Here is a 113,191-nt window from a genome sequence, read left to right as displayed (position 1 = left end):
TCGCCTCGGGTCTCATCTATCTCCTGCTGACCGGCGCGATCAGCGTCATCCAGCTCGCGCTGGAATGGCTGCTCGATCTCGACCGCACGGCCAAACAACGCAAGCTGGCGGACTACCTGCCATGGCGCCGCGTCGATCCGGCGGCAAAGCTGGACCTTGCGAAGACCGCACCTACCGTCGAGGCGGCTCCGCCGGAGCCCGCCGAACTGAAAGAAACGCCGCCCCTCGCCCTGTCGATCGAGGATCGCGCCAGGCGCGCCGCGACCATCGCCCGCAACAACGTCGCGGTCGAGGTCAAGGAGCTGCGCAAGGCCTATGACGGCAACAGAGTGCTGGACGGGCTCGATCTCACGGTGCGCATCGGCGAGGTGATCGCGCTGCTCGGCCCCTCCGGCTCCGGCAAGAGCACCTTGCTCCGCTGCATCAATCATCTGGAGAACTGGGATGCAGGCGAGATTCGCGTCGGCGGCCGCAAGCTTGGCTTCGACGAGCAGGGGCGCAGGCTGACGCCGCGCGCGGTCGCCAACGAGCGCGCCAATGTCGGCGTCGGCATGGTGTTCCAGCAGTTCAACCTGTTTGGGCATCTCACGGCGAAGGAGAACGTCGCAGGTCCCCTGCGCTGGGTGCACGGCCTCGGCCGGTTCGAGGCCGACCGCCGCGCGGCCGAGTTGCTCGACCGCGTCGGCCTGTCGCATCGCGCCGATGCGCTGCCGCGGCATCTCTCCGGCGGCCAGCAGCAGCGCGTCGCCATCGCCCGCGCGCTGGCGCCGAACCCGAGCGTGCTGCTGTTGGACGAGCCGACCTCCGCGCTCGATCCCGAGTTGGTCAACGAGGTGCTGGAGGTGATCAGCCGCCTCGCCGTCGACGACGGTCTGACCATGATCATCTCGACGCATCAGGTCCGCTTCGCCGACGAGGTCGCCGACCGGGTCGCCTTCCTCAATGGTGGCGTCATCCTCGAAGACGGACCGGCCCATGAGGTGCTGACCAACCCGCGCCACCCGCTGACCGCGCGCTTCCTCTCGGTGATGGAGGCAGAGCGGCCGAAGGATGCGGTCGCATGAGTTCATCCTTCACGTCAACATCAACGATCTCGCGTCCGATCTTTCATGAGGCCCTTGCATGAAGCACCATCTGCTGCCGGTGTCCCCCAAGACCATCCATTGGGGGTATTTTTCCAAGGTGGTGACACCGGCTCTCACCTTGCGCTCCGGCGACCGCGCCACGATCGAGACGCTGACGCATCACGCCAATGACGACTATGAGCGCATGATCAAGGACGATCCCGGCGCCGAGAGCGTGTTCAAGTGGACCAGAGAGCACAAGGCGGTGGCGCGGCGCGGCTCGGGGCCGACCGAAGGGCCGTTCATCCGCGGCTCCGGCGAGGGCGTCGGCGTGCATCTGCTGACCGGCCCGGTTGCGATCGAGGGGGCCGAGCCAGGCGACGTTCTGGAGGTGCGCATCCTCGACATCAAGCCGCGGCCGAGCCGGTGCGGCTGCCATGCCGGCAAGTGCTTCGGCTCCAACGCCGCCGCCAATTGGGGCTTCCACTATCACGACCTGATCGAGGAACCGAAGCCGCGCGAGGTCATCACCATCTTCGAGCTCGACACATCGGGCGAGCCGTTCGCCAAGGCGGTCTACAACTACGTCTGGACGCCGCAGACCGATCCCGACGGCATCGTGCATCCGACCATCGACTATCCCGGCGTGCCGGTCGACCACAGCACGATCAGGAAGCGCGAGAACATTTTGCCGAACATCAAGGTGCCGGCGCGGCTGCATTTCGGCACCATGGGGCTGGCGCCGTCGGAGGCCGACTACGTCTCCTCGATTCCGCCGAGCTACACCGGCGGTAACATCGACGACTGGCGCATCGGCAAGGGCGCGCGGATGTATTATCCGGTCGCCGTGCCCGGCGCGTATTTCTCGGTCGGCGATCCCCATGCCGCGCAAGGCGATAGCGAGCTCGGCGGCACCGCGATCGAGACCTCGCTGACCGGCGACTTCGAGTTCATCCTCCACAAGAAGAGCGACCTTGGCGGCACCCAGCTCGAAGGCCTCACGCATCCGCTGCTGGAGACCGACCAGGCGTGGTCGGTGTACGGCTTCACCTATCCGAACTATCTCGCCGAGCTCGGCGCCAACGCGCAGACCGAGATCGCCAGCCACTCCAGCCTCGACCGCGCGATGCGCGACGCCTTCCGCAAGCTCCGCCGCTTCTTGATGACGGTGCATCATCTCAGCGAGGACGAGGCGATCTCGCTGATGTCGGTCGGTGCCGACTTTGGCGTTACCCAGGTGGTGGATGCCAATTGGGGCGTCCACGGCACGATCCGGAAGAACGTGTTCCGGTGTGATTGATTCGACGTTGGTCATAAAAGCCGTCGCGCAGTGCGCACCCTCCCCCCTTGCGGGGGAAGGTTGGGGTGGGGGGTGCCCCGGGCGACACTGCCGATGTGGACCCCCACCCCCAACCCCTCCCCGCAAGGGGGAGGGGAGCGCACTCAGCGCGCGGCGACAGCGTTGGCTTCAATGAAACCGGGACGAAAGCACTGGCCAGCGCCGACATGCCGCTACAGAGACGACAGACCATGAAACTCATCTGGCACGGGGGTTGCTTCGAATTCCCGGACCCGGGTCGTGCCATGAGTTTTCGTCCGTTCACCAGTGAATCCTACGCGCGGGACGAGCGTCCTGAGGCGTGGCGTGATGTCCTGAACGCGGTCGGGTTGCAGCCGGCTGCCAAGGCGCCGTTCTATGACGGCCATGCGACCGCCTCGCATCGCAGCGCGCCGGGCATCGCGCTGTCGCGGCTGGCGGCGGGCTCGCAGGTCATCACCGCGGTTCCGCAAACCCATGAGGACCTGCCGATTGCGTTGCTCGCGATCGACGACGGCGCCGTGCTCCGCAGCGGCGACAGCCATCGCATCGTCCCCGCGGGACATCTGATGCTATTGCCGCGCATCGGCGACTGGAACATCGCGTTCCAGCGCGATCTGCGCGCCATCGGGCTATCGGTGACATCAGACGCCCTGCATGGCCGCATCAGCGGCAAGCTGAAATTGGCCGCCCCACAGGTGATCGCGCCAAGCGGCCTTGCCGACGTAATCTGCCGCACCATCGAGGCCACCGCGCGGGCGCTCGAAACGCTCAGCGACGCCGAATGGAGCACGGTCGCGCAGAGCCTGGTCGATCTGCTGCTGACGCTCGCGCATCAGCAGGCGGTGCCAGCAACGGAGGCCGGCAGCAGCGCGACGCAGGCCGCGATCTTGCACCGGATCTGCCAGACCATCGAGCGGCGGCTCGACGATGCCGAGCTGACGCCGGCGCGGGTGGCGCAGGCCGAAGGCATCTCAGAGCGCTATCTGCAAAGACTATTCGAAGGTGCCGGCGACAATTTCAGTCACTACGTGAGGGAACGGCGGCTGCAGAGGGCCTGGACCGACCTGTCCAATCCAGCCGAAGCCAACCACTCGATCTCCGAGATCGCCTATCGCTACGGCTTCGCCGATTCGGCGCATTTCAGCCGCAGCTTCCGCACCCGCTTCGGCCTGTCGCCGCGCGAGTTCCGGCAGCAGAAGGCCGAGCAGGCGATCACGTCGGCGACCCCGCGCGGTCAGCGCGGCTGGCCGCAGGATGCGCTGGCACAGCAGCGCGTCTGCGAGAGGCCGGCGGCGGCCAGGAGCGATATCGCCCTGCCCGCGCCGGCCAACGACCAGGACGCGCGGCGGCATCACCATCATCTGGCGGTGTCGGCCGAGCGCGTGCATTGGGGCTATTTCAGCCGCTCGCTGCCGCCGCAGATCGAAATCGCATCCGGCGACACGATCACGGTGGAGACGCTGACCCAGCATGCCTCCGATGATCCGGAGCTGATGATCTCAGGCGATGCCGCTGCGCTCAGCGTGTTCGGCTGGACCAAGGCGAAGAAGAACGTCGACCGCCGTGGCGCCGGCCCGATGGACGCCAGCGTGTTCGGCCGCGGCGCCGGCGAAGGCTTTGGCGTCCACATCTGCACCGGCCCGGTCGCGATCAAGGACGCGCAGCCCGGCGATGTACTCGAAGTACGGATCCTCGACATCGTGCCGCGGCGAAGCCGCAGCCGCGGGTATGAAGGCCGCGTGTTCGGCTCCAGCGTGGCGGCATGGTGGGGCTATCACTACAATGAGCTGATCGCTCCGCCCGCGCCGCGCGAAGCCGTCACGATCTACGAGATCTTTGCCGACGATTCCGAGCCGCATGCGCGCGCGCTCTATTCCTATCGTTGGGAGCCGCAGACCGATCCGGCCGGCGTGGTGCACGCGACCTACGACTATCCCGGCGTGCCGGTGGCGCCCGGCAGCATCAAGCGCCGCCACGGCGTGCTCGACAACATCCGCATTCCGCTGCGGCCGCATTTCGGCGTGATCGCGGTGGCGCCACGCGAGGCCGACTTCGTCGATTCGATTCCGCCGTCCTATTTCGGCGGCAATCTCGACAATTGGCGGCTCGGCAAGGGCGCGACCGTGTATCTCCCCGTCTCCGTTCCCGGCGCGCTGCTGTCGGTCGGCGATCCCCACGCTACCCAGGGCGACGGCGAGCTCGGCGGCACCGCGATCGAATGCTCGATGACCGGCACCTTCCAGGTCATCCTCCACAAGAAGTCGCAGCTCGCCGGACAACCTTTTGCCGATCTCACCTACCCCCTGATCGAAACCGAGACCGACTGGGTGCTGACCGGCTTCAGCCACCCGAACTATCTCGCCGAGTTCGGCGCGCAGGGCCAGAGCGAGGTCTACGCGACCTCCTCGCTCGACCTCGCGATGAAGGATGCCTTCCGCAAGATGCGCCGCTTCCTGATGCACATCAAAGGCCTGAGAGAGGACGAGGCGGTCGCGCTGATGTCGGCGGCGGTGGATTTCGGCATCACCCAGGTCGTCGACGGCAATTGGGGCGTGCACGCGATCCTCAGCAAGCGGCTGTTCGAGGATGCGGGCTGAGTTCATGCTAAGTCGTAGGGTGGGCAAAGGCGCGCCCGCGAACCTGCGACATCGATCATGATGTACGTCGCGCCGTGCCCACCGCGGCGCATCCGCTGATGATAATGGGCACGCGTCGCCTGCGGCGCCGTTTTGCCCACCCTACACATTCACTCGCAGAGGAATCCGACCATGCAGTTCCACATGATCTCCGGCGCGACGAAACCCGTGGCGCCGTTCAGTCACGCGGTCGAGACCGACGGCTTCGTGTTCGTCACCGGTCAGATGCCGGATTCACCGGAGGCACCGGGCGTGCTGCCCGACGGCATCGTGGATCAGACGAAGGCGGTGATGCAGAACTTGAAGTACATCCTCCAAGGTCTCAACCTTGGTCTCGAACATATTGTGATGTCTCGGATTTACCTGACCGAGTTCAAGCGCGATTACACGGCAATGAATGAAACCTACCGTTCATTCTTCCCGCCGGACCGGCTGCCGGCCCGCACCTGCATCGGCGTCACCGGTCTCGCCTATGACGCGCTGATCGAGATCGATCTGGTCTGCCGAAGACCATAATACCCATTGGTAAACATCTCCTCAACGCAGGCAACCGTCATTCGATCCGGGCTGGGGAGCGTCCCGCTGTTGCCGATTGTGTGCCGAGGCTTGGCGGTGTCAATTCGCCGGACAATCAGGCGGGATCGGGGGAGTGCCATGCCGTACCAGTTTTCCAATCGTCAGCAGATCCGCAAGCCGGCGGTGACCAGCAAGGGAGGCATCGTCGCGGCACAGTCACGGCGCGCCGCCGAGGTCGGTGCCGAGGTGCTGGCCGCGGGCGGCGACTGCGTCGATGCCGTGGTGGCGACCGGCTTTGCGCTCGGCGTGCTCGAGCCGTGGATGAGCGGCCTCGGCGGCGGCGGCGCCATGCTGCTGTACCGCGCCAGGGACAACCACGTCGAGGTGATCGACTACGGCATGCGCGCCCCTGACAGCCTTGACGTCGCGGACTATCCGCTGGCCAACGACGGCAGCGTCGCAGCCGACATCTTCCCCTGGCCCCGCGTCAAGGACGACCGCAATCTGCACGGCCCCGGCGCGATCGCAGTGCCCGGCGTCGTCGCGGGCATGGAGGCGGCGCATCGCCGCTACGCGCGGCTGCCGTGGCAGGATCTCGTCACGCCGAGCGTGAAGCTCGCCGCCGAGGGCCTGCTGGTGGACTGGTGGACCACCGTGATGATCTCGAGCTGCGCCGCCGACCTGCGCCGCTATCCCGGCAGCGCCGCGGCCTATCTGAAGGATGGTTTGCCGCCGAATCCGCAATGGGGCGCCAAGGCGGTGACGCGGCTGCCGCAGGAGCAGTTGAAGGCGACGCTGGCACATCTTGCCAGCGCCGGCGCGCGCGACTTCTACCGGGGCGACATTGCGCGCTCGCTCAGCCGCGACATCCAGGCCGCCGGTGGCGCGCTTTCGGTGGATGACCTCGCCGCGTTCGAGGCACATCACCGCGAGCCGCTGCGCATTCCCTATCGCGGCGGCACGGTGTTCGCGACGCCGGAGCTGACGGCCGGCCCGACGCTCGCACACGCCTTGCGGCTGATGCAGGCGAGCGTGAAGGCATCAGGAAAGACACCTGATGCGAGCGCCTTCATCGCCTATGCCGAAGCGATGCAGTCGGCCTATCGCGAACGGCTCAACGACATGGGCGATGCGCCCGGCAAGCGCGCGCTCGGCGCCGAATATCTGGCACCGGCCTGCACCACGCACTACTCGGTGGTGGACCACGACGGCAACATGGCCGCGGTGACGCAGACCCTGCTGTCCGGCTTCGGCTCGAAATTCCAAGCGCCGCAGAGCGGCATCATGATGAACAACGGCATCATGTGGTTCGACCCGACGCCCGGCACGACGAACTCGCTGGCGCCGGGCAAGCGCTGCCTCACCAACTACACGCCGGTGGTGGCGCAGGCCGCCGACGGCCGCCGCCTCGCGCTGGGCGCCTCCGGCGGCCGGCGCATCCTGCCCGCCGTGGCGCAGATGCTCTCCTTCGTAATGGACTTCGGCATGGATCTCGACACGGCGATCCACCAGCCTCGCATCGACGCCAGCGAGGGTGACGTGGTCGGCGCGGATACGCGCCTGCCGGAGGAGGTGATGGACGCCCTCACGGCGAAGTTCGAAACCGTCCCAGCGTCCGTGCAGACCATGCCGATGAAGTTCGCCTGCCCCAGCGTCGTGATGCGCGAGGGCGACGTGAACAGCGGCGCCACGGAGATCTTCCATGCGTGGGGAGATGCGGTGGCGGAGAGCTGACGCGATCGTCGCCGGATTCGAGATATCGCCACGATGACGATGAGCTCCCCTCCCCCTTGCGGGGAGGGGTCGGGGGTGGGGGTCCACGAGTCACGCTCGATGTGAGGAGCGCTGAAGCTCCGCGGCTCCGCGGAGACCATCACCATCGTTGACGCAGGACGCGCTTCCGGCACGTCGCAAGCGGATATCCTGATCCGCGCTTCAAATGGACTCGCATCCTGGGAAATATCGACAGCGCACGTAGTCAAGTTCAGCGCCCTGACCGACCGGGTTGATCCCTGACATTTTGGACCGGGCTGATCCCTGACACTATTCGATCACTGCTGTGTTGTCTCCGCCGTTTCCTGCGCGACGCGGAGCCGCGCACGCGGCGGAGCAAAGCGCAGGAAACGGCGGTCGCGGTCGATCAGCCCGAGGTCTCGGCCCCAGAAGCGGACGATGTGGCCGCCGGTATCGTGCTTGGCGAGGCCGATGAGTTCGCCGGCGAGCGCTTCGCCAACGAAGACGTGCTCGCCTTGCCATTTGATGTCCCCGGTGGGACGCACGCGGCGGACCTCGTGATCGGCGTCGTACCAGGGATCATCGAGACGGTCTGGCATGAAGCGCACCGGCCTGCGCCAGAGCTTGACGGGGGCCACCTGGTCGAGCGCCTCGTGCGGCCGCTCCTCGTTGAAGTGGCGGCGAAAGGCGTCGAAGCGTCGCTGCTGCTCGGCGGCCGTGTCTGCCGGTGGCTTCGACGTCTCGGCCTTCAGCGTGCGGTGCATGCGCTCGTGCCGGCCGTTGTCCTGCGGGCTCGCTGGTGGGATGTAGCGTGGCTCGATGCCGAGCTTGAGCCACCACACCGAGAGCGCCGAAAGGCCGCCAGCTCCCGTCGATCCGAACGGTACTCCATTGTCGGAGCGGATCGCGTCGGGAAGGCCGATATCCTTGAAAACGCGCTCCAGAGCGCCCTTCACGCCAGCCCAGGTCGGATCGACAATGCGCACCTCGATGAGATAGCGGCTCGCCGCATCGGTGATGGTGAGCGGATCGCAGCGCGTGCCATCGCCAGTGCGGAACCAGCCTTTGAAGTCGATCGCCCACTCGTCATTGGGGCCCTCCGCCGGCGTGATCAGCTCGCCTTGCGCGATCGCCCGACGTCGGCGTGGCCGCGCTTCGACCAGGCCTTCACGCTTCAGGAGGTCGCCGATCGTCGAGGCCGCCGGCCAGTCGACCTCCGTTCGCTCGCGCGCGAGCCAGGCCTTGATCTTCTTGGGGCCAAAATGCGGAAACCGTCGTCGTGTTGCGATGATGCGCCGTGCCAGCCGGTCCGCTGTGGCGTGCGGGCAGTTCTGCACGGCGTGGCTCTTCTCCTCGAACCACTGCGGATCCCCGCTCGCGCGGCGGCGCTCCCAAACGTAGAACGTCTCCCGGCTGATGCCGTGCCGCGCGCACAGCTCCGTCACCGAAAAAGCTCCCGTGTCGTACTCCCGAAACAACCCGATACGCTGCTCCACAGGACTGCTCTCCCTGAAAGGCATCGACCGATCCTCCTTCGAATCGGACGAAGCTTGCCTGTCAGGAATCAACCCGGTCTGAATTGTCAGGACTCAGCCCGGTTCATACCCCCGAGGACCCCCACCCCCACCCCCTCCCCGCAAGGGAGAGGGGAGATGAGGTCGCTGCGCCGTCACCGCAGAACGCATGCACGGAGCACGGGGCGAGCGCTGCAATCGACGCTACTTGAGACTACCCCACCAGCGCCTGCACCAGCCCACTCTCCGGATCCGCCAGCTCGTCGATCACGTCGAAATGGTGCCGGTCCGGCGCCTCGACATAGGCAGTGGAGGCCCCGAGCCCGGTCCAGATGTTGGCGAGCAGCTGGGCCTGGCGGCGGAATTCGTTGCGCTCCGCGCCGCCGACCCAGGCGGTGACACGCGCAGCATCGACCGGCACCAGCAGCGCCGGGCTCTCGCGCGGCGCGGTGGCGTCATCGATATGAAGCGTGTCGTTCATCGCGGTCCGCTGCAGCGGGCGCAGATCGTGCAGGCCGGAGAGCGAAACAACGTTGCTGATCCGTGCCTGCCGCTCCGGCGGCAGCGGCGCGCCGCGGCAAATCATGCGGCTGACGAGATGGCCGCCGGCGGAATGCCCGGTCAGCGCCACCGGCCCCGCGACCTCGTCCATCGCCCGCGCGATCGCCTGCGCCACGTCGGCCGAAATATCGGCGATGCCGACCTCGGGACAGAGCCGGTAGGACGGCATCGCCACGGCATGGCCGCGCGCGATGGAGCCTTGCGCGAGATGCGACCAGAAGCTCTTGTCGAGCCGCATCCAGTAGCCGCCATGCACGAACACGACGAGGCCCTTCGGCTTGCCCTCGGGCAGGAACAGATCGAGGCGCTGCCGGTCATGCGCGCCATAGGCGATGTCGAGCCTGGCGCGGCCTTGCCCCGCCATTTCGGTACGATACGCCTCCGCCGGCGCGACCCACAGGCCGGGCCAGCGCTCGCCACCGGCGATGTTAGGGCCGTTGGCGTAGGCATTGTCCCAGTCCTTGACGGCATAGAGCATGAGTATCTCCTGATCGAATGATGAGCGCGAGGCTCACAGCCCGGTGCGCAGCTGCCAGAGCTCGGGGAACAGCACGATCTCCAGCATCTTGCGCAGATAATTGACGCCGCTGGTGCCGCCGGTGCCGGTCTTGAAGCCGATGATGCGCTCCACCGTGGTGACGTGGTTGAAGCGCCAGCGGCGGAAATAATCCTCGAAATCGACCAGCTTCTCGGCGAGCTCATACAATTCCCAATGCCGCTGCGGATCGCGATAGACGCTGGTCCAGGCGGCCGCCACCTCCGCGCTCTCGCTGCGCGTGCCGCGCCAGTCGCTGCGCTGCCCGTCGGCGCCGATGAAGAAGCCGCGCCGCGCTAACAGCCGCAGCGCTTCGTCGTAGAGGCTCGGCTTCGCCAGGATCGCTTCCAGCTCGGCGGTCAGCTCGGGGTGATGCGCATGCGGACGCAGCATCGCGAGATTGCGGTTGCCGAGCAGGAATTCGATCGAACGATACTGGAACGACTGGAAGCCCGAGGACTCGCCGAGCTTGTCGCGGAACAGCGTGTATTCGCTCGGGGTCATCGTGCGCAGCACGTCCCACGCACCGTTGAGCTGCTCGAAGATGCGCGACACCCGCGTCAGCATCTTGAACGCCGGCTGCACGTCGTCTTTGGCGATCGCGGCCATTGCCGCCTTGATCTCGTGGATGGCGAGCTTCATCCATAGCTCGGAGGTCTGGTGCTGGATGATGAACAAGAGCTCGTCATGGGCCGAGGACAGCGGCGCCTGGGCGTCGAGCAGGCGATCCAGCATCAGATAGTCGCCATAGGACATCCGTCCCTTGAAATTCATCCGCGCACCTTCGGTGGCGGGATCGTAGGGACCGTTGCTCACGTCACGAGCTCCTTCTGGCGATATTCGGGTCTGTCCCACAGTTTGTTGTCAAGGACCTCCGCGAGGAGGTCGACCGCGCCGCGCACCTCGGCCTCGCTGAGATAGAGCGGCGTGAAGCCGAAGCGCAGGGCATCCGGCGCGCGGAAGTCGCCGATCACGCCGCGCGCGATCAGCGCCCGCATGATCGCATAGCCGTCGGGATGCCGGAACGACACCTGGCTGCCGCGCCGCGAAGGATCACGCGGCGACGCCAAGGTCAGCGACGGACAGCGTTTCTCGACCTCGGCGATGAACAATTCCGACAGCGCGATCGAGGCCGCGCGCACGTCCTGCATCGACACGCCGTCCCAGGCATCGAGCGCGGCATCGAGCGCGGCGAGCGCAATGATCGGCGGCGTGCCGATGCGCATGCGTTCGATGCCGCCGCCGGGGCGGTAGTCGAGATCGAAGGCGAACGGCGCCTCGTGCCCCATCCAGCCGGACAACGCCGGCGGCGCGATGTCTGCGTAACGCGGCGCGACATAGATGAAGGCCGGCGCGCCGGGCCCGCCATTGAGATATTTGTAGGTGCAGCCGACCGCGAAGTCGGCGCCCGCGCCGGCGAGATCGACCGGCACGGCGCCGGCGGAATGCGCGAGGTCCCACACCGCGAGCGCACCGGCGTCATGCGCCTTTGTCGTCAGCGCCGTCATGTCGTGCATGCGGCCGGTGCGATAATCCACCTCGGTCAGCATCAGCACGGCGACGCTGTCGTCGATCGCGTCCTCGACCTGCTCGGGCGCGACCACCTTGAGCGTCGCGCGGTCGCCGAGCATGCGGACCAGGCCCTGCGCCATATAGAGATCGGACGGGAAGTTGCCGCTGTCGGACAGGATCACGCGGCGGCCCGGATTGAGCGACAGCGCCGCGGCGAGCGCCTGATACACCTTGATCGAGAGCGTATCGCCCATCACGACCGTGCCGGGCGCGGCCCCGATCAGCCGGGCGATGCGGTCGCCGACGCGGCGCGGCTGCACCATCCATCCCGCACTATTCCAGCCGCGGATGAGCTCCCGTCCCCACTCCGCCTCGATCATGCTGTTGACGCGCGCCGGCACCGCTGACGGCAGCGCGCCGAGCGAGTTGCCGTCGAGATAGATGACGCCTTCAGGGATCGTGAAGAGCGATCGGGTCCTGGAAAAATCGGTCATGCTGCCCCTGTGTGGTTCGCCGCCCTGCATGCATGATTCGCGCCGGGTCGGACCAGATCAAGCCGGTCCCATCGCGACCGGCACCGCGTCGGCCGCATGGCTCGCGAAGACGTGACGATGTCGACACAATCCAGCCGGTCGATCGCCGCCGGTCGGCGACATTGACGCGCCACGGCAGGCTTGTCACGGGCGGCGCGTGGCGCATGATAGATCGATCCGAACCGCCGATGGAGGACACGACATGCGCATTCTGGTGCCGCTCGTCCTGCTGCTGGCGCTGCTGGTCCGCCCCGTCGCCGCGGCCGACGCCAGCGCGGCGCAGAGCGTGATTCGCACCCAAGAGCAGGCCCTGGCGCGCGACGACGGCGCGACCGCCTATGCCCAGGCCGCGCCGGAGATCCAGGCGCTGTTTCCGAGCGTCGAGATCTTCATGAGCATGGTCAAAAGCGGCTATCCGCCGGTCTATCGCCATCGCAGCTTCGAATTCGGCGCCGCGCAGGTCGAGGACGGCAGCATCGCGCAGCGCGTCCACATCGTCGATGCCGAAGGCGAGGCGTGGGAGGCGCTCTACACGCTGCAGACCCAGCCCGACGGCAGCCTCAAGATCACCGGCTGCTCGCTGTTGAAGACGGGCCAGTCGGTCTAGCGCGGTGCGGCTACGTCACGCCGAACCGCTTCTTGAACTGCTCGACATTGATGAGGCCGCGGCCGTGGCGGCCGTCGCCGATCTTCACCTCGCCATGATAGGCCTCGACCGAGAAGCGGATGGCGCGGCGCTCGACCTCGATCACCTCGGCGACCGTGCGAATGGTGGCGCCGACCGGCGACGCCGCGAGATGGCGGACGTTGACCTCGGTGCCGACCGTGACCCAGCCCGGCGGCAGCGCCGGGTTGATGGCATCGCCCGACGTCATCTCCATCTCCAGGATCATCATCGGCGTCGCATAGACCATGGGCATGTGCGGCACGAAATGCCCGACGGTGCGCTCCGGCGGCACGACGAGCAAACGCTCGGCGCGCATGCCCGGCTTGATGAACTCACGTGCGTCCATGGCTGCTCCGAACTGTGCTGTCGTCCCGGACAAGCGCGCGGCACGCGCGCGCCGATCCGGGATCCATACGCCGTGGCGGTCGTGATGGGCAAAGGGCCAATGACCAGCGTGCCTCGAACCGCTCCCTGGGGGTATGGGTCCCGGCGTTCGCCGGGACGACGGCGGTGATCGTCGAGACAGATGTCATAGCCTCGCTTTCGCCAGGACGACGGCCAACTACTTCTTCTGCTCGGCCAGGCGTTCGACGAAGGTCTTGCCGCCCTTCATCTTGTGCGTCAGCGGCGCCTCGTTGATCTGGATCACCACCGCTTCCGGATCGACGCCAAGATGCGTCACCAGGGCCTTGGTGATGTCGCGCATCATGTTGGCCTTCTGCTCGTCGGTGCGGCCGGCGGCCATGCTCACGGTGATCTCTGGCATTCGTTGCTCCCTGTTAGTTATCTCAGCCGCGTCATTGCCGGGCTTGCCCCGGCAATCCATCTCTTGAAATCTGCGGCCATCGTTTGAAGGATGGATACGCGGGTCAAGCCCGCGTATGACGAATCCCTACGCCCAGCTCACGTCATGACGCGCGAGCACCTCGCGCACGCCGGCGACCAGTTCGTCCTCCTTGCAGGAGAACTGCGCCGGACGGCTCTCGCGCCATTCCTGGTTGGAGGCGATCGCGGCAGCAGCTTTCGCGCCCTCGATCAGGTCCTTGATCTGCACCTCGCCGCGCGCCTTCTCGTCACTGCCCTGGATGATGACGCAGGGCGCGTTGCGGCGGTCGGCATATTTGAGCTGGTTGCCCATGTTCTTCGGGTTGCCGAGATAGAGCTCGGCGCGGATGCCGTGATTGCGCAAGGTCGACACCATCTTCTGATAGTCGGCGACGCGGTCGCGATCGAACACGGTGACGACCACGGGGCCGAAGGCGGGGCGCGTATCGAGCTTGCCGAGCAAGGTCAGCGCCGCCTGCAGGCGCGACACGCCGATCGAGAATCCGGTCGCCGGCACCGGCTCGCCGCGGAAGCGCGAGACGAGACCGTCATAGCGCCCGCCGCCGCCGACCGAGCCGAACACCACCGGCTGGCCCTTCTCGTTGGGAATCTCGGCGAGCAACTGCGCCTCGAACACCGGCCCCGTGTAGTATTCGAGCCCGCGCACTACCGACGGATCGACCGTGATCTGGCTCTGATAGCCGGCCGCATCAACCAGGCGCGCAATCTCGACGAGCTCGTTCAAGCCATCGATCGCCAATTTCCAGTCGGCAAAGGTCTCGCGCAGCATGTCGGCGATACGGCGAGCGATGTCATACTCGCTCTCTTTCCGGTCGGGATCCCCGGCCAGCCGCCGCTCGACATCCTTGTCGCCGGCATAGGCGAGCAGCGGCGGCGCGACCAGCGCACGCGCATTGACGAAGGTCTCGATCTTCTTGATCTGCGCCTCGTCGAGACCAGCACCCTTGGTGAAATCACCGCTGTCGTCCTTGCGGCCCGGTCCAAGCAGCTCACGGACGCCGCGCTCGCCGAGCCGGTCGAGCTTGTCGATGGCGCGCAGCACCGTCAGGCGGCGGCCGAAATTCTCGTCACCGCCGAGGCCGATCGACTCCATCACGCCGTCGAGCACCTTGCGATTGTTGACCTTGATCGCGTAGTCCCCGCGCGCAATGCCCAGCGCCTCCATCGTATCCGCCGCCATCATGCACATCTCGGCGTCCGCCGCGGGCGATGCGGAGCCGACGGTGTCGGCGTCGAACTGCATGAACTGGCGGAAGCGGCCCGGGCCGGGCTTCTCGTTGCGGAAGACGTAGCCCGAGCGGTAGCTGCGATAGGGCAGCACCAGGCCATCGGTGCCGTAGCGTTCACCGACGTAGCGCGCCAGCGGCGCGGTCAGATCATAGCGCAGCGAGATCCACTGCTCGTCATCGTCCTGGAACGAGAACACGCCCTCGTTCGGACGGTCCTGGTCGGGCAGGAACTTGCCGAGCGCATCGGTGTATTCGAACGCCGGCGTCTCCACCGGCTCGAAGCCGTAACGCTCGTAGACGGCGCGGATCTTCTCGACCATCTCGCGCGTCGCCGCGATCGCGGCCGGGCCGCGATCCTCGAGCCCGCGCGGCAGCCGCGCCTTCAGCTTCTGGGGTTTCTTCGGTTTGTCGGACATGGGGACCGGAACGTAGGGTGGGCCAAGCGCAGCGGGCCCACCGTGGCTGATAAACGCCGAAGTGGTGGGCACGGTCCGCTACGCGGTCCTTTGCCCACCCTACGGGATGGAATGCGTTGCTTGGTTGGTAGCAGCCGGGGCGCGGTGCGGCAACCCGCGGGCCGGTCAGGTGCTGGCGCATGGCACTGGCTCAGCATTCTCAGTGAGAGCCACGCTTCCGCCACGCATGCGGTGCGCCCCCTCCCCCGCGTGCGGGGGAGGGTTGGGGTGGGGGCGTCCCAACGGTGGTCTTTACGGGGCTTCCCCCTCCCCAGCCCTCCCCCGCAAGCGGGGGAGGGAGCAAACCGTCATCGCTGCTAGACTGTGCCCAGAACCTGCAAGCGCTAGGGAGGCATGCCCCTACTTCACGTCCCGAATCCACTGATGCGGATCCGGGCTGCGGCCGTACTGGATGTCGACGAGCTGCTTGCGCAGGCCCATGGCGACTGGGCCGGCCTCGCCGCCGTTGATCAAGACGTCGCCGCTCGCCGAGCACACCTTGCCGATCGGCGAGATGACGGCAGCGGTGCCGCAGGCGAACGCCTCCTTCAGACGACCGCTCTTGGCGTCCGTCCGCCACTGGTCGATCGAATACGCCTCCTCGCGCACCTCGCGGCCGGCATCGCGCGCCAGCTTGATGATGGAATCGCGGGTGATGCCGGGCAGGATGGTGCCGAGCGGCGGCGTCGACAGCGAGCCGTCGTCGAACACGAAGAACACGTTCATGCCGCCGAGCTCCTCGACATAGCGGCGCTCGATCGCATCAAGGAACACGACCTGGTCGCAGCCATGCTGGATCGCCTCGGCCTGCGCCTTGAGGCTCGCGGCATAATTGCCGCCGCATTTGACGCCGCCGGTGCCGCCGACCGCAGCCCGCGTGTAGTTCTCCGAGACCCAGATCGAGACCGGCGCCGGCCCGCCCTTGAAATAGGAGCCGACCGGCGAGGCGATGACCGCGAAGATGTATTCCGCCGAAGGCTTCACCCCTAGGAACACCTCGTTGGCGATCATGAACGGGCGCAGATAGAGGCTGCCCTCGCCGCCCGGGATCCAGGCGCGATCGATGCGGACGAGCTGCTCGACCGCCTCGATGAAGACCTCCGGCGGCAGTTGCGCCATCGCCATGCGCTCGGCCGAATTCCCGAAGCGCTTGGCATTGGCGTCGGGGCGGAACAGGTTCACGCCGCCATCGTCGCGCTTGTAGGCCTTCAGGCCCTCGAAGATCTCCTGCGCGTAATGCAGGACGGCCGCGGCCGGATCGAGCGGGAAGTTGGCGCGGGATTCGACCCGCGCGCTGTGCCAGCCCTTGTCCTGGCTGTACTGGACCACGGCCATGTGATCGGTGAACACCCGGCCGAAGCCCGGGTTGGCGAGCTTGGCAGCACGCTCCTGGTCGGAGGTCGGGTTCGTCGTCGGCTTGATGTCGAATGTCAAAGTCATGTCCTTGCTTCCCCCGCTTGATCGCCATTCGCGAGTTCTGGCGCCGACCCGCCCGATCGGGCCAGTCGGCTTTTTGAATTTCGGACCTGCCGCGACCGGCTTTTGAGCCGGTCACCGGGCAAGCATGCCACCACAGGACATGCTTTTGCGCCCGGCGGAAGTCCAGTATGGTTTGCCGAAATGCCGCTCGACATCACACGGTTGTTCGATACGTCGCCCAGGGATGCCCGTCGGGGTTGCCTACGGCCCGTTCAGACACGCCTGGAGACCCATCGCCCGCCGATGAAACGATCTAAAATTTCGTAGCGGACGATTGTTTTGTAACATTGAACCGCAGAAACGTCAATATGGCTGACATAAATTTCTCGTCTCCGACGTTGAGCCCCGAGCTGCGCGCGGCTGAGCCCTCCGCGGCCGCCGGCGGCGAGCCGCTGCGCTGGGACATCATCGAGCTCTTGTTCTTCGCCTACCGCGACTTCGTCGGCGATGCCGACCATGAGCTGGAGGCGTTCGGCTTCGGCCGCGCGCATCACCGCGTGATGCATTTCGTCACACGCTATCCCGGCCTGAAGGTCGCCGACCTGCTCGACGTGCTGCGCATCACCAAGCAGTCGCTCGGACGCGTGCTCAAGCAGCTGCTCGACGAAGGCTACATCGTGCAGAAGACCGGCAACAACGATCGGCGCCAGCGCCTTCTTTTCGCCACGCCGAAGGGCGAGGCGCTGGTCGCCAAGCTGGCCGGGCTGCAGACGCGGCGCATCGATCGCGCGCTGGAGCAGATCGGACCGGCCGGCGCCGAGAAGGTCCGGCAGTTCCTGCGCGCGATGATCGATCGCGACGATCCGGACAAGGTGCTGGAAGCCATCTTCAAGACGCCTGTCGCCGCTGCCAAGGAGTGACCGTGACGATCGCCGCCATCGCCCCGCATCCGCCGCAAACGCCCGCCGACGACGCGCCGCATCTCCTGCTCGTCGACGACGACCGCCGCATCCGCGACCTGCTATCGCGCTTCCTGCGCGGCGAAGGCTATCGCGTCACCACCGCGGCGAGCGCGAGCGATGCCCGCGCCAAGCTGACGGGACTGCATTTCGATCTCCTGATCCTCGACGTGATGATGCCCGGCGAAAGCGGCTTCGACCTCGCCCGCTTCATCCGCACGCAATCCTCGGTACCGATCGTGATGCTGACCGCACGGGCCGAGCCGGAGAGCCGCATCGAGGGCCTGCAGCTCGGCGCCGACGACTACGTCGCCAAGCCTTTTGAGCCAAGAGAGCTCGCGCTGCGCATCGGCAACATCCTCAAGCGCGCCGCGCCGCCGCCGGCCGAGGAGGTCGTCGAGCAGATCGCGTTCGGGCCGTTCGTCTATCATCTGGCGCGCGGCGAGCTGAAGCAGGGCGAGGAGATCGTCCACCTCACCGACCGCGAGCGCGAGATGCTGCGCATCCTCGCCAATGCCCGCGGCGAGACCGTGCCGCGCGGCGCGCTGACCGGCAACGGCACCGTCAACGAGCGCGCCGTCGACGTCCAGATCAACCGCCTGCGCCGCAAGCTCGAAAGCGATCCGGCCAACCCGCTGTTCCTGCAGGCCGTGCGCGGCATCGGCTACCGGCTGATGACGTCGGGTTGAGATGAGCGGTTGATATGCCGGGCCATTCCGATCACGTTGCCTTGAAAGCATCTGAGCTAGCTTCCTCACCGCAAGACCTGAAACGACCTGGCATCTCCGCGTCATTGCGAGCGAAGCGAAGCAATCCAGAGTCCCGCGAAGAGTCTGGATTGCTTCGTCGCGGAGCCTGCCCTCGAGCTCGCCGCGGGCGAGACCCGGGGGCTCCTCGCAATGACGGAAACGGCGCGCGTTAGGATTATCATGAGCACGCTCGACACCGGCCTCACCCTGATCCGCACCGCCTCGCGGCGGGTGTCGCGCGCCAACAGCCTGGTCGGCAACGCGTTCAAGGGCTGGATGCCGACCGGCCTCTATGCCCGCGCGCTGCTGATCATGATCGTGCCGATGGTGATCCTGCAGACGGTGGTCGCGGGCGTGTTCATGGAGCGGCACTGGAACACGGTGACGCGACGCCTCTCCGCCGCCGTTGTGCAGGACGTCGCCGCGCTGATCGACATCTACAAGGGCTATCCGCAGGACAAGGACCGCACCATGCTGCGCCGGATCGCGCAACAGCGGCTCAACCTGGTGGTCGACTTCCTGCCCGCCGGCGACATGCCGCCGCCGGGGCCAAAACCGTTCTTCAACCTGCTCGACCAGTCGCTGTCGAGCCAGATCGGCCGCCAGATCAGCCGGCCGTTCTGGATCGACACCGTCGGCCGCTCCAATCTGGTGGAGATCCGCGTCGCGCTCGATGACGCCGTGATGCGCGTGTTCGCGCAGCGTGGCGCTGCCTATGCGTCGAACACCGACATCTTCCTGTTCTGGATGGTCGGCACGTCGTCGATCCTGCTGATCGTCTCGGTGCTGTTCCTGCGCAACCAGATCAAGCCGATCCTGCGCCTCGCAGATGCCGCCGAGAGCTTCGGCAAGGGCCGCGAGGTGCCGAACTTCCGGCCGCGCGGCGCGCGCGAGGTGCGGCGTGCGGCACACGCCTTCCTGGAGATGAAGGCGCGCATCGAGCGCACCCTGGAGCAGCGCACCGCGATGCTGGCCGGTGTCAGCCACGATCTGCGCACCATCCTGACGCGCTTCAAGCTGGAGCTGGCGCTGCTCGGCGACAGTCCCGAGATCGACGCCATGCGCAAGGACGTCGACGAGATGTCGCACATGCTGGAGGATTATCTGGCGTTCGCACGCGGCGACAATGGCGAGATCGCGCAGCCGACCGACATCTCCAACGCGCTCGAGGAGCTGCGCGGCGACGCCGAGCGCAACGGCCATTCCGCCACGGTCTCGTTCCACGGCCTGCCTGTGGTCACCGTGAAGCCGCAGGCGCTGAAGCGCTGCCTCGGCAATCTCGTCTCCAACGCCGCCCGCCATGCCGATGCGATCGCCATCACCGGCCATCGCGACCACCGCTACCTCACCATCACCGTCGACGATGACGGCCCGGGCATCCCGGCCGACATGCGCGAGGAGGTGTTCAAGCCGTTCCTGCGCCTCGACGACGCGCGCAACCAGGACGAGGGCGGCACGGGCCTGGGCCTCGCCATCGCCCGCGACATCGCGCGGTCCCATGGCGGCGACATCACCCTCGGCGACAGCCCGATGGGCGGGTTGCGGGCGAGCGTGCGGATTCCGGTGTAGCGCGCTGCTTAGCTCACTCCTGCGCGACCACGGCGTCGAGCCACGCGCAGTTCAGTGCCGGAACGCGAGGATCCGGCACGCGAACGCCGCGTGCAGCCGCGGACAGCCGCATATCGCGCAGGCGCTTGCGCTGCTCATCCGGCAGGTACAATCGCTCGTGCCCCCACAGCGACGGGCCGTCAAAGGTCTCATGCGGCTGCCAGGTCGCGGGATCGATCACCCGGCCGCCCCAGCCATATTCGATGAAGAAGCCGGAGGGCGTGTTGACGTAGAACGAGGTCATGTGGTCGTTGGTGTGACGGCCCAGCGTGTAGGCCACGCGCCCGTCGTCGAGCTGTGCCAGGTCGTAGCCCTGGCCGACGTCGTCGAGACTACCTAGTTCCACCATGAAGTGATGCAGTGTGCGGCGACCGGAGCCGACCATCGCGAAGCTGTGGTGGCGGCCGTTGACGTGGAAGAAATAGAGCTTGTACGGCGTCAGGCCGAAGTCGGACACCTTGAAGCCGAGCAGGTCGCGATAGAACCGCAGCAGCGGCTCGACGTCCTCGACGTTGAGCACGACGTGTCCCATGCCGAGCGGCCCGGTGCGAAAGCCGGAGATCGGACGTCCCGGCCTGAAGGGATCCGAGGCGACAGCTGCCCCCCAGAACACCTCGATCGTGTTGCCGGCGGGATCCTGAAAGCAGATCAGCTCGGTGACATGACGCTCGTCGGCCAGTGCCTGCGAACCGCGGGCCACCTTCACGCCGTTGTCGTCTAGACGGCTCGCGAGGCGCGCGAGCGCAGCGGCGTCGCCGACCTCCCAGCCCATGACAGCGAGCCCGCCATCGCCGCTGCCATCGACGATCAGCCGCTGCTTGCGATCATCCATCCGATAGGCCTGCACGCTGGCCGCGCGATCCACGCGCTGCATCCCGAGGAGCTCGGTCGCCATGCGTCCCCACTGCTCCGCTTGGGACGACTTGATGCCGATGTAACCGAGCGCCGTTATTTCCATCTTGTTTTCTCCCGAAAGGTGCGGGCGGAATTTCGTATCAGCTCCGCGCGGTCCTGCAGTAGACTGCCGCCCCTGCATCCGGCTCGCGTTCTCAAGACGGTATCGGCGGACGGAAACGAAGAACAGGGAGGATTTTCCAAGTGTCCAAGCAACGGACGCGATCTCCGCAAGCCCGTCCTGCGGAGGGTGTCCGCGCCTTCAAGCGGGGGCTCGACGTGCTGCGCGCGGTCAATCGGTCCGGGGGCATTCGCGCCGGCGACGTGGCGCGCCAGCTCGATCTGCCGCGGCCCACGGTCTATCGGTTGCTCGAAACACTCGAGGAACTCGGCTATGTCGCGCGCAGCGCCAGCGACGACCGCTTCCGGGTGACGCGCCACGCGTTGAGCCTCGGCGACGGCTATGATCCCGGCATCTTCATCTGCCAGGTCGCCGCGCCCTATCTCGCCGAGCTCAGCCGCAGCCTGATCTGGCCGGTCGATCTGTCGACTTATGAGAACGGCGCGATGGTCATCCAGGAGACCACGCATGCGCGCAGCCCGCTCTCGATCGATCGCAGCATGATCGGCAAGCGCCTGCCGATGCTGCAGACCTCGGCCGGCCGGGCCTATCTGGCCGCTTGCCCGCCCGCAGAGCGGGACATCATCATCAACCACCTGCGACGCATCGAGAATGCGGAGGACGTTTCCTTCCTGGCGCCCGAGCGGCTGCAGCGCATGGTGACGGAAACGGCTCAGCGCGGCTATGCAATCCGCAACGAGGGCGAATTCAATCCGAAGACGTCGTCGATCGCAGTGCCGATCGTTCGTGGCGACGTCGTCTTCGGCTGCATTTCGATCATCTGGATCCGCTCCGCCATGACCCTCGAGGAGGCTGTCGCTCAATACGCGGCCCCATTGCGCGACGCCGCAGCCGCGATCCCCGTCCAGGCCTGAGCGTCCGCTGCGCGGACAGTTTGCGACCGCGCCTTGAAGGTGCGAGGCGGTTGCGGAACAGATGCGGCCATGAGCAACATGGCTGCACATTCCGGAAGCTTCGACGTCGTCATCGTCGGTCGCGGGCCCGTGGGTTCGACGCTCGCCAATCTGCTCGGCCTGTGCGGCATCCGCACCCTGATCCTGGAGCGCGAAGCCAAGGCCTATCATTTGCCGCGCGCGGTGCATTTCGACGACGAATGCATGCGCGTGTTCCAGACCATCGGCCTTGCCGACGCCATCCTGCCCCACCTTACATTGAGTCCCGGCATGCGCTTCGTCGATGCCGAGGGACGGCTGCTGCTCGACTGGCCGCGCACCCGCGAGCCGACCTCGATGGGCTGGAATCTGAGCTACCGATTCCACCAGCCCGATCTCGAAAACGTGCTCAACAAGGGACTCGCGCGCTGGCCTCATGTCGAGCTGCGCACGCGCTGTGACGTCTTCGCGCTCGAGCAGGACCACAACGGTGCGCGCGTTCGCTATGAAGACCTCGGTACCGGCCGGCTCGTCGACATCTCCTGCGCCTATGTCATCGGCTGCGACGGTGCACGTTCGCTGGTGCGCCGCTTCATCGGCTCGGCGCTGGACGATCTCGGCTTTCACGAGCGCTGGCTCGTCTGCGACGTGCTGCTGAGGCAGGAGCGGCCCGATCTCGGCGACTTCAGCGTCCAGCACTGCAACCCGCAGCGTCCCGCAACCTATATTCGCGGCACCGGCAGCCGGCGCCGGTGGGAGATCACGGTTCGTCCTGACGAGGACGCGGTCGAGATCACCCAACCGGCTCGCGTGTGGGAGCTGCTCTCACCCTGGCTCCGGCCAGCAGAGGCCGAGATCGAACGCGCCGCCGTCTACACATTCCACTCCGCGGTCGCCAAGCAATGGCGTGCCGGACGGCTCTTGCTCGCAGGTGATTCCGCGCACCAGACCCCGCCTTTCCTCGGTCAGGGCATGTGTGCCGGCATTCGCGACGCGGCCAACCTCGCATGGAAGCTGGCCCATGTGATTGCCCGCAAGGCAAGGCCTGATCTCCTCGACACCTATCAGAGCGAGCGCGCGCCCCACGTGCGCGAATTCATCGAGCTCGCGATACGGCTGGGCGGACTCATCAACACCAGGGCGGTCGAGGCGGCGCTCGCGACCGGCACGGCACAGGGCGACGGCCAGCTGAAACTCGACGTGCAGAAGCCAGTGCTCGGCCCGGGCCTCGCCGGCGGCGATCGAAGCATGACGGGAAAGCTGGCGCCGCAATTCCGCACCCGCGATCTCGGCCGCAGCGACGACCGCGTCGGCTATCGCTTCGCGCTGCTGTGCCGGTCTGGACTCGGTGCCGCGGTGATCGAGCAGCATCATGCCGGCTTGGCGGCGGCTGACGTCGCCATCATTTCCGGCGAGGAGGCTAGCGGCCTCGACGGTTGGCTCGATGAGCACGGCTTCGCCGCCGTGCTGATGCGCCCGGACCGCTACATCCTGGGTGCCGTGCAGAAGAGTGAAGATCTCGCCGCGCTGTTGTCCGGCCTCGCCGTCCTCGCGCCGCGGCCGAGCGCCGCCTGATCGTTTCCGTTTTGCTGAGAGGGTTCACGTATGAAGCTGGTTTCCTTTGTCATTGACGGGCGTCCCGGATACGGCGCCGTGAAGGGAGACGGTGTGGTCGACCTCGGCCGGCGCCTGCCGTCGAAGAGCCTGCGCGCGCTGATCGAGGCGGATGCGCTCGGTCACGCCGCCGAACTGCTCGCCCGCGAACAGACCGACTATCCGCTCGATGCAATCACCTTCGCGCCCGTCATCCCTGATCCCGGCAAGATCATCTGCGTTGGCCTGAACTATCGCGACCACGTCGCCGAGACCGGGCGGACCGTCACCGCGAAACCTGCGCTGTTTGCGCGCTTTCCCACCAGCCAAGTCGGCCATCTGCAGCCGGTCATTCGCCCTGGTGTCTCCGATCATTTCGACTACGAGGGCGAGCTTGCGCTCGTGATCGGGAAAGCCGGCCGGCACATCCGGCGCCAGGACGCGCTCGCGCACATCGCCGGCTATTCCTGCTACAATGAAGGCAGCATCCGCGACTGGCAGCGCCATACATCGCAATTCCTGTCGGGCAAGACCTTCGACCGGTCTGGCGCGTTCGGCCCCTGGCTGGTCACGGCTGATGAAATTCCCGACCCGTCGAAACTGACGCTGCAGACCCGCCTCAATGGCGAGACCGTGCAGCGGACGACCACGGATCTCCTCATCACCGATGTCCCCGATCTGATCGTCTATTGCTCGACGATCATGACCTTGCTGCCGGGGGACGTGATCGTCACCGGCACGCCGGGAGGCGTCGGCTTCAAGCGCACCCCGCCTCTGTTCATGAAGCCCGGCGATACGGTCGAGGTCGACATCTCGGGCATCGGCGTGCTGCGCAATCCCGTGGCTGCCGAACCGGCAGCCTGACGTCTCCGCCTCGCGGAGAACCGCGAGGCGCACCAATCAAACACGACAAAAAACCAAATCTTCAAGTCCGGGGAGGATCATCATGTCGCGCTGTCTCAGATCCAGCATCGCTGGCCTGCTGCTGCTTGCAGGCTCATCCGCGCAGGCCGAAATCAAGGGGAGTGCCATCCGTATCGGTGTGCTCACCGACATGACGGGCATTTTCGCGACCGCGATGGGGCCCGGCTCGGTGGACGCGGCACGGATGGCTGCAGAGGAATTTGGCGGCAAGATCAACGGCAGGCCGATCGAAATCATTCAGGCCGACCATCAGAACAAGCCGGATATCGCGGTCGCGATCGCCCGGCGCTGGTTCGAGCAGGACGGTGTGCAGGCGATCGCCGACGGCGGCAGCTCCGGCGCGGCCCTTGGCGTCCAGGAGCTGGTGCGTAGCAACGGCAAGATCTTCCTCATCTCGGGAGCCGGCGCCAACCAGCTGACCGACGAAGCTTGCGCCCCGACCTCGGTGCAATGGACGCACGACGCCTATTCGACCGCGACCGCAGTCGTCTCGGGCATCATGCAGACCAGCAAGGAGCCGTGGTTCTTCATCACCGGCGACTACGCGTTCGGCCATTCGGTCGAGGCGACCGCGCGCGCCCGCATCGCCGAGCTCGGCGGCAAGGTCGCCGGCAGCGTCAAGGCGCAGCTCGGTACGCCGGACTACGGATCCTTCCTGCTGCAGGCCCAGGCCTCCGGCGCCAAGATCCTGGCGCTCAACGTCGCCGGCGACAATGCCACAGCCATCAAGCAGGCCGAGGAGTTCGGGCTTGCGGCCCAGGGCATGAAGATCGTGCCGATGTCGTTCCAGAACGTGGACATTGAAGCCATCGGCCTCAAGGCGACGCAGGGCGATCTCATCGTCACCAGCTTCTTCGAGGATGCCTCCCCCGCCGCGCGCCGCTTCTCCGACGCGTTCTACGCGCGCCGGAAGGCGATGCCGTCACAGATACAGGCCGGGGTCTATTCGGCCGTGCGGCACTATCTGCAGGCGGTGAAGGATGCCGACAGCGACGACGGCGCAACGGTGATGGCCCGGATGAAAGCCACGCCAGTCTCGGACGCCTATGCGGACCACGGCCAGATCCGCGACGACCAGCGCATGGTGCACGACCTGTATCTGGTCCAGGTCAAGACCCCCGCCGAATCGAAGGGCCCCTGGGACTTCGTCAAGCTGGTGACGAAGATCGCCCCCGATCAGGCGTTTCGCCCGCTCGACCGCAGCAAGTGCAGCCTGGTCGGTAAGTGAGCACATGAGCGACCAAGCATGATTCCGGACGATCAGCGCGCCGTCATCATCACCGCCGCGGGCGGCCCGGAGGTCCTGTCGGAGCGACAGGACTGGCCGGTCCCGCGCCTTGGACCAGACGATGTGCTGATCGAGGTCGCAGCCGCCGGCATCAACCGTCATGACTGCAACCAGCGCGCTGCCGGGCCGTCGCGGGAGCCCAATCCCGTGCCGGGGTTGGAAGCCTCGGGGCGCATCGTGGCCTGCGGCACCAACGTTCCCCGGGAACGGCTGGGTAAAGCGGTGATCGCACTGACCGACGGCGGCTCATACGCGCAATACGTCGCCACCGATCAGCATCTTGCCCTGGACTTGCCGAGCGGCCTCGACTGGATCCAAGGCGCCGCCCTGCCCGAGGCGCTGTTCACGACCTGGTTCAATTTCTTCGAGCTGATGCGCATGATGCCCGGCGAGACGGCCCTGATTCATGGCGGCAGCAGCGGCGTCGGCACGATCGCGATCCAGCTCCTGCGCGCGCTGGGTCATCCCGTCATCGCCACCGCCGGCACCGCAGAGAAGCGCGCCGCGGCGCTCAGGCTCGGCTGCAGCGCCGTGTTCGACTACGCCGATCCTGATCTCGCCGAGCAGATCCGCGTGGCGACGGGGATGCGTGGTGTCGACTGCATCCTCGACACCTCCGCCGGCGCTCACATCGCGCAGGACCTTGTGGCGCTCGCAACGGGCGGACGGATCGCCCTGCTCTCAGCCGGACATGGGAACGAGTTGGCGGTGCCGCTGCGCGGCCTGATGGCGCGCCGGGCCAGCATCACCGGCGCGTTCCTGCGTTCGACGGCACTGGACCTCAAACGACGCATCGCGGCCAACCTGCGGCAATGCGTCGGGCCCCTTCTCGGGACGGCCATTCGGCCGCACATCGACAGCATCTATCGCTTGTCCGAGGCGGCCGATGCGCACACCCGCATGGAGACGAGCCGACATATCGGGAAGATCGTGCTTTGCGTCCGCGAATGAGCGACGATCCATGTCTCTGCGCTCGTGCCGCCAAACGCAACGGCCGCCCGCCTACTGCTTGGCACCCGGAATGAGGTTCTTCAGCTTGTTCATGTCCTTGATGTTCATCTTCATGCCACCGGGCATGACGATGTCGCCGGGCTTCTGGTCGGGCTTGCAGGCGCCGAGCCACTTCGCCTCGATGGTCATCGCGGTTTCCTTGGCGGCGCCGGCGGCACCGCCCTGGATGCGCGAGGTGGTCTTCACCGTGTAGGCCGAGTTGAAGTCACCGGTGATGTCGGCATGCGAGGTCGTGTTCATGCCGCCGAAGCTGCAGACGGCATCACTGACATAGCCGGTTGCGGTCTTCTGGATGTCCTGCTTGGAGCAGACCTGCTGCGCCATCGGCGAGGCCATGTTGTTCATGTCCCTGTCGGTGGTCTCGTCGGTGCAGTGCTGCATGGTCATTTCCGGCAGCTGGCCGCCGGACCTGACCATCTTCAATTCCCACAGGCCCGCCTTGCGCACCGGCAGGTCCACGGCACGGGCCTCGTGACTCGCGGTCACGCTGAGGAGACAGCAGGCCAGAAGGCCGATGGCAGTGCGTGTGCAGGTCATGTGTTCCGTTCCGGCTCGTTGCGCGATGTCGGAGCGAATGCCGCCAAAAGATGGCAATTAGGAGAACGTTAGTACAGCGTCCGCAGCGGCCGTTGCGCCGAGCCATAGGGCACCCAGCGGCAGGCGAACGAGACGTAGCCGCCATAGCGCGCATCGACGGCGCGGAACTTCGCGACCTTGCCGTAGGAGGCGCAATGATCGACCGCGAGCTGGCGCGCATCCGTGCGCTGGGCCAGCTGATAGGCGATGATGCCGCCGGTGTCGTTGCCCTTGAAGGGCGGCACCACGTCGGCCAGAGCCGGCGCGGCGGCCAGCAGCATCCCGACGGCCGCGAGGCCTGCAGTCTTCACGAGTCCGGCCTTCAGCGTCCGCATTGCATTCTCCTTGAGCTGGCGTGCCATCCTAAAGGTCCTGTGCGGTCAAGAAAAGAACACCAGCCTCGCGTTAACAGGACTAATCGTGGAGTGTTGCCGCGTTGCACTTGACCTCCTGTGGCCGCCGCGGCACGGTCCACGCTCCCGGATCAGCCTTGCGGACGGCCCATGCGCGACTTCAGCTCACCTTTCAAGATGTTCGGCGCTCCCTGTGGCGCGCTGCTTGCCGCCATCGTCGCCACCGCCCCGGCTCAGGCCGCCAATCCGCTCGAGATGAACTTCTGGCTGTCCGGCCCGAAGTACGAAGGCCGGGTTGCCCCCTGCGAGGCGGCCATTCCGACCATCGTGTCGCGATTCCAGGACAAGGAGAGCACCTTCTGGAATTCCTCGCTGACGATCACCGGCGTCGCCAACGTCCATGAGATCGCCTTCCGCCCCTGGCAGTCCGACAATATTCCGCGCCGCTTCTGCACCGGCAGCGTGATGATCAGCGACGGCAAGGCGCGCACCGTCAACTTCTCGATCATCGAGGATGGCGGCTTCGCCGGCTATGACCAGGGCGTCGAGTTCTGCGTCGTCGGCCTCGATCGCAACTGGGCCTTCAATCCGGCCTGCCGCGCCGCCAAGCCCTGATTCGACTTTGTCGGACCATCGGCCGCTCGCGCGGGCGGCCGGCTGACGAATGGCTGCCTCGGGGCAGCCATTTTGTTCTTGAAATGTTCCAACGCGCTGCTAGGCTCCTGGCATTGTCCGGGGAGTTCGCCATGTTCGATTGCCTGCGCCGACCTGCGGTCCTGTTGTCCATAACGATCGCCTGCTTTGCCCTCTTGGTGGGTGTGCTCGCGGCTGGCTCCGCCGAGGCGCAGGACCGTCGCCAGAACGCGCCGGGCGCGTTCGACTTCTACGTTCTCTCGCTATCCTGGTCGCCCTCGTACTGTGCCGAAGCCGACGAGCGAGGCGGCCGCGGCAGCCGGTCCCAGCAGTGCGGCGGCCGGCCCTACTCGTTCGTCGTGCACGGGCTGTGGCCGCAATACGAGAACGGCTACCCCGAATATTGCGAGCAGCCGGCGCCGCGCCTGCCGCGCAACATCATGACCTCGATGCTCGACCTGATGCCGGCGCCGGGCCTGATCTACAACGAGTGGGACAAGCACGGCACCTGCGCCGGCCTGTCCGCGAAGGCCTACTTCGAAATCATCCGCAAGGCCCGCGCCGCCATCAAGATCCCGCCGGAATTCCTCGATCTTACGGAGGCCAAGACGGTGGCGCCGGGGGCGGTCGAGGAGGCCTTCATCAAGGCCAACCCCAAGCTCACGACATCGGGCATTGCCGTCACCTGCAATCGCACCAGGCTGAGCGAGGTCCGGATCTGTCTGTCGAAGGATCTGGAGTTTCGCAACTGCGACGAGATCGACCGCCAGGCCTGCCGGCGCGACGAGGTCAACATGCCGCCGGTGCGCAGCGGCTAGCGGGGCGACCGCAGTGGGTCGGCCTGCGGCGCCTCTCGCCGCGGCGCTGATCCGATGCTCTCTGGATCCATCCGGCGCATCGACGGGGTACCCTTTTGACGCGGAACGGCGTAACTCGTGCCGCATGAACTACCGACACGCCTTTCACGCCGGCGGCTTTGCCGACGTCATCAAGCACATCGTGCTGACGCGCATCCTGGTCTACCTCCAGGAGAAGCCCGCTGCGTTCCGGGTGATCGACACCCATGCCGGCGCAGGCCTGTACGATCTCACCGGCGACGAGGCCATCCGCAGTGGCGAGTTCCTCACCGGCATCGCTCGCGTGCTGCAGGCGCGCTTCTCCGAGCAGGCCTATGCACTCTTGTCGCCCTATCTCGACATCATCAGATCGTTCAATCCGAAGGCCGAGCTCGTCGCCTATCCCGGCTCGCCGCTGATCGCGCGCGCGCTGCTGCGGCCGCAGGACCGCATGACCCTGTGCGAGCTCGCGCCGATCCCCCGCAAGCAGCTGATCGATCAGTTGCGCCGCGACACCCAGGCCCGCGTCGTCGATCTCGACGGCTGGGTCGCCCTGCCCGCCTTCGTGCCGCCGAACGAGCGCCGGGGCGTGGTGCTGATTGATCCGGCGTTCGAGGCGAAGGATGAGTTCGAGCGGCTCGCGGACCGCTTTGCTGCGGCCTTCGCAAAGTGGACCACCGGTATCTACGTGCTCTGGTATCCCGCCAAGAACCGGCGTGCGACGGAAGAGCTGACCGATCGCGTCGCGGCGCTCGCGGCCGCGGCCAAGCCGCCGGGCAAGGTGCTGCGGATCGAGTTCAGTGTTGCGCCGCAGATCGAAGGCGAGGCGCTGACCTCGACCGGGCTGCTGATCGTCAACCCGCCCTGGACATTGCATGACGAGTTGAAGCTCATCCTGCAGGAACTGCAGAAGCCGCTCGGCCAGGGCGGCGCGGCGCGCTTCCGGATCGAATTCCCCAAAGCTTGAAACGGCGACTGGTCGAAAAGCCGTAGTCAATCGGCGCGGAACCGTATTATTGTGTCTGATTGTAAGACTGGCTTTACGTTCCGCTTCCGCGAATGGTTGCGGCGGGGTGATCAAGGCCTAACAAGATCCAGACGATCCGGCGTGGCGAGCGCTGGGCGTTAAGGTGGCCAACGCTTTCCGATCAAAGTGATGTCCGGTCGGACGCTGCGCAGAGCGCGCAGTGGAGGAAGCATTGCGGGGGAGGAGTTTCCCGATGGCCATGACTGGGACGGTCAAGTTCTTCAATGGTGAGCGCGGCTACGGCTTCATCAAGCCGGACGACGGTGGACGCGACGTGTTCGTGCACATCACGGCGGTGGAGCGCGCGGGCCTGAAGGATCTGACCGAGGGACAACGGATCAGCTTCGAGGTCGAGCCGGACAAGAAGGGCAAGGGCCCGAAGGCGGTGAACCTGGTCCTGTCGTCTTAGGGCGAGCCCACCAGGCGACGGTTCACGCACCAGCGTGAGACTGCAGCCGCGGGCGCCTCGACGGCACCTCATTCGTTCGTTTGGAAGCTGCCGGCAGCGCCGCCGGCTCGCGTGCACAGCATTGCCGGCTCGTACGTGCAGGCCGCGCGCGATGCTGCATACCTCCAGATTGCACGGAGCACTACGACAAAAGGGACTCCGACAAAAAAATCCCGGCCGCGCGAGCGGCCGGGAGGTTGTCGTTGGACGTTTCTTCTTCCTATTCCCTCGTTGCCATCAGAAGTGGAAGTTGATGCCTGCGCGCACAATTCCAAACCGATAGTCGTTCTTCGCCCCCGTGATCACGAAATTGCTGCTGTCGAGATCGACGTAGAGATACTCGATCTTGGCGGTCCAGTTCTGCGCCAGGCCGAACTCGGTGCCGGCACCGAGCGTCCAGCCCACCGTGGTGTGCGATTCCGAAAGACCGAAGGTCTCGGCGCGCAGGCCGCCAAAGGCGAGGCCGCCGGTGCCGTAGAACAGGATGTTGTTGAAGGCGTAGCCGGCGCGGCCGCGCAATGTGCCGAACCACGGGTTCGAGAACTTCCACGGCGCGAAGGTGTCGTTGGCGCCGGTCAGGTTGATGTCGCCCTCGGCGCCGAACACCCACGGGCCGTTCTGCCAATTGTATCCCGCGGTCAGGCCGCCGGTGAGACCGGACGGCTTGGTCGGGTTGTTGCCGACGGTGCCCCATTCGTAGCCCAGCGTGCCGCCGAGATAGGGGCCGGCCCAGCTATAGGCGTTGAGGGGCTGGTTCACGGTATAGGGCGCGCCGCGCCCATAGCCGAGATCGGCCGCCTGCGCCGAGACCGATCCGAGAGCCGCCGCGGCGGCAGCACCGACCAAGAACCTGTTCATCGCTCACTCCACGCAACTCGCCGTCACCACCCGGAGCGTGCGCCGCGCGACTGTGCTGCGCGGGCCGACGTGGTTACGGAACTCTCGCTTCTTTCGTGAGCTTTTATCGAGAGTTTTAGGTTAAGCCGTTGTTAAGCCGGGTTACCCGGCCATTAACGTGCTTAACGAAGCGTTACCGCCCTGCCCTGTGCATGGCGCCATCGCAAGCTGGCGAGGCGGCGCGGCAGCGCTTAATTTGTTGGACATGACCACCCACAGCTCCGACCCATCCAAGGCGCCGACGCCCCCGAGCCGGCGTGGCGCCTCTGCCGACCTGCCCCCCGAGGCCATCGACACGCCCGATCTCGATCCCGCCGCCTCGGCTGCGGACGAGGACGATGACGGCCGGCTGCCGGAGCTGGCTGAGGAGAGCCTGGAGGCGGTCGGCGAGGGCCCGCTGGCGATCGGCCATGCCGCGATCGAGAACGCGGTGCGGCTGGCGCCGACCTCGCCCGGCGTCTACCGCATGCTCAACGCAGCCCATGACGTGCTCTATGTCGGCAAGGCCAAGAACGTCAAAAAGCGGCTGTCGTCCTACGCCCGCGCCAACGCGCCGCTGCCGGCGCGCATCCTGCGCATGATCGCTGCCACCGTGACTGTCGAGATCGTCTCCACCACCACGGAGACCGAGGCGCTGCTGCTCGAAGCCAACCTGATCAAGCAGCTCAAGCCGCGCTTCAACGTGCAGCTGCGCGACGACAAGTCGTTCCCCTACATTCTGATCACCGGCGACCATTGGGCGCCGCAGATCCTCAAGCACCGCGGCGCGCAGTCCAGGCCGGGGCGCTATTTCGGTCCGTTCGCCTCGGCCGGTGCCGTCAACCGCACCATCACGGCGCTGCAGCGCGCCTTCCTGATCCGCTCCTGCACCGATTCGTTCTTCGAGAGCCGCACCCGCCCCTGCCTGTTGCATCAGATCCGCCGCTGCGCGGGTCCCTGCACCCAGGAGATCGACTTCCCCGGCTACACCGAGCTCGTGCGCGAGGCGACCGACTTCCTGTCCGGACGCAGTCAGGCCGTGAAGGCGCTGCTGGCGACCGAAATGGAGAAGGCGTCTGGCGAACTCGAATTCGAGACTGCCGCTGTCTATCGCGACCGTCTCGCGGCGCTGTCGGCGATCTCCTCGCAGCAGGGCATCAACCCGCGCACCGTCGAGGAAGCCGACGTGTTCGCCATCCACCAGGAAGGCGGCTATTCCTGCGTCGAGGTGTTCTTCTTCCGCACCGGCCAGAACTGGGGCAACCGCGCCTACTTCCCGCGCGCGGAGAAGAGCTATCTGCCGGAGGAGGTGCTGTCGGCGTTCATCACGCAGTTCTACGACGACAAGCCGCCGCCGAAGCTGATCCTGCTGTCGCATGAGATCGAGGAGGCCGAGCTGCTCGCCGAGGCACTGTGCGTCAAGGCTGGCCACAAGGTCGAGGTGTCCTGCCCGAAGCGCGGCGAGAAGAAGGACCTCGTCACCCACGCGCTGACCAATGCGCGCGAGGCGCTGGGCCGCAAGCTCGCCGACACCGCAACGCAAAGCCGGCTGCTGGAGGCGATGACCACGACGCTCGGCCTGCCGCAGGTCCCGAAGCGCATCGAGGTCTACGACAACAGCCACATCCAGGGCACCAACGCGGTCGGCGCGATGATCGTCGCCGGCCCCGACGGCTTCATGAAGAACCAGTACCGCAAGTTCAACATCAAGTCGGAAGGTCTCACGCCCGGCGACGACTACGCCATGATGAAGGAGGTGCTGCAGCGCCGCTTCAAGCGGCTGGTCGCGCCGTCCGAGAAGGACGTCGCGCGCGCGGCGAAGGAAGACGACGTGCCGCAATGGCCCGACCTCGTCATCATCGACGGCGGCCGCGGCCAGCTCAATGCCGTCCGCGAGATCTTCACCGAGCTTGGCGTCACCAACGTCGCGCTGATGTCGGTCGCCAAGGGCCCTGATCGCGACGCCGGCCGCGAGACGCTGTTCATCCCGGAGCGGGAGGCGATCAAGCTCGAGCCGCGCGACCCCGTGCTGTATTTCATCCAGCGGCTGCGCGACGAGGCACATCGCTTCGTCATCGGCTCACATCGCAAGCTGCGCAAGAAGGACATCCGCGAGGCCGGCCTGCAGGAGATCCCCGGCATCGGCCCGTCGCGCAAGCGCGCGCTGCTGCACCATTTCGGCACGCTGAAGGAGATCGAGCGCGCCTCGATCGCCGACCTCGGCAAGGTGCCCGGCGTGAGCGCCGAGAGCGCGCGGAAGATTTTTGAATATTTTCACAGCAACGCGGGTTGAGGCTGCGACCTCCCGATCCGGCGCAAGCCCGGCTCTCTCCGCCCGTTCATTTCGGGGGAGCCCCCCGCGAGCCCGGAATCCATACTCACATGGGGACGGGACCCGTTGTGGCGCTCTTCCCCGCATCATCCAGACAATCGTGGTTATGGATTCCGGGCTCGCGCTACGCGCGCCCCGGAATGACGGAGCGGCCGGGCCCGCCGCCTCCCGACGGCGCTGCCAGCACGCAGAAAGCATTTTACCCGGATAGAAATATCCGATATACGCCCGGGTGATAATCAGGAGCCCGTCATGACCCCCGACCAGCGCAAGGTGGCCGTCGCCGCCTACAAGGAACGCAAGAGCCCTACCGGCATCTTTGCCGTCACCTGCGCCGCCACCGGCGAGCGCTGGATCGGCTGCGCGCCGGATCTCGACAAGATCCAGAACCGGCTGTGGTTCACCCTGCGCCAGGGCGGCCACCGCCGCGGCGGGCTGCAGGCGGCGTGGACCGCCCACGGCCCTGACGCGTTCAGTCTTGAGGTGATCGAGACGTTCGATGAGGAGACGCTGGCCTATGTCCGCGACCGCGTGTTCGCGGAACGCCAGGCGCATTGGTGCGCGGTGCATGGCGCGGAGGCCATCTGAGGCTTCCGCTCAAGCATTCGCCCGGCTGTCACCGCACTGCAATAAGGTCGCGGCCACGCGTCGCGGCCGCCGATCTGCGCACTGGCGCGACCGCGTCCGGTTGCTTAATGAAGCGTTGCGGCTCGCGTTGCCTCGCGCGCGAGAGTTCCTATCTCCGCAAGGCTTTGTTGCGATTTGCGTCATATCTGCGTCATCCTGTCCGGGCGGCTCGGCTCGAAGGTTGACGTTCGCACGGCATCAGTATTGGTACACGGGATGAATATTGCGACCACACGCGTGCCCAGCAAGACGTCGACGTCCCTGCCGAACATCCTGACCTATGCGCGCATCGCCGCGATACCGGTCGTGGTCGGCTGCATCTACGCGCAGTCGGTCTGGATGTATCCTTTGTGGCTCCGCTGGGTCGCCGTCGCGGTGTTTATTGCGGCTGGGATCACCGACTATCTCGACGGTCATTTCGCGCGGATCTGGAACCAGCAATCGGCATTCGGCCGTATGCTCGACCCGATCGCCGACAAGCTTCTGGTCGCCTCCTGCCTGCTGATGCTGGCCGCCGACAGCACCATCCAGAACTGGTCGCTGTGGGCGGCCATTGTGATCCTGTGCCGCGAGATCCTGGTGTCGGGCCTGCGCGAATATCTCGCCGCGCTGCGCGTCTCCGTGCCGGTGACCAAGGTCGCCAAATGGAAGACCACGATGCAATTGGTGGCAATCGGCTTCCTGCTCGCGGGCGAGGCGGGCGATGCCGCGGTCGCCCAGATCTCGACGGCCGTTGGCCCGATCGTGAGCGGGATCGGAATTTGGCTGCTCGGCTTGTCGGCGGTCTTCACCATCTACACCGGCTACGACTATTTCCGCGCCGGCATCCACCACCTCATCGAGGCAGACTAGCGATGAAGGTGAAGTATTTCGCCTGGGTGCGCGAGCGCATCGGCAAGGCCGAGGAGACCATCGAGCCGCCGGCGGATGTCCGCACGGTCAGCGAGCTGATCGCCTGGCTCAGCGCGCAGGGCGAGGACTACGCCTATGCGTTCGAAAAGCCCAAGGTGATCCGCACCGCCATCGACCAGACCCATGTGCAGCCGGATGCGGCCATCGCCGGCGCCCGCGAGATCGCGTTCTTCCCGCCGATGACCGGCGGCTGAGGCCGAGCGCCGGACCGGCAGACCAGGACACGGCATCATGACCGCGATCGTCACCGTCCGCGTGCAGCACGAGGATTTCGACACCGCCGCCGAGATCGCGGCGCTCAGCCATGGCCGCACCGACATCGGCGCCGTCGTCACCTTCTCCGGCCTGTGCCGCGGCAACGACCATGACACGCCGATCAGCGCGCTCACGCTCGAGCACTATCCCGGGATGGCGGAAGCGGAGATCATGCGCCATGCCGAACAGGCGATGACGCGCTGGCCGCTGCAGGGGCTGACCGTGATTCACCGCTTCGGCCGGATCCGGCCGGGCGAGAACATCGTGCTGGTGGTGACCGCGTCGAGCCACCGCCAGGCGGCGTTCGAGGCCGCGGAGTTCCTGATGGATTATCTCAAGACCAACGCGCCATTCTGGAAACGCGAGGAAACCGAGGACGGCGGCAGCTGGGTCGAGGCCAGGAGCCACGATGACGCCGCCGCAGCGCGCTGGACAAGGTGATGGCGAAGACGGTCAAGACGGCAGCGCCGCGCAAGGCGGCGGCACTGAGGCTGCCGAAGGTCAATGCGGGCGAGCTGGTGAGCCTGCTCGACTACCTGCGCTACGCCGTGAGCTGCTTCCAGAACGCCGATCTGGTGTTCGCGCACGGCACCACCGATCCGGTGTCCGAGGCCGCCTTCCTGATCGGCGAGGCGCTGCATCTGCGCCCCGATCAGTTCGAGACCTTCGTCACGGCCCGGGTCACCGCCGCCGAAGGCAAGACGATCCTCGACCTGATCTCGGCCCGAATCACCACGCGCAAGCCGGCGGCGTATCTGGTCAACAAGGTCTATATGCGCGGCCTGCCGTTCTATGTCGACGAGCGCGTCATCGTGCCGCGCTCGTTCATCGGCGAGCTGCTGGAGACGCATTTCGGTGGCGCCGAGGGCGACGGCACCTCGCTGATCGACGATCCCCTGGCGGTCGACAGCGTGCTCGACCTCTGCACCGGCTCCGGCTGCCTCGCCATCCTCGCGAGCCGCCACTTCCCGAATGCAGTCATCGACGCGGTCGACATCTCCAAGGATGCGCTCGCCGTCGCGGCGAAGAACGTCGCCGCCTACGATCTCTCCGGGCGCGTCTCGCTGCACCGCGGCGACCTGTTCGCCCCCCTCAGCCAGCGCCGCTACGATCTGATCATCACCAACCCGCCCTATGTTGATGCCGAGGGCATGGCCGGCTTGCCGCGGGAATGCCGCGCCGAGCCGGCGCTGGCCTTCGATGGCGGCGCTGATGGCCTCGACATCATCCATCGCATCCTCGGCCAGGCGCGCGACCACCTGACCGCCGAAGGCGGGCTGTTGTGCGAGGTCGGCCGCGACCGTCCGCAGATCGAGGCGGCGTATCCCGACCTGCCGCTGCTCTGGCTCGACACTGAGGACTCCGAGGGCGAGGTGTTCTGGATCACCGCGCGCGATCTCGTCTGAGACGCGGCTGCCTGAGGCACACCCGCGCGGTTGGCGCGAAATGACGCGGCGACTTCCAATATGCGGCACAATCTGCTGCTGCTGTGCAGAATCCGCTCACCAGGGCAGCAGGAACGCCGGACCTTTGACATTTCCGTCTGCGCGCGAAGCTGATAACTTGCAGCCGGCCCGGATCAGCGGCTGACAACGTCGGCGCACCCATTCAGGCCCATCAAGCACGATCCGTTTCGGCAAGCTTTTCTGGCACCGGTTCGCCACCTTTCCGGATCATGCTGCCGCCGTCGCACAACCGTCCGAGAGGTCCCCATGCTGGACAAGAGCCCCCGCCCCGCCGTCACCGTTCCGAATGATCTTGCCGCGCATTGGATGCCGTTCACCGCGAACCGCGCCTTCAAGAAGAACCCGCGCCTGCTCGCCGGTGCCAAGGACATGCACTACATCACCGTCGATGGTCGCAAGATCATCGACGCTGCCGCCGGCATGTGGTGCTGCAATGCCGGCCACGGCCGCAGCCAGATCGCCGAGGCGATCGGCAAGCAGGCCGCGGCGCTCGACTACGCGCCGCCGTTCCAGTTCGGCATTCCCCAGGCCTTCGAGCTGGCGAACCGCATCGCCGACCTCGCGCCCGCCGGCCTCGATCACGTGTTCTTCTGCAACTCCGGCTCGGAGGCGGCCGACACCGCGCTGAAGATGGCGCTGGCCTACCACCAGATCAACGGCCAGGGCAGCCGCACCCGCCTGATCGGCCGCGTCCGCGGCTATCACGGCGTCGGCTTCGGCGGCACCTCGGTCGGCGGCATCGTCAACAACCGCAAGCTGTTCGGCACCTTGCTGACCGGCGTCGACCACATCCCCGCCACCTATGACCGCGAGAAGCAGGCCTTCACCAAGGGCGAGCCGGAATACGGCGCGCACTTCGCCGATGAGCTGGAAAACCTCGTCAACCTGCACGGCGCCAACACCATCGCCGCCGTGATCGTCGAGCCGATGGCCGGCTCGACCGGCGTGATCCCGGCGCCGAAGGGCTATCTCAAGCGGCTGCGCGAGATCACCCAGAAGCACGGCATCCTCTTGATCTTCGACGAGGTCATCACCGGCTTCGGCCGCCTCGGCTACGCCTTCGCCGCCGAGCGCTATGGCGTGACGCCTGACCTTCTCACCTTCGCCAAGGGCGTCACCAATGGCGCGGCACCGATGGGCGGCGTGCTGGTGCGCGACACCATCCACGACGCCTTCATGAGCGGCCCGGAGCACATGGTAGAGTTCACCCACGGCTACACCTACTCGGCGCATCCGATCGCCTGCGCGGCCGGCCTCGCCACGCTCGACATCTATCGCGACGACAAGCTGTTCGAGCACGCCCGCGCGATCGAGCCGAAATTCGCCGACGCGGTGATGTCGCTGAAGGGCCTGCCCAACGTGCTCGACATCCGCACCGTGGGTCTCACCGCGGGCATCGATCTCGCCTCGCTGCCGGACGCGGCCGGCAAGCGCGGCTACTCGGCGATGGAGACCGCCTTCCACGACAACGACCTGATGCTGCGCATCGCCGGCGACACGCTGGCGCTGACCCCGCCGCTGGTCGTCAGCGAGGATCAGGTCGGCGAGATCATCGAGAAGGTCGGCAAGGTCATCAAGGCCGTGGCATAAGCCGCGCGCGGACACATCGTCAGCCAACAAGAATGGCGGCCCCGGTGGCCGCCATTTCCTTATCTGGACTGCTTCCCAGCAGCGGTCATTCCAGGGCAATCGTCAACGCGGCCGCGCGTTGGCGATCGAACCCGGAATCTCGCTTGCCCTGCAAGGATTGCCGCAGAACGGCATGCCTGATTGCCGGGAACCTTCGCAAATCCTCCACGTTCATGTCGCGAGCCGGCGGTTTGCGCGGCGAACGGATTGTCGGAGGTCGCGCATGCTTGCACCGCCAGGAGAGCTGTTGCGCTTGGGACTCGAGCAGAGGCTCAACCGCGTCAAGCGCGCGACCCAGTCCTACATACGTGATCGCGCGCGACAGGCCACCGGCACCGTGACGTCCTACGCCGTCGCGGCCGGGATGCTCGCCACTGCGGGCGTCTTCCTGATCGCCGCCTGCATTGTCGGGCTGACGGCGCTGTTCCGCTGGGTGGAAATGACCTACGGCCTGTTCACCGCGTTCGCGGTGGTCGGCGGCATCTTGGTCGCGCTGTCGGTGATCTGCGCGATCATCGCCGCGGTGAAGCTCCGCAGCCCGTCGCCGCACCGCCGCGGTGAAGCTCCGCAGCCCGTCGCCGCATTATCCTTCACTCTCCAGCCGGCTGCGCGTGGCGATCGCCGCGCCGGTGGCCCAGGAACCCGATGCGGACGAGATCGATCCCGACACCATCCCCTTGGCGCCGTCATCGACGTCGCCGAATCACGCGAGCGGAGTTGCGGGCGCACTCGGACGGGTCAACGTGCCCGTCGGTGTCGCCGTTGCGGCACTGCTGCTCGGCGTGGCCGCCCTGCGCAGGCGTCACCGCAGCAAGTGAGCCTGCCCGGACAGCGACAGGCGCGGTTCGACGGACATCGAAGCACAACCGGCTCAGTTGAGCTGATCCGCGTCGGGATCGCTGCCGCTCCTGGAGCGCCTACATGCGCCGATTAGGCGAAGGGCGTCGCGAGCATGTCTGAAGATGTCTGGAATCCGCACGGCGCGTACTCCGGCGTTCTACGGACCCGCGACACTACGATGACACTCCGCTTGCCGAGCTGAACTTGCGTAAATGACACGCAGACGAGAAATCATCGGCGTCTCCCGGTATTTGAATCCCGCCCACTATCCTTGCGAATCAACAGAAGTGCTAAGGTTGCGTTCGGTTGGGAGCGCCGCGCAGCATGATCCGTATCTCCACGATTTTCATTGCCGTTTGTATGGTTCTGGTCGCGGCCTCGCTCGGCCTGATCCTGTATTCGGTGGCCGGTATCAGTGGCTCGGAATCGGCGATCGTCGCGCTCACCGCACTGACCTTCCTGATTCTCTACAACGCCGTGTCGATGCGACTGCGCGACCGCACCGATGTCGGCAGCCAGATCGCCGATCTGTCACGCGGCACCGCCGACCTCGCGCGCCAGGTCGCCGAGTTCGGCCGGCGGCTGTCGGCGGTCGAGGGACGCATCGTGTCGTCGAGTTCGGTCAGCGCTGATCGCCTGCAGGGTGTGATCGGCGAGATCAATGAGCTCGGCGGACTGATGAAGCAGCTCGCCGTCACCGTGGCCCAGCACGAGGACCTGATCGCGGCCATCCCGCCGGCAACACCACCGGGAGCTGGGGCCAGCACGGTTCGCGACGCCGATCGTCCGCTCCCGGCGACCGCTTCCTCCAGCGGCGCGCTCGAGATGAACGCGCTGCCGTCGAGCGGCTTCGAGCAGAAGGTGGCCGAGACCTCCAAACCGCAGGCCCCGGCGGTCGCTGCCGTGCCAGCAGCCTCCAAGATCACGACGCCAGCTCCGTCGGCGCCGGTTGCCCCCGCCGTGCCGCGCAGCCAGCCGCAGATCCTCGCTGCCGTCAAAGGCGCGATCGAGGACAACCGTCTCGACATCTATCTGCAGCCACTGGTAACGCTGCCGCAGCGCAAGGTGCGCTTCTACGAGGCCGTAACCAGGCTACGCGACGAGCGCGATCAGGTGGTCGCGGCCGAGGACTTCATCGGCATCGCGGAGGCCGCCGGCCTGGTCGGGCGCATCGACCACATGGTCCTGCTTCGCTGCGTCCAGGTGCTTCGCCGCCTGATGGTTCGCAACAAGGACGTCGGCATCTTCTGCAACATCTCCTCGGCCACCCTGAGCAGCCCTGCAAACTTTTCACAATGCCTCGATTTCCTCGAAGCCAATCGCGCTCTGGCGCCGTCCTTCGTGCTCGAATTCAAGCAGTCGACCTTTCGCAGCCTGGGCCCGACCGAGACCGAGCACCTCGCGGCCCTGGCGCAGCGCGGCTACCGCTTCTCGATCGACCACGTCACCGACCTCCGGTTCGAGCCGCGCGAGCTCGCTGATCGCGGTGTCCGCTTCATCAAGGTTCCGGCCGTGCTGCTGCTCGACCCCAAGCAGAGCTCGGCCTCGGACATTCATCCAACCGATCTCTCCGATCTGCTGGGCCGCTTCGGCATCGACCTGATCGCCGAGCGGATCGAAGGCGAGAACAGCGTCGTCGATCTGCTCGACTACGACGTCCGCTTCGGCCAGGGCTTCCTGTTCGCGCCGCCCCGCCCATTGCGACCGGAGGGCGCATCTGCTACCGGCGATGCCGCCGCCGGCCCATCGGGCGGGCAGGACATCAAGATTCAGGACCCCAATGCCGCCGGCACCACCTCTCTCGACGTGTCACACACCAACGCTCCGACGCGCAGCGGCAATGCCGCTCTCGCCCGCCGTGTCGCCGGCACCATCTGAGATCAGCCGCCTGCCATGACCGTTCTCCGCTTCGAAGAGCGGCTGCGCGATCTCGTCGGCCGCAAGCAGGTTTTGCTGAGCGACATCTGGGGCGTGGTCCATAACGGGCTGGAGTCCTTCCCCGACGCCTGCGACGCGCTGCACCACTTTCGCCGCCAGGGCGGTACGGTGATCCTGATCACCAACGCACCGCGTCCGGCCGATTCGGTCCAGCGCCAGTTGCGCAAGCTCGGCGTCGCCGACGAGGTCTACAGCGCCATCGTCTCCTCCGGCGATTTGACCCGCCACTACGTGGCCGATCATCCCGGCGGCAAGGTGTTCTGGCTCGGCCCCGAGCGCGACAACTCCATCCATCGCGGTCTCGACCTGGCGCTGTCGCCGCTGGAGGAAGCCTCCTACATCATCTGCACCGGCCTCTACGACGACGAGACCGAGACCGCCGAGGACTACCGGCCGATGCTGCTGCGCGCCCGCGAGCGCAGGCTGCCGCTGATCTGCGCCAATCCGGACATCGTGGTCGAGCGCGGCGACCGGCTGATCTATTGCGCCGGCGCCATCGCCGAGCTCTACCGCGAGCTCGGCGGCGAGGTGATCTTCTACGGCAAGCCGCATCGGCCGATCTACGAGCGCGCCATGATGCTGGCCGAGCAGCACGCCGGCCGGCCGGTGGCGCGCGAGGAGGTGCTCGCGATCGGCGATTCCGTGCGCACCGATCTCGCCGGCGCGCACGGCTTCGGCATCGACTGCCTGTTCGTGACCCGCGGCATCCATTCCGAGGAGTTCGCCGGCGTCGAGCAGCTCGACCCGGCCTCGGTCAAGGAGCTGTTCGGCCACCCGCCCCGCGCGCTGATGCGCGAATTGAAGTGGTGAACGGATCCTGAAACGAAAAACGCCCGGCCGAGTGCCGGGCGTCTGTCCTGTGGGAGTGGATCAGGCGGGCTTCAGGCCGTCGCCATGTCCGGGAACACCGCCTCGATCTTGGTCTTCAGCGTCGCGGCATTGAACGGCTTGACGATATAGTTGTTCACGCCGGCCTTCTTGGCCGCGATCACGTTCTCGGTCTTGGATTCCGCCGTGATCATGATGAACGGCGTGGTCGCCAGGTTCGGATCGGCACGGACCTCGCGGAGCAGGTCGTAGCCGGTCATCGGCTCCATGTTCCAGTCCGAGATCACGAGGCCGTATTTCTTGGCGCGCATCTTGTTCAGCGCCATCGAGCCGTCGCTGGCATCGTCGATGTCCTCGAACCCGATCTGCTTGAGAAGATTCCTGATGATACGGATCATGGTGCTGTAATCGTCGACGACGAGCACCGGCATCGTCAAATCAACCGCCATCTTGACTCCCCCAGACGCGAACACAACGCGCAGACTGTTACAAAAACGCTGTTGCGGCACGGGTCGTAACCGACCCCGCCATCCGCTCCGAGCAGTAGCATCAGCCGTTAAACAGCGCGTTAACTGCGCTGCGTCTGCATGTCGCTATTGCTGCGCTGCATGAGCGGAGGAACCCCTTCGGCTTGACTTCGCGGGGCCGGCCGCCCACGGTCGAGGGCAACGCCGCCAGACGGCGGCCCACCGAAATCCGCGAGATATTTCCGTCACATGCCCGATTTCAAGATCATCCGCGATTCCACCCCGCCGTCGGACATCCTCAGGGGCGCGGTGGTGGCGATGGGCAATTTCGACGGCGTCCATCTCGGTCACCGGGCCGTGATCGAGGCGGCGATCGACATGGGCAAGGCCAAGGGGCGGCCGGCGCTGGCGCTGACCTTCGAGCCGCATCCGCGGCGCTTCTTCAGCCCCAATACCCCGCAGTTCCGCCTGACCGACGAGACCGCCAAGCTGCGGCTCCTGGCCGGAACCGGCCTTGCCGGCGCCGTGGTCATGGCCTTCGACAAGGGCCGCGCCCAGACCTCGGCGCAGGATTTCATTCACCATGACCTGATCGGGCGGCTGGGGATCGCCGGAATCGCGGTCGGCTACGACTTTCATTTCGGCAAGGGCCGCGTCGGCTCGCCCAGCCTGCTCGCCAACGAGGCCCCCAAGCTCGGCATCGAGGTCGACATCCAGGCCCATGTGGACATCGACGAGCGGCCAGTGTCCTCGACCGCGATCCGCGAGGCGCTGGCGGAGGGCCAGGTCAGCGAGGCGACCGCGATGCTCGGCGGCCCCTGGTTCGTGAGCTCCGAGGTGATCCACGGCGAGAAGCGCGGCCGCGACCTCGGCTACCCCACCGCCAACATGCGGCTCGACCGTGATTGCGGGCTTCGCCACGGCATCTACGCCGTCCGGGTCGGCCGCGGCCGCGGCGCGAGCCGGGTGCTGATCGACGGCGTCGCCAATTTCGGCCGCCGGCCGACCTTCGACAATGGCGCACCGCTGCTCGAGACCTTCCTGTTCGACTTCCATGGCAGCCTCTATGGCGAGGTCCTGGACGTCGCCTTCATCGGCTTCATCCGCGAGGAGGCCAAATTCGGCTCCATCGAGGCCCTGATCCGGCAGATGGACGACGACAGCGCCAAGGCCCGCGCCCTGCTGGCGGCCCATCCTGGTCTCTTCCCGCGGCTTGGCGAGATCGGCTGATCCTCCTGCTCCATCGGTGACGTCATTCCGGGGCAGCCCGCCAGGGCTGAACCCGGAATCTCGAGATTCCGGGTTCGATGCTGGCGCATCGCCCCGGAATGACGCTGAACAACGGTCCCGCAGCGTTGCTGCCGCAGGATCGCTTTGCGATTTCGCAGGCCCCCTGCTATGAGGGAGCCCCATGTTGATACGGCGCATCATCGGCATTAGCGGCCCGGCTTCCGCCTGAGCTTTGAGCTCGGCGCAAGACCGGGATGTCTCTGCTCGTTCCGCCGCCCGCGATCGAAATCGCGTCTCAGCGCCTCATCTCTCAGCCAGCCAGATCACGATGTCCGAAAAGCCGCAAAAGCCCGACGCCCAAAAATCCGACGCCAAGGACTATTCCAAGACCCTGTATCTGCCGCAGACGGACTTCCCGATGCGCGCCGGCCTGCCGCAGCGCGAGCCGGAGATCCTGAAATACTGGAACGAGATCGACCTCTACGGCAAGCTGCGCGAGACCGCCAAGAACAGGCCGAAATTCGTCCTGCATGACGGCCCGCCCTACGCCAACGGCAACATCCATATCGGGCATTCGCTCAACAAGATCCTCAAGGACGTCGTGACCAAGAGCCAGCAGATGCTCGGCCACGATTCCAACTACGTGCCGGGCTGGGACTGCCACGGCCTGCCGATCGAGTGGAAGATCGAGGAGGAGAACTACCGCAAGAAGGGCAAGACCAAGCCCGACTTCCGCGACTCCGCCGCGATGGTCGCGTTCCGCAGGGAGTGCCGCGCCTATGCCGATCATTGGCTCAACGTGCAGCGCGAGGAGTTCAAGCGTCTCGGCGTCATCGGCGACTGGGACCATCCCTATGCCACCATGACCTATCCGGCCGAGGCCCAGATCGCCCGCGAGCTGATGAAGTTCGCCGCCAACGGCACGCTGTATCGCGGCTCCAAGCCGGTGATGTGGAGCGTGGTCGAGAAGACCGCGCTCGCCGAGGCCGAGGTGGAGTATGAGGACTATCAGTCCGACACGGTGTGGGTGAAGTTTCCGGTGACCTCGCCGGCGCATGGCGCGCTCGCCAGCGCCTCGGTGGTGATCTGGACCACCACGCCCTGGACCCTGCCCGGCAACCGCGCCATCTCGTTCTCGCCGAAGATCGCCTACGGTCTCTACAAGGTCACGGATGCGCCCGCCGACAATTGGGCCAAGACCGGCGATCTCCTGATCCTCGCCGATGCGCTTGCCGATGGCGTGTTCAAGCAGGCGCGCGTCACGTCGTATGAAAAGGTGCGCGACATCCCCGGCGATACGCTCGATGCCGTCGAATGCGCGCATCCGCTGAAGGGCCTTGCCGGCGGCTACGGCTTCACCGTGCCGCTCCTGCCCGGCGACCACGTCACCGACGACACCGGCACCGGCTTCGTGCACACCGCGCCCGGCCACGGTCGCGAGGACTTCGACGTCTGGACGGCCAATGCCCGCGAGCTCGACGGCCGCGGCATCGCCACCACCATCCCCTACACCGTCGACGAGAACGGCGCGCTGACCGACCATGCCCCCGGCTTCACCGGCAAGCGCGTCATCAACGACAAGGGCGAGAAGGGCGACGCCAACGAGGCGGTCATGAAGGCGCTGACGGACGCGGGCATGCTGCTCGCGCGCGGCCGGCTCAAGCATCAGTATCCGCATTCCTGGCGCTCCAAGAAGCCGGTGATCTTCCGCAACACGCCGCAATGGTTCATCGCGATGGACAAGGACATTGCCGATGACGGCAAGGCCAAGTCCGGCGACACGTTGCGCGCCCGAGCCCTGCGCGCGATCAGCGTCACGCAATGGGTGCCGGCCGCCGGCCAGAACCGCATCAACGGCATGATCGCCAACCGTCCGGACTGGGTGATCTCGCGCCAGCGCGCCTGGGGCGTGCCGATCGCGGTGTTCGTGCGCGAGAAAGGCGACGGCTCGGCCGAGATCCTGCAGGACGAGACAGTCAACACCCGCATCGCGGACGCCTTTGAGAAAGAAGGTGCCGACGCCTGGTACGCCGACGGCGCGCGCGAGCGCTTCCTGGGCTCGCGCGCCAATGAGGACTGGAAGAAGGTCGACGACATCTGCGACGTCTGGTTCGATTCCGGCTCGACCCATGCCTTCGTGCTGGAGGACCCCATGCACTTCCCGGGCCTCGCCGGCATCAAACGCAAGGTCGATGGCGGCCAGGACACAGTGATGTATCTGGAAGGCTCGGACCAGCATCGCGGCTGGTTCCACTCGTCGCTGCTGGAGAGCTGCGGCACCCGCGGTCGGGCTCCTTACGACGTCGTGCTGACGCACGGCTTCACGCTCGACGAGAACGGCCGCAAGATGTCGAAGTCGCTCGGCAACACCGTCGAGCCGCAGAAGGTGATGAAGGATTCCGGCGCCGACATCCTGCGGCTCTGGGTCTGCGCCACCGACTACGCCGACGACCAGCGCATCGGCCCGGAGATCCTGAAGAACACCATCGAGACCTACCGCAAGCTGCGCAACACCATGCGCTGGATGCTCGGCACCCTGCATCACTACGAGCGCAGCGACGCGGTCGCGTTCGCCGACATGCCGGAGCTGGAGCGGCTGATGCTGCATCAGCTGTCGCAGCAGGCGGAGACGATCAGCCGCGCCTATGCCGCGTTCGACTACAAGACCGTGGTCGCGTCGCTGGCCGCTTTCATGAACACCGAGCTGTCGGCGTTCTATTTCGACGTCCGCAAGGACACGCTGTATTGCGATCCGCCATCCTCGGTGGCGCGCAAGGCGGCGCTGACCGCGATCGACCTGATCTGCGATTCCATCCTGAAATGGCTGGCGCCGGTGCTGTCGTTCACCACCGACGAGGCGTGGCGAATGTATCGGCCCGACGCCGAGCCGTCGGTGCATCTGACGCTGTTCCCGGATGCGATGGACGGTTATCGCGACGACGCGCTCGCCGCGAAATGGGAGACCATCCGCAACGTCCGGCGCGTCGTCACCGGCGCGCTGGAGCTCGCGCGCGCCGCCAAGACCATCGGATCGTCGCTCGAGGCCTCGCCGATCATCTATGTGGCCGATCGCTCGCTGCTCGGCACCTTGTTCGATACCGACCTCGCCGAGGTCTGCATCACCTCGAACTACGAGGTCCGCGAAGGCGACGCACCGGCCGATGCGTTCCGGCTCGATGCCGTGCCAGGGGTAGCGGTCGTCGTCGAGAAGGCCGTGGGCAAGAAGTGCGCCCGCTCCTGGAAGATCCTGGAGAGCGTCGGCGACGACAAGGAGTACCCCGACGTCTCCCCGCGCGACGCGCAGGCGCTGCGCGAGTGGAAGGCGCTCGGGGTCGGCGTGTGAGGCTCGCTGGTACGACACCCACAACTGTCGTCCCCGCGAACGCCGGGACCCATAGCCACCGGCGCCCTTTGTAGACAAAGACAGATGACCCAGAGCCTTTTTCAACAATTGGCCATCCGCGGTATGGGTCCCGGCTTTCGCCGGGACGACAGCGGTGTTTGCCGCGAGTGGCCCGGCATGATCGCCATCACGCAATGACCTCCCGCCTCCGCCTCGGCCTCATCGCCGGTTTCGCCACCCTGGTCATCGACCAGGCCTCCAAGCTGTGGCTGCTGTACGTGTTCGACCTGCCCAACCGCGGCACGGTCAGGATCACCCCGTTCTTCGACCTCTACCTCGCCTGGAACATCGGCATCAGCTTCGGCTGGCTGCAGAGCGAGAGCGCGCTGGCGCAATATGGACTGATGGCGGTGAAGGCCGTCGCGGTGGTCGCCCTCGCCATCTGGATGGCGCGCGCGGAAAGCAAGCTGGCGACGGCGGCGCTCGGCCTGATCATCGGCGGCGCCATCGGCAACGGCATCGACCGGCTGGCCTATGGCGCGGTGGTCGATTTCGCGTTGTTCCACGTCCAGATCGGCGGCACGGTTTACAACTGGTACATCTTCAACATGGCCGACGTGGCCATCGTTGCCGGGGTGGCGGGCCTGCTGTATGACTCCTTCTTCGGGGCTCCCGCCGCAAAAGCGCCCTGATCCGGGTCGATACCGGCCGGTGCCGATCCAGGGTCAAGAGCCTGATGATCTTCACGTTTTCGAGATCGGCGCGATGCCTGGACGGCCCCCGTCGAATCGAGGATCGCAATCGGTGGGTTCGCGGCCGGTTCGTCGGAGCACGAGCACTGGACAAGCGAGGACAGGGAAAGCCATGCGCAAGACCGAAGTCAGCGGCCGGATCATGACCCACGCGGCCTTTCGCGCTCTGCGCCTGTCGGCGGCTGCGCTTTGCATCGGCGTCATCATGGCCGCGGGCGTCGCCCGTGCCCAGGAGGACGAGGAAGACGACAAGACCTTCGAAGAGAAGATCGTCGACAACCTGATGCGCGGCCTCGGCGGCACCAACATGGAGACGCCGACCATCAATTATCGCGAGCGCTCGCCGCTCGTCGTGCCGCCCAAGCTCGATCTGCCGCCGCCGGCTGCCGCGACCCAGGCCAATGCCCCGAACTGGCCGAAGGACCCCGACGAGCAGCAGCGCCGTGCCGCGGCCGCCGCGCGCAAGAAGGACAACAAGGATCCGGTCAATGCGGCCCGCCCGCTGACCCCGGCCGAGATGAAGATGGGGCGGACGGCCGCCGCCAAGCCGACCGAGCCGATCCAGCCCGGCGTCAGCAACAACCCGATGATGAGCCCGTCTCAGCTCGGCTTCAAAGGCGGCCTGTTCGGCATGTTCAAGGGCAGCGACAGCGAAACCAAGCCGTTCACCAGCGAGCCGCAGCGCGAGAGCCTGACCCAGCCGCCGCCCGGCTATCAGACGCCGTCGTCGAGCTATGCCTATGGCACCGGCAAGCAGGAGCCGATCGCCGGCAAGCAGATGGACATCATGACCGGCAAGGAACGGTGAGGGCGGCTGCTCGCCGGAGCCCCCCGGACTTGCCGCGTTTGCCGGCATTAGTGAAATTTAATGTCTCGCGGCGGCACCATGCCATCGCCGCTTTGTGACGTCGGGCTCCGTCCGGCGCGATGTAGCATGCTGCGCTCAAACCCGATCGCCCCTCCCCGCGGGCCTTCAGAAGGATCATGATGTCCTCGCACCGGTTCATTCCCGTCGCCGCCGCGCTCGTCTCCATCATTGCGTTCACGGCCGGCGCTTCGGCGCAAACGACGTTCGCCTCCGAGCCCCCTGCCAGCTTCACCCTCCCCAACGGCCTGCAGGTCGTCGTGATCCAGGATCACCGCACCCCCGTGGTGACGCAGATGATCTGGTACAAGGTCGGCTCCGCCGACGAGACGCCCGGTAAATCAGGCCTCGCCCATTTCCTCGAGCATCTGATGTTCAAGGGCACCGAGAAGCATCCGGCCGGCGAGTTCTCCAAGACCGTGCTCAAGATCGGCGGCAACGAGAACGCCTTCACCTCGGTCGACTACACCGGCTACTTCCAGCGCGTGCCGCGCGACCAACTGCCCAAGATGATGGAGTTCGAGGCCGACCGCATGACCGGCCTGGTGCTGAAGGACGAGAACGTGCTGCCCGAGCGCGACGTCGTGCTCGAAGAATACAACATGCGCGTCGCCAACTCTCCGGAAGCCCGGCTCAACGAGCAGGTCATGGCGGCGCTCTACGTCAATCATCCCTATGGCCGCCCGGTGATCGGCTGGAAGCCGGAGATCGAAAAGCTCAGCCGCGAGGATGCGCTGGCATTCTATCGCCGCTTCTACGCGCCCAACAATGCGATCCTCATCATCGCCGGCGACACCGACGCCAAGGAAGTGCGTCCGCTGGTCGAGCAGACCTTCGCCAAGATCCCCGCGCAGGGCGACATTCCCGCGCACCGGCTCCGGCCGCAGGAGCCGCAGCCGGTGGCGCCGCGCACGGTCACGCTGGCCGACCCGCATGTCGAGCAGCCCTCGATGCGCCGCTTCTACCTGGTGCCGTCGGCGACGACGGCCGCGCCCGGTGAATCCGCTGCGCTCGACGTGCTGGCCCAGCTGATGGGCAACGGCAGCAACTCCTATCTCTACCGCGCGCTCGTCATCGACAAGTCGCTCGCGATCAGCGCCAGCGCGTCCTATCAGGGCACCTCGCTGGATCCGAGCCAGTTCTCGGTCGCGGCCGCGCCAAGACCCGGCGTGGAGTTCGCCCAGGTCGAGGCGGTGGTCGACAGCGTGATCGCCGAGCTGGCGCAGAACCCGGTTCGCGCCGAGGATCTCGAACGGGTCAAGACGCAGCTGATCGCGGAGGCGATCTACGCCCAGGACAACCAGGCCACGATGGCACGCTGGTATGGCGGCGGCCTCACCACGGGACTGAGCATCGAGGACATCCGGAGCTGGCCCGATCGCATTCGCGCCGTGACCGCCGAGCAGGTGCGCACAGCGGCGCAGAAGTGGCTCGACAAGAAGCGCTCCGTGACCGGCTATCTGATCAAGGACAATGCGGCCAAGCGCGAGGAGAAGCGGTCGTGATGAACACAATGACCTTCGCGCGCCGCTTCGCCTGCACGCTCGCCGTCGCTGCCGCAGCGCTCGCCGTCACGTCGGCTGCACAGGCCGCAACCAAGATCCAGCGCCTGGTCTCGCCCGGCGGCATCGAAGCCTGGTTCGTGCAGGACGCGACCGTGCCACTGATCGCGATGGAATACGCCTTCCAGGGCGGCGCCTCACAGGATCCGATTGGCAAGCCCGGCGTCGGCAATCTCGTCGCCGACCTGCTCGACGAAGGCTCCGGCGATCTCGACTCCAAGACCTTCCACGAGCGGCTCGACCGCCGCGCCATCGAGCTCAGCTTCCAGGTATCGCGCGATCAATTCCGCGGCTCGCTGCGCATGCTGCGCGACAACAAGGACGAGGCGTTCGAGCTGCTGCGCACCGCGCTGACCTCGCCGCATTTCGACAGCGCCGATATCGAGCGCATCCGCTCGCAGGTGATCTCCGGCCTGCGCCGCGAGACCACCAACCCGAGCTCGCTGGCAGGCCGCAAGTTCCTCGAGCTCGCCTTCCCCAACCACCCCTACGGCCGTCCGTCCAACGGCACGCTGGACAGCGTGCCGACGATCACCGTCGAAGATCTCAAGGACTACACCGGCCGCGTTCTCGCCAAGGACACGCTGAAGGTCGCCGTCGTCGGCGACGTCGATCCGGCGACGCTCGGCAAGCTGCTGGACCAGACCTTCGGCGCGCTGCCGGCGAAAGCGACCCTGACGCCAGTGCCTGACGTCATCGCCACCAAGCCGCCGCAGCGCGTCCTCGTCTCGCTCGATGTGCCGCAGACCGTCATCACCTTCGGCGGGCCCGGCATCCGCCGCCACGACCCGAACTTCATGGCGGCCTATGTGGTCAACCACATCCTCGGCGGCGGCGGCCTGTCGTCGCGGCTCTACAAGGAGGTGCGCGAGAAGCGCGGCCTCGCCTACTCGGTCTATGACGCGCTGCTGTGGATGGATCACTCCGCGCTGTTCATCGGCAACACCGCCACCCGCTTCGACCGCGCCAGCGAGACCATCGCCGCAGTCGAGGGCGAGATCCGCCGCATGGCCGAGGAAGGCCCGACCCAGCAGGAGCTCGACGAGGCCAAGTCCTACATCAACGGCTCGCAGATGCTGGCGCTCGACACCTCCTCCAAGCTCGCCCAGGCGATGCTGCAATATCAACTCGACAAGATGCCGATCGACTACATCGAGAAGCGCAGCGAGATCGTCAAGGCCGTGACGCTCGATGACGCCAAGAAGGCGGCGAAGCAGCTCTGGAGCCAGGGCCTGCTGACGGCGGTCGTCGGCCGCACGCCGCAGGCCGCCGCCGAGCCGGTGCAAGCACCGGCCACGGCGCCGATGACCAAGACGAACTGAGCGGGCGGGGCGCTCTCGTCGCGCGACGCTTCGATGTCGCTGACCATCGCTGCCTCCACAAAAATGGTGTCGTCCCGGCCTTGAGCCGGGACCCATACTCCAGGGAGATGTTTGAGGCAGGCAGGTCATTGACACCTCCCGCCTCACGTCGGCTGCGGCGTATGGGTCCCGGGTCGGCGCCGTCAGCCACGCTTCGCGTCGCTGACGGCTTGCCCGGGACGACAGCGGAGGACCGCGCGTCGACTTCCGATAATAATAATTATCTTGCTATTTTTCGGAAATCATGTTCTTCTCCGCCATCCCGCCTCACTGCGGAGGGGCGTTGCGCGCGATCGTCACGACACGCGAGGCGGGGATGCGGTGGCCGCGAGAGGTCGCAGCGTCTTCTTGCGAGGACGCGGACGAACGATCGCTTGCGGACGTGAAGTCGCAGGGTCCTGACACCCCGACGCTGGTGTCACGTTCGCGACGGCGCTAACGCGCCGCGTGGATCATGGTGGCCAACAAGCCCGGCGCACCAGGGAGACTGCGTATAAGCGTGAAGACCACCGCGCGGGGAATGCCGGGATGTCTCGGCTGAACCTGTGGTACCTGCCGCCTGCATTTTTTTCGCAGGCGGGCCATGGGTGCGGCCAGCGCCCGGCATTCCCCGCGCCCTCTGCACTTTCAAGAGGGACGAACTGATCGCAGACCTCGGGCATGAGATGCCGCGAGAACGCAGCGTCATGGCTGAGCTGATCGACACCTGCTGTTTGAGCCGTGAATCCGCCACCCCCACCGCTGTCGTCCCGGACAAGCGGCGACGCGCGCCAGCGCGGCGCTGCGCCGATCCGGGACCCACACTCCGCGGCGTGATGCGGGAGGTGTCAACGACCAGCCTGCCTCAAACTTCTCCCTGGGGTTATGGATCCCGGCGTTCGCCGGGATGACAGTGGAGGGTTTCGCACCGGCCCCTGGCCAACCCGCGACGCAATGGTGTGAACCCGCGCACACCGGCCCTAAACCCGCTATGGTGCGCGCGAAAGCCTCGATTCCACCTGGTGCCCCATGCTGCGGATCTCCCGCGACCTTGCCATCGACGAGAACGACATCGAGATCTCGTTCGTCCGCGCCTCCGGGCCCGGCGGCCAGAACGTCAACAAGCTGTCGACCTCGGCGCAGCTGCGCTTCGACACGACCCGGATCACGCTGCCCGAGGATGCCGCGGCACGGCTGGCGCGGCTGGCCGGCCAGCGCATGACCAAGAACGGCGTCATCGTGATCCAGGCCGAGCGCTTTCGGACTCAGGAGCGCAACAAGGCCGACGCGATCGACCGCCTGCTGGCGCTGTTGAAGGAGGCGATGATCAGGCCGAAGGTGCGGCGCCCGACCAAGCCGACCTTCGGCTCCAAGCAGCGCCGGCTCGAAGGCAAAAAGATCCGCAGCGACGTCAAGGCGGGACGCGGCGGGCGTCGCTTCGACGATTAGTCCGCAACGCTGACACATCCTGCGGGCGGACGCGTCCTGCGCACGCTTTGTTCCTGCTGAAACAGCCCGCTACTACCACGGTGCTTTCACTGCGACCTAGTCTCATCAAAAATGATGAGAGAGGATCGATGTCGGGACAGCGTGCAGCGCAAACTGCTTTTCTTCGCGTTGGACTTGGATGTTGCGGCGCGATGCTGGGCGCGGCCGCCGCGCTCGCGCAGATGGCGCTGCCCTCGCCGAAGCCCGTCGACGGCGCGACTCTCTTCAAGCAGCAATGCGGTGTCTGCCATACGCTGAGCAGCGGCGAACCGATGCGACAGGGACCGCCGCTATCGAAGATCGTCGGCCGCCGCGCCGGATCGATCGACGGCTTCCGCTACTCGGCCGGCTTCGCCAGGGCCGACTTCAGTTGGGACGAAGCCAAGCTCGACGCCTGGCTGACCAACCCGCAAGAGCTGATCCCCGGCGCCGTGATGGCGTATCGCCAGGCCAAGCCCGACGTGCGCGCCGCGATCATCAACTACCTGAAGGACAATTGAGATGGCCAAACCCGTGCATTCCATGATCCGCGTGCTCGACGAGGCCAAGGCGCTCGACTTCTACACGCGCGCCTTTGGCTTGGAGATCGCCGATAGTCTGCGCTTCGACGGCTTCGCGCTGATCTATCTGCGCCACCCGTCGTCGCCGTTCGAGGTCGAGCTGACCGTCAATTTCGACCGCAAGGAGCCCTATACGCTCGGCGACGGCTACGGCCATCTCGCTGTCGTGGTCGACGATCTCGATGCCGAGCATGCCCGCTTCGAGCGCGAGAACCTGGCGCCAGGCCCCTTGCGCGATTTCAAGCACAATGGTGCGACGCTCGCGCGCTTCTTCTTCGTCACCGATCCCGACGGCTACAAGATCGAGGTGATCCAGCGCGGCGGCCGCTTCGGCTGAGCCGCTGAACTACGACCATACATCAACAAAATCACACGGAGGATACCCATGAGAGAAGTCGATCGCCGCAACAAATATGACCGCCGCGTCTTTCTCAAGGGCGCGGCCGCGACCGTGCCGGCCGCGGCCGTCGCCTCCGCGACGGGCCTCGGCGTCACCGACGCCTGGGCCGAGGACGCCAAGGCGCTGACGCCGGCGACCCTGAAGACGCTGGTGAAGGTCGCGCGCGACATCTATCCGCACGACTTCCTCGCCGACCGCTACTACATCACCGCGGTCAAGCCGTGGGACGGCAAGGCGGCGGAGGACGCCGCCGTGAAGGCGATGATCAATGACGGCGTCGCCCGGCTCGACCAAGACGCGCGCGACCGCCACAAGGTGCCGTATGCGCAGGTGCCGTGGGAGGTCGATCGCGTCGCGCTGCTGCAAGGGATCGAGCAGACGACGTTCTTCAAGACCATCCGCGGCGACCTCGTGGTCTCGCTCTACAATCAGAAAGAGCTCTGGCCGAAGTTCGGCTACGAGGGCTCCTCCGCCGAGCATGGCGGCTACATCAACCGTGGCTTCTCCGACATCGACTGGCTGCCGAAAGCCTGACGCCGGCCAGCACCAAGACAAGAAACACGGAGGAAACCACCATGGCAAGATTCGATCAGAACGATTCGAGCGTCGTCGTCATCATCGGCTCGGGCGCCGGCGGCGGCACGCTCGGCAACGAGCTCGCACAGAAGGGCATCAAGGTCGTCATTCTCGAAGCCGGCAATCGCTACGAGATTCCCGACTTCATCAACGACGAATGGGAGAGCTTCACCCAGCTCGCCTGGACCGACATGCGCACCACGTCCGGCACCTGGCGCGTAGCCAAGGACTTCGCCAATCTGCCGGCCTGGATCGTGAAGGCGGTCGGCGGCTCCACCGTGCACTGGGCCGGCGCCTCGCTGCGCTTCGACGAGCACGAGTTCAAGGCGCGCACCACCTATGGCGGCGTGCCCGGCACGAGCCTCTTGGACTGGCCAGTGACCTTGGCCGAGATGGAGCCGTGGTACGCCAAGGCCGAGTTCAAGATGGGCGTGACCCGCACCAACGACATTCCCGGCCTGCCCGGCAACAACAATTTCAAGGTGCTCGAGGCCGGCGCCCGGAAGCTCGGCTACAAGACCGTGCACACCGGCAACATGGCGATCAACTCGCAGCCGCGCGACGGCCGCGGCGCCTGCCAGCAGATCGGCTTCTGCTTCCAGGGCTGCAAGTCCGGTGCGAAATGGTCGACCTTGTACACCGAGATCCCGAAGGGCGAGGCCACCGGCAATCTCGAGGTGCGGCCGGGCAGCATGGCGATCAAGGTCGAGCATGACGCCTCGGGCAAGGTCACCGGCGTGGTCTATGCCGACAGCCAGGGCAAGATGCAGCTGCAGAAGGCCCGTATCGTCGCCGTCGCCGGCAACTCGATCGAGAGCCCGCGGCTGCTGCTCAACAGCGCCTCGAACATGTTCCCGGACGGCCTTGCCAACTCCTCCGGCCAGGTCGGGCGCAACTACATGCGGCACATGACCGGCAGCGTCTATGCGACGTTCGAGAACCCGGTGCACATGTATCGCGGCACCACGATGGCCGGCATCGTCCGCGACGAGGCGGCATTCAATCCGAAGCGCGGCTTCGTCGGCGGCTACGAGATGGAGACCTTGTCGCTCGGCCTGCCGTTCATGGCGGCGTTCCTCAATCCCGGCGCCTGGGGCCGCAGCTTCACGGCGGCGATGGAGACCTATCCGCGCATGGCCGGCATGTGGCTGGTCGGCGAGGACATGCCGCAGGAGACCAACCGCATCACGCTCGATCCCGTGGCGAAGGACAAGTTCGGCATGCCGGTGGCGTCAGTGCATTTCGACGATCATCCCAACGACGTCGCGATGCGCGCCCACGCCTACAAGCAGGGCTCGGCGATCTACGAGGCGGTCGGCGCCACCGTGACCTATCCGACCACGCCCTACCCCTCGACGCACAATCTCGGCACCAACCGGATGAGCGAGAAGGCCAAGGACGGCGTCGTCAACAAGTTCGGCCAGACGCACGACATCAAGAACCTGTTCGTCTCCGACGGCAGCCAGTTCACCACGGGCGCGGCGTGCAATCCCACGCTGACGATCGTCGCGCTGGCGATCCGGCAGGCCGACTACATTGCGGGAGCGATGCAGAAGAAGGAGATCTGAGGGACAAGGTCGTGCGATGGGGCACGCTTGGCGCTCCACACTCGGTCAGCGCCTCCCCCGCTTGCGGGGGAGGTCGGATCGCATCGGAGATGCGATCCGGGTGGGGGAACGCTCCGGAAAGACTGCCGTTGCGGCGCCCCCACCCCGCCCTCCCCCGCAAGCGGGGGAGGGAGACGAGGCAGCGGATTTTTGGCTACTCCGCCGCGTCCATGATCGCGGCCGCGGGAAAATCCGGCAGCGTGGCGGTCGCCTTGGCCCGGTAGATCAGACAGGAGCACCTCAACAGCGACGCAAAATTCTTCACCTCGCCGTGATGATCGAGCACCTCGGCGTACAGCGTGGTCACGAACTTGGCGAGGCTCATGCCCTCCTTGGCGGCGATCTCCTCGAGCGTGTCCCAGAACGCCATTTCGAGCCGGATCGAGGTGCTATGGCCGCCGATCCGCAACGAGCGGGTCTGCGATGCATAGTCGCGCTGAGGCTGGTGTGCGAACAGATGGCACATGGGCTTCCTCCGGCTGATCGTTATTTTTGCGAAACGATATACTGGCCCCGCCCGCCTCACAATCCCGTTGGAGAACGCCGCATTCGTCTGCCGCACTGCGTGAAAAACGCTATTCTCCCGGCAACACAAGTGGCGCCGCGACAGCGGCGTCGCATCAACGCTCCGAGCCGCACCATGCCCGTCCGCCAGCTTCCCGAACAGATCGTCAACCGCATCGCCGCCGGCGAGGTGGTCGAGCGGCCGGCGAGCGTGGTCAAGGAGCTGGTCGAGAATGCGATCGATGCCGGCGCGAGCCGCATCGACATCTTCACCGATGGCGGCGGCCGGCGAAAGATCGCGATCACCGACGACGGTGGCGGTATGACGGCGGCCGATCTTGCGCTCGCGGTCGAGCGCCACGCGACCTCGAAGCTCGACGACGAGGACCTGCTGCAGATCCGCACCCTCGGGTTCCGCGGCGAGGCGCTGCCCTCGATCGGCTCGGTGGCACGGCTGTCGATCACGACGCGGCACAAGAGCGAGCCGCATGCCTGGGCGCTCGCGGTCGACTGCGGCGACAAGTCTCCGATCGTGCCGGCCGCGCTCAACCAGGGCACCCGCGTCGAGGTCGCCGATCTGTTCCACGCCACGCCGGCCCGGCTGAAGTTCCTCAAGACCGACCGCACCGAGGCCGAGGCGATCCGCGAGGTGGTGCGGCGGCTGGCGATGGCGCGGCCCGATATTGCGTTTACGCTGGCCGGCGAGGAGCGCGCGCCGGTGACCTGGGCGGCCGCGCTGCCCGGCGCGCCGGGCCAGCTGACGCGGCTTGGCGACATTCTCGGCGCCGACTTCCGTAGCCATGCGATCGCCGTGCGCAGCGAGCGCGATCATGTGATGATCGAGGGCTTCGCCGCGGCGCCGGCGCTGACGCGGGCCAATGCGCTCGGGCAGTATCTGTTCGTCAACGGCCGGCCGGTACGCGACAAGCTGATCCTCGGCGCGGTGCGTGCTGCCTATGCCGACTATCTGCCGCGCGACCGCCATCCCGTCGTAGCGCTGTTCGTGACGCTCGACCCGCGCGAGGTCGACGCCAACGTGCATCCGGCCAAGACCGAGGTGCGCTTCCGCAATGCCGGCCTCGTGCGCGCGCTGATCATTCACGCGCTGAAGGAAGGCCTCGCCCGCGAGGGCCGCCGCACCGCGGCCAATGACGGTGGCGCGACCATCGCCGCGTTCCGCCCGGCGTTCACGCCGCAGCCGCGGCCTGCCAATTGGGATTGGCAACGCTCGCCGTCGGCGCCCGTGATGCCGCACTTCGGCGGCTCGTTCCCATCAGCCGCGCCCTCGCCCGCTGCCACATCATTTGGTCTCGCCGAGTCGACGCAGTCCGCATTCGACGTCGGCACGCCGCGCGCCGATCTGCGGCTGCACGAGCAGCCGGCCGCGCCCGACCTGCTCGACCGCCCGCTCGGCGCCGCGCGTACCCAGATCCACGATACCTACATCGTGGCGCAGACCCGCGACGGCCTCGTCATCGTCGACCAGCACGCCGCGCATGAGCGCATCGTCTATGAGCGATTGAAGGCCTCGCTCGCCGCGCACGGCGTGCAGCGGCAGATCCTGCTGATCCCCGACATCGTCGAGCTGGATGAGGCGACCGTCGAGGCGCTGCTCGCGCGCTCCGACGAGCTCGCCTCATTCGGGCTCGCGATTGAATCCTTCGGCCCCGGCGCCGTTGCCGTGCGCGAGACCCCGTCGCTGCTCGGCAAGATCAACGCATCCGCGCTGCTGCGCGATCTCGCCGAGCATATGGAGGAATGGGGTGAGGCGCTGCCGCTCGAGCGCCGCCTGATGCACGTCGCCGCCACCATGGCCTGCCACGGCTCCGTCCGCGCCGGCCGCCGCCTCAAGCCGGAGGAAATGAACGCGCTGCTCCGCGAGATGGAGGACACGCCCAACTCCGGCCAATGCAACCACGGCCGCCCGACCTACGTCGAGCTCAAGCTCGCCGACGTCGAGAAGCTGTTCGGGAGGAGATAGCGGCCACGAATTGGAGCACGACGAGAGCGACAAACTGGCTGTCGTCCCGGGCAAGCCACCGGCAACGCGCAGCGTTGTCCGGCGGCGCCGACCCGAGACCTATACGCCGCAGCAGAAGTGATGGGCGAGTACGCCGTCGCGAGCGTCGCGCGTCCCAACCCGATCCTGTGGTTATGGGCCCCTGCGTTCGCAGGGGCGACAGTGAGCAAGGATCACGCGCTGCGCAAAAATACGAACTCGGTGTCGTCATAGGCGCGGCGTTCGAGTTCGGTGAAGCCTTCAGGCACCTTGAACGCGGCGGCCTTGGACTCCTCGACGACCAGAAGCGCCGATGGCACCAGCCAGCCGCCGTCGCGCAACGCGGCCAGCGCCTTCTCCGCCAGGCCCTTGCCATAGGGCGGGTCGAGGAACACCAGCGAGAACGGCTCGACCGGATGCGCAGGACCGAGATCGGTGGCATCGCGGCGGTAGACCTTGGTGACACCGCCGAGGCCGAGCGCCTCGACATTGTTGCGCAGCAGCGCCCTTGCCTCGGCGCCGTTGTCGACGAACAGCGTGAACGCCGCACCGCGCGAGACAGCCTCGATGCCGAGCGCGCCGGTGCCGGCAAACAGGTCGAGCACGCGCGCGCCGGCGATCGGATCGTCGTAGGCGTGGACGAGGATGTTGAACAGCGCCTCGCGCAGCCGATCCTGCGTCGGCCGAATCTCGCGCGACGCAGGCGAAGCGATGTTGCGGCCTCTCAGCCGTCCACCGACGACACGCATCGCAACGCCCTACTCGTCCTGCGGCGTGATATCGCGCTTGCCGTGATAGCCGCGCTTCGGCCGCCGTGGCGGGCCAGAAAAGCGCGCCTCGGCCTCGTGGCGCTCGCGCGCCTCGTCGCTGCCGGTACGCTGGACCAGCACGCGGCGGCCCTTGCGATCGGCGACCACCTCGCGCTTCGGCTTGGGCTTCGGATCCGGCAACGGCTCGCGATTGCCCTTGCCGGCCGGACCGAGATCGGCGCCCGATTGCGCGATGACCTTCTCGCCGAGCTGCTCGCGCAGAACTCGCGTCTTGACCTCCTGCACCTCGCCCTCGGGCAGCTCCAAAAGCTGGAATGGGCCGTAGGAGACGCGGATCAGGCGGTTCACCTCGAGGCCGAGATGAGCGAGCACGTTGCGCACCTCGCGGTTCTTGCCCTCGCGGATCGCAACCACGAGCCAGACGTTCGCACCCTGGTCGCGTTCGAGCGTGGCTTCGATCGGTCCGTATTTGACGCCGTCGACCTCGACGCCTGCGGCGAGCTGATCGAGCTGCGCCTGCGTGATCTCGCCATGGGCGCGAACGCGATAGCGCCGCGTCCAGCCGGTGTCCGGCAATTCGAGCACGCGCGCGAGCCCGCCGTCATTCGTGAGCAGCAGCAGGCCCTCGGTGTTGAAGTCGAGCCGGCCGATCGAGATCAGCCGCGGCAGGCCCTCGGGCAGATTGTCGAATACCGTCGGTCGCCCCTCCGGGTCGCTGTGCGTCGTCATCAGCCCGCGCGGCTTGTGATAGAGGAACAGCCGGGTGCGCTCGCGCTCCGGCAGCGGCGCGCCGTCGACCTGGATGACGTCGTTCTCGGTGACGTCGAGCGCCGGCGAGTTGATGATGCGGCCATTCACCGTCACGCGGCCCTGCGTGACCATCTCCTCGGCGTCGCGCCGCGAGGCCAGCCCTGCGCGCGCCAGCACCTTGGCGATGCGCTCGCCCGCCTTCTTCGGCGCGGCCGGCTCGGCCGCGACGCGGGGGCTGCGCTTGTCCGTCTCCGGCTTGCGCTCGCGATAGGCGCCGCGGCCGCCGAACGCCGGGCGCTTGGCGAAGACCTTGCTGTCGTCCTCGTTGTCGCGGCGCGGCCGCTCGGAGAAGCCTTCGCCGCCGCGGCGCTCGCTGCGCGGATGCTCCTGCCAATCGGTGCGGCCCTCAGGACGGCGACGCGGCTTGTCGAAGCCGCGGTCGTCGCCGCGATCACGCGGACGATCGAATTTCGGCCTGTCGAACTTCGGCTTGTCGAACTTGGGACGATCCTCACGGCTGCGCTCGGTGCGCGGCCGGTCAAAGCTGCGCCCGCCTTCTCGCGGCGGACGCGCACTGCGCTCCGGACGATCTCCCTCCGCGCCGCGCTTCTGCCACGGCTTGCTCTCGCCACGGGCCGGACGATCGCCAAACTCCTTGCGCGGACCACGCGGTCCGGCCCCGAACTTGCGTTCGCCACGATCGCCATCAGCACCGCGGGAAAACTTCCTTTCGCCGCCGAACTTGCGCTCCGGCCGATCGCCGCTGCGCGGCGGACGGTCGCCAAAGCTGCGCTCCGCCCGAGGCCGGTCGCTGCGATCGCGGGCGCCTTCGCCGCGCGGCGTATAGGGCCGCTTGTCACCGTCACGCTCGCGCGCAGCGTAGGGTTTGCGCTCGCCGAACTTGCGCTCGGACGATCGCCCGGCAGGACGAGCCTCGTCGCGACCAGTGCGCGGCGTATAGGGACGCTTCTCGCCGCCCCGCTCGTCCCGATCGAATTTGGGCCGGTCACCCCGCGGCTTGAAGGCGCGCTTCTCGCCATCGCCGTCCCGCGCCGGGCGCGCGGCATAGGGCCGATCGCCACGCGGCCGCTCATCGCGGTTGAACCGTGGCTTGTCGCCAAAGGATTTGCGCGGCGCATCGCCCTCGTCGCGGCGGCGCGGCGCGCGGCCCTCGTCGAAGGCGCGCTTGCCCCGGCCACCCGCTTCCTTGTCGCCGAAGCCGCGCTTGGCGAACTTCTTCTCCGGCCCGCGTGCGGCGCCCGAGCGTCCCTTGCCGCCCTCGGACCGCCCCCGCGGGGCGCCGCCGCGGCGGCCGCGGGAATCGTTGTCTTTGTCGGTGGTGCGGGGCATGAAGGTCTCACTTCGAGGTGCAGGACGAGGCGTGAACCGCGCGCTTCTGAAGCAGCGCATGTCACGCAGGAAATCGGGGTCCGGTTGTGCTGAAGGGCGATCCAGTAGCAGACTTGGGCGGGCGTGACGAGCCATGAACGGCCCTTCTTTCATGGATTTGGCGCTGAAAGCGGCCGAATCGGCCGCACTTTCCGGCGAGGTGCCGATCGGCTGCGTCGTGGTGCGGAACAACGCGGTGATCGCCACCGCCGCCAACCGCACTTTGACCGACCGCGACCCGACCGCGCATGCCGAGATCCTGGCACTGCGGCAGGCGGCCCAGGTCGTCGGCAGCGAGCGGCTGGTCGAGTGCGACCTCTACGTCACGCTCGAGCCGTGCACGATGTGCGCCGGCGCGATCTCCTTCGCGCGCATCCGACGGCTGTATTACGGGGCCGCCGATCCGAAGGGCGGCGCAGTTGAGTCGGGCGTGCGCTTCTTCGCTGCGCCGACCTGCCATCACGCGCCGGAGGTCTATTCGGCCGTGGGCGAGCAACAGGCGGCGCAGATGCTCAAGGAGTTCTTCAAGGCGCGGCGATGAGGCTCGGTCAGCCTATGCAGCCGCCTCCTTGCGCAGCGCGCGAAAGCTCATGCGAACAGGGAGGCTGGAGACGCCGCTCATGAAGGGCGACCGCACCCGGCGCACCCGCCCGGCCAGTTCGATCCGCTCGGTCCGGCGCAGCAGCTCCGCAAATAGGGCCCGCATCTGCATCCTCGCCAGCTGCAGTCCCATGCAGATGTGCGGGCCACGGCCGAAGGCGATGTGCGGGTTCGGACTGCGATCGATCCGGAACGCGCCGGCATCCTCGAACACGGCCTCGTCGCGATTGGCGGAATGGAAGAACAAGGCCAGCGCATCGCCTTCGCGAATGCGTTGCCCCGCGACCTCGGTGTCGCAGACCGCGGTGCGCATGAAGTGCCGCACCGGCGAGGTCCAGCGCAGCATTTCCTCGATCGCCGGATCGAGCAGCTCCGGCTCGGCCCGCAGCCGCGCCATCTGCTCGGGCACTGCAAGCAGCGCCGCCAGGCCGCCGGCCAATGCGAGCGCCGTCGTATCGTGGCCCGCCGTGACCAGCAGGATGAAGTAGGAGATCAGCTCGTAATGCGGCATCGCTGCGCCATGCGGCGCGGCATGCGCAATCAGGCTGGCGAGATCGTCGCGCGGCTGGGCGCGCCGATCGGCCACGACGGCTTCGAAATAATCGCGCAGCGCCAGCATGGCCGTCCGCATCGTATCGCCCGGCGACTCGGCCAGACGGCGCTTCGGATCCTCGGCGCCCACGAAGGCCTGGGCCAGCCGCGCAAGCCGGGCATCGTCGGCCTCCGGCGTGCCCAGCATGCGGCCGATCACCCGGAAGGTGAAGGGCAGCGCCACGTCAACAGCGAAATCGCATGCGTCCCCGTGCGCGGCAACCCGGTCGACGATCTCGGCTGCCCATTGTGCCAGCCAGGTTTCCATCGCGCGCAAGGCCGGCGGCGCGAAGGCGCCCTGGATGATGCCGCGATAAACGCCATGATCCGGCGGATCCATCTCGGTCAGGCCGCGCACGAGTTGCGGCTTGCCGGTGACACGCTGCAGCACGGCCTCGGCGGTCTCGCTGGCAAGATAAGTGCGTGGGCCCGCGGCAAACTCATTGCTCCGTGTCTCGATCGAAACGATGTCGGCGTAGCGCGTGACAGCCCAGAACGGACGCACGCCGGGGCGTTCGACCCAATGCAGCGGCGCGCGCTGGCGCAGCAGCGCGCAGGCGCGTTCCAGCCGCGTTGGATCAGCGTGACCTCGCGAGGAGATCAGCACGTCCACAGCGCGCTCGATGGCGGCGCTGCGGCGATCTGTCTGCGAGGATAGCGACGGAACAGCCGACATCAGTGCGAGGGCCCCGCTTGCGACGGCGCGGCATGAGGCAAGCGGCGCACCAGGAGCGTGAACTCCTTCATGCCGTAGTTGCCGATGACCTCGACGGCCGCCGCAAACTCCTGCTCGCAGTGGGTGGCCCAAACGTCCGGCGTCGTGCGATACAGGCGCGCCTTGGCAGGATCGCCTTCCTGCTCCTCGTCCGCGGCAGCTCGCATGAAATTGACGGCAAAGCCGCGCCGGCTGGTCGCGAACATGCGCTGCAACATGGCCTTGATGTAGCCTTCCCAGGCGTCGCGCGAATAGCCGACATTGACATTCATGATGCCGGAGGCGACCGAATAGTCGGCGATGCGCGGGCTCTCCGAAGCGACGACGAAGCGCCGCAAGGGGGCGGCGAAGCGGCGCCGCGCCCGGCTGATCATGGCGCGGGACAGGTCGATGCCGAGATAGTCAATCTCACAGGACGCAAATCGCGATTCAAGAAACGGCACCAGCGCGCCATAACCGCAGCCGATGTCATTGAGGCTGAACGGCGCCGACACATCGCACAGCTTCATCAATTGCACGAAGCGCAGGCCCTGCGTCGCCTCGCAGGACCAGTCCACTCCGCGCGGCGTCGCGCCATGACGCGCGACGCATGCGGTGTAGTAGGCGTCGACGTCGGAGGAGATGTCATCGAGCGACAGATGATCGGCCCCGACGACGCTGCCCGCCCTCACGGTCATTTCTTGCGTTTCTCGACCCGCCTTGTGCGGGCGGTCTCAGCCGCCTGCTTGCGTGCTTCACGACCGGGCGTCGTCGGAATCGAGATGATGACGTGCGTGTCGAGAGAAAAAACGATCGGACGACCTTCGGACACAGTCACCCGCGGATCGTCAGCCGCGGAATGACAGACGATCGAGACGGGGAGCGGCTTTTCGGATTCGAGGTCATCCTTGAACGCCTGGATCACTCGATCATGCCCGTTAACATTGGCGAGGTCCGACGGATAAGTCTTGAGAAACTCGAGAAACTTGTACCAGCGCCGCCGCTCGGACCAATCGGCAGGCACGATTCCGAGCAAAGCAAAGGACTGCTGTAGACCATGCTTCAGCGAGAAGACCCCGAACTCCCGTTGTAGCTCAACCATTTCGGGCAAAGCATCAGCATCGAACCGTTTGTTGAGCTGCACGATAATATCAAGGGTAGTACTGTCTTTAATCATTACCCCCATTGTAACCCCCAAATCTGAAAAAGCTGGAATTCAACGAATCGACAATGCATGCATCATTGCATTGCTTCAAGATGCAATTGCAGTTTCTGAACTAATGAACGCAGACAGAACGCACCGGAGACATTCATCAAATGTCGTATCTGCTCGAGAAGTCCCGCAGCCTGCTCGTTCCTGCCGGCTCCGGCAAGAGCAAGGCCCAGGATGATCGTCGCGTAACACTCCGCGACTCGATCCGTCTTTCGTTTGGCTACAAGGATCGCCTGTTTGCTGGCCTCGATAGCGGCATCGAAGTCCTCACTCCGGTAAAGCAGATCGGCATTTATGGCAGCCATGCGCGCCTCAAGCTCGAGCCCGGTTCTTGCGGCCCGTGCGGCTTCGATCGCGCCAACCATCTCATTCGTCGCATCGGCGAATCGACCAGTCAAAGCCTGTTCGAGGCTTGCACAGAGCAAGGTGAGCACGCGGATGTAGGGAATGCCGGATGTTTCAGCGAGATCGGAAACTCGCCTTGCGTGCTCGCGCGCAAGACCCTGGTCTCCGACGATCCATGCTAGCTCCACCAGGTTGAAGTGCGGAACGAACTGAAGCACCGGTGCGACCTCGGATGAAGGCTGCTGCACCAGTTCGAGAAGCTCGCTGCGAGCATCCTCGATTTGGCCGAGATGAGCCATTGCGCGCGCCCTGATGCATCTCACCCAATAGCTGACGTCGAAGCCGAGAATCTGGTTCGGGTTCAAACCAAGCGTGACGTGACTGTCGAAGCCGGCTTGGCTTGCCATCGCAGCGATAGCCGTATTGGCCGCCGAGAGCGCCTCGTTCATCCGTCCCGAATGTGTGTATGCCTGCGCCAGCATGGCGTTGACGGTCGCGTAGCGGCCGACATCCCCCTCGCCCGAGGTCAGCTTGATGGCGTTCTGCGCCAGGTCGACGTAGTCATCGGCCGCTCCCGTCGAAGCGAGCACGCGTCCATAAGCGCCGATCAACAATGGCTCATGCGCCTTATCGGAGGAGCGTGCAAATCTCAACGCTTCCTCAGCAAACGGCTTGACTTCTTCGGCCGAGATGCCTTCGCGCCAGCCGAAGTTCAGGATCTGGCCGCTGGCCAGCGCTCGCAGGCGGTCGACGCGCTCCGATTGCGGCAGCGCCTGCAGCAGGGAGCGGATCTTCTTCCACAGCCGCAGCGCCTCCGCCGTGTTGGTGCGGCCGATCCAGCGCGCCGCGCGCTGCAGATGCTCGACGGCCTGCATGGTCTGGCCGGCGAATTCGTAATGCGAGGCGATCAGGGCGGCGAACTCGTCCTGCGTGCCCCAATCCAGCGCCTCGATCGCCTTGGCCACGGCCACGTGCACGCCGCTCAGGCGCGAGCGCAGCTGCATGGCATAGGCCACCTCCTGGATCAGCGGATGGCGGAAGGCGAGCACGCCCATGTCGAACGGCGGCAGATCATAGAGAAGATCGGCATGTCTCAGTTGTGCGAGCGCGTCGAACAGGTCCGCCTCGCTGAGCCCGACGACCGGCTTGAGCACGGCGAGCGCGACCGAGCGGCCGATCACAGCCGCTGTTTCCAGGACGCTCTTGGCGGTCTCGCTCAGACGGTCGATGCGGGCCGCTACCACGGCATGCACCGTCGGCGGCAGCGGAATCGGGCCGATCCCGCCCTTCAGCCGATAGGCGCCGCGCTCACCCTCGAAGCCACCGCTTTCAGATACAGCGCTGGCGAGCTCCTCGAGGAAGAACGGATTGCCCTGAGCGCGCTCGACGATGTCGCGCGCCAGCACCTCCAGCGAAGGATCGTCACCAAACACCCCGCGCAGCAGCTCGCTTGCCTCCTCGGAGGCCAGCGGGACGATGTGCAGTTCGTGAAATGGGACCTGCTGCATGAAGGAGGCGGCGAAACCCGGCCTGTAGTTCACGACCAGCAGCGTCTTGGTGCCGATCGTGGCCTCCGCGAGCGCCTCGACGAACTCCTCGCTGGCCTCGTCGATCCAATGCAGATCCTCGATCATGATCACCATGGCGCCATCAGCCGGCGCGGCGCGGAACAGCGTCTTGAACACGTTCAGGAGACGGGTCTTGAACACGCCGGGATCGAGCCGGAGCGCCGGACGTGACGGATCGGCGAGGTTCATGAAGTCCAAGAGCAGGACCAGCGCCGTGTCGGGCATGGCAATGGCTTCGAGCCGGTCGACCACGCGCTGGCGCGACACCTCCACCGGCTCCTTCGGCCGGATGCCGAAGAAGTCGCGCAGCAATTCGAGCACCGGCTGGAACGGGGTGGCGCGACCATGTGCCAGCACGCGCGCCTCGTAGACGCGAATGCCCTGGCGGCGACAGTGCTCGGCGAACTCGAAGCACAGCCGGCTCTTGCCGATGCCGGCCTCACCCACAATGCCGACGACAGCGCCGCGCGCCGCCAGGACGTCGTCGAGCTCGCGTTCGAGCACAGCGAGCTGAGCGTTGCGCCCGATCAGCGGCAACAGGCGCTGGCCGCTACGGAAGACGTCGCTCGCCGGCGCACTGAGGCGGCCGATCAGCTTGTAGATCGACACCGGCGAGGCAATGCCGCGCAGCGTGTGGGTGCCGAGCGGCTCGGCTTCGACGAACTGCCTGGCGCCGGTGTAGGTTTCCTTGCTGATCAGGATGGTCCCGGGCTCGGCCATGTGCTCCAGACGATTGGCCAGATGGACGTTGGCGCCGGCCGCGTCGTAGGTCTGGTACATGCTGTTCTCGACGACCTGGACGATCACCTCGCCGGTGTGCAGTCCGACCCGGACCTGCAAATGCGGGTCGGCGAGGCGCGCGATGGAGTCCTGCATCGCCAGCGCGCCGAGGCAGCCGCGAACCGCATGATCCTCATGCGGCACCGGCGCTCCGAACAGGGCCATGACGCCGTCGCCCTGCGTCTTGTTGACGACGCCATCATAGCGGTGAACCGCCTCCTTCATGAGGTTGAGCACCGGGTCGAGCCGCTGCATCGCGAGCTCGGGATCGCCGAGGCTATCGATCAGCTGAGTGGAATCGCGGATGTCGGCGAACAGGATGGTGAGACGCTTGCGTTCTCCGCCCTTGCTGCTCAGCGTCCTCAGGACGCGCTGCGCCGCCTGGTCGGGCGGAGCCGGCCGGCCGGGCAACGGCGCACCGCATTGGCCGCAGAAGCGATTCGACGGGCTGTTGGTCTGGTTGCAAGCCTCGCATCTGAGGCCGAGCGGCTCGCCGCACCGGTCGCACGAGGCTCTCCCTGGCTGATTCTGCCTGCCGCACCGCGCGCATTCCATGGCCCCTCCGTTCCACGGCGGAACTGATTCATCCCATCACGGCATGAGTCTATGGAACTGCCACAATTCTCGCGGGAAAAATAGCCTTGTGGGGCCGAAGGCGGCGATCACGATGCTCAGCCCTGAGCGCTTTCCTGCGCCACCGCCTGCCAGGCAATGTCGCGCCGGCAGAAGCCGTCGGTCCATTTGATGCGGTCGACGGCCTGATAGGCCCGCGCCTGAGCCTCGGTGACGCTCTTTCCCGACGCGCAGACGTTGAGGACGCGTCCGCCATTGGCGAGAATGGCGCCGTCCTTCGCCACCGTGCCGGCGTGGAAGATCTCCACGCCCTCGATCCGCGCGGCGTCGTCGAGCCCCTCGATGACACCGCCTTTGGCGTAGTCGCCGGGATAGCCACTCGCGGCCATGACCACGGTGACGGCGGCGTCGGGAAACCAGCGCAGGTCGAAATTCTTCAACTGTCCGTCGCAGGCGGCCAGCATGGCGGGCACGAGATCCGACATCATCCGCAGCATCAGCACCTGACATTCCGGATCGCCGAAGCGCACGTTGTATTCGAACAGCTTCGGCCCCTGGGCGGTCAGCATCAGGCCGGCATAGAGAATGCCCTTGAACGGAGTGCCACGCGCATTCATTCCGGCGATGGTCGGCTGAATGATCTGATTCATGATCCTGTCATGAATCTCCTGCGTGACGAACGGCGTCGGCGAATACGCCCCCATGCCGCCGGTGTTCGGTCCCTGGTCGTGATCGAACACCCGCTTGTGATCCTGGGCGGAGGCCAGCGGAATCGCGGTCTCACCGTCGCACAGCGCGAAGAACGACACCTCCCGTCCTTCGAGAAACTCCTCGATGACGACCTCGGCGCCCGCGACGCCAAAGCCGCCCTCGAACATCATCTTGATGGCGTCCTCGGCCTCGGCAACCGTCTTGGCCACGACGACACCCTTGCCAGCCGCGAGCCCGTCTGCCTTGACGACGATCGGAGCGCCGTGCTCGCGGACATAAGCGAGCGCCTCGGGGGCATTGTCGAAGCGGCAGTAGGCGCCGGTCGGGATGTCGTATTCGGCACAGAGATCCTTGGTGTAGCCCTTGGAGCCCTCGAGCTTGGCGGCGAGCCTGGACGGGCCGAACGCCTTGATGCCGGCAGCCTCGAGATCATCGACGATGCCGGCGGCGAGCGGCGTCTCGGGGCCGACCACCACCAGATCCACCTTGTTCGTCCGGCAGAAGGCGATCACCTCCGCATGATCGGCGACGTCGAGCGCGACACATTCGGCCTCCTTGGCGATCCCGGCATTGCCGGGCGCGCACCACAGCTTGGTGAGCAGCGGCGAGCCGGCAATCTTCCAGGCGAGCGCGTGCTCGCGGCCGCCGGAACCAAGGAGCAGAATGTTCATCGTCGATGCCGTCGCAGGGGTGGGCCAATTTGGACGCCCCAATTGCCCGGCCGTCGCTACAGAGTCAAATCATGGCTCGGACGGCTTGACGGCGGCGCCGGCGATGATCTCCTGCAGGCTGGCGACGTGGCGGGCGAACGCCGCCCGGCCGGCCGCGGTCGCCGTCACCGTGGTCTGCGGCTTCTTGCCGACGAAGGCCTTGTCCACGGCGGCGTAGCCGGCGCGCGCCAGCGTGTCGATATGGGCGCCGAGATTACCGTCGGTGGCGCCGGTCAGCTTCTTCAGCCGGACGAATTCCAGCCCGGCCCCGGCAGGCAGGGCATTCAGCGCCGCCATCATCTTCAGCCGCAGCGGCTGGTGGATGATCTCGTCGAGCTCCGCCAAACCGTCAGCTCCGCCGCATCCACAAGCCGCCGAGAACCAGGCCGCCGCCATTGACGAACGCCATCCACAACGGGAAAGCCGCGCCAATGAAGAGGTAGCCCACCAGGGTCAACGCGGTGACGCACAGGCCGAACACCGTGAAGGCCGCGCCGAACCACAATCCGGCGAGGCCGTAGAACAGCATGAAATAGACCGGCCAGAATGCGCCCATTTCACGCGGTCCGAAACGGCCGATCGCTTCGACGAAGAAGCCGAACGCAAAGAACATGACGAAGGCGAGCAGGGCCCGGAGATCGAAGCTGCGGACGCCGGAACGCGCCTTCTCCGTCGCGCCCAACGCCACCGACCCGGCCAGACCGAGGACATAGACCGAGAGCCAGGCCTTGTCGGCGTAATAAGGTGTGAGATAGGTCACGAGATTGCCGGCAAAGACGAGGACGCCCCAAAGGATCATCATCAGGCTCGACAGCCGATAGATCTGCGACTGCCGCACGCGCTTCGTGACATCCTCGATGTCGCTGAGCGCCCGCGCGGCTTCCAGGCTGTCGATCATGCGGCTTGAACCCCTAGCGCGTCGCCACGTCATCGGCGATCGCGCTCACCGCCTGCGGCGCCGACACGATCTCCATGTGATTGACGCCCGCGATCAGCTTCACGTCAACACCGGGCGCGACGGCCTGCACCGCGCCGGCATATTTGTCGGCGCGCATCAGCTCGTCGTCGGCGCCGGCGATGAGGGTCACCGGGTGCTTGGCCGCAGCGAGATCGGCCTTGTAGCCACGGGTCGCGAAATTGCGGAACAGCCGGTAGCTGTAGGTCGAGGCCACGAACTTCTCCGAGTTCGGCCTGACAGCAAAGGCCAGCGCGGGCAGCGCCTCGCAGCATCTCAGGCCGACGCGATCGAGCACGCCGAGCGCGAGGATGCGCGGAATGTCGGGACTGGCCCAACCGCCCGAGTTCTCCTGGTTGGTGGGCGCGTCATAGCCGAGATAGGGCGACAGCAGCACGGTGCGCGCGAACAGGTCCTGGGTCGGCGCGCTGGCCGCGCGCAGCGCGAAGCCGCCGCCGGCCGAATGGCCGAGCAGCACGATCGGCTGCGACGGCGCGGTCCTCCTGACCTCTGCGACGAGATCGGCCAAATCGTCCTCGAGCTGGCCGAGATAGCCGATGTCGCCGCGGGTGCCTGAGCCGCCATGGCCGCGGATGTCGGGCGCGAACGTGTCGATGCCCCGGGCGGCGAGCCCATCCGCCAGCGCATGCACGGCGACGCTCGAGCCGGAGGAGCCGTGCACGAGGATGGCAACCTTGCCGATCGGCGTCGCCCGCGCCGGATAGTGGCGGTAGGCGAGCTCCGTGCCGTCCCGGGCGCTGAAGCGCTGTAGGGCCGGCATGGTGCTCCGATCGACACGCCCGACGGTCTCCGAGATCGATTTCAGCTCGGGCGGGCGCACCAATGGCGTCGCGATCATCCCGCCCAGAAGAAGGGCAAGGGCCCCGGCGAGGCCGAAGCCCCAACCGATGAGCCGACGCACGATCTTGATGCTTGCCCGCATACCCCTCTCCATTTTCTATAGAGAACTCTGTAATACAGAGTTATCGAAAAGGCAACGGCTTGATTGGCGGCGGACGCGGAAAGCCCCTACCTTGGCAACTGCTCCCCGAACCGAATCAAACAGCGATGCCGCCTGCGGAAGCCTTGCCCAACGCGCCCGAATTCACCGTCACCGAGCTGTCCTCGGCGCTGAAGCGCACGGTCGAGGACCAGTTCGGCCATGTCCGGGTGCGCGGCGAGATCACCGGCTTTCGCGGGCCGCATTCCTCGGGGCATTGCTATTTCGCGCTCAAGGACGAGAGCGCCAAGATCGAGGCGGTGATCTGGAAGGGCGTGCATGGCCGCATGCGCTTCAAGCCCCAGGACGGGCTCGAGGTGATCGCCACCGGCAAGCTCACCACCTACCCGAATTCGTCGAAGTACCAGATCGTCATCGAGGCGCTGGAGCCGGCCGGGATCGGCGCGCTGATGGCGCTGATGGAGGAGCGCAAGCGGAAGCTCGGCGCCGAAGGACTATTCGACCCCGCACGCAAGCAACTGCTGCCGTGGCTGCCCGAGGTGATCGGCGTCGTCACCTCGCCGACCGGGGCAGTCATCCGCGACATCCTGCACCGGCTCGAGGACCGCTTTCCTCGCCGCGTGCTGGTCTGGCCCGTGAAGGTGCAGGGCGAAGGCTCGGCCGAGCAGGTTGCCGCCGCGATCCGCGGCTTCAACGATTTGCCGCAGGATGGCCCGATCCCGCGGCCCGACGTGCTGATCGTCGCGCGCGGCGGCGGCTCGCTGGAGGACCTGTGGTCGTTCAACGAGGAGATCGTGGTCCGCGCCGCGGCCGAGAGCATGATCCCCCTGATCTCGGCGGTCGGCCACGAGACCGACGTGACCTTGATCGATTTCGCCGCCGACAAACGTGCGCCGACGCCGACAGCAGCCGCGGAAATGGCGGTGCCGGTGCGCAGCGAGCTGATGCAGGAGGTCGCAAGCCTCGCGCGCCGTGTCAGCGTCTGCTGGCAGCGCGGCCAGGAGAGCCGCCGCAACGAGCTGCGCGCCGCCGCGCGCGCTTTGCCCGGCGCCGGCGATCTGCTCGCCATTCCCAGGCAGCGGCTGGATACGGCGGCCGCCAGCCTGCCGCGCGCGCTCAAGACCAACACGCATGTGCACTTTCGCCAGTTCGCAGCGGCGAGCGCCAAGCTCACTCTGCGCGTGCTGCACGCGCAGATCGCGCAATCGCGCCATCGCCTCATCGCTTCGTCCGAGCGGCTGTCGCTGTCGTCGCGCGGCCAACTGCACCGGCGGCGCGAGCGATTCGAGGCGCTCGACGCCCGCTTCAAGGCCTCGCGCCAGGCCTATGCGCAGGCCAAGCGCCAGGCCATCGGTCGCGAGCGCGACCGAACCGAACGTCTTGCCGAGCGGGCCCGGCGCGCGTTGCAGACTCAGCTCCAGCGCCTGACGGCTCGCGTGGGACAGAACGAAAAGCTCCTCACCGCGCTGTCCTATCGCAGCGTGCTGGCGCGTGGATTTGCACTGGTGCGCGACGAGGCCGGCCATCCGTTGCACCATGCCGCGAGCATCGGTCCGGGCGCCGCACTCTCGATCGAATTTGCGGACGGCAAGGTCGCGGCCACGGCGGGCGCGGACCGCCCGCTTCCAGCCGCGGCGCCAGCATCGCCAAAAGCCCCGCGTGAGGGCAAGCCTTCGGCGCCGAAGCGCACGCCCGATCCCGCCGATCAGGGCAGCCTGTTCTGAGTGGTCCTCAGCGCGCGAGCCAATCGGCCACGAGCTTCTGCGCATCGGCACGCGCCTCGGGATCCGAGCCGACATGGCCGCGCTCGGGCGCCCCGGCGTCCGACCCTGCGACTTGATGCAGCGGCAGGTTCACACGATCGAAATCGTGATAGGCGCCGGGATAGATGACGATGCGGGTCAGCGCGCTGCGGCCGCGCGCGCCATCGATCATCTGTCGGCACGCGGGCGGCGAATAGACGTCGTCCAGGCCGCCGATCAGCACCAATGTCGGTACGCGCGTGCTCCAGCCGAGGCCGGACGAGGCGCGGCAATCCGGATAGAACGCCACCGCGGAGCGGAAATCCGGCGAGACATGCTCGGGCAATTGCGGGCGCACCGCCCACAACAGCGCGCTCGCGCCGCTGGCCCAGCCAACGAGGCTGACACGGTCGGGCATCGCCCAGGCTTGCTCCGCCAGCCATTTCTGCGCGATCACGATGTCAGCGACACGCTCGCGCCGGCCGCTGATACGACGCTCCTTGACGCGGCATTGCGGGCCCAGTCCGCGCGAGCCGTAGCTGTCCGGCAGCAGGACGGCCTTGCCGTCCTTGACCAGTTCCTCGGCCCAGTCGCGATAGCGCGGCAGCACCGGCTCGGAGCGGCCGGAAAGCCCGCCGCAGCCGTGCAGCGCAACCACGACCGGAAATGGGCCGGCCCCCTTCGGCCGGTAGAGCTGGGCGCGCAGAACATAGCTTCCCGAGGGGATCTCGACCGCGACGGGCGCCGGCAATGGCTCAGCCAAGGCTGAAAACGCCGTGGCGCAGAGCATTGAGACGACGATGGCGACGAGGGAGCGCATCAAACCAGCCGGGCGGGACAAGCGGCGGATATTGAAACCTAGCTAGCACGGAGTTTCGAGCAGAAGCATCACAAATCAGTGGGTTTGCGCGGGGGACAGCGTCCCCCATCTATGCTAGGAAATCATCGAAATTCGGCCTGTCGTGTGCGCGTGGCGCCCGCGTAGGGGACTTCACGTCAAGGAATTGGAGATCGCGGACGTGCTCAACAAGTTTGGTCCCTCGGGCCAGGGCGAGGCGCAGGTGCAGTATCTGGATGGCGATTTCCGCGTGATCTCACCGGGAAGCTATGTGCGCTGCGCGGTCACCGATGTGCGGATCCCGCTGGACGAGCTGAAGTATTGGAGCGTCGATCTGCAGGAAGCCTACGCCCTGCCGAGCGCCGTGCTGCAGCGGCACTATCCGGGCGCATTGAAGGCCAGCGGCTGACCGTTCCGCTTCGCTGACAGCCGCTGCACAACCAGCGCGCGCAACGCGGCGAGATCGCCGAACTGCAGTGTCACCGGGAATGCCATGACATCGGGCGCGGCCTCGTGGCCGCGGAACCGCACGAGATCTTTTTCCGTGGTCACCAGGGCAAATCCATCACGCCTGGCTTCGTTGGCAAGGGCTACGACGTCGGCCGTCGTGAATGGGTGGTGATCCGGAAAGGCACGCTCCCGCCTGACGTCGAGACCGGCGCCGCGAAGGGTGCGGAAGAATCGGGCGGGATCGCCGATCCCGGCAAACGCCAACAGCGGCCTGCCCTGCAGCGCCGCGACGATCTGCGCATCGGGTTGCAACGCGGCTGAAAACACCGGCTTGCCGGCCGCCAACACATGTGAGGCGACCGCCTCGCTGGCTCGGCCGCTGCCGATCACGACCAACGCGTCGGTGCGCGCCAGCTGCGGTGGCAGCGGCGCGCGCAACGGGCCCGCGGGAAACACCTCGGAATTGCCGAGGCCGCGCGCACCGTCGATCACGATCAACGCGAGATCCTTGGTGATCGACGGATTCTGAAAGCCATCGTCCATCAGGATGACGGAGGCGCCCTGCGCCTTGACGAGACCGATGCCGTCGGCGCGGTTGCGCGCCACGACGACCGGCACCCGCGCCGCCATCATCAGCGGCTCGTCGCCGACATCGGCAGCCTCATGGACAGCTGGATCGACGACGACGGGCCCGTGCAGCCGGCCGCCATAGCCACGGCTCAGCACCACCGGCTGCTCGCCGAGGTCACGCAGCATATCGGTCAGCGCCAGCACGGTCGGCGTCTTGCCGGCTCCGCCGACATGGAAATTGCCCACGCAGATCACCGGCAGGCCGGCATCGATGCCGGCTTGCGCCATGCGGCGTGCGGCAACGGCGCCGTAGAGTGTCGAGAGCGGGAACAGCAGACGCGATTGCCAGGACGGCGGCCGATGCCAGAAGGCCGGCTCACGCATCGCCGGCTGCCCCCATTTCGAGCCTGACCTGCAATAGATACGGCTCCAGCGCCGACAGCGTCCGCTCCAGCGCGCCACCGAGCTGATCGACCACGCGCGTTCCTGCAGCAACCAGGCTGTTGCCGGCTGCGGGATCAGCGAGCAGCTGCCGGAGTTGGCGGATCAGCGCCTCCTGATCGTGGGCGAGCCTGGCTCCCCCGGCTTTGTCCAGCGACTCATAGACGTCGGTGAAGTTGAACACGTGGGGTCCGTGCACGATGGCCGCGCCGAGCTTGACGGCCTCGATCGGATTCTGGCCGCCATGCTCGACCAGCGACCCGCCCATGAACACGACCGGCGCCAGCCGGTAGAACAGGCCGAGCTCGCCCATCGTGTCGGCGACGTAGATGTCGGTGCCGGCGAGCGGCTGTTCCTCGCGCGAACGCAAGGCGCCCTGCAGGCCGGCGCTTGCGACGAGTTCGGCGACGGCCGGGCCACGATGCGGATGGCGCGGCACGATCACGGTGAGCAGCGACGGATAGGTAGCCGACAAGGCCTTGTGGGCCGCGATCAGGATCTCGTCCTCGCCGGGATGCGTGGAGGCGGCGACGACGACCGGACGGCCGCGCGTCATCGCCGTGAGCCGATCGAGCTTCGCCGGATCGGCGGGCGGCGCCGGTACGTCGAGCTTGAGATTGCCGGTGGTGATGACGGTGCGCGCGCCGAGCGCGGAGAACCGGTCGGCGTCCGCCTGCGACTGCGTCAGGAAGAGATCAAAGCGTCCCAGCAAAGCGGAGATGGTGCCGGACATGCGGCGCCAGCGCGGGAACGAGCGCGGCGACATGCGGCCGTTGATCACCACCATCGGCACCCGCCGCGAGGCGCCGGCGAGGATGAGATTCGGCCAGAGGTCCGACTCGATGAACAGCCCGAGCGAGGGACGCCAATGATCGAGAAAGCGCTCGACGAAGCGCGGCGTGTCATAGGGCACGTATTGGTGGATCACGTCGGGCGGGAAGCGCTTGGCCACGATGGCGGCCGACGTCACGGTGCCGGACGTGATGAGGATGCGGATGTTGAGCTCACGCAGCCGCTCGATCAGCGCCGCCGCCGCCAGCACCTCGCCGACGCTGGCACCGTGAATCCAAACCAGCGGACCCAGCGGGCGCGTGTCGTGGCTCAGGCCGCGCCGCTCGTCGGTCCGCTCGGGATCCTCCTTGCCATGCTTGAGCCGCTGTCTGATCAGTGCCGGCGCAAGCGGCACCGCCGCCGAGGACAACCCGCGGTAGACACGCAGGGCCATCGGCAGCGGCCTAGGCACTTGATGCTCCCGACGCGACCGGCGGAGGACAGGCCTCGGGACGGCCGACGATCTCATAGGCGCGGCGCATGCACTCGTTCAGCGTCGCCTCGAGGTCGAGACGCGCCTCTTCCATCATCGCGGCGTCAGCATCGCGCGGCACGTTGATTTCCTTGATTCCCACCAATGCGCCGCGGCCGAATGGCAAATTGATGGTGGTGCTGTCCCAGTTCTTCAGGCGGATGAAGCGGCTCGTGACCATTGCGAACGGCATGATCGGACGTCCTGATTCGCGCGCGAGCATGATGATGCCCAGCCCCGCAATCCGCGCACGCTTCGGCACATCGGCGGTCGATGCCACATTATAATTGTCTTCGAGCGCCCGCACCATCTCCTTGAACGCCCCCACCCCGCCTTTCCGGTGGAAGGAGGAGCCATGATCGCCGGAGCCGCGGATGGTTCCGATGCCGAGCCGCTCGGCGGCGATCGCGTTGAACTCGCCGTCGCGATGGCGGGAGATCAGCACCTTGGCGCGATAGCTCGGCTTGTTCTTGATGAAGGGTGTCAGCAGATGCTGGCCGTGCCAGAACGCGAAGATCGCCGGCATCTGCGGCTCGACGATGTCGTAGACCTCGGGCGGCTCATAGGTGAAGCGATTGGTCAGCCACACAAGGCGCAGGTACTCGGCCGCGAGGAACCCGACGGCGCGCTGGAACCAGCCGCTACGCAGCGTATTGCGGATCAGGTGTTTCAAGTCGCGAGCTTTGCGTCTTACTTCGCATCCTGACCGGGATCGAGCAGCCGGTGCAGGTGAACGATGAAATAGCGCATGTGGGCGTTGTCGACCGTCATCTGCGCCTTGGCGCGCCAGGCGGCGTGGGCCGCCGCGTAGTTCGGATAGACGCCAACGATATCGACCTTGTCGAGATCCTTGAATTCGTTCTTGTCGAGATTGATGAGCTCGCCGCCGATCACGAGGTGAAGGAGCTGCTGCGAGGCGCTATCTGTCATCGGTATTGTTTCCTAGTCAACGCCTTGCAGGCGACGTGGAGGGTGCGATCCAGGGGCGTTCAGTCCGGCGGTAACCTGCGATACTGCGCGACGATGTCGGCATGTCGGTCGCGGCCCGCTGCCACCAGCATCCCGTGCACCACCTCCGGACGATTATAGAGGATCGCCTCGCCGGACAACGCGGTCATTTTACCCCCCGCTTCCTGCACGATCAAATGAGCCGCCGCAAGATCCCAATCGCGGCTTTGCCCGCCTGCAAAAGCGGCATCGAGCCCGCCATGCGCGACACGGCACAGGCGCAGCGCCAATGATCCGATTCGCGGATGGAGTTCAATCCGCGCAGAACTCGGAGCCAACCGCTCAACCAACGGTTTTGGACCGGCCACCCGCGCGAAGTCGAGCACGCGTCCGGTCGAGGCCTGAACCGGCTCGTCGTTCAACGTGGTGCCGCTGCCGCGGGCGGCAAAGAAGAACTCCTCGCTGACCGGGACATGCACCGCGGCGAGTATCGGCGCGCCCTGCTCGACCAGCGCGACGCTCACGCACCAATCGTTGCGGCCGCCGAGATAGGACCGCGTGCCATCGATCGGATCGACGATCCAGACCCGCGACCGACCGAGTCTCGCCCGATCATCCGCGCTCTCTTCGGACAGCCAGCCGTAATCGGGCGTTGCCGATCGCAGCCTGAGCTCAAGCAGCGCATTGACCGCCATGTCGGCTTCGGAGACGGGCGACGACGCCCCCTTGGTCCATTTGCGCAACTCCGTTCCGAACATCGAACGTGCGAGCTCGCCGGCTTCGCGCACCGCCTCCTTCAGGAGCCTGGCGTCTGCCGCGAGGCTGGTCTCGTCCGGTTTCTCGATCTCACCGTCCGCCAAGCGTCAATCCTTCGATGCGCACCGTCGGCGCATTGACGCCATAGCGGAATTCCAGATCGCTGGCAGGCGTCATCGACTTGAAGATCTCGAACAGATGCCCGGCGATCGTCACCTCGCTCACGGCATAGCCGATCTCGCCATTCTCGATCCAGAAGCCGGAGGCACCTCGGCTGTAGTCACCGGTGACGCCGTTGACGCCCGAGCCGATCAGGTCCGTGACGTAGAAGCCCTGCTTGATGTCCGAGATCAGCTCCTTGGCTGTCACGACGCCGGCTTCGAGATGCAGATTGAACGGACCGGGCGAAGGCGACGACGACACGCCGCGATGGGCGTGGCCGGTCGTCACCATGCCGAGCTCGCGCGCGGTGCCCGAATCCAGCAGCCACGTCGTCAGCACGCCATCGTCGACCAGCGCGGTCTGCTTCACCTTCACGCCCTCGGCGTCGAACGGCTGCGACCGCAGCCCACGCTTGCGCAGCGGATCATCGATGATGCGGATGCCCTTGCCGAACAGTTGCGCGCCGAGCTTGTCCTTGAGGAAGCTGGTCTTGCGCGCGATCGAGGCGCCATTGATGGCGCCGACCAGATGTCCGACCAGCGAGCCGGACACGCGGGGATCGAACACGACCGGCACCTGGCACGTGGCAACCTTGCGCGGATTGGCGCGCGCCACCGCGCGTTCGCCAGCGCTGCGCCCGACGGCCGCGGGCGCCAGCAGGTCGGCGCCGTGCGGAGCCGCCGTGTAGTCGTAGTCGCGCTCCATCCCGGTGCCTTCGCCGGAAATGGCGGTCGTCGAGATGCTTTGGCTCGAGCGCAGATAGGCGCCGTGAAAACCGTCGCTCGTGACCAGCACCATGCCGCCGATGCCGGTCGAGGCCGACGCACCACCGGACTTCGTCACGCCCTTCACGCCGAGCGCGGCGGCCTCCGCCTCCTGGGCACGGCGCTCCAGCTCTGCGGTCGAGGGAATCTGCGGATCGAGCAGGTCGAGCTCGGGAATGTCGCGCGCCAGCAGCGCCGGATCGGCGAGGCCGACATATTGGTCGTCAGGCGCCACCCGCGCCATCGCCACGGCCCGCTCGGCCAGCCGCGCCACGCCGTCCCCGCTGACGTCGTTGGTCGACACCACGGCCTGGCGCTTGCCGACGAGAACGCGCAGGCCGACATCGTCGCCTTCCGAGCGCTCGGATTCCTCGACCCGCCCGTCACGGACCTCGACGCCTTGCGAGATGCCGCGCACCGCGATGGCGTCGGCGGCATCGGCGCCGGCCTTCCTCGCGGCTTCCACCAGCCGCTCGGCGAGCGTTCGCAGGGCGGACTGGTCGAGCAGATCTGATTGGGCGGATGTCGACGATGAGGCTGGGGAAGAGGTCACGAACACGATCCGATCGATGTCAGGTGGGCGGCGAAGACGGCTCAATCCAAAGGAAATGTGGCCTGTTCACGCCGACTTCAAGCAGGACGGCAGACGGCACATCGGATTGTCGGCAAATCGGCAAGGTCTCGTCAATCATGCGGGGCAAGCGCTTGTCAATCATGACGGTAGGAGGATCACGCGTGAGATCTGATTAACCAGGCTTGTTAAGCCGATACGGGCGATCCGCGTGGCAAGGTCACACGCATCGACCGGGAGCATAATCCCGGCGGGGAGACCAAGCCGTGAGGCGTCAAACAGCAACAGGCGGAAGCCATTCCGCTGGGTCGGGCCGCGCCCTGCGGCTCGACCCTCTTTCCCTGCCCGTCTCGTACAGCGCGCACGATACCCGTGCCGATGGCGGAATCCGGCAGATCGAATTGCACCGGGAGCGCGTGGTCCTGCGTCGTGCCGTCAGCGGCATGCGCATGGCCCTGAACCTCCGCGTCAGCGATTTCCTCGGCATCGGCGTGCGCGAGATCAACGACACACAGGTGATGCTGGTGCTCGTCCACCGCGACCCTTCCCTGACCATCCCGCTCTGCGTCAGCGACGACCAGAACGAGATCGTTGCTGCGTGGGCGATGTGGAGCGAGACCTTCGCGCTGCCCCAGTTGCAGGACACGCGCCGGGAGGCCACGCCGCGCCGCCGCCGCCGCAACGCGATCCGTTCGCGCCGCCCGCGCTTCCTGATGCGACGCCGTGTCGGCTACCAGCTCAATCCAGCCTCGATCCATCGCGGCGAGCGCGAGATCATCGCGCGCAGCTGATCAGGTTGCGCGCAGCACGGCATCGACCAACAGCCCTGCGAACAGCAGCAGTCCGGCATCGCGGTTCGACTTGAACACCCGCAGGCACAGCGCCGGATCGGCGATATCCAGACGCCGGATCTGCCAGCCGAGATGGGCGGCAAAGCACGCCAGCCCGAGCCACGCCGCGACATGCACGTGGGCGGTCGCGAACGCGGCCCCAATCAGGATGACGGCCAGACTGTAGAAGATGACCAGCGCCAGATGCGTGCGGTCGGCAAACAGGCGCGCGGTCGACTTGATGCCGATCAGCGCGTCATCCTCGGCGTCCTGATGCGCGTAGATCGTGTCGTAGGCGATCACCCACGAGATCGACCCGGCGTAGAGCAGCAGCGCGGTGGCATCGATGCGGCCGAACGCGACCGCAAATCCCATCAGCGCGCCCCACGAGAAGGCGAGACCCAGCACGACCTGCGGCCACCAGGTGATGCGCTTCATGAACGGATAGATCGCGACGATCAGCAGCGAGGCGATGCCGGTGGCGATCGCGAACCGGTTGAACTGCAGCAGCACCGCCAAGCCGATCAGGGCCTGCGCCACCAGGAAGGCGAGCGCCTGCTTGACGCCGACCTGGCCGGCGGGAATCGGTCGCGAACGTGTGCGCTCCACCTTGGCGTCGAGATCGCGGTCGGTGATGTCGTTCCAGGTGCAGCCGGCGCCACGCATGACGAACGCGCCGACGAAATAGAGCCCGATCCACGCCGGCAGCATGGATAGGTTCCCGGCGATCCCAGCAGCCAGAGCGGCCGACCACCAGCACGGCATCAGCAGCAGCCACGATCCGATCGGGCGATCGAAGCGGGCGAGACGCAGGTAGGGCCGGCTCCAGACCGGCGCCAGCGTATCGACCCAATTGCCGGTCGCGTCAGCAACGCGGACGGCCGTGTCGCTCATCGGGTGAGAACGTTGCCGGTCATGGTGTCGAAGGCGGATCCGCCCTTCTTGGTCGTGTTGGCCTCAGGCAACGCGGCCGACGAGCCCAGGACGTCGCTCAGGCTCGGAGCGGAGGGCCTTCCGGCCCCCGACTGCATCTGCGCCGCCACGGCACAGACCTTCTTTTCCAGCGCGTCGGTGTTCTTGTGACCGGCCTTCAGCTGATCGGCGATCTGCTGAGGAATGCCGCAGCTCGCCGAATGCGCCTCGACATATTTGATCATCTTCACTTCGGCCTTGCCGAAATTTGCGATCAGCTTGCAGGCCTCGTCAGGCGAGGCCTTGCGGTCGCTCGCGGCCTTGATCAGCTTGCCGCGACGCTCGGCTTCCTCGCGCAGCGGAATGAACTCCTTCATGCAGCTCTCCGGCGGGCCACCCTGCGGCGCGGCTCCCATCGGGGCCGGCTGGAAGCCACCACCGCCGCCGAACGCCGAGGCGCCTGGACTGGGGAACGGACTTGCCGGGGCTGCGGCTCGGGTCGGCGCCGCGCCGTTGATGGGCGGAAACGGCGAGTTGCTGGTCTGGGCCTGGCCAGGCATCGGCGCGGGAAAGGAGCTCTGCGCGAAGAGCTGCCCTGTGGAGAGCACCAGGGCGGCAATGGCGAGCGGCATGAAAGACTGGCGGACGATCAAGGCTGGTTCTCCGGTAAGACCAAGAATCCTCAACACTTCCGGATGAAAGCACGATCCGATCCGGGGCTTTTACGATTCTCGCCCGTCCAGCACAACCGCGGAGTTGATCACAGCCGCGGCGGAGGGACGCAGCCGGGTTCCAACCGGCGCGGAGGCCCAAAACGAGGCCCTTCCCGAACATCGGGGCCCAAAATCCGTTCACTCCGCGCCCTCGCCCACCTGGTCAGGCCGGAGTCGCCAGTTCGGCGGCCGGCGGGACGGTTCACGTCGCCGTGCAGACCTTGCGCATCACGGCCAGGGTGTTTTCGTGATTCGCCTTCAGCTGATCGGTGATCTTGGGCGGGATGCCGCAGAGTGAGGCATGGGCGACCGCGTAGTCGATCATCTTGGTCTGGGCGAGCTCGTAGTCGTGCACCAGCTGGCAAGCCTCGCCGGGCGCGAAACGCCGCTCGGTCGCCGCCTTGAGCAGCTTGGCCCGCCGGGCGGTCTCGTCCCGCAGCGGGGTGAACTCCTTCAGGCAGGTTTCGGGCGGGCGAAAGCCAGCCGCTGCGGCACCAGCCGCCGCGGCACCACCCGGCACCGCGGGAGCCGCTTGCTGGGGCGGAGCAGCGATCGCCTTGTCGTCGGCTCGGGACGGCCCGGCGACCGTCACCACGATGACCGCGGCAAGCGCCCAAGTCGAATGTCTCAAGATCAAGGCCGTTCTCCGCTTCAAGGCTCACGGAATCGTCGGATGTCCGTCCCCAAGGGACGACCGGCGGGATCGAACCGGTAAAATCTGTCGACAGCACGGCCGAAAGGCGCCATCGCCAATACCCGATACAACACCCCGTGACGGCTCCGCCGGCTTTGCGGCCGGCGCGTGGTCTGGTTAAGCAACATCCATCATCGGCACCGCTTCGCTCCATGCCCGCATACGACTTCACCGCTCCGCGCCTGTTCGTCGACGCACCCTTGCACGAGGGAGGCACGGTCGCGCTTGACCGCAATCAGGGCAACTATCTCGGCAACGTCCTGCGTCTCGGCACCGGCGATCACGTCCTGGTCTTCAACGGCCGCGACGGCGAATGGCGGGCCGTGATCGAGGGCCGCAAGCGGCCAGATGGCCTGACGATCCAGCAGCAGAGCCGGCCTCAGGATCACCTGCCGGACATCGCCTACGTCTTCGCACCGCTCAAGCACGCGCGGCTGGACTACATGGTGCAGAAGGCGGTCGAGATGGGCGCCTCGTGCCTGCAGCCGGTCATCACCCGTCACACCCAGGTGTCGCGCGTGAATGGCGAGCGCATGCGCGCCAACGTGGTCGAGGCCGCCGAACAATGCGGCATCCTCAGTCTCGCCGAAGTCAAGGACCCGGTGCCGCTGGAGCGCTTCCTCGCGCAGCGGCAACCTGAGCGGCTGCTGGTGTTCTGCGACGAGGCCGCCGAACTGGCCGATCCGCTGCAGGCACTGCGCGGCGGCAAGGACCCGGCCGGCATCGACCTGCTGATCGGACCGGAGGGCGGTTTTGCCGACGACGAGCGGGCGCTGCTGCTCCGCCAGCCGCACGTGATCAGGCTCGCGCTGGGCCCGCGCATCCTGCGCGCGGATACGGCCGGCGTTGCCGCCCTCGCCGTGATCCAGGCTACGCTCGGGGACTGGACCGGCCCCCGCGGTTAAGGCATCCGGCCAATTGTGGCTTGCCGCGGCCATTCGCAGTCGAAACCGTCAAACGGCCATGCTAAGGGGCAGCCGCGGCCTCCAGAGGCGCTCACTCCACTTTGGAACTCGATCGACATGACCGGACCCGCTCCAACCGGACCCGCCGCGTGGGCGGACATGCTGCTGCAATCCTTCGCCCAGGCCGGCTATGAGCGGGCCGAACCGGCGATCCTGCAGCCGGCCGAGCCATTTCTCGATCTCTCCGGGGAGGACATCCGCAAGAGCCTCTATCTGACCGGCGACGCCGCCGGCGAAGAGCTCTGCCTGCGCCCCGACCTGACCATTCCCGTCGCCCGTGACTACCTCGCCTCGGCCCGCGCCGGGCATCCGGCCGGCTTCAGCTATCTCGGTCCAGTATTTCGTTACCGCGAGGGCCGCCCGAGCGAGTTCCTGCAGGCCGGCATCGAGTCGTTCGGCCGTCAGGATCGGCCCGCCGCGGATGCCGAGATGCTGGCGCTGGCGATCGAGGCGACCGCCACCGCCGGCCTTGCCGCGGTGGATATCCGTACCGGCGACGTCGCGTTGTTCACGGCCTTGATCGACGCCCTCGATCTCTATCCGGTATGGCGGCGGCGGCTGATCAAGGACTTCAACCGCAAGCGCACCCTGGCGCAGGACCTCGAGCGGCTGGCGATCGCCTCGGTGGCCCCGCGCAACGAGTATGAAGGGGTGCTCGCCGCCTTGGCCGGCTCCGACCGCAAGGCGGCGCTCGCCCTGGTCACCGACCTGATGTCGATTGCCGGCGCAACCGCGGTCGGCGGCCGCACGGTGGCGGAGATCGCCGACCGCTTCCTCGAGCAGTCCACCCTCAAGAGCGGCGCGCTGCCGCGTGACGCGCTGGACCGTATCAAGCGCTTCCTCGCCATCAGCGGGAGCCCGACCGAGGCTGTCCAGCAGCTTCGCGCGCTCGCCGCCGACGCCAAGCTCGACATTTCAGCGGCGATCGACACGTTCGAGGCCCGCGCCGGCTTCATGGCCCAGCGCGGCATCGACATCACCAAGGTGCGCTTCGCCACGTCGTTCGGCCGCGGCCTCGACTACTACACCGGTTTCGAGTTCGAGCTGCATCATCCGGGCAATGGCGACGAGCCACTGGTCGCCGGCGGCCGTTATGACGGCCTGCTGAGCCAGCTTGGCGCCGCCGAGTCGATTCCGGCCGTCGGCTTCTCGATCTGGATCGAGCGCCTGGCCCAGAGCAGCGCCGTCGGCAAGTCCCCGCGCGGGAGAGCATCATGAGCGGCCCCCTCGTCCTCGCCGTTCCCTCCAAGGGGCGTCTGCAGGAGAATGCCGAGGCCTTCTTCGGCCGCGCCGGGCTGAACCTGTCCAAGCCCGGCGGCGCGCGCGACTATCGTGGCACCATCGCAGGTCTCGACAATGTCGAGATCGCCTATCTCTCTGCGAGTGAGATCGCCTCGCAACTGGCGCGCGGCACCGTGCATCTCGGCGTCACCGGCGAGGATCTTGTGCGCGAGAGCATCACCGATGCCGACAAGCGCGTGCTGCTGATCGATACGCTCGGCTTCGGCGGCGCCAACGTCGTCGTCGCCGTGCCGCAGGCCTGGATCGACGTCCGCACCATGGCCGATCTCGATGACGTCACCACCGGTTTTCGCGCCCAGCACAATCGCCGCATGCGCGTCGCCACCAAGTACATCAACCTGACGCGCGGCTTCTTCGCCGCCCATGGCATCGTCGATTACCGCATCGTCGAGAGCGCCGGCGCCACCGAGGGCGCGCCGGCGGTGGGCACCGCCGAGCTGATCGTCGACATCACCAGCACCGGCTCGACGCTCGCCGCCAACGGGCTGAAGGTGCTGGACGACGGCGTGATCCTGCGCAGCCAGGCCAATCTGGTCGCCTCCCGCGACGCCGACTGGTCGGAGGGGCCGCGCGAGAGCGCCCGGATCATTCTCGACCACATCCATGCCCGCGCCCGCGCCAGCAAATACCGCGAGGTCCGCACCCGCTTCAAAGGGTGCGACGCAGCAATGCTGACCGAGGCGCACAACCGCTTCGGCGTCGTGGCGCCGTTCGGCGGCCCGACCTCGTCCGGCATGCTCACCCTGCACTGCCCGCCGGCGCAGATCTACGCGCTCGGCAGCTTTCTGCGCGCGCATGGCGCCGAGACCGTCTCGGTCGCCTCGCTCGACTATGTGCTCGACCGCGAAAATCCGCTGTTTGCCCGCCTCGAGGCCTTCCTGCGATCATAAATCGCCGTTCATCGTAGCGACAGGCGAGCGCAGCTACCATATGTTGGTAGCAGAACGAGGACGCTGAGCAATGCTGGGAACTGACGTGTCGGATCTGACCACGACTGCGGCCGACGCCGCGTCGCAGGGATTGTCGATCGTTATCCCCGTCTACAACGAGGGCGCGGGACTGACGGCGCTGCACGAGCGGCTGAATAATCTCGCCCGTACGCTGCGCCAGCGCTTCGGTCTCGCCTGTGAGCTCGTCTATGTCGACGATGGCAGCCGCGACAATACGCTCGCGATTGCGCGCACCTTGCAGGCCGATGCGCTCGACATCCAGGTCGTCTCGCTGTCGCGCAATTTCGGCAAGGAGGCCGCGCTGATGGCCGGCCTCGATCATGCCCGGCGCGGCGCCGTGCTGTTCATGGACGGCGATGGCCAGCATCCGCCGGCCCTGGTCGAGCAGCTCGTCACGCACTGGATCAAGGACGGCTATGACGTCGTCTATACCGCCAAGGCGCATCGCGACAACGAGCCGTTCCTGCGCCGCGTCGCCGTGCACGGCTTCTACGCGCTCATCAACTGGGGCGCGCGGCAGAAGATCCCGGAGGATGCCGGCGACTTCCGGCTGCTCTCGCCGCGCGCGGTGGCGGCGCTGCGGCAATTGCCCGAGCGCAACCGCTTCTTCAAAGGACTCGCGAGCTGGATCGGCTTCCGCCAGATCCGCGTCGACTACGAGCCTGCCGCGCGTGCCCATGGCGTGACGGCCTTCAACCTGACCAGCCTGCTCGGCCTGTCGATCGAAGGCCTGACCTCGTTCTCGGTCGCCCCGCTGCGGTTCGCCAGTCTGCTCGGAATCCTGCTCGCCTCGGCGGCCTTTCTGTTCGGCCTCTCGATCCTGTGGGAGACTTTAGCTACCGGCAAGTCGGTGCCCGGCTATCCCTCGCTGATGGTCGGCCTGATGACGATCGGCGGCGTGCAGCTGATCATGATCGGCATCATGGGCGAGTATATCGGCAAGATCCTGTCCGAGCTAAAAGCGCGTCCGATCTACTTCGTCGCCGAGCACAGCGAGAAGCGTGCAGCGCTCGATGCGCGCAGCGACGGCGCCGAGAGGAACGCCGCCGAATGAGCGCGACGCCGCACCGGCGCATCTGGCTCTGCGCCGATGACTATGGCATCAGCCCCGGGGTTAACAGCGCCATCCGAGACCTGATCGCGCGCGGTCGGTTGAACGCAACCTCGGTGATGACCGTGGGCGCCGCGATCGGGCGCGACGAGGTGACGGAGCTGACCAAGGTCGCGTCCGACAGCCCGCGTTGCGCCATCGGCCTGCACGTCACGCTGACCGCGCCGTTCCGGCCCCTGACGATGCATTTCCGTCCCTCGGAAGGCGGCATGTTCCTGCCCTTCCCGAAGCTGCTGCGCGCCGGACTGACCCGCCGGCTCGATCCCGAGATGATCCGTGCCGAGGTCCTGGTTCAGCTTGCAGCGTTCGGCGATTTGTTCGGTCGCGCCCCCGATTTCGTCGACGGCCACCAGCATGCCCAGCTCTATCCGCAGGTGCGCGAGGGCTTTCTCGCCGCCGTCAAGGAAACTGCGCCCACGGCCTGGGTGCGCCAGGGCGGCCGCAATCTGCCCCTGATGCAGCGGCTGACGGCGCCGAAGGCGCTGCTGCTGGACGTGCTCAGCGCGCAATTCCGCCGTCAGGCCAGGCGGGCCGAGATCGCCTTCAATCCCGGCTTCGCGGGCGCCTACGACTTCACCAAGGCCTCCGACTTCGGAGCTTTGATGGATGGCTTCCTCGACGAGTTGCCCGAGCATGGACTGGTGATGTGCCACCCCGGTTTCGTCGATGACGTCCTCATCGAGCTCGATCCGCTGACGGTGCAGCGCGAGCATGAGCACGCCTATCTTGCCGGCGAGCATTTTCCGGGCCTGTTGGAGCGCCGCAAGGTGACGCTCGGCTGATGGATGTTTCGCGTGCCCCGGCGAACAAAACCCGGCGCGGCGGCGTTCGAAGTGGGAGGGAGGCAGGCATGCCGTCCGCCTTCGGCTTCCGAAACGCCTCGCAAGTGCAAAGACGCTTTGTCGCATACGGAAATTTAATCCGCGCCCCGGCTGGCCGGGCCACAAAGTCCCCCTAAATCTTGGCCGCGCTTGGCCGGAACAAGGCAAGCGGCAGGAGAACGACATGACACCGCAAGAACGCCAACTCATCGACGATCTGTTCGACCGGCTTGCCACGTTGGAGAGTGCACCGCGTGATCCGGAGGCTGCCGCCGCCATCGCCCAGGCGCTGCAGCGGGCTCCCAATGCCGTCTATGCGCTGGTGCAGACGGTGCTGGTGCAGGACGAGGCCCTGAAGCGCGCCAACGCCCGCATCGAGGAGCTGCAGCACGCCCAGGCCCCGCAGGGCCAGTCCGGCGGCTTCCTCGATTCGATGCGCGACAGCATCTTCGGCTCGGGCAGCCGCGGCTCGGTCCCCAACGTGCCGCCGCCGTCGCAGAGCCGCCCGGTCTGGAACAGCGGCCAGGCGATGCCCCCGGGCTACCAGGGCCAGCCCGGCTATCCCGGCCAGCCCAGCTCCTATGACCAGGGCGGCTTCGGCCAGCCGCGCGGCGGCATGTTCGGCGGTGGAGGCGGCTCGTTCCTCGGCACGGCGGCGGCCGCAGCGGCCGGCATGGTCGGCGGCTCGCTGCTGCTCGGCGGCATCCGCTCGATGATGGGCGGCGGATCGCATCAGGCGTTCGGTGACACCACGATCATCGAGGAGCGGGGCGGCGGTGCCAGCCCGTGGAGCGGCGACCAGTCCGGCGGCTCGCTGGCGCGCGACGCCGGTCTCGACGACATCGGCCGCCCGGGCGGCGAAGGCGGCCGGGCCGGCCTGTTCGACCAGGCGAGCCATGACGACAGCGGCAATGACAGCGACGCGGCCGACTTCGATGCCGATGACGGCTATGGCGACGACGACGGCGGCAGCGACTACGCGTGAAGCTCCCGGGTCGCAGCCAACTCAAGAATGCAAAGGCCGCCCCCACGGGCGGCCTTTTTCTGTTGCTGATGTCGCGCAGCGGCGGTCGTCAGAGCACGATGACCCGGGCACCGACGTTCACGCGGCCATAGAGGTCGATGACGTCCTCGTTGCGCATCCGGATACATCCTGACGAGACGTTGGTGCCGATCGTCCATGGCTCGTTCGAACCGTGGATCCGATACAGCGACGAGCCGAGATACATCGCGCGTGCGCCGAGCGGGTTCTGCGGTCCGCCCTCCATGTGCCGCGGCAGGTCGGGCCGGCGCGCGAGCATCTCCGGCGGCGGCGTCCAGTCCGGCCATTCGCGCTTGGCCGAGATCGTCTTCACGCCCGACCAGGTGAAGCCGGGGCGACCGACGCCGATGCCATAGCGGAGCGCCCTGCCCTCGCCCTGGACCAGATAGAGGAACTTGTTCGGCGTATCGATGACGATCGTGCCCGGCCGTTCTTTGCCGTCATAGTCAACGATCTGTTTCTCGTATTTCGGGTCGAGTGGCCGCTGCGTCTGCTCATAGGCCTCCTCATCCGGCAATCCCTGCTGCGGGACCATGCCCGGCGCCAGCCGCTGCGGCTCGTAGTAGGACGGCTGCTGCTGGTACATCGGCTGTCCCGGCGGAGGCGCGCCGCGGCCGCCTTGCGGATCCCCGAACAGGAATTCGATGAAGCCGCCGCCCATGCGCGAGCGTTCGACATAGGCGGTGCGCACCGGCGCGGACTGCTGCGGCGGGCCGCTATAGATCACGGTCGGCTGCTGAAATCCCTGGGCTGCGGCGCGGCCCAGACCTGCATGGAAAACGCATGCGCCGGCCAGCAGCGCTGCGGATACTGATTTGAACATCGACGTACTCTGTACTGTTTCGTCTGAAGACTGTTCATCGCGCGAGGCAAATGCGCCGCCGCGTATCGTCAATAAAGAGCAAAACCCGATCGCTTTGGTAAACGCGGGAGGCGCCGGGATTCACCATCGCTGCATACGTCGGCGGTTTTGATCGCTAGCGTTTATTTTGCGTGAAGGCCGGCGGAGCATGGTTAATCGTTGACGCACGATGCACGCCAGCGTTGCTCAACGGCGGTTCCTGGCGTGAACGCGATGTTAAATAGCCTTTGCGTAGAACTGATCCGAGCAAAAGGTCAGGGATACTATCATGGCTGTTCGCAAGCGTTTCCGTATCGAAGAAGCAATCGTCGGCCATATGCCGGAGCCTGAATTCGTGGGCGGCGAGATCGGCCCCAACCACAAGGAAATCATGGACGAGCTCCGCGCGATCCGCTCCCAGATGGCCAATGCGATCCGCAGCGGCGGCAGCAACACGGCGAACGCCGCCATCGAAGAGTCCGCCGCACGCGAGGTCGCCGAAGCGCGCGCGCTGCTCGAGACCTATCGTGCCCAGATCGAGCAGTGCGAAAAGCTCAAGGTCGAGCTCGACCTGATCCACGACGCGATCAACCGCACCAAGGGCGAGATCGCGACCCTCCATGCCAAGAGCTTCAACGGCGAGGAGATGGCCAAGGTCAACGGCGAGCTCGGCGCGGTCGTCGGCGGCACCGAGCAGGCGACGCAGCAGATCCTCGAAGCCGCGGAGGCGATCGACCAGGCCGCCAGCGCGCTGTCCAAGGTGGACTCGGCCGACCAGCAGAAGATCCTGAGCGAAGAGATCCAGGAGCGGGTGGTCTCGATCTTCGAGGCCTGCAACTTCCAGGACCTGACCGGCCAGCGCATCAACAAGGTCATGACCACGATGAAGTTCATCGAGCACCACATCGTGGTGATGATGGACATCTGGGGCGGCGTCGACGCCATCAAGGCGCATACGCCGCCGATCGTCGACCACCGCGAGGGCGACGCCCGGCTGCTGAACGGCCCGAAGGCGGAAGGCGACGTCGGCCACGCCTCGCAGGACGACATCGACGCAATGTTCAACTGAGCTCATCCTGCCTGACCGGCGGCCACGCCGGCCAGGGACGGCACCGAGCAGCACCAAGCAAAACGCCGGCGCTTTCACCGGCGTTTTTTCGTTTGGCTTTTGGGTGTGGCCGGGGCTTGTCGCGAGGGCTTCGCCCGGATCTCAGGCGCGCGGTCCGCAGCGGACGTAGACCATCGTCTGGTAACGGGTCGCCGCATCCTTGTCGACGAAGCGGGTGATCAGCACACGGCCGTCAAAGGAGACGACCTCGCGGTCCTGCTCGCCGCCGGGCGGTCCGGCCGGGCCGATGTAGTTCTTGCCGCTGGCCGAGCCCTTCAGGCGCAGCTCCTGGGGAGTCGCCTGGTCGGCCAGATGCATCACGACACCGCCGGACGTGCCCGCCCCGATAACATAGGGCTGTTTGCACTGCGCCAACGCCATCTTCTCGGTGCGCGGACGGTCGTTGGGGTTGTTGTAAGCGGCGAGGCCCCATTTGCCGACGAGATCCTCGGGGCGGATCGTCGCCGGAACCTCGGGCTCGACCGGCGCCTCGGTCTGCATGGGGGGCGACGGCGATAGGCTGAAGCCCGTGCACGCTCCCAGAAGCATCGTGAGCGCCGACGCGATCGCGAGATTGGCAACCGGCCGCGCGCACCGTGAACTCGTCATGGCATCCCCTTAGGAACAAGATCGTGGCTGCCCCGTCCGGCAACCAAACCCAAAACGCTCGTCAGAGCAATGACGTCGGATGACGACGCCGCTCCACTAACATGTCTGGCCCGGGACAACATCCCCTAACAGCCTCAAGAACGGCTTAACTGCCGGCCGTTGCTTGACAGGAACAGCCGCAAGCCATATTTCCCCGAGCGGTCTTTAGCACTCGGAGGGCGCGATTGCTAAGGCTGCGAGCCAGTTGGCGCCAAGTGGGCGTCAAATGTGGCCGCATTCAGATTTCCTCCGACAGCAACAACTTATCCAAGCACCCCAAAAGGGATCCGTCATGGCCAAATCGAAGTTTCGTCCCCTGCACGACCGCGTCGTGGTTAAGCGCATCGACGCCGAAGAGAAGACCAAGGGCGGCATCATCATTCCCGACAGCGCCAAGGAAAAGCCCTCGCAGGGCGAAGTCGTCGCCGTCGGCCCGGGCGGCCGTGATGAGAGCGGCAAGCTGATCCCGATCGACGTCAAGGTCGGCGACCGCGTGCTGTTCGGCAAGTGGTCCGGAACCGAGGTCAAGCTGGACGGCGAGGAGCTCCTGATCATGAAGGAGTCCGACATCATGGGCGTCGTCGCCTGATCCCGACCTGCCGGGGGCGGCGATCAGCCGCCCCGGGCGAAAATGCTCTGCAACCTCGTTCCGGCGACAGACGGGCGATCACGCCCCTCGCCGTCGAGGTCTACTCCAGGAGAATTTTGAAATGGCAGCCAAGGACGTCAAATTCGCCGGCGACGCACGCGACCGCATGCTGCGCGGCGTCGACATTCTCGCCAACGCCGTCAAGGTGACGCTCGGCCCGAAGGGCCGCAACGTCGTCATCGAGAAGAGCTTCGGCGCTCCGCGCATCACCAAGGACGGCGTCACCGTCGCCAAGGAGATCGAGCTGGAGGACAAGTTCGAGAACATGGGCGCGCAGATGCTGCGCGAGGTCGCCTCCAAGACCAACGACACCGCCGGTGACGGCACCACCACCGCGACCGTGCTGGCCCAGGCCATCGTGCGCGAGGGCGCCAAGGCGGTTGCCGCCGGCATGAACCCGATGGATCTCAAGCGCGGCATCGACATCGCGGTGGCCGCCGTGATCAAGGACATCGAGAAGCGCGCCAAGCCTGTCGCCTCGTCCTCCGAGGTCGCCCAGGTCGGCACCATCTCCGCCAATGGCGACGCCGCGATCGGCAAGATGATCGCCCAGGCGATGCAGAAGGTCGGCAACGAGGGCGTCATCACGGTCGAGGAGAACAAGTCGCTCGATACCGAGGTCGACATCGTCGAAGGCATGAAGTTCGACCGCGGCTATCTCTCGCCCTACTTCGTCACCAACGCCGAGAAGATGACCGCCGAGCTCGACGACGTCTACGTGCTCTTGCACGAGAAGAAGCTGTCGGGCCTGCAGGCCATGCTGCCGGTGCTCGAAGCCGTGGTGCAGTCGGGCCGCCCGCTGCTGATCATCGCCGAGGACGTCGAGGGCGAGGCGCTGGCAACGCTGGTCGTCAACCGCCTGCGCGGCGGCCTCAAGGTTGCCGCCGTCAAGGCGCCGGGCTTCGGTGATCGCCGCAAGGCGATGCTCGAGGACATCGCGATCCTGACCGGCGGTCAGCTGATCTCGGAAGACCTCGGCATGAAGCTCGAGAACGTCACGATCAAGATGCTTGGCCGCGCCAAGAAGGTCGTGATCGACAAGGAGAACACCACGATCGTCAACGGCGCCGGCAAGAAGGCCGACATCGAGGCGCGCGTCGGCCAGATCAAGGCGCAGATCGAGGAGACCACCTCGGACTACGACCGCGAGAAGCTGCAGGAGCGGCTGGCCAAGCTCGCCGGCGGCGTCGCGGTGATCCGCGTCGGCGGTGCGACCGAGATCGAGGTCAAGGAGAAGAAGGACCGCGTCGAGGACGCCCTCAACGCGACCCGCGCCGCGGTGCAGGAAGGCATCGTCCCCGGCGGCGGCGTGGCGCTGCTGCGCGCCAAGAAGGCGGTCGGCCGCATCACCAACGCCAATTCGGACGTCCAGGCCGGCATCAACATCGTGCTGAAGGCGCTCGAGGCTCCGATCCGCCAGATCTCCGAGAACGCCGGCGTCGAGGGCTCGATCGTGGTCGGCAAGATCCTGGACGAGAAGTCCGAGACCTTCGGCTTCGACGCCCAGACCGAGGACTATGTCGACATGGTCGCCAAGGGCATCATCGACCCGGCCAAGGTGGTCCGCACCGCGCTGCAGGACGCCTCGTCGGTCGCCGGCCTCCTGGTCACCACCGAGGCCATGGTCGCCGAGCTGCCGAAGGACGCAGCTCCCGCGATGCCGGCCGGCGGCGGCATGGGTGGCATGGGCGGGATGGGCTTCTGAGCCCGCGCCCCTCACCAACACTTCAGGAAGGCCGCCTCCGGGCGGCCTTCTTTTTGGCCGAGTGTCCGCGCCCGGGGGTGCAGCGATCGCAAATCGGCGCTACAGCTTAAGGCCGATTCTGCCCCCACAAGGATTTTCAGATGCGCGCGATTTTGCTTGCGCTGGCCGTGATTGCAGCGGCCGCGCCGGAACTCGGTTGGGCCCAGAGCAAGAGCGGGACCAAGGCCCCCGCCAATGAGACGCGGTATTTCACCGCGATCGACGGCCTGATGGACGGCAATGCCGACGTGATCCTGAAGGAGACGCGCCAGGGCAAGACCGTCACCGCCGCCACGCTCGACGTCTGCTATCCCGTCGCAAAGAATTCGGATCGCAAGGACCGCTTCGTGGTCAGCCTCACCGTCAATGGCCAGACCTTGACCGGTGCGACCCAGAGCAACGGCGCCAAGGAGCCGGTCACGGTGAAGCTGAATCGCAAGCCGACCGGCGACACGTTCGAGTTCCGCGGACAGATCGCGATCGGCAAGACCGTCACCGAGGTGGCGTCGACCGACAATTCCGACGTCAGCGAGAAAGAGTTCCAGGAGAGCCAGTCGAGCGACGACGGCATCAGCGCCCAGCCGAAGGACTTCACCGACGTCTCGCCCGAGGCGGTCTCGGTTCGGCTCAAGCTCGACGCGGTGACCGACTTCCTCAAGAGCCTGAAGGGCGAGAACGTCGAAGTTTCGCTGTCGAGCCTCATCGTGAGCTGCGACGCACTGCGCGCGGGCGAGCAGACCATCAGCATGACCGTCGACCCCGAACGAGCCGGCGCACTGATCGCGAAGGCGCGGACCATGAACGGCGTCGTCACCGCCGGCTGGACCGCCGGCACGGTCGAGATGGACCGCACCATCCGCTTTGCGGCGGCCGACTGGCGCGACGGTGACAAGATCAACAAGGACAAGCTGGCGGGCGCCATCTCCGACGTGCTGGCCAAGACCTACAATGCCAGGCCGACGAGTGCGGCGTGGAATCCGGTCAGCGGCAAGCTGAAGCTGACGTTGAAGCGGCCGAGCCAGCTGATGCCGGCGCTCGAGCTGACCGACGTCATCGAGGTCACCGGCCTCGTCTCGGCGGACAAGCCGGGCGGCGCGGACGCGCTGATGCTGTGGATCAGCAGCCCGACGACGACCACCGTCGACGAGACCTCGGCCGCCAAGCTGATCCTGTCGGACGAATCGTCAGGCGACGAGGAAAGCGATACCCGCGACGACGGCGGTGCCATCGACGAGCTGGCGAAGGCCTTCAAGGCCAAGCGCTGGGATGCGGACAACTCCGTCTGGAAGTAAGGCGACGGCAGGCGCCGCGATCTCAGATGCCACCCTCCCCTGGAGGGGGAGGGTCGATCGCACGCGAAGCGGGCGAGCGGGGTGGGGTGACGCCGCGGGCACCGGTGCACGTGGAGAGATCACCCCACCCCGCCTCCCATTCGCTGCGCTCATGAGAGGCGCCCCTCCCCCTCCAGGGGAGGGTGGCAGCGGGGCTGACCTCAAAGCTGCGTGCTCCGGAATCGCGAACGTGCATGAAGCGGGACCAGGTGCCGGACCATGACAGCGAGGTCCACATGCCGATATATCGATGTGACCAAGACTAGGACTTTCGATACGGCCGTCTCGGCTCAATTGGTGTTGAGCCGGAAGCGCAGCGTCTTCGGTCCGATGAAGATGATCAGGTCGCCCTGACGCTTCCAGTTCGTCGCCGCGCTCAGCGCCGCGATCAGCTCGTCATCGGCTTGCGCGCGTGCCGCCGGGCAGTTGCGGTCCTCGATCTTGCTGGCGATGAACACGATGGTGTTGCCGGCGACCGAGAACTGCCCCTTGCCGCCCTTGCACCAGAGCTCCAGCACGGTCTCGCCGTTGTCGCCGATGTCGAGATCCGGCACGCGCTTCGAGCCGGGCATTGGTAACGCATCGAGCGTCATCTCCATTCCGAAGGGAAACTCCTCCGCCGACGCGCCGGCAAGCGGCAGGCCCGACATCGACAACGCCATCATCGCCACGGCGCAGCCACGCTTCAACACTTGCATCGTTCCTCTTCAGACCAATCACACGCAGGGCTGCGCCTTCCAGGCGACGACCGTGATCCCCGCCGCCACGGCTCCCGCACAAATGTGTTCCAAACATAGCAAACCCCGCGCCGTAGCTGCGGCGCGGGGCTTTTGTCGCTGCCGGTGTTGCTACTTCAGCACCATCGCCGTGAACGGATAGACATAGGCCTGCAAGGTGACGAACAGGCCGACCAGACAGGCCAGCACGATCGAATGCAGGAAGACGTAGCGCAGGATCGAGCTCTCGTGGCCGTACCAGTTGGTGGCGGTCGAGGCGACCACGATCGACTGCGCATCGATCATCTTGCCCATGACACCACCGGATGAGTTGGCGGCCGCCATCAGGACAGGCGACAGGCCGAGCTGCTCGGAGGTGATCTTCTGCAGGTTTCCGAACAGCACGTTCGAGGCCGTATCCGATCCCGTCAGCGCCACGCCCAACCAGCCGAGCAAGGTGCCGAAGAACGGATAGAGCACGCCGGTCGCGGCGAAGGCGAGGCCGAGCGTTGCGTCGACGCCGGACAGCCGGGTCAGCGTGCCGATCGCCAGCATCGCCGAGATCGTGATCAGCGAGATCGCGCACAGACGGATGGTACGGCCATATTCCGCGATCAGCTTGCCCGGTCCGACACCCATCAGGAAGCCGGAGATGATCGCGGCGATCAGCATGCCGGTGCCGGTGAAGGTCAGGTAGGTGAACGAGAACACCGCGCCTTCCGGTGTCGGCTTCGCAGCCACCGGCGGCATCTTGTTGATCAGCTTGTCGAGCTCGGGCACCGGATAGTTCCAGGTGAAGATCGAGTTCGCCCAGGCCTTGAAGGCGCCGTTGCCCCAGATCAGCATGATCACGCAGACGATGATCCAGGGCAGCAGCGCGCCCCAGAGCTCGGCTTGCGTCAGCGGCGTGCGGTCCAGCGGCTTCGCCGCCGTCATCGTGGCGGCCGATTCGTCACGCCCGCGCAACGCCGGCGACAGCCACAGCTGCCTCGGCTGCCAGACCTTCAGGAATAGGATCAGCGCGCCCATCGAGATCAGCGAGGCGCCGATGTCGACGATCCACGGATTGATGTAGTTCGAGATCAGGAACTGCGGGACCGCGAACGAGACGGCGGTGACCAGGATCGCCGGCCACACGTCTTTCATGCCCTTCCAGCCCGCGAACGCCCAGATCACCCAGAACGGCACGATCAGCGAGAACACCGGCAGCTGCCGGCCGACCATCGCGCCGAGGATGTAGGGATCGAGACCGGTGACCGAGGCGAGGCCCTGGATCGGCGTGCCCAGCGCGCCATAGGCGACCGGGGCGGTGTTGGCGATCAGCGACAGGCCGGACGCCGCGAGCGGCGAGAAGCCGAGGCCGATCAGCACGGCACCGGTGATCGCCACCGGTGTGCCGAAGCCCGACGCGCCCTCGAAGAACGCGCCAAAGGAGAAGGCGACCAGCAGCAGCTGCAGCCGCCGGTCTTCCGTGACGCCGCCGATGGCGCGCTTGAGCAACTCGAAGCGGCCGGTCGAGACCGTGACCTGGTAGAGGAAGATGACGTTCAGGACGATCCAGCCGATCGGAAAGAAGCCGGTGATGACGCCCAGAAACGTCGCGCGCAGCGACATGTTGGCCGGCATCGTGAACACGAAGATCGTGATCAGGTTGGTCAGGATCACGGCGATGATCGCCGCGATGTGTGCCTTCACCTTGCCGCTGGCGATCAGCACCAGCAGCGTCACCACTGGGACGGCGGCGGCCAGCGTCGACAGCGCCGGGCTCCCCATCGGGTCGTAGATTTGATTCCACATCGTGACTTCTCCCCCCACGTTCTTGTTGTTGGACCCGGTCCGGCGGGACGGATCAGGTCTCCTCGCCCAGGCCCCCAAGCCCGGCAAAGGTCGGAAAAGGAGATCACAAAACCGGCAACGCCCAACTCTGCTCAAATTCTCGCGAAATCTGGCGGCGGTCGCAGTCCCTCTCCCCTGCCCCATGCTACGGTTTGTCACACGCGACCGACAAGCCGGCGGTCACCCGCCACATTACGACTTTAGTCTATACAGGCGGCAATCACTGCGATTTTCTCGTTTTTCGTCAGCCCGTTAAGACCTTTTCTCAGGAGCAGCCCCTCTGTGAACAATCTGCGCTCGACCGTCGCCATCGTCTGGCGGATCGCCATTCCCTACTTCCGCTCCGAGGACAAGGTCGCCGGGCGCGTGTTGCTCGCCGCCGTCATTGCGATCGAACTGTCGCTCGTTGCGATCCAGGTGCTGGTGAACCAGTGGCAGAACAGGTTCTTCAACGCGCTGCAGCAGTATGATTGGAACAGCTTCATCTGGGAAATCGGCGTGTTCGCCGTGCTGGCGACCATCTTCATCATCCTGGCCGTGTACCAGCTCTATCTCAATCAATGGCTGCAGATCCGCTGGCGGCGGTGGATGACCGACGTCTACCTGCGCCGCTGGCTGGACAACGCCACGCACTATCGCATGCAGCTCAAGGGCGACATCGCCGACAACCCGGACCAGCGCATTGCCGACGACGTGCAGCTGTTCGTCGACAAGACGCTGAACATCACCATCGGGCTGCTCAGCTCGATCGTCTCGCTCGCCTCGTTCATGGTGGTGCTCTGGGGGCTGTCGACCGATGCCCCGCTGCAACTGTTCGGCACCGACATCGCGATCCCCGGCTACCTGGTCTGGATCGCGCTGATCTATGCGGTCTTCGGCACCATACTGACGCATTGGATCGGTTCGCCGCTCGTCAATCTCAACTTCGAGCAACAGCGCTACGAGGCCGACTTCCGCTTCAACCTGGTGCGGGTGCGCGAGAGCTCCGAGCAGATCGCGCTGCTGCGCGGGGAAGGCGCCGAGCAGGGTCAGCTCGGAACCCGCTTCGGCCGGGTCGTCCAGAACTGGTACCAGATCATGAGCCGGACCAAGCGGCTGACGGCCTTCACGGCGGGCTATTCACAGGCGGCCGTGATCTTTCCCTATGTGCTCGTTGCGCCTGCCTACTTCGCCAAGTCGATCCAGATGGGCGGCATCATGCAGACGGCGTCCGCCTTCTCGACGGTGCAGGGCGCGCTGTCGTTCTTCGTGACGACTTACCGGACGCTTGCCGACTGGCGCTCGACCGTCGCCCGCCTCGACGGCTTCGACATGTCCATCGAGAGCGCGCACAAGCTCTCGGGCGAGCCGCAGACGATCGATGTCGTCGACCATGCCGGCGACAGCATCGATCTCGCCCAGCTGCTGCTGAAGCTGCCCAATGGCCTGCCGCTGGTCGCGGCCGACGGGTTCAGCATCGGCAACAACGAGCGCACGCTGCTGACCGGCCCCTCCGGCGCCGGCAAGTCGACGCTGTTCCGCGCCATCGCCGGGGTCTGGCCGTTCGGCAGCGGCGCGATCAGCGTGCCCGCGCATGCCAAGCTGATGATGCTGCCGCAGCGGCCCTACTTCCCGATCGGCGCGCTCAAGGCGGCGATCGTCTATCCCGCGGCCGCCGACGCTTTCAGCGTCGAGCAGGTCAGGGAGGCGCTGGTGGCCGTCGGTCTGCCACAACTTGCGGACCGCCTGGACGAGGACTCGCACTGGAATCGGATGCTGTCGCTCGGCGAGCAGCAGCGGCTCGGAATTGCCCGCGCGCTGCTGCATGCGCCGCAATATCTCTTCCTCGATGAGGCCACGGCCTCGCTGGACGAGCCGAGCGAAGCGAGGCTGTATCGGGTCATCGCCGAACGCCTGCCGCAGACCACCGTCGTCTCGATCGGCCACCGCTCGACCCTGCACGAGTTCCATGATCGGAAGGTCGAGCTGATTCGGGATGGCGACCGGTTCGCGCTGCGGCAGACTGAGAAGGCTGCCGACGCGGCCGCGGGTGGCGGCAATTGAAGCGAGCGCCGCGACCTCATGGAATGGAGACGCGGCAAGGGGTCTGAGAGATCCGTGCCGAACCCAGCCCATTGTCCCGAGGGCGCCGCCAAGGATCTCATCGCGCCCCTGCGCCCATGATGAGAAGTCCAATTGCCCCGGCGGCGTCCGAGCCATGGCGTTCCAGAAGATCGCGATCCAGAAGAAGGCGATCCAGAAGGACGGCAAGACGCCCGAGCGACCACGGCGAGCTGCCGTCACCAACGCAGAAGGGCGGCAGATTGCTCTGCCGCCCTCGTCAGGAATTTCGATCCGCCTTGGGACGATTACTTCAGGTTGGTCATCGCCGTCAGGTCGACCGAGAGCTTGGCGATGCCGGTGGCACCGCACCACTTCGAGCCCAGGCCACCCGGGTTGATCGCGGTGACGTTGGTGGTGCCGCTGGCGGTGAAGTCGCCAGTGAAGGCGTTGCAGTTGCCCTTCGACAGGTTGGTGTCGGAGTAGCGCAGATCCAGCGTGAACACCTTGTAGGTGAAGCCGACGCCAACGTTCCAGGTGTTGTAGTCGGCGTAGTGGATGCCGTTCGGGAAGGCCGCGGTGCCGTAGAAGCTGTCGGTGGTACCGAACCACTGGCGACCGAACTCACCCGAGACGTACATGCCGACGCCGCTCGATCCAAACAGGGTGCTCGGAGCGGTATACTTGCCGGTGACCGAGGCGTAGTTGCCCCAGGCGCCGGAGTTCAGGAAGCTCGGGGTATAGAATTCGGTGACGCCGAACGACCAGTTGTCGTTCACCGTATAGGTGCCCTTGCCGTAGACCTCGAAGAAGCTGACGTCCTTCTTCATGGTGTTGAAGTTCGTCAAGGTGTTGGCCTGGCACTCGGCGCTCAGCGCGCGGCCGGCGAAGTCCGTCGTGGCGCCGCCGCCGTAATAGCAGGTGCCGCCCGGATACAGGTAGCCCCAGACGCCGATGTCGAAGGCGAAGGCGCCGAAGGTCGGGCGGATACCGCCGTAGATGTCGATCTCGGCCGCAGCCCGGTTCGGGAAGGAGATGCTCTCGCCAGCAACGCCGACGTAGAACTGCAGGTCCTTGTTGACGTTGAAGCGCGGCTCGAAATAGGCGGCGACCGACGGCTTGTGGTTCGACTGAGTGATGCCGCGGAAGACATAGTCGTTCATGATCGCCGCGCCGAACGCGATATCCCATGGTTCAAACGCGACCGGAGGCGGAGCCTTATAGGCCTTGACCGCCATGTCCGCCGCCGAAGCCGATCCCGAAACCATTGCCAGCGCCGTTGCCAGCAAAGCCCACTTTTTCATGACGATCCCCATCACCCTATTTCGAAAAAAGCCTGCCCCACATTGCCCCCCAGGGCGCAAACAAGACCGGCTGCGTCATCCAGACGCAATTTGTGCCAGGGTCTCGCCGCAGGTGAAGCAAAAAAGCGCGGCATCTGCCGCCTTTTTGGGCGTTTTGACAATTCCACGGCAGGTAGTCAGCGCGTGTTGCATTTGAACAACAAATCTCCGTGTCCTAGAGCCCCCCAGGACGCACATTCGGGTGTGCCGGCACGCTGGACTCGTCGTGCCGCGAGCGAAATGCCGCAGCGCATCGGGATCGGATTCGCCCGGCCATAGATCTGCGGGGGCGACGCTGGCGACGAGCAGATCGACAAAACGGCCAGCCAAAACAGAGCCAACAGACGGTGGCAACAACAAACGAGAAGGCCGCAGCGTTGCCGCCGCGGCCTCCCGATGTGAATTCGTTCGGTGGTGAGAACGATCCGATCCGGAAAGATCAGCTTCCGGAGGCAGTCCCCTCTCCGTCCTCGTGCGCCTCGGGTGCCACGCTCGGCATCGCCCAACTGGTTTCGGCAGCCGATTCGGTTGCGCTCACTTCGGGGGTCTCGACCAGGGGAGCCATCTTGGGGGCCCGCTTCTTGGCGGCCTTCTTCTTCGGCGCAGCGGGAGCCTTCGCGGCCGACGTCTTGGCCTTCTTGGCAGGAGCCTTCTTGGCAGGAGCCTTCTTCGCAGCAGCCTTCTTGGCAGGAGCCTTGGCCGGGCTCTTGGCCGCCTTCTTCGCCGCGGCCTTCACGGTCTTCTTCGCCTTCTTGGCCGGCGCCTTTGCAGCCTTCTTGGAAGCCTTTTTCGCGGACTTCTTGGCAGCCTTCTTGGCGGACTTCTTCGTCGCCTTCTTGGCTGTCTTGGCCTGCGCCATCAGCTTCTTCTTCTCTTTCTTGTCCTTCTTCGCCTTCTTGTCCTTCGCCATCAGAAACCCTCCAGTTGCCGCCGATCGATCAACTCATCCGGCGGGACGGGCCGGCAGTCAGCACGCGCCCGTCCGTCAAATCATTCCTGGTCGCGGACCGCCCGTCGCCCAGTCGAGAAGCTCAACGGTGTGCACGACGGGAACGGTGGTGCCGCTGGCAATCTGCATCATGCAGCCGATATTGCCTGCCGCGATCACATTCGGCTTGACGGTCGCGATGTTGGCGACCTTGCGATCGCGCAGCTTCATCGCGATGTCAGGCTGGAGAATGTTGTAGGTCCCCGCCGAACCGCAACACAAATGACTCTCCGGTATATCTTTCACCACGAATCCGCACTTGGAAAGCAATTCTTTCGGAATGCTCGTGATTTTCTGCCCATGTTGCAGCGAGCAGGCGGAGTGATAGGCCACGACGAGGTCGTCGTGCCGAGATGCGGAGACCAGATCGAGACCTGCGAGATACTCGCTGATGTCCTTCGCCATGGCCGACACGGCCGCAGCGGGCGCTGCATATTGCGGGTCCTCGCGCAGCATGTGTCCGTAGTCCTTGATGACGGTGCCGCAGCCCGAGGTCGTCACCAGGATGGCGTCGAGACCGCCACGCTTTGCCTCGGCAGCCCACACCCCGACATTGGCGCGGGCGCGCGCCAGCGCGTCGGCGTCCTGCCCCATGTGATGGGTCAGCGCACCGCAGCATTGCTCGTCCCTGACCAGCACCACCTCGACGCCGTGCCGCGTCAGGAGGTTGATCGCAGCCTGGTTGATGCGGGGCGCCAGCGCCGCCTGCGCGCAGCCCTGCAGCAGCGCGACGCGGCCGCGACGCTCGCCTTGCGCCGGAAACACGCTGCCGCCCGCGGGCCCCGGCGGCGGCAGCGCCGCGGCCGGCGCCAGGTCGAGCATCGCCCTGACGCGCCGCAGCAGGCTCGGCACAGGTCCCCGCGTCGCGGAGGACGCCGGCAGCAGCGCCTTGAACGGCCGGCCGAGCCGCGCCAGGGTCATCGCGAGCCGAAACTCGCGCGGCCGCGGCAGCACATAGGCGAGCACGGCGCGCAGCAGCCGGTCCATCAGCGGGCGTTGGTAGCTCTGCTCGATTCGCCCCCGCGCCTGGTCGACGAGGTGCATGTAGTGGACGCCGGACGGGCAGGTCGTCATGCAGGACAGGCACGACAGGCAGCGGTCGATATGCTTGACCACGTCGGCGGTCGGAGCCTGATCCTTCTCGAGCATCTGCTTGATCAGGTAGATCCGGCCGCGCGGGCTGTCGAGCTCGTCGCCGAGCAGCACATAGGTCGGGCAGGTCGCCGTGCAGAAGCCGCAATGCACGCAGGCGCGCAGGATCTTGTCGGCGACCGCGATGTCGGGATCGGCGAGCTGCGCCAAGGTGAACTCGGTCTTCATGACGCAACGCTCCGCCTGATACGGCCGCGGTTGAGAATGGTCTTGGGATCGAAGGAGACGCGCACCCGCTCCTCCAGCGCGGCGACACCCGGCGGCTGCGGCTGGAAGACGTCGACCGCCAGACGCATCTCGTCCCACGCCCGGAGCAACGTCGCGTGACCGCCGACGGCCTCGGCCTGCTTGCGCACCAGCCCCGCCGACGCATCGGGCTGCGGCGGCAGCGCCGCCCAGATCAGCCCGCCGCCCCAGTCATAGATCACCTCGCCGCCGGTCTGGCGCGTCAGCGCCTGCCCGATGACGCCGCCGGATACGGGCGGACAGACGATCCGCCAGACCGGCCAGGCCCCGAGCGGGCCATTGGCCGCGAACGGCAGCACGTCGCGCACGGCGCTCCAGACATCGGCGGAGGCGTCGTCCGCGATGATCTCGGCCGCACCGAAGGTCGCGAGCTGCTTGGCGAGCGACGCCGCCCGATGCGCCGCGGACGCCGTGATGCCCTCGAGCCTGATCACCGTGACCGCCTCGCGCGGCGAGCCGATCGGGCTCAGCCCATCGACCTCCGGCCGCAAGGTCGAAGCCGGCAGATGGGCGGCGCCCGACACGTCGAACGGCGACCCCAGCGCCGCGGTCATGGCGCGGTTGGCCTTGAGGTCGTCGAGCCCGCGCAGCACCAGGGTGCGCTCGGATTCCGGCCGCGGCATCACCTTCAGCGTCGCCTCGGTCATGACCGCGAGCGTGCCCCAGGAGCCCGCCAGCAGCTTGCAGAGATCATAGCCGGTGACGTTCTTGACGACCTTGCCGCCGGTCTTGAAGCTCTCGCCGAAGCCGGAGACCGCGTGGGCGCCGAGCAGATGGTCGCGCGCCCCGCCGGCGCGGATGCGCCGCGGACCGGCCAGGCCCGCCGCGATCATGCCGCCGAGTGTGCCGCGGCCGGCCGTGCCGAGCAGCGGTCCCGTGTCCATCGGCTCGAACGCGAATTGCTGGCTCTTCGAATCGATCAGCGACAGCAGGTCGGCCAGCGGCGCCCCGGCCTGCGCGGTGATGATGAGCTCGTTGGGCTCGTAGCCGACGACGGCGCTCAGGGCCGACAGGTCGAGCACGGCGTTGGTGGTCGTGATCTGCCCGATCTGGCGCTTCGAGCCATGGCCGATGACGTCGAGCGGCTGCTCGCTGGCGATCGCGGCGCGAACCACCTCCTCCACGTCGGCTGCGTTGCGTACTTTGAGGGCGTCCACCGCTGCTCGCCTTGCTTGTTGATGATGACAGGCGGTCCAGCGCAACACGCACGGCCACCAGCGTTGGAATCCTTCTAGAGCATGATCTGCGAAAAGGGCAGCCCGGTCCGGCGAAAAGATCGTGCATGGACAAGGAGATGGGAGGGGCGGACGGGCGCAGATGGCGGAACGTTCGGGCGGGTCTCGGCCGAGTGCAGTTCCCTTGTCGTGGAGAGGCCGGTAGGCTTAGCGCCGAAGCGCTCGCATAGCCCCGTAGGAGCGGGTTAGCCGCCGATTTTTTGAGGCCCATGGCGGATGACGCGTTCGGCTATCCGCCCTCATCCCTTGATCGCAACGTCAGCATTTTGTATATACAGAATCCGCATGAAAATTGTTTGGGATGAGCCGAAACGCCTAGCGAACATAGCCAAGCACCGCTTGGATTTCGCCGCATTGACCGAGGACTTCTTTGCGAACGCCCTGGTGCTTTCCGCCAAGAGCGGTCGCTACCGAGCGATCGGAGTGGACGCAAACGGCGTGATCTCTGTCGTATTCGCCGTACTTGGCCTCGAAGGAATTTCGGTGATTTCGATGCGCCCGGCCTCCAAGAAGGAAAGAGAGCTGTTCAATGCCACCAGCTAAGACGAAGCGCGCCTACTCGAAGGCTGACATGAAAGCTGTCTCGGACAATCCGGAATGGACCGAGAAGGATTTCGCCAGGGCCAGGCCATTTTCTGAGGTCTTGCCCGAGATTGCGAAAACAATCGCCCGGCGAGGTCCACAAAAGGAGCCGACAAAGATCCCGGTGAGTATCCGCTTGAGCCCCGTCGTCGTGAAGTATTTCAAATCAAAGGGACCGGGCTGGCAGACAAAAATAGATGACGCCCTGGTTGAGATCGTCACCAAGAAGCCCACGAACAGGCGCAAGGCAGCGAAGAAGTCACCCCGCCAGGCAGCGTGAACAGTCCGTACGACGGGTTCGCGAAGCGTCACCCGCCGACTTTGCGAGACCATGGCGGATGACGCCTTCGGCTCATCCGCCTTACGCCCTCTTATGCGCATCCATCCTTCGTCCGCCATCGAAGGATCGAGTGCAGGAACTGGGGTATCGTTGCCCTTGCAGCACTTCAACGAAAGGACTGATCACGATGACCGGATATGCCATCGAGACGAAAACCGTGAACGAGGCCGTCAGCGGCGGCGGCCTGCTGGTGGTGGCGCAATGGGAGGCCAGGGCCGGCGAAGCCGACCGCGTCGCCGAGATCCTGTCGCGCTTCCTGCCCGAGGCGCAGCGCGAGCCCGGCGCAAAACTGTTCCTGATCTCCCGCGCCAAGGACAACCCGGCGCAGTTCCTGTTCTACGAGCTGTTCCGCGACGAAGCCGCGTTCAAGGCCCACCAGGAGAGCGAGCACTTCAAGACCTATATCGCCGGCCAAGCCCTGCCGCTGCTGGCGCGGCGCGAGCGGATGCAGTACGGGCTGATTTAGCGCCGGGAACCCGTCAAGATCAAAACTGGGTGGAGAGCGGCCTGTCCCTTTCCCGCGATGAAAGGGGTGGGCGCCTTCAGAGGCCGCTTTTTTCAGTGGCAACGCCCGCTGAGCCAATTAATAAAATGCACTGTCACCGCAATTCCCACGGGATCCCGGGCTTGTCTTGCGTCCCTCCCGGGCACGAGCCGGGCCGACACCGTCCATGCCGCACGGCCTCTCTGGACAAAACCGCGACGACGATGAACGGTGCGACGATGCGGATCACGCAAGTGATCGGATGTGATGCGACTGGACGGGATGCAGATGAAGCTTGTGATGGGGATACTGGTCGCCGCGCTCGTCCTGGCCGGCATGGGCGCGGGCCGGGCGACGGTGCGCATTGCCGACGACCCGGGCGGACGGATCGGGACTTATGTCGACAAATTCAAACTCCTGCGAGACTCCGGCGAGCACGTCATCATCGACGGACTCTGCGGGGGCGCCTGCACGATCGTGCTGGGGACCCTTCCACGCGACAGGATCTGCGTCACCCCGAGAGCCGTGTTCACGTTCAGGGAAACTGACGATCTGGGCCCCTTTTTTCGCACTGTCCCGAACCCGGAAGCAACGCGGATGCTATTTGACCTCTACCCGGCGCCGATCAAACGATGGATCACGCGCCATGGCGGCCTGACCGCACATCCGATCTTCCTTCGCGGCAAGGAGCTCCAAGCGCTTTATCGGCCCTGCACGATCAACGTCCCGGCCTCCGGCAGCGGGCGGCGGTAGATGGCTTGTTGAGCTAACTAGGTGCAGCGCCATCGTACCCCCTGATCTCCCGCGCCAAGGACAACCCAGCGCAGTTCCTGTTCTACGAGCTGTTCCGCGACGAAGCCGCGTTCAAGGCCCATCAGGAGAGCGACCACTTCAAGACCTATATCGCGGGCCAGGCCCTGCCGCTGCTGGCCCGGCGCGAGCGGATGCAGTACGGCCTGATTGAAACGCCGCTTTCCTGAAACCGGCCCTCGTGGATGGGGTGAGCTCTCGCCAATCCCAATACGGTCATGCTCCCCCCGCGGGTCTCACCTTCGGCGTGGCGGCGCTGCCTTGGAGCGGCCGTTCTGGGTATCACCTCACGACTTTTCTGTAATCGCTGGTGCGGAGCGCAGTCACGCCGGAGAGGGCGCGGCCGCGTTCAAGGCCTGGGCAATGTCGGCGATCAGGTCGGTGGGATGCTCGATGCCGATCGACAATCGGATCGTCGAATCCAGGATGCCGATCTTCTGCCTGACAGCAGCCGGCACGCCGGAATGGGTCATGCTGGCGGGCAGGCTTGCGAGCGACTCCGTGCCGCCCAGGCTGACGGCCAGCTTGAAGATCTGCAGCGCGTTGAGGAATTTGAAGGCGGCTGCCTGACCGCCTTCGATGTCGAACGAGAAGGTCGAGCCGGCGCCGGTGCACTGGCGCCGGAAGACGCGGCCTGCGGCCGAGGCCTGGTCGAGATGGCCGAGGTAATGAACCTTGGCCGCCTTGGGGTGGTCCCGCAGATAGTCCGCGACGATGAGCGCGTTGGCATCGGCTTTCTCCATCCGGATGCTCAAGGTCTCGAGCGAGCGGCTCAGCATCCAGCAGGAGTGCGGGTCGAGCTGGGTCCCGATGGCGCCGCGCAACGCCTTCACGTCCTTCATGATGGACTTGGCGCCGAGCGCGGCGCCGCCGATCAGGTCGGAATGACCGCCGATATATTTGGTCAGCGAGTAGAGCGAGATGTCCGCGCCGTGCTCGATCGGCCGCTGAAACACCGGGCCGAGCAGCGTGTTGTCGCAGGCGACCAGCGGCGTATGTCCCTGCGCCCTGCCGATTATGTCGGCGACACGGCGCACCATCGCGATGTCGACCAGGCCGTTGGTGGGATTGGCCGGGGTTTCGATGAAGATCATCGCGACCCGCCCCTTGCGCATCGCATCCTGCGCCGCCGCGTCGACCACGGCTTCGTCAACGCCGTCGGCGAAACCGACCGCGCCGATGGACAGGCCAGCCAGCGTCCTGCTGAACAGCGTCTCGGTGCCGCCATAGAGCGGCTGCGAGTGCAGGATCACGTCGCCCGGGCGCACGAAGGCGAGGATCGTGGTCGCGATCGCCGACATGCCGGACGAGAACAGCGCGCATTTGTCGGTGCGTTCGTAGATGGCGAGCCGGTCCTCGACGATCTCGCTGTTGGGGTGGTTGAACCGCGAATAGACCAGACCCGCGCCGCCCTCAGGCGGCTCGCGGCGGCCCGAGACGAAATCGAAGAAATCCTGTCCATCCTCCGCGCTCTTGAACACGAAGGTCGAAGTGAGGAACACCGGCGGCTTGACCGCGCCTTCCGACAGCTGCGGATCGTAGCCGTAGTTCAGCATCAGCGTTTCCGGATGCAGCGCATGGTTGCCGATATGGGTTTTTGACGGAAACGGCTTTGTCATGGTTCACCCCGCTGTACGAATGATCGGACCGCAGCCGCGAACATCGCGCGGCCGCCACCATGTCGTTATTCTATCAGATGATGGGCGGCGCGCGTGCAGCGTCGTCAAGGTTCCGCGAGAGCGAAGCGGACGCGCTTTCACCGTCATTCCGGGGCAATCGTCAATGCGAAGACGCTAACCGGCTGCGGGTTGGGTGATTGAACCACGGTGTGCAATTGCGCACCGTAGTTCAAGGCCTGCGGCCTTGCCCGGAACAAGAGTGACAGCATTTGATATGGCCGAGAAATCGGACAATGCGGTAAGGCAACCGCTCCGCGAGCTACCATAATTAAGTGCAGCGTCACCGAAATCCCAGGATGGTCGGCACGCCCGTGAGGTTTTTGGACCCACGTACCAGGCTCCGGTGTCAGCGGGTTGGATCGCCAGTACGCGGTGACGCGTTGGACGGCTACCGCCCCACTAGGCGGGAAAATGTAGCCATTGCTTGGGATAGGCTCGCCTCTCCCCATAACGCCAAAGATGTACTATCTTTACGAGCATGTCGTCGCAGCTCAACTATAAAAAGTCATTTCTCTGCCTTGCCAACTCCCGCAAACCGGGCGGGCATTGCGTGGCGGGGCGCACCTTCACGAAGGACAGCTACACCGGATGGATCAGGCCGGTGAGCACTCGGAACACTCACGAAATTTCGGATGCAGAGCTCCGCTACGCAGATGGAAGCGGTGCGCAGCTTCTCGACGTGATAGAGGTGACTTTTTCGCAAGCGCAGCCGCTTTATCATCAGACGGAAAACCACGTCATCGCCCCCGTGCAATGGGAGAAGTTGCAAGACACGCAATGGTCTCATGTTACCGCAGCAACAGAGACCGCGAACGGCCCTCTATGGCATGATGGAGAAAGCAGTTACCACGGCACAAATGACAAAGTTCCTGAAGCTATAGCGCACACTTTGACCAACTCTCTCATGCTTATTGAGCCGCAATCGCTGACGCTTGTCGTCGGACAAGAATCCAAATTCATGGGCGGTTATGAGCGCCGTGTCCGCGCTGCGTTCAGATATAACGGCACCCATTATAACTTCGTCGTCACTGATCCCTGGATCGAGCTGAAATACTTTGCGCTGCCGGATGGCAGGTACGATGTCTCATCTTCGCGCCTTTGCTTGAGCTTGCCTGAAATTCTCAATGGCAACGCAACCAAGTTAGTCGCCGCAGTAATAACCCCAGAAAACGTCGCGGAACGTCGGCAATGACTGGCACTGTATTCACCATTGGCCATTCAACGCAGCCGGTGGATCGATTTATCGATCTTCTCCAAAGGCATGGCATAACCGCCATCGCTGACGTACGTTCGAAACCGTACAGCCGAATGAACCCACAGTTCAATCGTGAGAATCTGAAAAAGAGACTTCGCGAGGCGAATATCAAATACGTTTTTCTGGGCCGAGAACTCGGTGCACGCTCAGAAGACCAAAGCTGCTACTGCAATGGTCAAGTTCAATACGACCTCTTGGCCAAGACCGACCTTTTCAAAGCAGGCATTGAGCGAGTTAGAGAAGGCAGCACTGATTATCGGATTGCGCTTATGTGCGCCGAAAAAGAACCGCTTGACTGCCACCGGACAATACTCGTTTCGCGCGAGCTTGCCGAAAACGGCATGCAGGTAGTGCACATTCTCTATAGCGGTCAACTTGAAAAACATGAAGAAGCGATCGGGCGACTCATTCGTATGATGCGAATCCCTAATGCAGATATGTTCCGCGATCGCTCCGCTGTCATCAACGACGCTTACGAGAAGCGCGGCAAGGAAATTGCTTACCGTGAAGAACAACCTACGATGAGTGACGAGGAATAGATTTCGACAAGGCATGCGGAATGAAACTATTTACGATCGGATTCACGAAGACGACCGCCGAAGGATTCTTCGCGCGGCTATCGCGTGCCAACGTTCGTAAGCTTGTAGACGTGCGACTGAACAACGTCTCTCAGCTCGCGGGTTTCGCGAAGAAAGATGATTTGAAGTTTTTCGCAAAATCAATTTGCCACATCGACTACGAGCACTTCCCTGCTCTTGCCCCCACCCAAGATATTTTGGATGAATACAAGAAATCCAAAGGGGCATGGCAGATTTATGCAGAGAAGTTCCTAAGCTTGATGGCCCAGCGCAAAATCGAGAATCTAGACAAAGATGCGCTTGACGGCGGCTGCTTGCTTTGTAGCGAAGATAAACCGCATCACTGCCACAGACGGCTCGTCGCAGAGTACCTGAAAGACAAGTGGCACGATGTTGAGATCATTCATCTCTAGTTATCAGGTTGGTTGGGAGACGGCGAAAGTGCACTACACATGTTCGGGCACTCGACAATCAGGCAACGCGCGCTCCGGGACGCTCACAAATTGAGTGCACCGTCACGGCGCTCCTGGGACTTCATGCACGGTCACGGTAATCGTTCTTGCTGGGGCGCGCATCAATCCGGCAGCCTTGATTCTAAACTGGCCAAGAAAGCTGCGGCTTCTGTCGCTGGCGCGGGGCCAACGAATCTCTCGTTCAGGATTATCCTTCCGCCGTCATTGGCTTGCCGTGACAACTCGCTGCCGTCTACACGCCTTCCAATACGAAACAGTGCCGCTTCAGCGAGTGATAGCGCTAGCTTCGAAAATTTCTCTCGGTATTCGGCGGAATATTTATTCCTAACCTCTCGCGCTTTTTCCTTAGAAGGATATTTGCGTTCGGGATCATAAAAGTCCTTTTCGAAATTCGCTTGGAAATCATTGAGATCGTGCACTGTTGCACGCATTCGCGCTTTTAGGTCTCCGACTGACATATCGGCGAACTCGCCAGTTGGCGGCTGAAAGTATCTTTCACCGCTACCACTTCCGGTGTTGATAGCGATTGTGCCGTCGTCTTTCCGCGTCACGACGACGCCAGGCATATCAATCACCGAACCGCCATCAGCCTTACCGAGCTGAAAAGGTAGGTCATTTGGAATGACTGCCCCAGCGGCGTTTATTTTTGAATCGTTGGTTGCTTCCAGAACAGGGCCGCGCGGTCTTATCGGAGGCTGGATTGAACTCGCGGGAGCCTCAGGGGCAACCGCTGGAGTGCTTTCCGCAGGCTCGATAGGCTTTGCCGGAATGCCTCCGATGACCTTCTCGGCAGAACGATCAGGGTTGTTATACCCTGGGGGGCGCGCTGCAGTTTCTGTCGGCTTTTCTCTGACGGACTTCTTCAAAGATTGCAGATACAAATGGCCGGACCCGCCAATACACAAGGCGCCGATTAGAAACAGGATTGCAGCACTAAAAGGTGGTTTCATTGAAGGGTCCAAGAATTCGCTCAGCAAAAGCACGATGGCACCTGCTACCCCAGCATAGGCGACTAACTTAGGTATCGTCGGGAAAGCCCATTGCAGGAATGGCAACAAGATGGTTGCGCCGAGAGCTAAGTAAAAACCTTCCATTAGAATCGGTCTCCCAAGACACACATATTATCCTAAGGCGGGCAACCGTTGAATGGGGGGCGCTTCGGCTATCAGCCAAACCTTGCGCATGAGGTCGCCGGAAGGACGGCGCGCCACTCTGATACCTTACCTCGCCTTAGGCCAATGTAGGATAGAGGCAAGCTATCCCTGTAACAGATGTGTCTCTAGGCGAGGTATTCCGCTAGTGTTCAGATCAAGATCCTATGACCTCTAGTCTCGGCGAGGACCATCGTCGCTCTGCGCGGAAGAACTTATTTCGTGAGCACTTTCAAGGCGGAACGCCCCACATCCTCCAGTCGACGAAAATTCCATCTTCCGTTTTTCAGAAAATCATGCCATTCTCCGCCCATCCCGCCTCACCGAGAGGGGCGTACGCGCGGTCGTCACGATATGCGAGGTGGGATGCGGTGGCCGTGTCGGGTCGCAGCGTGATTTCGATCATGCCGACGAACGACATCGACGCGGACGTGAAATCGTGTGGTCCTGGTCTCCCGGTGCTGAGACCAAGCCTTGCGATGCTCGGTCACGGGCATGCGGGCGACGGGGGCAACCAAGCCGGTCCCCGGGGAGAGCACGTATAAGCGTTAAGACCAGCGCGCGGGGAATGCCGGTTGATCGGCTGAACCTGTGGTACCTGCCGCCTGCATTTTTT

106 protein-coding genes and 1 pseudogene (1 of these 107 running past the window's edge) are annotated in these 113,191 nt (G+C 65.9%); 63 read left to right on the top strand and 44 right to left on the bottom strand.

All coding sequences use genetic code 11. From position 1 onward, the window contains the following. From QX124_RS02720 to QX124_RS02700, 5 genes are all read left to right on the top strand, one after another. Positions 1-1,064, top strand: the 3' portion of a protein-coding gene (locus QX124_RS02720; protein ID WP_315796141.1) for an amino acid ABC transporter permease/ATP-binding protein. Its footprint begins 562 nt before the window's first position; only the last 1,064 of its 1,626 coding nucleotides appear in the window; the start codon falls outside the window, past its left edge; it ends in the stop codon at positions 1,062-1,064. A gap of 58 nt (positions 1,065-1,122) precedes the next feature. Then, the gene (locus QX124_RS02715) at positions 1,123-2,364 is read left to right on the top strand and encodes an acetamidase/formamidase family protein (RefSeq protein WP_315796139.1); all 1,242 of its coding nucleotides are present in this window, start codon (positions 1,123-1,125) and stop codon (positions 2,362-2,364) included. A gap of 284 nt (positions 2,365-2,648) precedes the next feature. Beyond that, positions 2,649-4,982 carry an acetamidase/formamidase family protein gene (locus tag QX124_RS02710; protein WP_315796138.1) on the top strand — a complete coding sequence of 778 codons (2,334 nt, stop codon included), beginning with the start codon at positions 2,649-2,651 and terminating at the stop codon, positions 4,980-4,982. Between the two features lie 171 nt (positions 4,983-5,153). Continuing rightward, positions 5,154-5,537: a RidA family protein gene (locus QX124_RS02705; protein ID WP_315796136.1), complete on the top strand. Its 384-nt coding sequence runs from the start codon at positions 5,154-5,156 to the stop codon at positions 5,535-5,537. A gap of 138 nt (positions 5,538-5,675) precedes the next feature. Beyond that, complete coding sequence (locus QX124_RS02700; protein ID WP_315796134.1) at positions 5,676-7,271, top strand: gamma-glutamyltransferase; 1,596 nt, start codon at positions 5,676-5,678, stop codon at positions 7,269-7,271. A gap of 317 nt (positions 7,272-7,588) precedes the next feature. Here QX124_RS02700 and QX124_RS02695 read toward each other — a convergent pair whose 3' ends face one another. From QX124_RS02695 to kynU, 4 genes are all read right to left on the bottom strand, one after another. Continuing rightward, a complete protein-coding gene (locus QX124_RS02695; protein WP_315796132.1) occupies positions 7,589-8,791 on the bottom strand; it encodes an integrase core domain-containing protein in 1,203 nt (400 codons plus the stop codon). A 208-nt stretch (positions 8,792-8,999) separates the two neighbouring features. Further along, positions 9,000-9,824 (bottom strand): alpha/beta hydrolase, encoded by an 825-nt coding sequence (locus tag QX124_RS02690; RefSeq protein WP_315796130.1) that lies wholly within the window; start codon positions 9,822-9,824, stop codon positions 9,000-9,002. Between the two features lie 33 nt (positions 9,825-9,857). Then, the gene (gene kynA, locus QX124_RS02685) at positions 9,858-10,697 is read right to left on the bottom strand and encodes a tryptophan 2,3-dioxygenase (RefSeq protein WP_315796128.1); all 840 of its coding nucleotides are present in this window, start codon (positions 10,695-10,697) and stop codon (positions 9,858-9,860) included. Continuing rightward, complete coding sequence (gene kynU / locus QX124_RS02680) at positions 10,694-11,887, bottom strand: kynureninase (protein ID WP_315796127.1); 1,194 nt, start codon at positions 11,885-11,887, stop codon at positions 10,694-10,696. Before kynU ends, kynA begins: the two co-directional genes overlap by 4 nt. A 241-nt stretch (positions 11,888-12,128) precedes the next feature. Between kynU and QX124_RS02675 the strand changes: the two genes are divergently transcribed. Then, entirely contained in the window at positions 12,129-12,533 is a 405-nt protein-coding gene (locus QX124_RS02675; RefSeq protein WP_315796125.1) for a DUF4864 domain-containing protein, read from the top strand. Between the two features lie 10 nt (positions 12,534-12,543). Here QX124_RS02675 and QX124_RS02670 read toward each other — a convergent pair whose 3' ends face one another. The 4 genes from QX124_RS02670 to QX124_RS02655 form a co-directional block, all read right to left on the bottom strand. Continuing rightward, positions 12,544-12,939, bottom strand: a complete 396-nt coding sequence (locus QX124_RS02670) for a thioesterase family protein (protein ID WP_315796123.1) — start codon at positions 12,937-12,939, stop codon at positions 12,544-12,546. Positions 12,940-13,155: 216 nt separating this feature from the next. Beyond that, positions 13,156-13,419, bottom strand: coding sequence for a tautomerase family protein (locus tag QX124_RS02665; RefSeq protein WP_315736622.1), 264 nt, complete (start codon positions 13,417-13,419; stop codon positions 13,156-13,158). Positions 13,420-13,485: 66 nt separating this feature from the next. Beyond that, entirely contained in the window at positions 13,486-15,084 is a 1,599-nt protein-coding gene (gene hisS, locus QX124_RS02660; protein ID WP_315796122.1) for a histidine--tRNA ligase, read from the bottom strand. A gap of 399 nt (positions 15,085-15,483) precedes the next feature. After that, complete coding sequence (locus QX124_RS02655) at positions 15,484-16,563, bottom strand: branched-chain amino acid aminotransferase (RefSeq protein ID WP_315796121.1); 1,080 nt, start codon at positions 16,561-16,563, stop codon at positions 15,484-15,486. Between the two features lie 347 nt (positions 16,564-16,910). On the opposite strand from QX124_RS02655, the gene QX124_RS02650 reads away from it, so the two are divergent. From QX124_RS02650 to QX124_RS02640, 3 genes are all read left to right on the top strand, one after another. Beyond that, positions 16,911-17,462, top strand: a complete 552-nt coding sequence (locus tag QX124_RS02650; RefSeq protein ID WP_315778001.1) for a MarR family winged helix-turn-helix transcriptional regulator — start codon at positions 16,911-16,913, stop codon at positions 17,460-17,462. Then, the gene (locus tag QX124_RS02645; RefSeq protein WP_315796118.1) at positions 17,459-18,190 is read left to right on the top strand and encodes a response regulator transcription factor; all 732 of its coding nucleotides are present in this window, start codon (positions 17,459-17,461) and stop codon (positions 18,188-18,190) included. Before QX124_RS02650 ends, QX124_RS02645 begins: the two co-directional genes overlap by 4 nt. 240 nt (positions 18,191-18,430) lie before the next feature. Continuing rightward, on the top strand, positions 18,431-19,819 hold the full coding sequence (locus tag QX124_RS02640) for an ATP-binding protein (RefSeq protein ID WP_315796116.1): 1,389 nt from the start codon (positions 18,431-18,433) through the stop codon (positions 19,817-19,819). 13 nt (positions 19,820-19,832) lie between these two features. Here the strand turns inward: QX124_RS02640 and QX124_RS02635 are convergent, their stop codons facing one another. Then, entirely contained in the window at positions 19,833-20,816 is a 984-nt protein-coding gene (locus tag QX124_RS02635; RefSeq protein WP_315736616.1) for a VOC family protein, read from the bottom strand. 140 nt (positions 20,817-20,956) lie between these two features. Between QX124_RS02635 and QX124_RS02630 the strand changes: the two genes are divergently transcribed. From QX124_RS02630 to QX124_RS02610, 5 genes are all read left to right on the top strand, one after another. After that, positions 20,957-21,748 (top strand): DNA-binding transcriptional regulator, encoded by a 792-nt coding sequence (locus QX124_RS02630; RefSeq protein ID WP_315736615.1) that lies wholly within the window; start codon positions 20,957-20,959, stop codon positions 21,746-21,748. Between the two features lie 69 nt (positions 21,749-21,817). Continuing rightward, positions 21,818-23,341 (top strand): bifunctional 3-(3-hydroxy-phenyl)propionate/3-hydroxycinnamic acid hydroxylase, encoded by a 1,524-nt coding sequence (locus tag QX124_RS02625; RefSeq protein WP_315796113.1) that lies wholly within the window; start codon positions 21,818-21,820, stop codon positions 23,339-23,341. A 30-nt stretch (positions 23,342-23,371) separates the two neighbouring features. Next, positions 23,372-24,223, top strand: coding sequence for a fumarylacetoacetate hydrolase family protein (locus QX124_RS02620; protein ID WP_315796112.1), 852 nt, complete (start codon positions 23,372-23,374; stop codon positions 24,221-24,223). 82 nt (positions 24,224-24,305) lie between these two features. Next, on the top strand, positions 24,306-25,511 hold the full coding sequence (locus tag QX124_RS02615) for an ABC transporter substrate-binding protein (protein WP_315796111.1): 1,206 nt from the start codon (positions 24,306-24,308) through the stop codon (positions 25,509-25,511). 18 nt (positions 25,512-25,529) lie between these two features. After that, complete coding sequence (locus tag QX124_RS02610) at positions 25,530-26,522, top strand: NAD(P)H-quinone oxidoreductase (protein WP_315796110.1); 993 nt, start codon at positions 25,530-25,532, stop codon at positions 26,520-26,522. Between the two features lie 51 nt (positions 26,523-26,573). Here the strand turns inward: QX124_RS02610 and QX124_RS02605 are convergent, their stop codons facing one another. Together QX124_RS02605 and QX124_RS02600 are read right to left on the bottom strand one after the other, a co-directional pair. Next, positions 26,574-27,119, bottom strand: a complete 546-nt coding sequence (locus QX124_RS02605) for a DUF3617 domain-containing protein (RefSeq protein WP_315736610.1) — start codon at positions 27,117-27,119, stop codon at positions 26,574-26,576. Positions 27,120-27,187: 68 nt separating this feature from the next. Next, the gene (locus tag QX124_RS02600; RefSeq protein WP_315737063.1) at positions 27,188-27,493 is read right to left on the bottom strand and encodes a hypothetical protein; all 306 of its coding nucleotides are present in this window, start codon (positions 27,491-27,493) and stop codon (positions 27,188-27,190) included. Positions 27,494-27,661: 168 nt separating this feature from the next. Between QX124_RS02600 and QX124_RS02595 the strand changes: the two genes are divergently transcribed. The 4 genes from QX124_RS02595 to QX124_RS02580 all read left to right on the top strand — a co-directional run bounded on the left by QX124_RS02595 (position 27,662) and on the right by QX124_RS02580 (position 30,416). Next, on the top strand, positions 27,662-28,126 hold the full coding sequence (locus tag QX124_RS02595) for a hypothetical protein (protein WP_315736609.1): 465 nt from the start codon (positions 27,662-27,664) through the stop codon (positions 28,124-28,126). Between the two features lie 131 nt (positions 28,127-28,257). Beyond that, entirely contained in the window at positions 28,258-28,962 is a 705-nt protein-coding gene (locus QX124_RS02590; protein ID WP_315796108.1) for a ribonuclease T2, read from the top strand. Between the two features lie 124 nt (positions 28,963-29,086). After that, positions 29,087-29,947 (top strand): 23S rRNA (adenine(2030)-N(6))-methyltransferase RlmJ, encoded by an 861-nt coding sequence (locus QX124_RS02585; protein WP_315736607.1) that lies wholly within the window; start codon positions 29,087-29,089, stop codon positions 29,945-29,947. Between the two features lie 253 nt (positions 29,948-30,200). Next, a complete protein-coding gene (locus QX124_RS02580) occupies positions 30,201-30,416 on the top strand; it encodes a cold-shock protein (RefSeq protein WP_006612991.1) in 216 nt (71 codons plus the stop codon). Positions 30,417-30,692: 276 nt separating this feature from the next. Here the strand turns inward: QX124_RS02580 and QX124_RS02575 are convergent, their stop codons facing one another. Further along, positions 30,693-31,313, bottom strand: coding sequence for a porin family protein (locus QX124_RS02575; protein WP_315796106.1), 621 nt, complete (start codon positions 31,311-31,313; stop codon positions 30,693-30,695). 244 nt (positions 31,314-31,557) lie between these two features. Between QX124_RS02575 and uvrC the strand changes: the two genes are divergently transcribed. The 10 genes and pseudogenes from uvrC (at position 31,558) to QX124_RS02525 (ending at position 42,140) form a co-directional block, all read left to right on the top strand. After that, positions 31,558-33,624, top strand: a complete 2,067-nt coding sequence (gene uvrC / locus QX124_RS02570) for an excinuclease ABC subunit UvrC (RefSeq protein ID WP_315796104.1) — start codon at positions 31,558-31,560, stop codon at positions 33,622-33,624. Positions 33,625-33,915: 291 nt separating this feature from the next. Then, positions 33,916-34,251, top strand: coding sequence for a GIY-YIG nuclease family protein (locus QX124_RS02565; protein WP_315796103.1), 336 nt, complete (start codon positions 33,916-33,918; stop codon positions 34,249-34,251). Between the two features lie 255 nt (positions 34,252-34,506). Continuing rightward, complete coding sequence (gene pgsA / locus QX124_RS02560) at positions 34,507-35,142, top strand: CDP-diacylglycerol--glycerol-3-phosphate 3-phosphatidyltransferase (RefSeq protein WP_315796101.1); 636 nt, start codon at positions 34,507-34,509, stop codon at positions 35,140-35,142. A 2-nt stretch (positions 35,143-35,144) separates the two neighbouring features. Continuing rightward, complete coding sequence (gene moaD / locus QX124_RS02555; RefSeq protein WP_315736602.1) at positions 35,145-35,396, top strand: molybdopterin converting factor subunit 1; 252 nt, start codon at positions 35,145-35,147, stop codon at positions 35,394-35,396. A gap of 37 nt (positions 35,397-35,433) precedes the next feature. Beyond that, entirely contained in the window at positions 35,434-35,898 is a 465-nt protein-coding gene (locus QX124_RS02550) for a molybdenum cofactor biosynthesis protein MoaE (protein ID WP_315736601.1), read from the top strand. Next, positions 35,898-36,863, top strand: a complete 966-nt coding sequence (prmB, locus tag QX124_RS02545) for a 50S ribosomal protein L3 N(5)-glutamine methyltransferase (protein WP_315736600.1) — start codon at positions 35,898-35,900, stop codon at positions 36,861-36,863. Before QX124_RS02550 ends, prmB begins: the two co-directional genes overlap by 1 nt. A gap of 306 nt (positions 36,864-37,169) precedes the next feature. Next, the gene (locus QX124_RS02540) at positions 37,170-38,513 is read left to right on the top strand and encodes an aspartate aminotransferase family protein (protein WP_315779014.1); all 1,344 of its coding nucleotides are present in this window, start codon (positions 37,170-37,172) and stop codon (positions 38,511-38,513) included. 262 nt (positions 38,514-38,775) lie between these two features. Then, positions 38,776-39,370 (top strand): annotated as a pseudogene (locus QX124_RS02535) (phage holin family protein). A gap of 346 nt (positions 39,371-39,716) precedes the next feature. After that, positions 39,717-41,270, top strand: a complete 1,554-nt coding sequence (locus tag QX124_RS02530; RefSeq protein ID WP_315779018.1) for an EAL domain-containing protein — start codon at positions 39,717-39,719, stop codon at positions 41,268-41,270. A 15-nt stretch (positions 41,271-41,285) separates the two neighbouring features. Then, positions 41,286-42,140 (top strand): TIGR01459 family HAD-type hydrolase, encoded by an 855-nt coding sequence (locus QX124_RS02525; RefSeq protein ID WP_315736596.1) that lies wholly within the window; start codon positions 41,286-41,288, stop codon positions 42,138-42,140. Between the two features lie 71 nt (positions 42,141-42,211). Here the strand turns inward: QX124_RS02525 and QX124_RS02520 are convergent, their stop codons facing one another. Further along, positions 42,212-42,607 carry a response regulator gene (locus tag QX124_RS02520; protein WP_315736595.1) on the bottom strand — a complete coding sequence of 132 codons (396 nt, stop codon included), beginning with the start codon at positions 42,605-42,607 and terminating at the stop codon, positions 42,212-42,214. A gap of 267 nt (positions 42,608-42,874) precedes the next feature. Here QX124_RS02520 and QX124_RS02515 point away from each other — a divergent pair, with 267 nt between their 5' ends. The 11 genes from QX124_RS02515 to QX124_RS02465 all read left to right on the top strand — a co-directional run bounded on the left by QX124_RS02515 (position 42,875) and on the right by QX124_RS02465 (position 56,309). Next, a complete protein-coding gene (locus QX124_RS02515; protein WP_315796098.1) occupies positions 42,875-43,855 on the top strand; it encodes a bifunctional riboflavin kinase/FAD synthetase in 981 nt (326 codons plus the stop codon). 328 nt (positions 43,856-44,183) lie between these two features. Further along, on the top strand, positions 44,184-47,198 hold the full coding sequence (gene ileS, locus QX124_RS02510) for an isoleucine--tRNA ligase (RefSeq protein ID WP_315796097.1): 3,015 nt from the start codon (positions 44,184-44,186) through the stop codon (positions 47,196-47,198). 194 nt (positions 47,199-47,392) lie between these two features. Then, positions 47,393-47,890 carry a signal peptidase II gene (lspA, locus tag QX124_RS02505; protein WP_315736592.1) on the top strand — a complete coding sequence of 166 codons (498 nt, stop codon included), beginning with the start codon at positions 47,393-47,395 and terminating at the stop codon, positions 47,888-47,890. A gap of 202 nt (positions 47,891-48,092) precedes the next feature. Next, positions 48,093-48,758 (top strand): hypothetical protein, encoded by a 666-nt coding sequence (locus QX124_RS02500; RefSeq protein WP_315779376.1) that lies wholly within the window; start codon positions 48,093-48,095, stop codon positions 48,756-48,758. A 176-nt stretch (positions 48,759-48,934) separates the two neighbouring features. After that, positions 48,935-50,320, top strand: coding sequence for a pitrilysin family protein (locus QX124_RS02495; protein WP_315779026.1), 1,386 nt, complete (start codon positions 48,935-48,937; stop codon positions 50,318-50,320). Continuing rightward, the gene (locus QX124_RS02490) at positions 50,320-51,699 is read left to right on the top strand and encodes a pitrilysin family protein (protein WP_315796095.1); all 1,380 of its coding nucleotides are present in this window, start codon (positions 50,320-50,322) and stop codon (positions 51,697-51,699) included. The genes QX124_RS02495 and QX124_RS02490 overlap by 1 nt, the downstream gene beginning before the upstream one ends. A gap of 1,047 nt (positions 51,700-52,746) precedes the next feature. Next, positions 52,747-53,166, top strand: coding sequence for an alternative ribosome rescue aminoacyl-tRNA hydrolase ArfB (gene arfB, locus QX124_RS02485; protein WP_315777980.1), 420 nt, complete (start codon positions 52,747-52,749; stop codon positions 53,164-53,166). Between the two features lie 221 nt (positions 53,167-53,387). Further along, positions 53,388-53,705, top strand: a complete 318-nt coding sequence (locus QX124_RS02480) for a c-type cytochrome (protein ID WP_315796610.1) — start codon at positions 53,388-53,390, stop codon at positions 53,703-53,705. Position 53,706: 1 nt separating this feature from the next. Further along, the gene (locus tag QX124_RS02475; protein ID WP_315796092.1) at positions 53,707-54,102 is read left to right on the top strand and encodes a VOC family protein; all 396 of its coding nucleotides are present in this window, start codon (positions 53,707-53,709) and stop codon (positions 54,100-54,102) included. 48 nt (positions 54,103-54,150) lie between these two features. Beyond that, on the top strand, positions 54,151-54,699 hold the full coding sequence (locus QX124_RS02470) for a gluconate 2-dehydrogenase subunit 3 family protein (protein WP_315796090.1): 549 nt from the start codon (positions 54,151-54,153) through the stop codon (positions 54,697-54,699). Positions 54,700-54,740: 41 nt separating this feature from the next. Then, a complete protein-coding gene (locus QX124_RS02465; protein ID WP_315777977.1) occupies positions 54,741-56,309 on the top strand; it encodes a GMC family oxidoreductase in 1,569 nt (522 codons plus the stop codon). Between the two features lie 193 nt (positions 56,310-56,502). Here QX124_RS02465 and QX124_RS02460 read toward each other — a convergent pair whose 3' ends face one another. Next, positions 56,503-56,814 carry a ribbon-helix-helix domain-containing protein gene (locus tag QX124_RS02460; protein WP_315779033.1) on the bottom strand — a complete coding sequence of 104 codons (312 nt, stop codon included), beginning with the start codon at positions 56,812-56,814 and terminating at the stop codon, positions 56,503-56,505. A gap of 174 nt (positions 56,815-56,988) precedes the next feature. On the opposite strand from QX124_RS02460, the gene mutL reads away from it, so the two are divergent. Beyond that, complete coding sequence (gene mutL / locus QX124_RS02455) at positions 56,989-58,833, top strand: DNA mismatch repair endonuclease MutL (protein WP_315736584.1); 1,845 nt, start codon at positions 56,989-56,991, stop codon at positions 58,831-58,833. 212 nt (positions 58,834-59,045) lie between these two features. Here the strand turns inward: mutL and rsmD are convergent, their stop codons facing one another. Further along, positions 59,046-59,600: a 16S rRNA (guanine(966)-N(2))-methyltransferase RsmD gene (rsmD, locus tag QX124_RS02450; RefSeq protein ID WP_315777975.1), complete on the bottom strand. Its 555-nt coding sequence runs from the start codon at positions 59,598-59,600 to the stop codon at positions 59,046-59,048. A gap of 9 nt (positions 59,601-59,609) precedes the next feature. Then, the gene (locus QX124_RS02445) at positions 59,610-61,721 is read right to left on the bottom strand and encodes a pseudouridine synthase (protein ID WP_315796086.1); all 2,112 of its coding nucleotides are present in this window, start codon (positions 61,719-61,721) and stop codon (positions 59,610-59,612) included. 133 nt (positions 61,722-61,854) lie between these two features. Between QX124_RS02445 and QX124_RS02440 the strand changes: the two genes are divergently transcribed. Next, positions 61,855-62,301, top strand: coding sequence for a nucleoside deaminase (locus QX124_RS02440; protein ID WP_315796084.1), 447 nt, complete (start codon positions 61,855-61,857; stop codon positions 62,299-62,301). A 12-nt stretch (positions 62,302-62,313) separates the two neighbouring features. Here the strand turns inward: QX124_RS02440 and QX124_RS02435 are convergent, their stop codons facing one another. From QX124_RS02435 to QX124_RS02400, 8 genes are all read right to left on the bottom strand, one after another. Further along, positions 62,314-63,627, bottom strand: coding sequence for a cytochrome P450 (locus QX124_RS02435; RefSeq protein WP_315796083.1), 1,314 nt, complete (start codon positions 63,625-63,627; stop codon positions 62,314-62,316). Beyond that, entirely contained in the window at positions 63,627-64,343 is a 717-nt protein-coding gene (locus QX124_RS02430; RefSeq protein WP_315779044.1) for a class I SAM-dependent methyltransferase, read from the bottom strand. Before QX124_RS02430 ends, QX124_RS02435 begins: the two co-directional genes overlap by 1 nt. Next, positions 64,340-64,789 (bottom strand): hypothetical protein, encoded by a 450-nt coding sequence (locus QX124_RS02425; protein ID WP_315736578.1) that lies wholly within the window; start codon positions 64,787-64,789, stop codon positions 64,340-64,342. The genes QX124_RS02430 and QX124_RS02425 overlap by 4 nt, the downstream gene beginning before the upstream one ends. Positions 64,790-64,884: 95 nt before the next feature. Continuing rightward, complete coding sequence (locus QX124_RS02420) at positions 64,885-68,106, bottom strand: AAA family ATPase (protein ID WP_315771261.1); 3,222 nt, start codon at positions 68,104-68,106, stop codon at positions 64,885-64,887. Between the two features lie 116 nt (positions 68,107-68,222). Next, the gene (gene purD, locus QX124_RS02415; protein ID WP_315796078.1) at positions 68,223-69,506 is read right to left on the bottom strand and encodes a phosphoribosylamine--glycine ligase; all 1,284 of its coding nucleotides are present in this window, start codon (positions 69,504-69,506) and stop codon (positions 68,223-68,225) included. 69 nt (positions 69,507-69,575) lie between these two features. Beyond that, positions 69,576-69,890 carry a transcriptional regulator gene (locus QX124_RS02410; RefSeq protein ID WP_315796076.1) on the bottom strand — a complete coding sequence of 105 codons (315 nt, stop codon included), beginning with the start codon at positions 69,888-69,890 and terminating at the stop codon, positions 69,576-69,578. Between the two features lie 4 nt (positions 69,891-69,894). Then, positions 69,895-70,443, bottom strand: a complete 549-nt coding sequence (locus QX124_RS02405; protein WP_315796074.1) for a hypothetical protein — start codon at positions 70,441-70,443, stop codon at positions 69,895-69,897. 13 nt (positions 70,444-70,456) lie between these two features. After that, positions 70,457-71,443: an alpha/beta hydrolase gene (locus tag QX124_RS02400; RefSeq protein WP_315796072.1), complete on the bottom strand. Its 987-nt coding sequence runs from the start codon at positions 71,441-71,443 to the stop codon at positions 70,457-70,459. Positions 71,444-71,568: 125 nt separating this feature from the next. Between QX124_RS02400 and xseA the strand changes: the two genes are divergently transcribed. Continuing rightward, the gene (gene xseA, locus QX124_RS02395) at positions 71,569-73,185 is read left to right on the top strand and encodes an exodeoxyribonuclease VII large subunit (protein ID WP_315796070.1); all 1,617 of its coding nucleotides are present in this window, start codon (positions 71,569-71,571) and stop codon (positions 73,183-73,185) included. 7 nt (positions 73,186-73,192) lie between these two features. Here xseA and QX124_RS02390 read toward each other — a convergent pair whose 3' ends face one another. Then, positions 73,193-74,023, bottom strand: a complete 831-nt coding sequence (locus QX124_RS02390; RefSeq protein WP_315736571.1) for a dienelactone hydrolase family protein — start codon at positions 74,021-74,023, stop codon at positions 73,193-73,195. Between the two features lie 199 nt (positions 74,024-74,222). Here QX124_RS02390 and QX124_RS02385 point away from each other — a divergent pair, with 199 nt between their 5' ends. Further along, the gene (locus QX124_RS02385; RefSeq protein WP_315736570.1) at positions 74,223-74,450 is read left to right on the top strand and encodes a DUF2093 domain-containing protein; all 228 of its coding nucleotides are present in this window, start codon (positions 74,223-74,225) and stop codon (positions 74,448-74,450) included. Here QX124_RS02385 and lpxK read toward each other — a convergent pair. Genes lpxK through QX124_RS02355 form a run of 6 tightly spaced genes read right to left on the bottom strand, consistent with a single transcriptional unit; the run spans position 74,420 to position 79,988 of the window. Then, the gene (gene lpxK / locus QX124_RS02380; RefSeq protein ID WP_315796067.1) at positions 74,420-75,445 is read right to left on the bottom strand and encodes a tetraacyldisaccharide 4'-kinase; all 1,026 of its coding nucleotides are present in this window, start codon (positions 75,443-75,445) and stop codon (positions 74,420-74,422) included. The genes QX124_RS02385 and lpxK overlap by 31 nt on opposite strands. Next, positions 75,438-76,745, bottom strand: a complete 1,308-nt coding sequence (locus QX124_RS02375) for a 3-deoxy-D-manno-octulosonic acid transferase (RefSeq protein WP_315777963.1) — start codon at positions 76,743-76,745, stop codon at positions 75,438-75,440. Before QX124_RS02375 ends, lpxK begins: the two co-directional genes overlap by 8 nt. Beyond that, positions 76,738-77,478, bottom strand: a complete 741-nt coding sequence (locus QX124_RS02370; RefSeq protein WP_315716682.1) for a lysophospholipid acyltransferase family protein — start codon at positions 77,476-77,478, stop codon at positions 76,738-76,740. The genes QX124_RS02375 and QX124_RS02370 overlap by 8 nt, the downstream gene beginning before the upstream one ends. 17 nt (positions 77,479-77,495) lie before the next feature. Beyond that, complete coding sequence (locus tag QX124_RS02365) at positions 77,496-77,735, bottom strand: DUF4170 domain-containing protein (protein WP_009031572.1); 240 nt, start codon at positions 77,733-77,735, stop codon at positions 77,496-77,498. A gap of 59 nt (positions 77,736-77,794) precedes the next feature. After that, complete coding sequence (locus tag QX124_RS02360) at positions 77,795-78,541, bottom strand: 3'(2'),5'-bisphosphate nucleotidase CysQ (protein ID WP_315796609.1); 747 nt, start codon at positions 78,539-78,541, stop codon at positions 77,795-77,797. Between the two features lie 58 nt (positions 78,542-78,599). Then, positions 78,600-79,988, bottom strand: coding sequence for a TldD/PmbA family protein (locus QX124_RS02355; RefSeq protein WP_409997652.1), 1,389 nt, complete (start codon positions 79,986-79,988; stop codon positions 78,600-78,602). A 284-nt stretch (positions 79,989-80,272) separates the two neighbouring features. Here QX124_RS02355 and QX124_RS02350 point away from each other — a divergent pair, with 284 nt between their 5' ends. Next, the gene (locus QX124_RS02350) at positions 80,273-80,797 is read left to right on the top strand and encodes a DUF6101 family protein (RefSeq protein WP_315796063.1); all 525 of its coding nucleotides are present in this window, start codon (positions 80,273-80,275) and stop codon (positions 80,795-80,797) included. Here the strand turns inward: QX124_RS02350 and ubiA are convergent, their stop codons facing one another. From ubiA to QX124_RS02335, 3 genes are all read right to left on the bottom strand, one after another. Next, positions 80,798-81,730, bottom strand: coding sequence for a 4-hydroxybenzoate octaprenyltransferase (gene ubiA / locus QX124_RS02345; RefSeq protein WP_315796062.1), 933 nt, complete (start codon positions 81,728-81,730; stop codon positions 80,798-80,800). Further along, a complete protein-coding gene (locus QX124_RS02340; RefSeq protein ID WP_315778006.1) occupies positions 81,727-82,380 on the bottom strand; it encodes a hypothetical protein in 654 nt (217 codons plus the stop codon). The genes ubiA and QX124_RS02340 overlap by 4 nt, the downstream gene beginning before the upstream one ends. Positions 82,381-82,663: 283 nt before the next feature. Further along, the gene (locus tag QX124_RS02335) at positions 82,664-83,098 is read right to left on the bottom strand and encodes a hypothetical protein (protein WP_315796061.1); all 435 of its coding nucleotides are present in this window, start codon (positions 83,096-83,098) and stop codon (positions 82,664-82,666) included. Between the two features lie 209 nt (positions 83,099-83,307). Here QX124_RS02335 and QX124_RS02330 point away from each other — a divergent pair, with 209 nt between their 5' ends. The 6 genes from QX124_RS02330 to QX124_RS02305 all read left to right on the top strand — a co-directional run bounded on the left by QX124_RS02330 (position 83,308) and on the right by QX124_RS02305 (position 89,289). Further along, the gene (locus QX124_RS02330) at positions 83,308-84,060 is read left to right on the top strand and encodes a 16S rRNA (uracil(1498)-N(3))-methyltransferase (RefSeq protein ID WP_315796060.1); all 753 of its coding nucleotides are present in this window, start codon (positions 83,308-83,310) and stop codon (positions 84,058-84,060) included. Positions 84,061-84,177: 117 nt separating this feature from the next. Then, the gene (locus tag QX124_RS02325) at positions 84,178-85,338 is read left to right on the top strand and encodes an ATP phosphoribosyltransferase regulatory subunit (protein ID WP_315777957.1); all 1,161 of its coding nucleotides are present in this window, start codon (positions 84,178-84,180) and stop codon (positions 85,336-85,338) included. Next, positions 85,335-86,312 (top strand): ATP phosphoribosyltransferase, encoded by a 978-nt coding sequence (hisG, locus tag QX124_RS02320; RefSeq protein WP_315779061.1) that lies wholly within the window; start codon positions 85,335-85,337, stop codon positions 86,310-86,312. Before QX124_RS02325 ends, hisG begins: the two co-directional genes overlap by 4 nt. 70 nt (positions 86,313-86,382) lie before the next feature. Further along, the gene (locus tag QX124_RS02315; protein ID WP_315736560.1) at positions 86,383-87,426 is read left to right on the top strand and encodes a glycosyltransferase family 2 protein; all 1,044 of its coding nucleotides are present in this window, start codon (positions 86,383-86,385) and stop codon (positions 87,424-87,426) included. Beyond that, positions 87,423-88,265 carry a ChbG/HpnK family deacetylase gene (locus QX124_RS02310; protein ID WP_315779063.1) on the top strand — a complete coding sequence of 281 codons (843 nt, stop codon included), beginning with the start codon at positions 87,423-87,425 and terminating at the stop codon, positions 88,263-88,265. The genes QX124_RS02315 and QX124_RS02310 overlap by 4 nt, the downstream gene beginning before the upstream one ends. A 223-nt stretch (positions 88,266-88,488) precedes the next feature. Then, entirely contained in the window at positions 88,489-89,289 is an 801-nt protein-coding gene (locus QX124_RS02305; RefSeq protein ID WP_315796058.1) for a DUF2076 domain-containing protein, read from the top strand. Positions 89,290-89,377: 88 nt separating this feature from the next. On the opposite strand, the gene QX124_RS02300 is transcribed toward QX124_RS02305, so the two are convergent. After that, a complete protein-coding gene (locus QX124_RS02300; RefSeq protein ID WP_315736557.1) occupies positions 89,378-90,169 on the bottom strand; it encodes a L,D-transpeptidase in 792 nt (263 codons plus the stop codon). Between the two features lie 307 nt (positions 90,170-90,476). Between QX124_RS02300 and QX124_RS02295 the strand changes: the two genes are divergently transcribed. Further along, the gene (locus QX124_RS02295; RefSeq protein ID WP_315716668.1) at positions 90,477-91,256 is read left to right on the top strand and encodes a protein phosphatase CheZ; all 780 of its coding nucleotides are present in this window, start codon (positions 90,477-90,479) and stop codon (positions 91,254-91,256) included. 141 nt (positions 91,257-91,397) lie between these two features. Here QX124_RS02295 and QX124_RS02290 read toward each other — a convergent pair whose 3' ends face one another. Further along, positions 91,398-91,904: a hypothetical protein gene (locus QX124_RS02290; protein WP_315736555.1), complete on the bottom strand. Its 507-nt coding sequence runs from the start codon at positions 91,902-91,904 to the stop codon at positions 91,398-91,400. A 331-nt stretch (positions 91,905-92,235) separates the two neighbouring features. Between QX124_RS02290 and groES the strand changes: the two genes are divergently transcribed. The 3 genes from groES to QX124_RS02275 all read left to right on the top strand — a co-directional run bounded on the left by groES (position 92,236) and on the right by QX124_RS02275 (position 95,628). After that, positions 92,236-92,532, top strand: a complete 297-nt coding sequence (gene groES, locus QX124_RS02285; protein ID WP_008961387.1) for a co-chaperone GroES — start codon at positions 92,236-92,238, stop codon at positions 92,530-92,532. Between the two features lie 121 nt (positions 92,533-92,653). Next, positions 92,654-94,297: a chaperonin GroEL gene (groL, locus tag QX124_RS02280; RefSeq protein WP_315754667.1), complete on the top strand. Its 1,644-nt coding sequence runs from the start codon at positions 92,654-92,656 to the stop codon at positions 94,295-94,297. 140 nt (positions 94,298-94,437) lie between these two features. Continuing rightward, complete coding sequence (locus tag QX124_RS02275) at positions 94,438-95,628, top strand: hypothetical protein (RefSeq protein ID WP_315779067.1); 1,191 nt, start codon at positions 94,438-94,440, stop codon at positions 95,626-95,628. A 329-nt stretch (positions 95,629-95,957) separates the two neighbouring features. Here QX124_RS02275 and QX124_RS02270 read toward each other — a convergent pair whose 3' ends face one another. Continuing rightward, a complete protein-coding gene (locus tag QX124_RS02270) occupies positions 95,958-96,365 on the bottom strand; it encodes an META domain-containing protein (protein ID WP_315736552.1) in 408 nt (135 codons plus the stop codon). Between the two features lie 150 nt (positions 96,366-96,515). After that, entirely contained in the window at positions 96,516-98,180 is a 1,665-nt protein-coding gene (locus QX124_RS02265; protein ID WP_315736551.1) for an L-lactate permease, read from the bottom strand. A gap of 321 nt (positions 98,181-98,501) precedes the next feature. Between QX124_RS02265 and QX124_RS02260 the strand changes: the two genes are divergently transcribed. After that, positions 98,502-100,262 carry an ABC transporter ATP-binding protein/permease gene (locus QX124_RS02260; RefSeq protein WP_315796055.1) on the top strand — a complete coding sequence of 587 codons (1,761 nt, stop codon included), beginning with the start codon at positions 98,502-98,504 and terminating at the stop codon, positions 100,260-100,262. Positions 100,263-100,567: 305 nt separating this feature from the next. Here the strand turns inward: QX124_RS02260 and QX124_RS02255 are convergent, their stop codons facing one another. The 4 genes from QX124_RS02255 to QX124_RS02240 form a co-directional block, all read right to left on the bottom strand. Beyond that, positions 100,568-101,563, bottom strand: coding sequence for a TorF family putative porin (locus QX124_RS02255; RefSeq protein ID WP_315736549.1), 996 nt, complete (start codon positions 101,561-101,563; stop codon positions 100,568-100,570). A gap of 478 nt (positions 101,564-102,041) precedes the next feature. Next, positions 102,042-102,512 carry a hypothetical protein gene (locus tag QX124_RS02250; protein WP_315796052.1) on the bottom strand — a complete coding sequence of 157 codons (471 nt, stop codon included), beginning with the start codon at positions 102,510-102,512 and terminating at the stop codon, positions 102,042-102,044. 75 nt (positions 102,513-102,587) lie between these two features. Next, a complete protein-coding gene (gene glcF, locus QX124_RS02245; protein ID WP_315796050.1) occupies positions 102,588-103,910 on the bottom strand; it encodes a glycolate oxidase subunit GlcF in 1,323 nt (440 codons plus the stop codon). Further along, positions 103,907-105,145: an FAD-binding protein gene (locus QX124_RS02240; RefSeq protein ID WP_315796049.1), complete on the bottom strand. Its 1,239-nt coding sequence runs from the start codon at positions 105,143-105,145 to the stop codon at positions 103,907-103,909. The genes glcF and QX124_RS02240 overlap by 4 nt, the downstream gene beginning before the upstream one ends. A 363-nt stretch (positions 105,146-105,508) precedes the next feature. Between QX124_RS02240 and QX124_RS02235 the strand changes: the two genes are divergently transcribed. From QX124_RS02235 to QX124_RS02215, 5 genes are all read left to right on the top strand, one after another. Next, positions 105,509-105,766 (top strand): BrnT family toxin, encoded by a 258-nt coding sequence (locus QX124_RS02235; RefSeq protein WP_315796047.1) that lies wholly within the window; start codon positions 105,509-105,511, stop codon positions 105,764-105,766. Beyond that, on the top strand, positions 105,753-106,085 hold the full coding sequence (locus tag QX124_RS02230; protein WP_315796045.1) for a BrnA antitoxin family protein: 333 nt from the start codon (positions 105,753-105,755) through the stop codon (positions 106,083-106,085). The genes QX124_RS02235 and QX124_RS02230 overlap by 14 nt, the downstream gene beginning before the upstream one ends. 187 nt (positions 106,086-106,272) lie before the next feature. Continuing rightward, positions 106,273-106,611 carry a putative quinol monooxygenase gene (locus tag QX124_RS02225; RefSeq protein ID WP_315796043.1) on the top strand — a complete coding sequence of 113 codons (339 nt, stop codon included), beginning with the start codon at positions 106,273-106,275 and terminating at the stop codon, positions 106,609-106,611. 300 nt (positions 106,612-106,911) lie between these two features. After that, entirely contained in the window at positions 106,912-107,382 is a 471-nt protein-coding gene (locus tag QX124_RS02220; RefSeq protein ID WP_315796041.1) for a hypothetical protein, read from the top strand. A gap of 41 nt (positions 107,383-107,423) precedes the next feature. Further along, complete coding sequence (locus QX124_RS02215) at positions 107,424-107,609, top strand: putative quinol monooxygenase (protein WP_315796608.1); 186 nt, start codon at positions 107,424-107,426, stop codon at positions 107,607-107,609. A gap of 153 nt (positions 107,610-107,762) precedes the next feature. Here the strand turns inward: QX124_RS02215 and QX124_RS02210 are convergent, their stop codons facing one another. After that, positions 107,763-109,058: a cystathionine gamma-synthase family protein gene (locus QX124_RS02210; protein ID WP_315796038.1), complete on the bottom strand. Its 1,296-nt coding sequence runs from the start codon at positions 109,056-109,058 to the stop codon at positions 107,763-107,765. Between the two features lie 538 nt (positions 109,059-109,596). Here QX124_RS02210 and QX124_RS02205 point away from each other — a divergent pair. From QX124_RS02205 to QX124_RS02195, 3 genes are read left to right on the top strand one after another with little or no spacing between them, the layout of a single operon-like run. After that, a complete protein-coding gene (locus QX124_RS02205; protein ID WP_315796036.1) occupies positions 109,597-110,310 on the top strand; it encodes a dual OB domain-containing protein in 714 nt (237 codons plus the stop codon). Beyond that, complete coding sequence (locus QX124_RS02200; RefSeq protein WP_315796034.1) at positions 110,307-110,912, top strand: DUF488 domain-containing protein; 606 nt, start codon at positions 110,307-110,309, stop codon at positions 110,910-110,912. Before QX124_RS02205 ends, QX124_RS02200 begins: the two co-directional genes overlap by 4 nt. A 20-nt stretch (positions 110,913-110,932) precedes the next feature. Continuing rightward, on the top strand, positions 110,933-111,364 hold the full coding sequence (locus tag QX124_RS02195; RefSeq protein ID WP_315796033.1) for a DUF488 domain-containing protein: 432 nt from the start codon (positions 110,933-110,935) through the stop codon (positions 111,362-111,364). A gap of 161 nt (positions 111,365-111,525) precedes the next feature. Here QX124_RS02195 and QX124_RS02190 read toward each other — a convergent pair whose 3' ends face one another. Continuing rightward, positions 111,526-112,518 (bottom strand): hypothetical protein, encoded by a 993-nt coding sequence (locus QX124_RS02190; RefSeq protein WP_315796031.1) that lies wholly within the window; start codon positions 112,516-112,518, stop codon positions 111,526-111,528. Positions 112,519-113,191 lie beyond the last annotated feature (673 nt).

The sequence above is a fragment of the Bradyrhizobium sp. SZCCHNRI3043 genome (genome assembly GCF_032377735.1).
Classification (GTDB): Bacteria; Pseudomonadota; Alphaproteobacteria; order Rhizobiales; family Xanthobacteraceae; genus Bradyrhizobium.
Note: the sequence above shows the minus strand (reverse complement) of the source record. Positions and strands in the feature narration are given on the sequence as shown.

What these genes read in the sequence shown, in the direction of transcription:
- QX124_RS02525 (WP_315736596.1), top strand. Translation starts at nt 41,286, where the DNA reads ATGACCGTTCTCCGCTTCGAAGAGCGGCTGCGCGATCTCGTCGGCCGC.
- QX124_RS02520 (WP_315736595.1), bottom strand. Translation starts at nt 42,607, where the DNA reads ATGGCGGTTGATTTGACGATGCCGGTGCTCGTCGTCGACGATTACAGC.
- QX124_RS02550 (WP_315736601.1), top strand. Translation starts at nt 35,434, where the DNA reads ATGACCGCGATCGTCACCGTCCGCGTGCAGCACGAGGATTTCGACACC.
- QX124_RS02255 (WP_315736549.1), bottom strand. Translation starts at nt 101,563, where the DNA reads ATGAAAAAGTGGGCTTTGCTGGCAACGGCGCTGGCAATGGTTTCGGGA.
- lspA (WP_315736592.1), top strand. Translation starts at nt 47,393, where the DNA reads ATGACCTCCCGCCTCCGCCTCGGCCTCATCGCCGGTTTCGCCACCCTG.
- QX124_RS02515 (WP_315796098.1), top strand. Translation starts at nt 42,875, where the DNA reads ATGCCCGATTTCAAGATCATCCGCGATTCCACCCCGCCGTCGGACATC.
- QX124_RS02295 (WP_315716668.1), top strand. Translation starts at nt 90,477, where the DNA reads ATGGCTGTTCGCAAGCGTTTCCGTATCGAAGAAGCAATCGTCGGCCAT.
- QX124_RS02420 (WP_315771261.1), bottom strand. Translation starts at nt 68,106, where the DNA reads ATGGAATGCGCGCGGTGCGGCAGGCAGAATCAGCCAGGGAGAGCCTCG.
- QX124_RS02305 (WP_315796058.1), top strand. Translation starts at nt 88,489, where the DNA reads ATGACACCGCAAGAACGCCAACTCATCGACGATCTGTTCGACCGGCTT.
- QX124_RS02540 (WP_315779014.1), top strand. Translation starts at nt 37,170, where the DNA reads ATGCTGGACAAGAGCCCCCGCCCCGCCGTCACCGTTCCGAATGATCTT.
- QX124_RS02435 (WP_315796083.1), bottom strand. Translation starts at nt 63,627, where the DNA reads ATGTCGGCTGTTCCGTCGCTATCCTCGCAGACAGATCGCCGCAGCGCC.
- QX124_RS02665 (WP_315736622.1), bottom strand. Translation starts at nt 13,419, where the DNA reads ATGGATTGCCGGGGCAAGCCCGGCAATGACGCGGCTGAGATAACTAAC.
- QX124_RS02325 (WP_315777957.1), top strand. Translation starts at nt 84,178, where the DNA reads ATGACCGGACCCGCTCCAACCGGACCCGCCGCGTGGGCGGACATGCTG.
- QX124_RS02465 (WP_315777977.1), top strand. Translation starts at nt 54,741, where the DNA reads ATGGCAAGATTCGATCAGAACGATTCGAGCGTCGTCGTCATCATCGGC.
- QX124_RS02290 (WP_315736555.1), bottom strand. Translation starts at nt 91,904, where the DNA reads ATGACGAGTTCACGGTGCGCGCGGCCGGTTGCCAATCTCGCGATCGCG.
- QX124_RS02235 (WP_315796047.1), top strand. Translation starts at nt 105,509, where the DNA reads ATGAAAATTGTTTGGGATGAGCCGAAACGCCTAGCGAACATAGCCAAG.
- QX124_RS02670 (WP_315796123.1), bottom strand. Translation starts at nt 12,939, where the DNA reads ATGGACGCACGTGAGTTCATCAAGCCGGGCATGCGCGCCGAGCGTTTG.
- QX124_RS02495 (WP_315779026.1), top strand. Translation starts at nt 48,935, where the DNA reads ATGATGTCCTCGCACCGGTTCATTCCCGTCGCCGCCGCGCTCGTCTCC.
- QX124_RS02490 (WP_315796095.1), top strand. Translation starts at nt 50,320, where the DNA reads ATGAACACAATGACCTTCGCGCGCCGCTTCGCCTGCACGCTCGCCGTC.
- QX124_RS02700 (WP_315796134.1), top strand. Translation starts at nt 5,676, where the DNA reads ATGCCGTACCAGTTTTCCAATCGTCAGCAGATCCGCAAGCCGGCGGTG.
- QX124_RS02705 (WP_315796136.1), top strand. Translation starts at nt 5,154, where the DNA reads ATGCAGTTCCACATGATCTCCGGCGCGACGAAACCCGTGGCGCCGTTC.
- QX124_RS02615 (WP_315796111.1), top strand. Translation starts at nt 24,306, where the DNA reads ATGTCGCGCTGTCTCAGATCCAGCATCGCTGGCCTGCTGCTGCTTGCA.
- QX124_RS02340 (WP_315778006.1), bottom strand. Translation starts at nt 82,380, where the DNA reads ATGCCGCTCGCCATTGCCGCCCTGGTGCTCTCCACAGGGCAGCTCTTC.
- QX124_RS02250 (WP_315796052.1), bottom strand. Translation starts at nt 102,512, where the DNA reads ATGGCGAAGGACAAGAAGGCGAAGAAGGACAAGAAAGAGAAGAAGAAG.
- QX124_RS02225 (WP_315796043.1), top strand. Translation starts at nt 106,273, where the DNA reads ATGACCGGATATGCCATCGAGACGAAAACCGTGAACGAGGCCGTCAGC.
- QX124_RS02190 (WP_315796031.1), bottom strand. Translation starts at nt 112,518, where the DNA reads ATGGAAGGTTTTTACTTAGCTCTCGGCGCAACCATCTTGTTGCCATTC.
- QX124_RS02650 (WP_315778001.1), top strand. Translation starts at nt 16,911, where the DNA reads ATGGCTGACATAAATTTCTCGTCTCCGACGTTGAGCCCCGAGCTGCGC.
- QX124_RS02275 (WP_315779067.1), top strand. Translation starts at nt 94,438, where the DNA reads ATGCGCGCGATTTTGCTTGCGCTGGCCGTGATTGCAGCGGCCGCGCCG.
- QX124_RS02470 (WP_315796090.1), top strand. Translation starts at nt 54,151, where the DNA reads ATGAGAGAAGTCGATCGCCGCAACAAATATGACCGCCGCGTCTTTCTC.
- QX124_RS02430 (WP_315779044.1), bottom strand. Translation starts at nt 64,343, where the DNA reads ATGACCGTGAGGGCGGGCAGCGTCGTCGGGGCCGATCATCTGTCGCTC.
- groL (WP_315754667.1), top strand. Translation starts at nt 92,654, where the DNA reads ATGGCAGCCAAGGACGTCAAATTCGCCGGCGACGCACGCGACCGCATG.
- QX124_RS02200 (WP_315796034.1), top strand. Translation starts at nt 110,307, where the DNA reads ATGACTGGCACTGTATTCACCATTGGCCATTCAACGCAGCCGGTGGAT.
- prmB (WP_315736600.1), top strand. Translation starts at nt 35,898, where the DNA reads ATGGCGAAGACGGTCAAGACGGCAGCGCCGCGCAAGGCGGCGGCACTG.
- hisG (WP_315779061.1), top strand. Translation starts at nt 85,335, where the DNA reads ATGAGCGGCCCCCTCGTCCTCGCCGTTCCCTCCAAGGGGCGTCTGCAG.
- mutL (WP_315736584.1), top strand. Translation starts at nt 56,989, where the DNA reads ATGCCCGTCCGCCAGCTTCCCGAACAGATCGTCAACCGCATCGCCGCC.
- QX124_RS02475 (WP_315796092.1), top strand. Translation starts at nt 53,707, where the DNA reads ATGGCCAAACCCGTGCATTCCATGATCCGCGTGCTCGACGAGGCCAAG.
- QX124_RS02365 (WP_009031572.1), bottom strand. Translation starts at nt 77,735, where the DNA reads ATGACAGATAGCGCCTCGCAGCAGCTCCTTCACCTCGTGATCGGCGGC.
- QX124_RS02210 (WP_315796038.1), bottom strand. Translation starts at nt 109,058, where the DNA reads ATGACAAAGCCGTTTCCGTCAAAAACCCATATCGGCAACCATGCGCTG.
- glcF (WP_315796050.1), bottom strand. Translation starts at nt 103,910, where the DNA reads ATGAAGACCGAGTTCACCTTGGCGCAGCTCGCCGATCCCGACATCGCG.
- QX124_RS02195 (WP_315796033.1), top strand. Translation starts at nt 110,933, where the DNA reads ATGAAACTATTTACGATCGGATTCACGAAGACGACCGCCGAAGGATTC.
- QX124_RS02610 (WP_315796110.1), top strand. Translation starts at nt 25,530, where the DNA reads ATGATTCCGGACGATCAGCGCGCCGTCATCATCACCGCCGCGGGCGGC.
- QX124_RS02710 (WP_315796138.1), top strand. Translation starts at nt 2,649, where the DNA reads ATGAGTTTTCGTCCGTTCACCAGTGAATCCTACGCGCGGGACGAGCGT.
- QX124_RS02330 (WP_315796060.1), top strand. Translation starts at nt 83,308, where the DNA reads ATGCCCGCATACGACTTCACCGCTCCGCGCCTGTTCGTCGACGCACCC.
- xseA (WP_315796070.1), top strand. Translation starts at nt 71,569, where the DNA reads ATGCCGCCTGCGGAAGCCTTGCCCAACGCGCCCGAATTCACCGTCACC.
- kynU (WP_315796127.1), bottom strand. Translation starts at nt 11,887, where the DNA reads ATGACCGATTTTTCCAGGACCCGATCGCTCTTCACGATCCCTGAAGGC.
- arfB (WP_315777980.1), top strand. Translation starts at nt 52,747, where the DNA reads ATGCTGCGGATCTCCCGCGACCTTGCCATCGACGAGAACGACATCGAG.
- QX124_RS02445 (WP_315796086.1), bottom strand. Translation starts at nt 61,721, where the DNA reads ATGCCCCGCACCACCGACAAAGACAACGATTCCCGCGGCCGCCGCGGC.
- QX124_RS02390 (WP_315736571.1), bottom strand. Translation starts at nt 74,023, where the DNA reads ATGCGCTCCCTCGTCGCCATCGTCGTCTCAATGCTCTGCGCCACGGCG.
- QX124_RS02565 (WP_315796103.1), top strand. Translation starts at nt 33,916, where the DNA reads ATGACCCCCGACCAGCGCAAGGTGGCCGTCGCCGCCTACAAGGAACGC.
- QX124_RS02580 (WP_006612991.1), top strand. Translation starts at nt 30,201, where the DNA reads ATGGCCATGACTGGGACGGTCAAGTTCTTCAATGGTGAGCGCGGCTAC.
- QX124_RS02715 (WP_315796139.1), top strand. Translation starts at nt 1,123, where the DNA reads ATGAAGCACCATCTGCTGCCGGTGTCCCCCAAGACCATCCATTGGGGG.
- QX124_RS02310 (WP_315779063.1), top strand. Translation starts at nt 87,423, where the DNA reads ATGAGCGCGACGCCGCACCGGCGCATCTGGCTCTGCGCCGATGACTAT.
- QX124_RS02620 (WP_315796112.1), top strand. Translation starts at nt 23,372, where the DNA reads ATGAAGCTGGTTTCCTTTGTCATTGACGGGCGTCCCGGATACGGCGCC.
- QX124_RS02605 (WP_315736610.1), bottom strand. Translation starts at nt 27,119, where the DNA reads ATGACCTGCACACGCACTGCCATCGGCCTTCTGGCCTGCTGTCTCCTC.
- QX124_RS02265 (WP_315736551.1), bottom strand. Translation starts at nt 98,180, where the DNA reads ATGTGGAATCAAATCTACGACCCGATGGGGAGCCCGGCGCTGTCGACG.
- groES (WP_008961387.1), top strand. Translation starts at nt 92,236, where the DNA reads ATGGCCAAATCGAAGTTTCGTCCCCTGCACGACCGCGTCGTGGTTAAG.
- QX124_RS02655 (WP_315796121.1), bottom strand. Translation starts at nt 16,563, where the DNA reads ATGACTTTGACATTCGACATCAAGCCGACGACGAACCCGACCTCCGAC.
- QX124_RS02460 (WP_315779033.1), bottom strand. Translation starts at nt 56,814, where the DNA reads ATGTGCCATCTGTTCGCACACCAGCCTCAGCGCGACTATGCATCGCAG.
- purD (WP_315796078.1), bottom strand. Translation starts at nt 69,506, where the DNA reads ATGAACATTCTGCTCCTTGGTTCCGGCGGCCGCGAGCACGCGCTCGCC.
- QX124_RS02625 (WP_315796113.1), top strand. Translation starts at nt 21,818, where the DNA reads ATGAGCAACATGGCTGCACATTCCGGAAGCTTCGACGTCGTCATCGTC.
- QX124_RS02595 (WP_315736609.1), top strand. Translation starts at nt 27,662, where the DNA reads ATGCGCGACTTCAGCTCACCTTTCAAGATGTTCGGCGCTCCCTGTGGC.
- QX124_RS02695 (WP_315796132.1), bottom strand. Translation starts at nt 8,791, where the DNA reads ATGCCTTTCAGGGAGAGCAGTCCTGTGGAGCAGCGTATCGGGTTGTTT.
- lpxK (WP_315796067.1), bottom strand. Translation starts at nt 75,445, where the DNA reads ATGCGTGAGCCGGCCTTCTGGCATCGGCCGCCGTCCTGGCAATCGCGT.
- QX124_RS02675 (WP_315796125.1), top strand. Translation starts at nt 12,129, where the DNA reads ATGCGCATTCTGGTGCCGCTCGTCCTGCTGCTGGCGCTGCTGGTCCGC.
- QX124_RS02440 (WP_315796084.1), top strand. Translation starts at nt 61,855, where the DNA reads ATGAACGGCCCTTCTTTCATGGATTTGGCGCTGAAAGCGGCCGAATCG.
- QX124_RS02600 (WP_315737063.1), bottom strand. Translation starts at nt 27,493, where the DNA reads ATGCGGACGCTGAAGGCCGGACTCGTGAAGACTGCAGGCCTCGCGGCC.
- QX124_RS02205 (WP_315796036.1), top strand. Translation starts at nt 109,597, where the DNA reads ATGTCGTCGCAGCTCAACTATAAAAAGTCATTTCTCTGCCTTGCCAAC.
- QX124_RS02300 (WP_315736557.1), bottom strand. Translation starts at nt 90,169, where the DNA reads ATGTTCAAATCAGTATCCGCAGCGCTGCTGGCCGGCGCATGCGTTTTC.
- QX124_RS02270 (WP_315736552.1), bottom strand. Translation starts at nt 96,365, where the DNA reads ATGCAAGTGTTGAAGCGTGGCTGCGCCGTGGCGATGATGGCGTTGTCG.
- pgsA (WP_315796101.1), top strand. Translation starts at nt 34,507, where the DNA reads ATGAATATTGCGACCACACGCGTGCCCAGCAAGACGTCGACGTCCCTG.
- ileS (WP_315796097.1), top strand. Translation starts at nt 44,184, where the DNA reads ATGTCCGAAAAGCCGCAAAAGCCCGACGCCCAAAAATCCGACGCCAAG.
- QX124_RS02400 (WP_315796072.1), bottom strand. Translation starts at nt 71,443, where the DNA reads ATGCGGGCAAGCATCAAGATCGTGCGTCGGCTCATCGGTTGGGGCTTC.
- QX124_RS02315 (WP_315736560.1), top strand. Translation starts at nt 86,383, where the DNA reads ATGCTGGGAACTGACGTGTCGGATCTGACCACGACTGCGGCCGACGCC.
- ubiA (WP_315796062.1), bottom strand. Translation starts at nt 81,730, where the DNA reads ATGAGCGACACGGCCGTCCGCGTTGCTGACGCGACCGGCAATTGGGTC.
- uvrC (WP_315796104.1), top strand. Translation starts at nt 31,558, where the DNA reads ATGACCACCCACAGCTCCGACCCATCCAAGGCGCCGACGCCCCCGAGC.
- QX124_RS02635 (WP_315736616.1), bottom strand. Translation starts at nt 20,816, where the DNA reads ATGGAAATAACGGCGCTCGGTTACATCGGCATCAAGTCGTCCCAAGCG.
- QX124_RS02590 (WP_315796108.1), top strand. Translation starts at nt 28,258, where the DNA reads ATGTTCGATTGCCTGCGCCGACCTGCGGTCCTGTTGTCCATAACGATC.
- QX124_RS02640 (WP_315796116.1), top strand. Translation starts at nt 18,431, where the DNA reads ATGAGCACGCTCGACACCGGCCTCACCCTGATCCGCACCGCCTCGCGG.
- QX124_RS02530 (WP_315779018.1), top strand. Translation starts at nt 39,717, where the DNA reads ATGATCCGTATCTCCACGATTTTCATTGCCGTTTGTATGGTTCTGGTC.
- QX124_RS02405 (WP_315796074.1), bottom strand. Translation starts at nt 70,443, where the DNA reads ATGATCGACAGCCTGGAAGCCGCGCGGGCGCTCAGCGACATCGAGGAT.
- moaD (WP_315736602.1), top strand. Translation starts at nt 35,145, where the DNA reads ATGAAGGTGAAGTATTTCGCCTGGGTGCGCGAGCGCATCGGCAAGGCC.
- QX124_RS02480 (WP_315796610.1), top strand. Translation starts at nt 53,388, where the DNA reads ATGGCGCTGCCCTCGCCGAAGCCCGTCGACGGCGCGACTCTCTTCAAG.
- QX124_RS02585 (WP_315736607.1), top strand. Translation starts at nt 29,087, where the DNA reads ATGAACTACCGACACGCCTTTCACGCCGGCGGCTTTGCCGACGTCATC.
- rsmD (WP_315777975.1), bottom strand. Translation starts at nt 59,600, where the DNA reads ATGCGTGTCGTCGGTGGACGGCTGAGAGGCCGCAACATCGCTTCGCCT.
- QX124_RS02230 (WP_315796045.1), top strand. Translation starts at nt 105,753, where the DNA reads ATGCCACCAGCTAAGACGAAGCGCGCCTACTCGAAGGCTGACATGAAA.
- QX124_RS02220 (WP_315796041.1), top strand. Translation starts at nt 106,912, where the DNA reads ATGCAGATGAAGCTTGTGATGGGGATACTGGTCGCCGCGCTCGTCCTG.
- hisS (WP_315796122.1), bottom strand. Translation starts at nt 15,084, where the DNA reads ATGTCCGACAAACCGAAGAAACCCCAGAAGCTGAAGGCGCGGCTGCCG.
- QX124_RS02575 (WP_315796106.1), bottom strand. Translation starts at nt 31,313, where the DNA reads ATGAACAGGTTCTTGGTCGGTGCTGCCGCCGCGGCGGCTCTCGGATCG.
- QX124_RS02690 (WP_315796130.1), bottom strand. Translation starts at nt 9,824, where the DNA reads ATGCTCTATGCCGTCAAGGACTGGGACAATGCCTACGCCAACGGCCCT.
- QX124_RS02500 (WP_315779376.1), top strand. Translation starts at nt 48,093, where the DNA reads ATGACCCACGCGGCCTTTCGCGCTCTGCGCCTGTCGGCGGCTGCGCTT.